This is a genomic window from Peribacillus sp. FSL M8-0224 (assembly GCF_038003055.1).
GTDB classification, from domain to species: Bacteria; Bacillota; Bacilli; order Bacillales; family DSM-1321; genus Peribacillus; species Peribacillus frigoritolerans.
This window is the reverse complement of sequence record NZ_JBBOOJ010000001.1, coordinates 4,844,407-4,959,749: the sequence shown is the minus strand read 5'-3', so window position 1 is coordinate 4,959,749 and position 115,343 is coordinate 4,844,407. Positions and strand designations below refer to the sequence as shown.

The window sequence follows — 115,343 nt, the reverse complement described above, 5'->3', positions numbered from 1 at the left end:
TGCCATGCCGAAAGGGAGAATATTTGAAGAAGCGGCAGAGCTATTAAGAAGGGCCGGTTTTCGTCTCCCTCCCGAGTTTGATGATTCCCGGAAATTGATCCTTGAGGTGGAAGAAGAGAATCTGCGGTTCATTTTAGCTAAACCGATGGATGTCGTAACCTATGTGGAACACGGCGTCGCTGACATTGGAATTGCAGGGAAGGATGTCATGCTTGAGGAAGAACGTGATGTCTATGAGTTACTTGATTTGAAAATCAGTGCCTGCTACTTGGCTGTAGCTGGACTGCCAGGTACGAAAATAAGTGACATCGCCCCCAAAATAGCCAGTAAATACCCGAATGTTGCTTCCAGTTATTTTCGCGAGCAGGGGGAGCAAGTCGAGATTATAAAGTTGAATGGGTCTATTGAGTTAGCACCGTTAATTGGTTTAGCTGAACGAATCGTCGATATCGTTTCAACCGGGCGGACATTGAAGGAAAACGGTCTTGTGGAATATGCGAAAATCGCCAATGTGACTTCGAGGCTGGTAGCAAACCCTGTCAGCTATCGAATTAAAGAAGCAAGGATTACCGAAATCGTGGAACGGCTAGCAGAAATTATTGAATAGTAAAGAATCGCTAATGAGGTGAAGGTATGAAAATAGAACGGTTTGCTGAAGGGATTTCCCTGAAACGCTCGGTTGAAGCAGGTACTGCCGATCAAAGAAAAGCGGTTCAGGATATTATTTATGATGTCAGGAAAAGCGGAAACGCGGCTTTACATACCTATACCGAACGTTTCGATGGTGTCAGTCCAGGGGAATTGCTTGTATCGGAGCTGGAAATGGAAGAAGCGACAGCGGCATTGACTGCTGAGCAGCTTGAGATTATTCAAGAAGCTGCGAATAATATCCGAATGTTTCACGAGAAACAAATTCGAAATTCATGGTTTACGACTGATGATACGGGAACGATGCTAGGACAAAAATTGACACCTCTTGATGCTGTAGGTGTTTATGTACCTGGAGGCACAGCGGCCTATCCTTCGTCAGTATTGATGAATGCACTTCCTGCGAAGGCCGCGGGGGTGGAACGGATCGTTATGGTATCTCCTCCAGGGAAAGATGGGAAATTATCGCCAGCGGTTTTGGCAGCCGCTAAAATTGCCGGAGTTAAGGAAATCTATAAAGTTGGCGGGGCCCAGGCCATAGCTGCCCTCGCTTATGGGACGGAAACAATTAAGAAAGTGGATAAAATAGTGGGTCCGGGAAATATATATGTGGCGTTAGCGAAGCGCGAAGTATTCGGGGATGTCGCCATTGATATGATAGCAGGTCCAAGTGAAATAGCGGTATTGGCGGACGAAACGGCCATCGCTGCAGAAGTAGCGGCAGACTTGTTATCACAGGCGGAGCATGATGCCCGGGCTTGCAGTGTTTTGGTCACGACTTCTACGTCTCTTGCAGAAGAAGTGGCAGCAGAAGTGACCAAGCAGGTGGCGTTGCTTCCACGTCATGATATTGCTGCAGCCTCGATAAGGGATTATGGAAGAATCGTTGTATGCGGGAATATGGCAGAAGCTGTTGAAGCGATTAATGAACTTGCACCGGAACATTTGGAAATTGTGACCAAGGATGCACTTGAAATCATGGCTAAAATCCGCCATGCCGGTGCAATCTTCATTGGCCGCTTTAGCTCGGAGCCCGTCGGGGATTACTTTGCAGGCCCCAATCATGTGTTGCCTACCAATGGAACCGCCCGTTTTTCCAGCCCGCTGAATGTGGATGATTTTCAAAAGAAATCGAGCATCATCATGTATAGTGAAACGGCCTTCCGCAAAAATGCAGAAAAAATCGCAGCATTTGCCCGAATGGAAGGATTGGAGGCCCATGCCCGTGCCATCGAATCACGTGGTGTGAATGAATCGGGAAAAGGTCCTGAATGATTAAATAAGTGAAATCGGTGATATAAAAACTTTAGACATGCATTTACATCTTAGGAAAAGGGGTCGTACCCCGTTGAGGAGGAGCTGTAATGGAACGTTTTGCTAGTGTGGAGCGAAAGACGAATGAAACGGAAATAAGTTTGAAGTTTGATGTGGATGGGGAAGGTAATTCCTCCATTAAGACCGGCGTTCCGTTTATGACGCATATGCTGGATTTGTTCACGAAACACGGGAAGTTTGATTTGACAGTAGATGCAAATGGGGATACGGACGTGGATGATCACCATACAACTGAAGATATTGGCATTTGCTTGGGTCAGACGTTATTGGAGGCCCTTGGAGACAAGCGCGGGATAAAGCGTTACGGAAATGCTTTCGTACCTATGGATGAAGCACTCGCCCAGGTTGTCATCGATTTAAGCAATCGTCCGCATCTTGAGTTCCGGGCTGAGTTTCCTTCGCAAAAGGTCGGTACTTTCGATACTGAACTGGTGCACGAGTTTCTTTGGAAATTCGCTCTTGAAGCCAGGATGAACCTTCATGTAGTCGTTCATTACGGTCACAACACACATCATATGATCGAAGCAATATTCAAAGCGCTTGGACGTGCATTGGATGAAGCTACGACAATCGATCCACGTGTCAAAGGCATCCCTTCGACGAAAGGAATGTTGTAAATGATCGGGATCGTCGATTATGGCATGGGGAATTTATTTTCTGTAAGTAAAGGGCTTGAGCGCCTTGGTGCCGGTTCATTCATTTCCGATGACCCAAAAGAACTTTCAAAGGCGAAAGGGATCATACTTCCCGGCGTTGGCTCTTTCAGGGATGCCATGAGTCTCTTGGAAAAACAAAAGCTGGATGAATTTCTACGGGGATATGTAGCGGATGGGGGGTATCTATTAGGCATCTGCCTTGGTATGCAGCTTCTCTTTGATGAAAGTGAGGAAAATGGACCGGCAAAAGGATTATCCCTCATCCCGGGAAAAGTCGTTCGTTTTAAGGGAGTGGATGCGAATGACCAGGTTTATAAAGTGCCGCACATGGGCTGGAATCGACTTGAATTCAAACACGCATCACCAGTGAATGAGGGGCTGGAAGAGGAACATGTTTATTTCGTCCATTCATACTACGTCGATACAGATGAATCATTCGTTACCGCTTCGGCGATGTATGATGTGGAAGTGCCGGCGATCGTCGGTAAAGGGAATGTATTCGGCATGCAGTTCCACCCGGAAAAAAGCGGGAATATGGGGATGTCACTCTTGAGAAATTATCTGTCATTAGTAGAAGGGAAGGAAGAAGCATGAGCAACTTTACTATTTACCCGGCGATTGATATGCGCGGAGGCAAATGCGTCCGCTTAATCCAGGGAGATTACAATCAGGAAACCGTTTATGGTGATTCCCCCTTCGATATGGCTAAAAGCTTTGCGGACCAAGGAGCCGGTTGGATACATATGGTCGACCTTGACGGAGCTAAAGAGGGAGTAAGAATCAATGATTCATACGTAATTAAAGCGGCAAGTGAGTTAGGCGCCCGCATTCAAATCGGCGGCGGCATCCGAACGGAACGGGATATAGCCCATTATCTGGATAATGGAGTGGAACGTGTCATTCTAGGCAGCTCGGCCGTTTCAGACCCTGATTTCACTAAAGATATGATTAGGAAATATGGAAGCCATATCGCTATCGGGATCGATGCGAAGGATGGCAAGGTTGCCACTCATGGCTGGCTTCAAACGTCTGGAACCCTTGCGGTAGATCTTGGCAAACTACTGGCCGATGCTGGTGCCGAGACCTTTATCGTGACTGATATCGCGACGGATGGCATGCTTTCAGGGCCGAATGTGAAAGGTATATTGGCCATGGCGGAGGCAACTGGTAAAAACGTGATTGCTTCAGGAGGCATTAGTTCACTCGAAGACCTTATCACCCTCAAGGAGTATGAAGCCCAAGGCATTGCAGGGGCTATCATTGGCAAGGCACTTTATACCAACCGCTTTACTGTAGAAGAAGCACTAGAAAAGGTGCGTGGTTAAATGCTCACTAAACGAATTATTCCATGTCTCGATGTAAAAGATGGGCGCGTAGTCAAGGGCATACAATTTGTTTCCCTTAGGGATGCTGGAGATCCGGTCGAACTTGCAGCCTTTTACGACCAAGAAGGTGCCGATGAGCTTGTCTTCCTGGATATTTCCGCATCACATGAAGGCAGGGAAACGATCGTCGACGTCGTTCAAGCGGTAGCGGGCAGCTTGGCAATCCCGTTCACGGTGGGCGGCGGCATTAATTCATTGGCGGATATGAAGAAGATCCTGCGGGCTGGTGCCGATAAAGTATCCTTAAATACAGCAGCCATCCTGCGTCCGGATTTAATTAATGAAGGTGCTGATTATTTTGGTTCCCAATGTATCGTGGTTGCCATAGACGCCCGATATGATGAAGGGCTTGGGTCTTGGCGGGTATATACCCACGGCGGCCGGAAACCGACTGAATGGGAAGTGACCGAGTGGGCGAAGGAAGCCGTATCCCGCGGTGCTGGGGAAATTTTATTGACAAGCATGGATTGTGACGGCGAGAAACAAGGGTTTAATATCGCTTTGACAAAAACGGTATCTGAAGCCGTTTCAGTTCCGGTCATCGCCTCTGGCGGGGCAGGCAACGCTGAACATTTCCAGGAAGCCTTCCAAGAAGGTAAAGCCGACGCAGCATTAGCGGCATCGATTTTTCATTATAAAGAAACATCCGTTAAAGAAGTCAAAGCGTTTCTCAAACAACAAGGAGTGGTTGTACGATGAATCTTGAAACTATTAAATACGATGAAAAAGGTTTGGTACCGGCAATAATTCAAGATGCAGGAACAGGCGAAGTGCTGACACTTGCTTACATGAATCAAGAATCTCTGCAATTGTCGATTGAAAAAGGGGAAACGGTTTTCTTCAGCCGTTCGCGCAATGAATTATGGCATAAAGGAGCAACCAGCGGCAATATCCAGAAAATCACCGAAATGAAGTATGACTGCGATCAAGATGCATTGGTCGTTCGGGTCGTGCCTGCAGGTCCTGCGTGCCATACTGGGGCAACAAGCTGTTTTAGCGAAACGATTTACCAAAATGGTGAAGCCGGACAAGACGTGAAGGCGGATGTGACTTTCTTGACGGAATTGGAAAGATTGATTGAAAAAAGAAAATCGGAAATGCCTGAAGGTTCATATACGACCTACCTATTCGATAAGGGCGTTGATAAGATCCTGAAGAAAGTCGGTGAAGAAGCGGCAGAAGTGATCATTGCTGCTAAGAACCGTGATGCAGAGGAACTTTCGATGGAAAGTGCCGATCTCCTCTATCACTTATTCGTTCTTCTTCAAGAGCAGGAGCTGCCTTTCCAAGCGGTACTTGATGTATTGAAGGCTAGACATGCCGATAAGGACGAACCGAAAGAAACCGAATGAATGTGATTGCCCTCCGTCAATAGGAGGGCTTTTGTGTGTATTTACGATGGCGAGCAGCGATCTTGAATCCCCATATGACAAGGAAAATGCTTCGATTTTTCTTGAAGAAAGCATGATGATTCCTGTTTTCCATTTTCTTGAATTGTTCGGCAAATTTTCTCCAATATGTTATAATACTATGGTTAATCAACTTGTAGATGGAGGATTACATGAGTAAAGACTCTAAATTTGGCCAACAGGCAAAAATTCTAACCTTTCACCCAACAGGTGAGTATTATTTCACCAAGGGTTTAAAAGCTTATCATAGACGGGAATTACCTAAATCAAAGAAATACCTGGAACGTGCGCTGGAACTTGAACCTGCTGAACCGATGATAGCTTGTCAATTGGCAATCACTTGCTCGGAAATCGGTGAATATAATTATTCAAACAACCTTTTGGAAAACATCTTGGATGTGATGGATCCCTATATGTCGGAATGTCATTACTTCCTGGCTAATAATTATGCCCACTTAGGCATGTTCAAGGAGGCTTATCGTCACGCCAGTGCTTATCTTGATAAAGAAGAAGACGGGGAGTTCAGCGATGACGCAGAGGATCTGCTTGAATTGATAACTTTTGAGTCGGATGAGTCAGAAGAAAATCCCTTTAAGCATGATGGGCTCATTACCAAACAGGAACAAGCCCGTGAGTACCTGGAATCAGGCAATTTCCCGAAAGCGATCGAAGTGCTGAAAGAAACGATTGCCGAGTACGAGGATTACTGGTCCGCTTATAATAACCTGGCACTTGCCTATTTCTATCTTGGTCAAGTGAATGAAGCTTTTGCAACACTTGATGAGGTATTGGAAAAAAGTCCGGGAAACCTGCATGCTCTTTGTAACCTTGTTGTATTTCATCATTATCAACAGGATGAGGCAAAGGTTGAAGAGCTCATACAGATGCTGGAGAAAATTAGGCCGATGCTATCCGAACATCGTTTCAAGCTTGGAGCGACCTTCGCTCTGATCGGAAATTATGATTCTGCATATAATTGGCTTAAAGGACTTCAAAAGCAAGGGTTCGAAGGAGATGGAACCTTCTACTATTGGCTTACCATTTCCGCTTACCACTTAGGCCACGAACAGGCTGCCAAAAAGGCATGGAAAAAGGTCGTGGAAATGAACCCGGAAAAGGAAGGCATGGAGCCTTGGGGAGATATGAATGCAACTTCAGATGGTTTTGAACATCATTTTCCTTCTATTATAAAAAGGCTGGAAAGTGAATTCATCGAAGAAAGGCTTTTTGCCATTTTCCTTCTGAAACATTCGGTTCATAAACAGAAGCTATTGAAAAACCAGGTCCTCAACCTAAACCAGAATTTCACTGAATTGGAACGTGATTATGCCGAACTTGTTCAAGGTCCTGCTAAAGATCGCCAATTAACACCGATTGATTTTGCCGATCGCACAGCTGAGTTATTATATCAGCATTTCCAACCGATTCAATTAAATGAAGCCGGGCTCTATTTAATGTGGTTTTCCGTTTTCATCGAAGCGGTGAAATCCGAGCAGAAGCTAAATAATCCTGCAGGATGGGCATCTGCGGTGGAGTATGTGTGGATTCAGCTTAAAAGTGAGAAGGCGAGCAAACAGGCAATCGCAGACAAACATTTCATTTCGGTGTCCACCTTATCGAAGTACGTGAAGTTGGTTCAAAACTTACTCGGATGAGCAGATATTTGGACGAAAAATTATTTGTTATATAGGATAATAGGTAGGGAACACTAACCGTAGTGAAGGTTCCATTTGTAATGGAATATGGAGGAGTGAAAACATGTCTGAAAAAATTTATGACGTTGTTATTATTGGAGCTGGTCCTGCAGGGATGACGGCGGCTGTCTATACATCACGTGCGAACCTTTCAACATTGATGTTAGAACGCGGAGTACCGGGCGGGCAAATGGCCAATACGGAGGAAGTTGAAAATTATCCTGGATTCGACACTATACTCGGACCTGAACTTTCAACGAAAATGTTTGACCATGCAAAGAAATTCGGTGCGGAGTATGCCTATGGGGATGTTAAGGAAATCATCGACGGTGAAGAGTATAAAACGATCAAAGCCGGTTCAAAGGAATTCAAAGCACGTTCAATCATCATTTCATCTGGTGCCGAATACAAGAAAATCGGCGTTCCTGGCGAAAAAGAATTGGGCGGCCGCGGTGTATCGTATTGTGCAGTTTGTGATGGTGCATTCTTCAAGCAAAAAGAACTGTTCGTTATCGGCGGCGGAGACTCTGCTGTTGAAGAGGGTGTGTACTTAACTCGCTTTGCTTCAAAAGTGACGATCGTTCACAGACGTGACGAACTTCGTGCTCAAAAGATTCTTCAAGATCGTGCATTTGCCAATGAGAAAATTAACTTCATCTGGAATCACACTTTGAAGGAAATCAATGAAAAAGGCGGCAAGGTCGGCGGTGTCACACTAGTTTCCACTGAAAACGGAGAAGAGACAGTGATGGACGCAGACGGTGTATTCATTTATATCGGAATGCTTCCGCTAACGAAACCATTTGAAAACTTGGGCATCTTGAACTCAACAGGCTATATTGAAACGAATGATCGGATGGAAACACGCGTACCTGGTATTTTCGCTGCAGGTGATGTTCGTGAAAAAACATTGCGCCAAATCGTTACTGCTACAGGCGATGGAAGCATTGCCGCCCAATCCGCTCAGCATTTTGTTGAGGAACTTCAAGAAAAATTGCAGCCAAAGGCTTGATATCACAAGAATATACAATCGTAATTCCATTTTAACGATGTTGTAACATGCGTGAAATAATGATTCGGTATAGTAGGGGATAGAAGTTGACCCCCTTTAATTATAAACGTTTAAGGACACAGAATAAGTTTCTGTGTCTTTTTTTTGTTTTCCTGCTTTGAGACTATATCTTTAGTTCCAATTTTTAGGATGTTCCCAAGCGGTTTTTAATGTGAAGCAAGCCGTTCCTTTGCATTTAGGAAGCGAAAGTGGAGAAGAATAGGAGTTAAGCAGGATAAAGGCTTACCTATGTGATTCCTTGCGAATGAAGATTCCCCCAATGCAGGAAGTTTACTTTATTGTTTGCTCATTTTAAAAATAGTATAATGATAAGATATACTAAACATATATAAATCTTTCATAATGGTAAGAAGATGAAAAATACAACTTGTTTGAACTATTAGCATTTGTAAATCGCCAAATGGATATCTAGCGGCGGTTTAAGGATATAAACTGAATCTCTTCAACACGGGGGGTGAAGGTTTCTATAGTCGAGCAGAGCCAATCGAGGTGAAGAACGTGCAACGTGTCACAAACTGTGTATTGATCAGAGATAATCAAATCCTCTTATTGAAAAAGCCTAGACGCGGATGGTGGGTAGCTCCCGGCGGCAAGATGGAACCTGGGGAGTCTGTACGCGATGCTTGCATTAGGGAATATCGCGAAGAAACGGGCGTTTATTTAAAAAACCCTTCCATCAAAGGTATTTTCACCTTCATCATGAAGGACGGAGATAAAGTTTTATCAGAATGGATGATGTTCACTTTCTTTGCAACGGATTCCGATGGTGTAAATGTGGATGTTTGTGAAGAAGGGGAACTTAGCTGGCATCCGGTTGAAGATGTTAAAAAGCTGATGATGGCTGAAGGTGATTTTCACATCCTGGATTATATGGTTCATGGCAGTGGGATCATCTATGGAACCTTTACCTATACGCCAGAGTTCAAGCTGCTTTCTTACCGGTTGGATCCAGGTTAATTTTTAGATATAAAAAAGATTGCTATACATGGGGGCGGAGAAACTATGAGTACAGGGCAGATGAGTGAAACGCAATTGGTCATCATTACCGGAATGTCCGGAGCAGGCAAGACAGTGGCGGTTCAAAGTTTTGAAGACCTCGGCTTTTTTTGCGTCGATAATTTGCCGCCCACGCTGTTGCCAAAGTTTTTGGAGTTAATGAAGGACTCCGGGAATAAGATGAATAAAGTGGCTCTTGTCATGGATTTAAGGGGAAGGGAATTTTTTGATTCCTTATTTCTTGCACTGGATAATTTAACGGATGCAGCTGCAGTCTCACCAAGAATCCTTTTTCTTGAAGCGGATGATGATTCCTTGGTACGCAGATATAAGGAAACGAGAAGGACCCATCCCCTTGCTCCATTAGGCCGGCCATTGGAAGGCATTAAAATGGAACGGGAACTTTTGGACGAATTGAAGGGAAGGGCCCAGTTGATCTTTAATACTTCCCAACTGAAGCCGCGCGAATTGAGGGAGAAAATCGCTTCGGAGTTTTCTGCCGATAAAAGTGTCGGTTTTACAGTCAATGTCATGTCGTTCGGGTTCAAGCATGGTCTACCCATAGATGCCGACCTTGTGTTTGATGTACGGTTCCTGCCAAATCCATATTATATTGATCATATGAGGCCAAGGACTGGTTTGGAACAGGAAGTGTCGAGTTACGTTTTAAAATGGAGTGAGACGCAAAAATTCCTGGAAAAAGTAACCGATCTGCTCGCTTTCATGCTTCCATATTATAAACGTGAAGGGAAAGCACAGCTTGTTGTTGCGATTGGGTGTACAGGCGGTCAGCACCGTTCTGTAGCTTTGACGGAATATATTTCAAACCACTTCAAAAAGGATTACAGGGTTCAAGTATCACATCGCGATATCGAAAAAAGTAAGGGGAAAGCAGATGTTAGATAAAAAGAAACAGCCTAAGGTTGTGATCATCGGAGGGGGAACCGGCCTTCCTGTTTTGTTGAGAGGGTTAAAGAAGCATCCGGTGGATATAACGGCAATCGTAACGGTTGCTGATGATGGTGGAAGTTCAGGCCGCCTTCGCGAGGATATGGATATTCCCGCTCCGGGTGATATTCGTAACGTGCTGGCTGCGTTATCGGATGTAGAGCCCCTTGTTGAACAAATGTTTCAGCATCGCTTTCAGAGTAAAAATGAGTTGTCAGGGCATTCGCTTGGGAATTTGATACTGGCGGCAATGACTTCGCTGACCGGGGATTTCGTCCATGCGATCCAGGAAATGAGTAAATTCCTTAATGTCCGCGGTAAAGTGCTTCCGGCTGCCAACCAAAGTGTGGTTCTCCATGCAAAGATGGATGACGGAACGATTGTTACAGGAGAATCCAAGATTCCCTTCTCAGGAAAGAAAATAAAAAAAGTATTCCTGTCTCCTCGTCATATAAAGCCGCTTAGTGAAACTCTCCAGGAAATCAAGCAGGCAGATCTTATAGTCATAGGTCCAGGAAGCCTATATACTAGCATTCTGCCTAACTTACTTGTCCCTGGTTTAGGAGAAGAGGTAGCCCGTTCCAAGGCTAAGAAGGTGTACATTTGCAATTTGATGACACAAGCCGGCGAGACTCTGGATTATAGCGCGAGTGATCATATAAAAGCGATATATGACCATATGGGAAATGCATATATTGACAGGATACTTGTTAATAATGAGGAAATACCAACCGAGATTCAGCAGCGCTATCAAGCTGAATATGCAAAACCGGTCATGTATGATGTGGAAAGCTTAAAAATGATGGGTCTTGAAATCATACAAGAACGCATTTTCAGCTATGAAGGGAATGTAATACGCCATGATACGAAAAAAGTGGCGGATTTGCTTTATAATATGCTTGTAAATGAAACAAAAAGCCACATAGTACCGTAGATATAAGCGGGGACGGTTTTTTGATTGATAAAAATAGATTACCTGCGTTCGATTGGGGGTGAAATGGATGTCTTTTGCTTCAGAAACAAAAAAAGAGCTTACAACATTAGAGGGAAAGGATTGCTGCGGTAAAGCGGAATTGTGTGCGCTTATCCGGATGAACGGATCCCTTTCATTTTCTAATCGGAAGCTTGTTGTGGATATTCAAACTGAGAATGCTGCGATTGCCAGAAGGATTTATACGCTGCTGAAAAAAAGTTATGAGGTCCAGGTCGAGCTGTTGGTCCGTAAAAAGATGAAGCTTAAAAAGAACAATGTATATATTGTCAGGATGTCATCCGGAGGGCAGCGGGTTTTAACCGATTTGGAAATTTTAGGCGATGGCTTTGAAATTCTCCATGATATATCCGATACTATTGTTGGGAAGAAATGCTGTAAGCGTTCTTATCTAAGAGGTGCATTTCTTGCAGGGGGTTCGGTTAACAATCCGGAAACGTCTTCCTATCACCTTGAGATTTTCTCACTTTATAAAGAGCACAATGATGCCCTTTGTGAGCTAATGAATAAGTTTGGCTTGAAGGCCAAGACACTTGAACGCAAGAAGGGGTACATCATTTATTTGAAAGAAGCCGAAAAGATTGCCGAGTTTTTAAGTATAGTTGGCGCCCATTCAGCTTTATTAAGGTTCGAGGATGTACGGATTGTCCGTGATATGCGTAATTCAGTGAATCGGCTTGTGAATTGTGAAACAGCCAATTTGAACAAAACGATCGGGGCATCATTGCGCCAGGTTGAAAATATCCATTATATCGAGGATACGGTAGGACTTGGCATTTTACCGGATAAGCTTCGGGAAATTGCGGAGCTTAGGATAGCGTTTCAGGATATAACCTTAAAGGAACTTGGGGAAATGGTATCCGGGGGAACCATCAGTAAGTCCGGGATTAATCACCGATTGCGAAAGATTGATGAAATAGCTGACAGGCTCCGTGGGGGAGAGGCTATTGCTGCGAAAAAATAAAGCTAACAGGGGAGATCAAGATGGTGGAGAAACAAGTTGAGGTAAAATTGAAAACGGGTTTGCAAGCTCGGCCGGCGGCTCTTTTTGTACAAGAAGCTAACCGCTTTCATTCAGATGTTTTTCTTGAAAAAGAAGGAAAGAAAGTGAATGCAAAAAGTATAATGGGATTAATGAGCCTAGCCATCAGTTCTGGCGTGTCCGTGAAGTTAATCGTCGAAGGACGCGATGAAAAAGAAGCGTTAGAAGCATTGGAAGAGTTCGTTCAGCAAGAGGGTTAAAAAAGGGGATGCCTAAATGTGCATCCTTTTCTTTTATCATGAAAAAAGGCTCCGGAGGTCGCTTATGGCGATCTCCGGAGCCTTTCTTTTGTTGCAGGATTACTTAGAGTTTTTATCATCAAGAACGCTGCGCGTGATGACTTTGTCAATCAAGCCATATTCAAGAGCTCTTTCGGAAGTCATGAAGTTATCACGTTCCGTATCTCTTTGAAGGACTTCGATAGGTTGTCCTGTACGTTCTGCCAAGATTTGGTTCAGCTTATCTTTCAAGTGAAGGATACGGCGGGCAGCAATTTCAATTTCCGTAGCTTGACCTTGAGCTCCTCCAAGTGGTTGGTGAATCATGACTTCACTGTTTGGCAACGCATAACGTTTGCCTTTTTCGCCAGCGGCCAATAGGAAAGCACCCATGGAAGCGGCCATACCGATGCATACTGTCGATACATTAGGTTTGATATATTGCATGGTATCGTAAATGGCCATACCGGAAGTGATGCTTCCGCCAGGGCTGTTGATGTATAGAGTGATATCTTTTTCAGGATTTTCCGCTTCTAAAAATAGTAATTGAGCAACAATGGAGTTGGAAACATTATCGTCAATTGCACTTCCTAGCATAATGATCCGGTCTTTTAATAAACGGGAGTAAATATCGTAGGCACGCTCCCCACGACTTGTTTGTTCGATAACTGTAGGAATTAAATTCATGTTCATTTCCTCCTTCGATTAAGAGAATCATTTAAATTCTTTATGTATGTATGATACACTTTTTGGTCAATTTAGGTCAAACAAAACAAACCCTATTATGGATAATTTGTTCGACAATTTTCTGGCTAGGGCTCCTTCCTGATAGATTATTTTATATATTATGCCGCACAGGGATGAATTTCCACATTACCCATAATACCCAAATGATAAAGTTTTAAACCTGATAACCCTTGCAAAGGAGGGGATTCTATCATATAATGAAGTCTGTTGAAAAAATATTTTCTATTACGCCCTCGTAGTGCAACGGATAGAACGCAAGCCTCCGAAGCTTGAAATGCAGGTTCGATTCCTGCCGAGGGCATTACCAATCTTCTGCTTAATAAAGTGGGGGATTTTTTATTTGTAATTTTTAGGAGAGTTGAAATTTTTGCTGAATTTGCTTGTTTTCCGTAATATTCCATCGAATCCTGTAATGTCGGTCCTGTCTTGAAAATATTCGCCCACACTATTGAAAAATGGTGATTTTTCAATAAAAGTAGTTGTTAAATTTGCGTTTCTAACATATAGTATTTAAAACAAATAAACTATTCAGAAAAAAATCGTAAGCGTTTTCATGGGTTTTTGTGTAGAATTTTCTCCTGATAATGTAAAATGGAGTGGGGGAGGGATGAATCGATGAGTATGAATATGAAAGCAGGACTTTTTCAACAGCAAACATTAAAGATGGCAATGACCCAGGAGCTCATGCAAGCTATTACATTGCTGCAATACTCCTCGCAGGAGCTATCGGCTTTTTTAGAAAATAAAATGGTGGAGAACCCATTACTGTCCATAGATCAGCCAACATCTTCTTTATTTCAGCCAACTTTTGACCGCAAAAAAGGTAAACGGACTCTTAAAAATACGTATGATGCCAACTATTGGATTGAACAGATCAGTGAAGATACCATATCGCTTGAACAGCATATCATGTCCCAGGTGAATCACCAGCAGTTTTCCGGTGAGCAGCAAAAGGCAATGCTTCTATTAATTCATAACCTTGATGAAAACGGTTACTTAAGGACTCAGCTGGATGATATATGCATCCCAGGCATATCTCCGGCCGTTTTGGAAGAGAGTCTCTCGATTTTACAGGAACTCGAACCGCATGGTATTGGAGCGAGGAATCTTCAAGAGTGCCTTTTGCTTCAAGTGAAAGCAGAAGGGGAGAATCTTCTGGCAGAATCGATCATAGAAAACCATTTCCTCGATTTTGCTGAAAAGCGCTGGAAAGACCTAAGTAAGAAAATCGGTGTTACACTGAAGGAGATTCAAGAAGTCTTTGATTATGTCCAGACGTTGAACCCGCGTCCGGCATCACTCTTTTTTCAGGAAAAACCTTCTTATATAGTGCCGGATGTGGTCGTGGAAGTTCGGGATGGCATGCTGCTTGTCGGGAATTATGATGGTAACACACCCAATCTTAATGTGGATAAAGGATATTTAAACCGAATGAAGAGCCATAAGGATCAGGGAGTTCAGCGGTTTATCCAGGATAAGTGGCAGGAATACCAATGGATCTCCAGAGGAATCCAACAGAGAAAAGAAACGATATTGAAGGTTATTCAGTGCATCGTCGAAAAACAGCCGGCGTGCTTTCATCATGGCCTGAACTATTTGAAGCCGATGACGATGAAAGAAATCGCAGACGAACTTGGCATACATGAGTCCACAGTAAGCCGGGCGGTTAAAGGGAAGTACGTACAGACACCATTTGGCACGATAGAGATGCGGATATTTTTCACTACTTCTTTACAGTCGGTCGGCCTTGATGAGGATATGTCGGGCATGCAGGCGAAAAAGAGCCTCCAGGCAGCCATCAATGGGGAAAATAAACAAAAGCCGCTTTCGGATCAAGACTTGGCGGAACGGCTGAAAGAAGAGCATGGAATTATCCTGGCACGCCGAACCGTTGCCAAGTACCGGGAACAATTAGGGATCCCTTCTTCATCTAAACGAAAAAGATATGATTGAAAAGGATGAGTGGTTTTGGAATCGAATGCGTTTGTTTTATATAGTAGGGATAAATGCCCGTTATGTGATAAAGCCAAGCTGGTACTCGAAGAAGTGAAAGTGGAGTCAGGCATAGGCTATAAGGAAATCGATATCCATACCGATGATGATTTGCTTGAGAGATTCGGGCTGATGATCCCTGTCGTTGAATGGAAAGATGAAATCGTTCAGTTCGGAAACGTTGATAAATCAGCTCTAAATAGGCTTTTGGAAAAATAATTTTTCAAATCATTTGAAGAAACATTCCGTTCCTGCTAGAATAAAATATGTAGCAGGAATATTTTTTTGTTTTAAGTGGGACAGAAAATGACTACGCGGGACGTTAAATGTCCAACTTAACTTTTTAGGAGTTTTAAATATGCGTACATTACTCGAGGTACAAAGAAAATTATTGCCCGATTTCCTTATGGTTATGCAAAAAAGATATGATATCCTGCGTTATATCAAAATGATGCAGCCGGTTGGAAGGCGCAGTCTGTCCGTGAGCCTTAATTTGACAGAGCGGACGCTTAGAGGCGAGGTTGATTTTCTGAAAAGTCAGAACCTGGTTAACATCTTCAGCTCTGGCATGACGCTGACTGATGAAGGGATTGAAATCCTGGATAAGTTAGAAGGAATAATGCGTGAAGTAATGGGTATAGACATAATGGAAAAGCAATTGCAGGATTTGTTACAAGTGGATGAAGTCATAATTGTCTCAGGAAATTGTGATGAAACCCCATGGGTGAAAAAAGAATTGGGTAAAGCTTGTGCAAACCGTATGAAACGAGAATGGAACTCAAAGAATATCATTGCGGTTACTGGCGGATCGACAATGGCCGAAGTGGCTAATTCGTTGTCACCTGATGAAGCATCCAGGAAATTGACATTTGTCCCAGCCCGCGGGGGAATTGGTGAAGCGGTGCAGAATCAGGCCAATACGATTGTCGAAAAAATGGCACAGAAGGCACAAGCCTCATACAGAGTGTTATATGTACCCGATCAATTAAGCGGTGAGGTTTATGCATCATTTCAGAAGGAACCTGCAATTAAAGAAGTGATTTCCCAAATCAAGTCTGCCGATATGATCATTCATGGAATCGGTGATGCCATGGCGATGGCAGAGAGAAGAAATTCTTCGCCAGAAATGTTAAAGAAGCTGTTAGATGGAAATGCTGTAGGAGAGGCATTCGGTTATTATTACGATGAAAACGGCAAAGTTGTTCATAAAGTTTTGACAGTCGGCATCCAGTTAGATGATCTTAGCCCTGAAAAGCGAGTGATAACTGTGGCAGGTGGCAAAACTAAAGCAAAGGCTATCCGTTCCTACATGAAAGGCGCACCTTCATCAACCGTTTTGATCACGGATGAAGCTGCGGCACAAGAGTTAATTCAGGGGAATTACACCCCTTAATATATTTGCGAACTTAAAAGGAGGAATTTTTCATGGCAGTAAAAGTTGGTATTAATGGTTTTGGACGTATTGGACGTAATGTATTTCGTGCAGCATTGAGTAATCCTGGGGTAGAGATCGTTGCTATTAACGACTTAACGGATGCTAATATGTTAGCGCACCTTCTTCAATACGATACAATTCATGGATCTCTTAATGAAAAAGTAGCAGTTGATGGGGATTACCTTGTTGTTGATGGTCACAAAGTAAAAGTATTGGCTGAACGTGATCCTGCACAATTAGCATGGGGTGAACTGGGAGTAGAAGTAGTTGTGGAATCTACAGGACGTTTCACAAAACGTGCGGATGCAGCTAAGCATTTAGAAGCTGGCGCGAAAAAAGTAATCATCTCTGCTCCTGCATCTGATGAAGATATCACGATCGTCATGGGTGTAAACGAAGACAAATATGATGCAGCAAACCACCATGTAATCTCTAATGCTTCTTGTACAACGAACTGTTTAGCTCCATTTGCTAAAGTGCTTCATGAACAATTCGGAATCAAACGCGGTATGATGACTACTGTTCACTCTTATACAAATGATCAGCAAATCCTTGATTTGCCTCATAAAGATTACCGTCGTGCACGTGCAGCTGCAGAGAATATCATTCCTACAACAACTGGGGCAGCAAAAGCTGTTGCACTTGTCCTTCCTGAACTTAAAGGGAAATTGAATGGTATGGCAATGCGCGTACCTACTCCAAACGTATCTGTTGTCGACCTTGTTGCAGAACTTGAAAAAGACACAACGGTTGAAGAAGTTAATGCAGCATTCAAAAAGGCTTCTGAAGGTGAATTAAAAGGAATCCTTGAGTACAGCGAACTTCCGCTAGTATCAACTGACTATAACGGTAACCCATCATCATCTACAATCGATGCCCTTTCCACGATGGTAATGGAAGGAAACATGGTTAAAGTATTATCTTGGTATGATAATGAAACAGGATATTCAAGCCGTGTTGTTGATTTGATCGACTATTTGGCTAAAAAAGGATTGTAATTAGAATAATAAAAAACCTCACCAAGGTGAGGTTTTTTTTATCACAGCCCTAAAAAAACTTGGCAGAAGATGATATTATTAGTAAGTCATTAATCAGTCAAGCGTTTACATTTCTTGTTTTTGGATAATTTCCTGGAAACCGACTATAATGAAAAAGAGAAAAGGGGAGTTGGGAAATTTACCCTCTCCCTTTTTGGCTAAAAGAATCAAAAATATGATAACAATATCTAAGGAGGTTCTTGGATTATGAATAAAAAGTCGATTAAAGATATTGAATTAAAGGGGAAACGCGTATTTTGCCGTGTTGATTTCAACGTTCCAATGCAGGACGGAAAGATTTCGGATGATACGAGAATCAAGGCTGCACTGCCGACGATTTCCTATTTGACAGAACAAGGCGCAAAAGTCATCTTAGCCAGCCATCTTGGCCGTCCTAAAGGACAAGTCGTAGAAGAATTGCGTTTAGCACCTGTTGCGGAAAGACTAAGCGAACTTAGCGGCAAAGATGTGCAAAAGGCTGAAGAAGCATACGGCGAGACCGTTCAATCAATCATTGAAAACATGCAAAATGGCGAGATCCTGTTGTTGGAAAACGTTCGTTTCTATCCAGGAGAAGAGAAGAACGATCAAGAATTGGCGAAATCATTTGCGGCACTGGCTGATGTTTATGTTAACGATGCATTCGGAGCTGCGCACCGTGCACATGCTTCAACTGAAGGAATAGCTCACCATCTCCCGGCCGTTGCTGGATTGCTGATGGAAAAAGAGCTTTCTGTACTTGGAAAAGCCCTATCCAACCCAGAACGTCCTTTTACAGCTATAATTGGCGGAGCAAAAGTAAAGGATAAGATAGGCGTTATCGAAAACCTTTTGGAAAAGGTCGATCACTTGATCATCGGTGGTGGATTGGGTTACACATTCATTAAAGCGCAAGGTCATGAAATCGGTAATTCATTACTGGAAGAAGACAAAATAGAATTGGCCAAATCTTTCATCGAAAGTGCAAAAGAAAAAGGCGTAAAACTTCATTTGCCTATCGATGCAGTCGTAACTGCTGAATTTTCACCTGATGCAGAGACGGATAATGTCGATATCGATGCTATTCCAAATGATAAAATGGCTCTTGATATCGGACCAAAAACAAGTGAATTATTTGCGGATGTAATCAAAAGTTCCAAGCTTGTCATTTGGAATGGACCAATGGGTGTATTCGAGTTCGATAAATTTGCGAATGGAACGAGAACCGTTGCTCAAGCCTTGGCGGAAGCAAATGATACGTACAGCATTGTTGGCGGAGGGGATTCGGCCGCAGCTGCAGAAAAGTTTGGCCTGGCAGAAAAGATGTCCCATATTTCAACTGGCGGCGGTGCATCTCTTGAGTTCATGGAAGGCAAAGAGTTGCCTGGCGTTGTAGCCTTGAACGATAAATAAGATTAAACCGTTACATATTTCAACATTAGAAGGGATGAGAAACCAAATGCGTAAACCGATTATTGCAGGAAACTGGAAAATGAATAAAACACTATCTGAAGCGACAGCCTTTTTAGAAGAAGTGAGCAATTTGATTCCTAAGCAAGATGTAATCGATACGGTTGTATGTGCTCCAGCTTTATTTTTGGATCAGCTCGTTCAAGCAGCAAAAGGAACCGATGTGAAAATCGGGGCACAGAACATGCACTTTGAAGAAAGCGGTGCTTTCACAGGAGAAATCAGCCCAATCGCATTGGCTGATCTTGGGGTATCCTACGTTATACTTGGTCATTCTGAGCGCAGGGAAATGTTCAACGAAACGGATGAAGCCGTTAATAAAAAAGCTCATGCCGCTTTTGCCCACCAGTTGACCCCGATCGTTTGCTGCGGTGAAACACTTGAGCAAAGGGAAGCTGGCGAAACGAATGATTTCGTAGGCAGCCAGATTGAAAAAGGCCTAGCAGGATTATCTGACGATCAATTGAAACAAGCCGTTATTGCTTATGAGCCGATTTGGGCGATTGGAACAGGAAAATCGTCATCTGCTCAAGATGCTAATGAAGTTTGTGCGCATATCCGCTCAGTTGTTGCCGACAAATTTTCAAATGAAGCAGCTGCAGTCATCCGCATTCAGTACGGTGGCAGTGTAAAACCTGAGAATATTAAAGAGTACATGGCACAACCTGATATAGACGGTGCATTGGTTGGCGGTGCTAGTTTGAAATCCGATTCATTTTTACAATTGCTGGAGGCTGGTCACTATGAGTAAGTCGCCTGTGGCACTTATCATCTTAGACGGTTTTGGCTGCCGTAACGAAGAAAAGGGTAATGCTGTTTTTCATGCGAAAAAACCGAACTTTGACCGATATTGGGAACAGTATCCGCACTCCCATTTAACTGCAAGCGGGGAAGCGGTCGGCTTGCCTGCCGGTCAAATGGGGAACTCGGAAGTGGGCCATCTGAATATCGGGGCAGGACGGATCGTTTATCAAAGCCTGACCCGTGTGAACCTGGCAATACGTGAAGGTGAGTTTGCACAAAACCCAACTTTGGTCGATGCCATGAGCCATACCAAGAAAAAAGGCACGGACCTTCATCTTTTCGGTCTTCTTTCAGATGGCGGCGTGCATAGTCATATTGATCATATGTATGCCCTTTTGAAATTGGCCGCTAAAGAAGGAGTTAAAAATGTATATGTACATGCATTTTTAGATGGCCGTGATGTCGGACCGAAAACGGCACAGGGTTATATTAAGGAAGCGGAAGCGAAAATGAAGGAAATCGGTGTTGGTCAGTTTGCGACCATTTCCGGAAGATATTATTCGATGGACCGTGATAAGCGCTGGGAGCGTGTGGAGAAATCCTACCGTTCGATGGTGTATGGTGATGGCCCTGCTTATTCTTCTGCGATGGAATGTGTCGAGGATTCGTATGAACATGGAATTTTCGACGAGTTCGTGATACCTTCAGTCATAACGGCGGAAGACGGTAAACCGGTGGCAACGATTAAAGATGATGATGCCGTAATCTTTTATAACTTCCGTCCAGACCGGGCGATCCAGATTTCCAATACGTTCACGAATGAGGATTTTCGTTCATTTGACCGCGGTCCTGGACATCCGAAGCATCTCCATTTTGTCTGCTTGACACATTTTTCAGAAACAGTTGACGGATATGTTGCATTTAATCCGACAAATCTTGATAATACATTAGGGGAAGTACTTTCCCAAAACCAGCTTACCCAGCTTCGCATCGCTGAAACTGAAAAATATCCGCATGTGACGTTTTTCATGAGCGGCGGACGTGAAGAGAAGTTTCCTGGTGAAGAGAGGATTTTAATTAATTCTCCGAAAGTCGCTACATATGATTTACAACCGGAAATGAGTGCTTATGAAGTGACGGATGCATTGGTGGAACAAATTGAGGCTGACCGTTTTGATGCCATTCTCTTGAATTTTGCCAACCCGGACATGGTTGGTCATTCAGGAATGCTTGAGCCTACCATTAAAGCGATTGAAACAGTGGATGAATGCCTAGGCAGGATTGTCGATTTAATCGTCTCAAAAGGCGGTACAGCGATCATCACCGCTGACCATGGGAATGCTGACGAAGTGGTAACGCTAGAAGGCAACCCGATGACAGCCCATACTACGAATCCCGTTCCTGTCATTATCACTAAAAATAAGGTAACATTAAGAACAGGTGGTATCTTAGGCGATTTAGCTCCAACGATGCTTGATTTGCTTGGAGTCGAAAAACCTGTTGAAATGACAGGGAAATCCCTATTATCTAAATAAAATTGTGAATAGGAAAAGGAGAGATTTATAATGCCGTACATCGAACATGTATATGCACGCGAAGTGCTAGATTCACGTGGTAACCCAACAATAGAAGTAGAAATCCAAACAGAGTCCGGATACTTCGGACGTGCAATCGTACCATCAGGTGCTTCAACAGGAGAACACGAAGCGGTTGAGCTTCGTGACGGGGATAAATCTCGCTACCTGGGTAAAGGGGTACAAAAAGCAGTCGATAATGTAAATGATATCATTGCTGAAGCTGTCATCGGTTTGGATGTAACGAACCAAGCAGGCCTTGACCTTACTATGATTGAATTGGATGGCACTGAAAACAAAGGAAACTTGGGAGCTAATGCAATCCTTGGCGTATCAATGGCTGCTGCCCATGCCGCTGCGGAATTTTCTGGATTACCATTGTATCGTTACCTTGGTGGGTTCAATGCGAAACAACTTCCGACTCCAATGATGAATATCATTAACGGCGGATCACATGCCGATAACAATGTTGACTTCCAGGAATTCATGATCCTGCCTGTAGGAGCTCCTAGCTTCAAAGAAGCAGTTCGTATGGGTGCAGAAGTATTCCATGCCTTGAAATCTGTCCTTTCTGCCAAAGGCTTGAATACGGCAGTCGGCGATGAAGGCGGCTTTGCGCCAAACCTTGGTTCAAACCGTGAAGCGCTTCAAGTCATCATCGAGGCAATTGAAAAAGCTGGCTACAAAGCAGGCGAAGATATCTACCTTGGCATGGACGTGGCTTCATCTGAATTCTATAACAAAGAAACAGGCAAATATGATCTTGCAGGCGAAGGCCGCAATGGTGTTACATCCGAAGAAATGGTTGCTTTCTATGAAGAGCTAGTGAATGAATTCCCTATTATCTCCATCGAAGACGGCCTGGATGAAAATGACTGGGATGGCCACAAGCTTCTAACGGAACGCATCGGTTCTAAAGTTCAGCTTGTTGGTGACGATCTTTTCGTAACGAACACGAAAAAATTGGCTGAAGGCATCGAAAAAGGCATCGGTAACTCCATCCTGATCAAAGTGAACCAAATTGGTACACTGACTGAAACGTTTGATGCAATCGAAATGGCTAAACGCGCAGGCTACACTGCAGTCGTTTCCCACCGTTCAGGTGAAACGGAAGATGCAACGATCGCTGATATCGCCGTTGCAACAAACGCAGGACAAATCAAAACCGGTTCCATGTCCCGTACGGACCGTATCGCTAAATACAACCAACTTCTTCGCATCGAAGACCAGCTTGGTGACTTGGCTGTATATGGCGGCTTGAAATCTTTCTATAACTTGAAGAAGTAATCTTACAGAAATTTTCCCTCCTATTCAATCTGGCCATCCACATTGAATAGGAGGTTTTTTATGCCCAGAAACCAGTCACTGCTTCCAGCTTGAAAGGATTTAATCAAACGTTTGATTAATAAAAAAAAGGTGCCGCATCCGGGCACCTTTTCTCATTTATCCGATACAGCTTCCACTGGTACGGCATTATAGTATTCTTCTAATGTAATCTTCGCTTCAAAGATTTCAGTTGCGGCATCGACACCAACATAGCGAATATGCCATGGTTCGTATTTATAACCCGTGATGTTTTCCTTGCCTTCAGGGTAACGGATGATAAATCCGTATTCATGTGCATGTTCAGCAAGCCAGGCCGCTTCATTCGTATCACCGAAGCAGTCTTGGGCAGCGCATGCCCCATCGTGGGTCGTGACATCAATCGCCAGGCCCGTTTCATGCTCGCTTGTCCCAGGCATTGCACTGTAGGTTTTCGCTTTTTCTTCCCCGTCCTTAGCCACATAGTTATTAAAGACCGTGATTTGTGTTTGGTGTGAGCGGTAAGCGGAAACGCCGGCAAAGTGCATATTGTCTTTTTCGGCAGCTTGGAACATTAATTCAAGAGCCTTTCCCGCTTCTTCGCGCATCATTCTTTTTTCGATTTTATCTTCAAAGATGAAATCCACATTTGGGTAGATAAGGTCAGCAGGTTTGTAATCTTCAGGCAGGCTGTATTGTTTATTGACAAGTACAGGTATGCTTTCCGGATCGGCTAACGTCTGAAGGCCAGCCTGTGCGGGTGTAGCCGCTTCATCAACCTCCACCTGGCGCTGGGCCGATTCTTTTGAGTCATTATTCTTGTCGGTCTCAGTCTCCTTCTCAGTCTCCTGGGAGCTCGGCTGTTCTTCTTTTTGCTCTTTTTCATGCTCGCTTGTCAGGTCGGATGAACAGCCAGCCATCAGAATGAAAGATGATAGAGCGGTTGCTGCAAATATAGGTTTTAACATATGAAAGGCCCCTTGCTTTTAATATAAGATTTCCAATAAAAGTAGTTTTGAAAAATTATCGTGATAAGTAATCCCTAGTTAATTCACTTTGATATTTATCAAGAAATAAGCCAATCCAGACGACCATCAATAAAAATGGATAATCGTTACGGATTGCGGTTTCCACGACGGGATCAGACCAAAAGCTCGAAAGGAAACCAGAGGACATCCTGATTGTCTCGAATGTGACAAGGGCGTGAAGCGATAACCAAAGAATCGTAAGGGTATTGGTCCCGAATCCAATGACCGCCGCTATGACGCTCAGCAAGGCGGCTGCTGCCCCGATCAGGAGGACATTGAAGCTTGATTGGAAAAAGTCGATACCGCTATTGGAAAGTCCATTATAAATAATAGCAGTAAAATAAACGGTTGTCGTGATATATGCAGCAAATAATAAGTATCGATTTCCGTGATACTTTGCCAGCAGCAATAAAAGCGGTGATAGGATGATTAATAGGACGCTGATGAAATTGCTTCCGCCTGTCCATAAAGAATAGCCGGCAACCGCCGAGAATAGGATGGTCAGGAGATCAAGAATCCGTAGTATGGACTTAAACATGTTGACACCTCTTTCTCTATTTATGCAAATTATCTCAAACTTTGATTCAAAAAGAAATAAATGACGATGGGTTTTTAGGAATTCTTACCATCATAGTATAACAAAGATTGTGGATATTTATTGGGTGTGGTAAAGTTAAAGTAATTGTTTATTGGTTCTTCAGGAGGTGTAATTGCATGCATGCATTTCTCATAACGCTTTTAGTGATTGTCAGTATCGCCCTCATTGTGACGGTATTGCTTCAATCAGGTAAGAGTGCAGGTTTATCAGGTGCGATTGCCGGCGGTGCTGAGCAGTTATTCGGAAAGCAAAAGGCACGCGGTTTGGACCTGGTTTTACATCGTGCGACAATAGTATTGGCGATTCTATTCTTTGCTTTAACTTTACTTGTTGCATACTTTGATGTGTAATGGATCAAAAATGAGTCTAGCTAAATAGCTAGGCTTTTTTCTTTGCACAATAGTTGCATGAATAGATATAGTGATTTTAGTACTTAATTATAGGATAGGGATTTTTAAAAATTCTATTTACTGATAAAGGAGTTCAAGGTCATGAAAATCAAGCTGCAGCAGCCCTTTACTTTTGAAGGCGGAAAAAGGGCTGTCTTACTTTTACATGGATTCACGGGGAATTCAGCGGATGTACGGATGCTGGGCCGTTACTTGGAGAAACAGGGGTACACCTGCCATGCCCCGCACTATGAAGGGCATGGCGTTCCCCCAGAGGAGCTGGTGAAAACAGGTCCGGAAGATTGGTGGAAAGATGTCATGATGGGCTACGATTTCCTGAAAAGCAAAGGCCATGAAGAAATTGCTGTTGCCGGACTCTCATTAGGAGGCGTATTTTCTCTTAAATTAGGTTACACTGTACCTATAAAGGGTATCGTATCAATGTGTGCGCCTATGTATATCAAAAGTGAAGAAATGATGTTTAAAGGAGTATTGGAGTACGCCAGAGAATTTAAGAAGTATGAAGGAAAAACTCAAGAGCAAATAGAGCTTGAAATGGACCTCCTTGCCGATAAACCGATGAATACATTGAAAGCCCTTCAGGAATTGATAACGGATGTACGGGAGCACGTCGATCTTATTTACGCTCCGACATTTGTCGTGCAGGGCCGGCATGATGATGTTATCAATCCAAAAAGTGCCGATATTATTATTGATTCCATTGAATCACCGGTCAAAAAAATCAAGTGGTATGAAGAATCCGGTCATGTCATAACCCTTGATAAAGAAAAAGACGAGCTGCATGAAGATGTATTGGAATTTTTAGAAAGTCTGGATTGGTCCGAATAACAAAAATATACCCTGAATAGGAGGGTTTTCATGGAAGATAACATTCAAGAACATATTAATAAGCTTCTGACATATATGACGGATGAAGCGTATAAGCCGTTAACGGTACAAGAACTGGAAGAGGCTTTGAAAATCGAAGACTCGGCAGATTTCAAGAATTTCGTTAAGGCTTTAGTAAAGATGGAAGAAAAGGGATTGGTGGTCAGAACGAGGAGCAATCGTTACGGCCTGCCGCAAAAAATGAATTTGTTCCGCGGTAAATTAACGGGGCACGCAAAGGGGTTTGCCTTTGTCACACCTGAAGACAACCCGGGAATGGATGATATTTTCATTCCGCCAAATGAAACGGGCACAGCGATGCATGGAGATGTCGTCATGGTACGGGTATCTTCGGAAACATCGGGCTCAAGGCAAGAAGGCACGGTCATCAGAATACTTGAACGCGGAATTACACAAGTGGTCGGTACATACTCCGAAAGTAAAAGTTTTGGTTTCGTCATCCCTGATGATAAAAAGATCGCAAACGATATCTTCATTCCACAGCATGCTTCACATGGAGCGGTAGAGGGACATAAGGTTGTCGTCAAGCTTACTTCTTATCCTGAAGGACGCATAAGTGCCGAAGGTGAAGTCATTGAGATTCTTGGCCATAAAAATGATCCTGGTGTGGATATTCTTTCCGTGATCCATAAGTATGGTTTGCCGATGGAGTTCCCGGATGACGTCATGGAGCAGGCCAATGCCGTTTCCGATACCATTCAGGAAAGTGAAATTGGCAACCGCAGGGACTTGCGTAATGATGTTTTGGTCACGATTGATGGAGCGGATGCAAAGGATCTGGATGATGCCGTCACTGTTTCCAAGCTTGAAAATGGCAATTACAAGCTGGGCGTTCATATTGCTGATGTCAGTCATTACGTGAAGGAAGGTTCTCCAATCGATAAGGAAGCCCTGGAAAGAGGGACGAGCGTGTATTTGGTGGACAGGGTCATCCCGATGATCCCGCATCGTTTATCGAATGGCATTTGTTCCTTGAACCCACAAGTCGATCGTTTTACACTCTCATGTGAAATGGAAATCACGCCGGATGGCAAAGTCGTCAACCATGATATTTTTGAAAGTGTCATTAAGACGACGGAACGTATGACATATGGCAATGTGAACAAAATCCTTGTCGATAAAGATGAAGAACAGCTTGAACGCTATGAAGCGTTGGTGCCGATGTTCCAGGACATGGAGAAGCTAGCGGCCATCCTTCGCAAGAACCGGATGAACCGCGGTGCGATCGACTTTGATTTCAATGAAGCAAGAGTCATCGTTGATGAAGAGGGCCATCCGACTGATGTGGTTTTACGTGAAAGGTCGGTTGCGGAAAAGCTGATTGAAGAGTTCATGCTTGCAGCTAATGAAACCGTTGCTGAGCATTTCCACCGTCTTGACCTACCGTTCATTTACCGTATTCATGAAGATCCAAAGCCGGAAAAACTGCAGCGTTTCTTTGAATTCATTACGAACTTCGGATACATTGTAAGGGGATCGGCCAATGACGTCCATCCTAAGGCGTTACAGGAAATCATTGAGGCGGTTGCCGGTAAGCCGGAAGAAACGGTCATATCCACCGTCATGCTTCGTTCCATGCAACAGGCGAAATATGATCCGGAGAGCTTAGGCCACTTTGGTTTATCTGCTGAGTTTTATACACATTTCACATCGCCGATTCGCCGTTACCCGGATTTGATCGTGCACAGGCTGATCAGGACCTACTTGGTGGAAGGTAAAATGGATGAAGCTACGAAGGAGAAATGGAATGCCAATTTACCTGAGATTGCCGATCATACATCGAAACGCGAACGTCGCTCAGTCGATGCCGAGCGGGAAACGGATGATCTGAAGAAAGCGGAATACATGCTGGATAAAATCGGCGAAGAATATACCGGGATAATTGGTTCAGTCACGAATTTCGGGATGTTCGTCGAGCTGCCGAACACGATTGAAGGACTTGTCCATGTCAGCTTCATGACGGATGATTATTATCGCTTCGATGAGCGTCAGCTAGCAATGATCGGGGAACGTACCGGTAATGTGTTCCGGATTGGCGATGAAATCGACGTTCGTGTTTCCAACGTCAATAAAGAGGAACGCGCCATCGATTTTGAAATTATCGGCATGAAGGTAAGCCGTCCGCGTCCATCCGGCGAGAAGAAAATATTCAAAGCCAATTCAGGTGAACGCAAACGCGGCCGAGGCGGCAATGGAGGACGTAATGAAGGAAAAGGCGGCGGCCGTAATGGAGATTCGCCTTCTACTGGAAGAAAACCGAAAAAGAAGAAAAAATTCTTTGAAAATGCGCCAGCTGCCAAGCGCAAGAGAAAACCTAAAAAGAGATAAAGATTGAGGCGGGGGGATGATTCTTTCATCCTCTTGCCGCGATTGGATGTAAAAAGGGGAGAGTTAGATGCCAAAAGGCTCAGGTAAACAATTAGCACAAAATAAAAAAGCATATCATGATTTCTTTATTGAACAAACGTTTGAAGCGGGAATCGTTTTAAAAGGGACCGAAATCAAAGCAATCCGTGCGGCACGAGTGAATTTGAAGGATGCCTTCGCTAAAATAGAAAATGGTGAAGTTTATCTTCATAATATGCATGTCAGCCCTTATGAGCAGGGAAACCAGTTTAACCATGATCCGTTACGGACACGGAAGCTTCTTTTGCATAAGAAAGAAATCAGTAAACTAATCGGGGAAACAAAGGTAACAGGTTACACCATCGTCCCGTTGAAAATGTATTTAAAGAATGGCTTTGCCAAAGTTTTAATCGGACTTGGAAAAGGGAAGAAACAATATGACAAGCGTGATGACCTGAAGAAGAAGGAAGCGAAGCGTGATATTGAACGTGCTTTCCGTGATCGTCAGAAGATGTAGAACTGCCAAGACCTTACAATTGATTTTTTGAACCAATCTGTTATAATTAATCCTGTACCGATGACAATTGAATATCAGCCAACTTGCTGACTATTCTTCTCTCGTACGCTCCATTTATATCATGGGGACGTTACGGATTCGACAGGGATAGTTCGAGCTTAAGTTGCGAGTCGAGGGGATCGGCCTCGTTAAAACGTCAACGCCTATAACTGGCAAACAAAACAACAACCTAGCTTTCGCTGCTTAATAACAGTCGATAGCTGTTCCTCCCTCCATGGCCCACGTGGTAGGGTAAGGGACTCACTCTAAGTGGGATACGCCGGAATCCACCGTCTGAGGATGAAGGAAGAGACCAATCAGACTAGCTGCTCTGCCGCCTGTCGATAGGCTAATGAGTTCGCGAAATGCGAATATATCGACTACACTCGTAGAAGCTTAAGTGCCGTTATGTCTGGACGTGGGTTCGACTCCCACCGTCTCCACCAATACATATATTGGTGGTTTTTTATTTGGTTTTTTTTCGTCGTTTTTGTCGAAAAATCGATAAATCGTATAATTCGCAGATATATCAGGATTTTTCGTTGATATATCTCCAATTTCGAAGATATATTCCCGATTTCGCAGATAAACTGTACAATTTCCATCATTTGCTGTAGAATCCTTTTGAAGAAAATAGGATTGGAGCGATGAAATTGATTGTAAAAAAACGAAAAGTTCCTCTTGCCGTCCGCAAATTACGTGCATTAGCGTGCAGGCTTCCTCCGAATCACCCTAAAGTTCCCTTAATCATGAACGATCTCAAAAAAAGGGAAGCGGGCTATAAAGGGGAATGTTCCATTGATTTTCCATTAAGCTTTCTTGAACCGAAAAGCTATTTCATCTTCCACGATTTAAGGCTTCAGGATCAATCCCGATTTTTTCAACTGGATACCTTATTAATCTCCAAGAAATATGCGCTTATCATTGAAGTGAAGAACATTGCAGGGTCAATCTATTTTGATCCGCATTTCAACCAGCTCATTCGAACGATAGAAGGAAAAGAAACGGCCTTTTCAGATCCCATCATACAAGTCAGCCGCCAGGAATCACAATTGACCAATTGGTTCTTGAAAAACGGTTTTCCCTCACTGCCCATCCTTTCATTGATTGTCATCAGCAATCCCCAAACAATCATCCGTACAGCTCTTGAAAACCATGAACTCCACTATAAAGTTATCCATCGCGATGCACTTCCTGCTAAAATTAATCAAATGGAGCATTCCATAACAGAATCCAGTTTTAGTGAGAAAGATTTGAAGAAAGCAATTCGCGTAATGAATAAACACCACATCGATGCGGACTTTTCCATTCTGGAACGATACAATCTTACCGAAAAGGACCTAATTAAAGGAGTGATTTGTGAGAATTGTAAGGGCAATAAATTATTTAGAAGGCATGGCACATGGCTTTGCAATCAATGCCAACTCTCCAGTAAAAAAGCACATATCCCGGCTTTACGAGATTATTTTTATCTATTAGGCTCGACCATAACGAATCGGCAGTTGAGGAACTTTTTAAACATTTCCTCTTCATCCAGTGCAACGAGGATCTTGCAATCATTGAATCTGACAAGCAGTGGTGCGAATAAGGGGAGGGTGTACAGCCTGTATTTTGATGAGTGATTTCTGAGTGATCTTGCCTTAATCATAAAAAAGGAATAGTTTCTATACCATTCCTTAATAGTAAAAATCATTTCTCTATATTTACATCAACATTTTGGAAATCCTCCAAAATAATATCTATTACTGGAAAAACTCCATCAGCTTGATAAGCTAATAAGATTTTTTTTACTGAGGCAATATGTAATTCTTCCATTTCCATATTTTTTATATCCGCCATTTTTTTTCTCATTTCTTCCTTTGTGGGATAATTTTTTGTGCCGTAAACCCACATGAAAAATCTATCTAACTCACTAACCTCTTGCTCTGTAAAGCCATGTGATAATAACTCATAATACCTAGACTTTAAATTCGGGGCCATACTATCATGTAATTTAAAAAATGCATGCTTCAATAAAAACAATTCGTATTCTAATTCCTTAATTTTTTCTTCTTGATTCATTTAAATCATCCACTCCAATGCAACGCTGCGTGTTCATCAGTTTTGCAGCAACTAAGCCCTATGATAAAACAAAGACTCAAAAGAAGCTTCTCTTGAGTCTTTGTTCCGTTTCTATTCTTTTAATTCCTTGCCCATTCCCTTGAGGAAGTGAACGCCAAAGCCGATTGCCCGGTTTATGTCTGGATCATTCAATGTTTTCATTAATTCCAGAACGCCGATCTTCTTATCGGACTGAAGGAATTTGTTTCCTTCATCGATTCCTGCAAGTGCACTGTTCAGCAGTTTCGTGGATTGTGCAGCATCGGCGTTCATCAAGGCTCCTGTTGCACCCATAAGGGTATTGATCAGGTTTGTGACAGGTTGCCTTGTGATTTGTTGAAGTGCGATTTTGGCAATTTGTTCTTTTCCTTGAAGCATGGAGGTCGCGGCTTCGAATACTCCCGAGACATTCAGTTCATTGACGATTTTAAACATATTGTTCAAGGCATCTTCATTATCGGTGATCAGCGTTTTCAGTTCCTCCAGTTTTTGTAGCTTTATCTCTTCCTCAGTAATGGGATTATGGATTTCCGTTATAGGAGCTGCCATGATCTTCACCCTCCTTGTTTAATTATCCGTTAAGTGAACATACCCTGGACGGGCCCACTTACGTTCAACCTCGACACCATTTTGAGGATGACGTTTTTTGTTCCGTGGATTGGTACCCGGTAATGGAATGTCTCCGCTTGCGCTTAATACTTCCATGCGGACCATCGTCTGTTTGTAAGCAGGCGTGCTTGTGCGTCGATCATAGATGGGACCGGTCAGGAAGTTAATGGCAGAGTCTTTATCGACGGAGTTCATCGGTAAAAATAGCTCATTATTTTTAACACGGTCTGTGATCAATGCTTTTAACTTAACGGCCCCGAATGGAGACACCAAGCGAACGAGTCCGCCATCACTGACTTTACGTTCTTTGGCAAGTTCTGGGGAAACCTCGACGAAAATATCAGGTACTTTCGCTTGGATTCCATTGGATTTGTTCGTCATATTCCCTTCATGGAAATGCTCCAGCATGCGTCCATTATTGATATGAAGGTCATATTCTTCCGGGAATTTATGAGGTTCCACCCAGTCAGCCAGTGCAAAGCGCGCTTTTTTATCAGGGAAGTTGAAGCCATCCACATAAAGAAGCGGCGTGCTTGATCCATCATGGCTCCCCCAGAGGAAGCTGTTCCATCCTTCCAGCACTTCATAATTCGCTTGGCTGAATATCGGTGACAGGCTTGCCATTTCGTCATAGATTTCACTAGGGTGAGAGTAGTTCCAATTCGCACCTAAGCGGTTGGCGATCTCTTGGGTGATTTCCCAGTCCGCCTTAGAATCTCCCATAGTGGGAAGGGCTTTATATAATCGCTGTACACGGCGCTCCGTATTGGTGAAGGTTCCGTCTTTTTCAAGAGATGGAGCACCGGGCAATACCACGTCGGCATATTGGGCAGTTCTTGAAAGGAAAATATCCTGGACAACAAAGAAGTCCAATCCGGATAACACTTTATCAACATGGTTGGCATCCGCGTCAACAAGTGCCATATCTTCACCTACAAGATACATCGCCTTCATGTCGCCTTTTTCTATCGCTTTAAGCATTTCAATATTGTTCAAGCCTGGTTGGCCATCGATTTTCACTCCATAAGCTTTTTCGAATTTAGCACGTGCCACGTCATCGGTAACATGCTGATATCCTGGAAGCCATGTTGGAAGGGTACCCATATCGCAAGCGCCCTGTACATTGTTATGGCCGCGAAGCGGATAGGCTCCCGCTCCTGGACGACGGTAGTTACCCGTAGCCAATAGCAGGTTGGAAATTGCCGCCGAAGTATCGGAAGCACCGGTGTTTTGTGTTACGCCCATACCCCAAAGAATGCATGTACCATCTGCATCGCGAATGGTCTCAGCAATTTGGATCAATGTTTCTCTTGAAATGCCTGTGTGTGTTTCTGCATATTCCAGGGTATATTTTTCAAGTACTTCTTTATAATCGTCGAAGAAGTTAACATTTTCATTGATGAATTCTTGATCATGCCAGCCTTGATCGATCATATATTTTGTAACCGCCATCAACCAAACTTGATCCGTTCCTTGTTTTGGGCTGATATGGATGTCGGAACGTTCGGCCATTTCGTTTTTGCGGATGTCAGCTACGATCAGTTTTTGTCCGTGAAGCTTGTGAGCCCGTTTAACGCGTGTCGCCAGTACGGGATGGCCTTCTGCCGGGTTGGCACCAACGATGATGACAAGACCTGCTGCGGCGATATCTTTGATCGTACCAGCATCTCCGCCCATGCCGACTGTACGGAACAGTCCGTCTGTTGCCGGAGATTGACAGTAACGAGAGCAATTGTCCACGTTATTCGTTTCGAACATTTGCCGTGCCAGTTTTTGAATGACATAGTTTTCTTCATTCGTGATCTTGGAAGAGGAAATGAAGCCTACTGAATTTCTGCCGTATTGCTGTTTGATCGAACCGAGTCTGGATGCAACCAAATCAAGTGCTTCATCCCAGCTTGATTCAACGAATCTTCCATTTTTCCGAATCAGGGGCTTTGTCAAACGTTTTTCCGAGTTTACGAAGTCCCAACCGAATTTCCCTTTGACACATGTGGATATCGCATTGACGGGTGCTTCATGAGTAGGTTGGACTTTAAGGATTTTACGGCCTTTTGTCCAGACTTCGAATGTGCATCCAACCCCACAGAACGTACAGACCGTTTTTGTCTTCTTCGTCCGTGTCTCTCGCATTGCCGCTTCAATCTCCGAAATGGCAAAGATCCCGCTGTATCCAGGTTCCACTTCTTTGACAAGGTCTATCATCGGTTCAAGCATATCGTTTTTCAAGCCTGACATGAAACCAGCTTCGCCAAGCATCGATTTTTCCATTAATGCATTACATGGACAGATCGTTACACATTGTCCGCAGCCTACACAAGACGAGTTATTGATTTCCGTTCCTTCATCCCATATTACCCGAGGGCGTTCTGCTTCCCAGTCGATGGACAGCGTCTCGTTGACCTGAAGGTTTTGGCACACTTCAACACATTGCCCGCATGCGATGCATTGATTGGCATCATAGCGGTAAAATGGATGGGACATATCGACGGCACCCAATTCCACTTTCGGTGTATAAGGATATTTTTGGTGTTCAATTTCCATTAATTCTGCCGTGTTATGTAGCTTGCAATTTCCGTTATTATTATCACATACAGTACAGTATAAAGAATGGTTTTCAAGTATCCGGTCCATGGCCTCGGTTTGGGCTTCTTTTGCCTTGCTTGAGTCCAAGGCTATATCCATGCCGCTCACTGCTTTTGTCGAACATGACCGGACGAGTTTCCCATTAACTTCGACGATGCATGTGTCGCATGTTTGGATCGGATCCACTTCAGGAACATAACAAATCTGTGGGTGAGCCATCTCATTTTGGTTGATGACCTCCAGTATTGTCATACCTTCATTAGCGGTATAAGCCTTCCCGTTGATTGTGATGGTGATGTTTGAATCGCTCATTATATTTCCCCCTTTTATAGCCAAAAAGACGCAAAAAAACCACCATGATTACACCTCCGTCTCTGAACGGAAATGTAGGTCATGGTGGAATAGTTTAATAGCAAAGCTTGCCAATATACCAATCCATACCATAATGGATAATTTTAAAAAAGATAGGACACAACAGTACACTATCATGCTCCCAACTTTCATCATTGATATTATACCTTTTATCATGAAAAGAAACAATCCTGGAAAGAGGGTATCATTCCCAAATCCCTTTCGTTTTTCTTCGCGTTGATTTATGATAAGAAAATTGAGAACTTAATTTTTCTTGAAATGGAGTGACGCAACGGTGTCAAAAGTTATCCATGAATTCAATGATATGATTCGTAAGCTGCGCAAGGAACTATTCGGTAAAGGGCCAGAACGGATACACACGGTTTTCGTGGAAAATATGGCCGTTTCTACGTTATATGGAAATTTGACTCCTACGGAAATGTTCATATCAAGATCGGAGGAAGGAAGGGATATGGTCCATTCTGCACGAACCAAAATGGTTCAGGATGTGTATTCGGAGAGTCCTCCCGATGGAATGGAAGATCTGGTTGGAGCTAAACTGCTCCATTTGTTTTCAGACATCAAAATCAAAGAAAACATAGCGATTTCCGTATTCGTATTTGATAAGAATATAGCGGACAAACTCAACGGGCATTGACCATGTTCCTTACATATTGGTCAATAGGCTCCTGGATAGTAAAAGGAGTGGGAGCATGAAAGCGATTGAAATCAAGAGGGACATCATCCGGATAACCAAAGGTAACATCGAGCGGACGGAAGATGCGATCGTAACGGAGCATCCCGTTACTGTCAAAATAAATGGCCAGGAATTCGTCACGATGGTTTGTACACCTGAATACATCGAGGATATGGTGATTGGTTATTTGGCTTCGGAAGGAATCATCAAAAAATATGATGAGATAAAAGAAATCTGGGTCCAGGAAAAAGAAGGATTTGTTCATGTGAAGACGGATAAAGTGAATCCCTACTTCCAGGACTTTCAAAATAAGCGGTATATTACATCATGCTGCGGAATGAGCAGACAAGGTTTCGTCTTTGTAAATGATGCATTGACTGCCAAGAAAATGGATGATGTTTCGGTGAAACTGACTCCTGATGACTGCTTCCGCTTGATGAAGGATTTACAAAATTCTGCTGTCACCTTCCAGAACACGGGCGGAGTCCACAATGCCGCTTTATGTGATGCCGGTGGCCTCGTATTAAGCAGGATGGACATCGGAAGGCATAATGCCTTGGACAAAATATACGGGCATTGCTTGAAAAATGGCATTTCGATGGAAGGGAAGGCTATCGTGTTCAGCGGCCGGATTTCATCGGAAATTCTCTTGAAAGTGGCGAAAATCGGCTGTGAACTGATACTCTCGAAGTCCGCTCCAACTGAATTGGCTTTGGAGTTGGCTGAAGGATTGGGAATCACGACGGTCGGGTTCATTCGCAATGATTCACTGAATATCTACACATGTCCTGAAAGAATTCTATTGAATGACTGAGCATCCTTCGCTGGAAGGATGCTTATCGGAAAGTCCTGCCGGTTTGGCCTGGGCTTTTTTGTATTTGTAAAAGGATATATCCAACAGGCCTTTTGTGGTACAGTTTTTATAAAACATTCAAGGGAATTCGTATCGGGGGAAGGGTTATGAACGAAAGGGATTGGCATATTTTAAAGGTGTTGCATGAACACAGGAATATTACTAAAACGGCGCAAAGTTTATATATCTCGCAACCTTCTTTAACGAAACGGATTCAACAAATGGAGAAGGAATTCAATCTGAAGATTGTGGAGCGGGGAACTAGGGGAGTGCAGTTCACCCCTCAAGGTGAATATTTGGCCATCTGTGCAGATGAGATGCTGATCAGGCTCCGGCAGATAAAAGAGACAGCATTCAATATGGGTCAGGAGATCAGTGGAACATTACGGCTGGGTGTTTCCAACTATATTACGCTGCATAAGTTGCCAGGCCTGCTGAAAATATTTCGTGAGCGATTTCCTAAAGTGGATTTCCATGTGACAACTGGCTGGAGTAAAGAAGTGCTGGACCTCATTTATAAGGAAGAAGTGCATGTCGGGATTGTTCGGGGGGACTATCAATGGTCAGGATCAAGGCATCATCTTTTTGAGGAAACGATTTGTATTGCTTCCAAGGAAGAAATCGAAGTCCGGAACCTGCCTTTCCTGCCGAGGATCGATTATGGGACAGATGCCCTTTTGAAAACAATGATCGATAATTGGTGGAGAGACAATTTTTCCGGACCTCCTTTGGTGGGGATGGAAGTGGACAAAGGGGATACATGCAAGGAAATGGTCAGGAATGGCCTGGGATATGGCATCCTCCCCAGTGTTTTATTGGAGAAAGACCAAAACCTCCGTCAAATGGACCTTAAGGACAAGCAAGGTAATCCCCTTATCAGGAATACGTGGATGTTATATCATGAAAAGTCGCTGGAATTAAAACTGGTCAAAGAGTTTGTCGAATTTGTCAAAGGCGTCGATTTCATGAGGGATATTTAACGGGAAGGGCAGAAATGCTTTTTTATCATTCCTTTTTTGAATGGATAACGATAATTTATTGGTATTTTAATTATGGTCATCCCGGCATTATGATAGATGGGAGATGTATATCATCAGGAATTTGCCTAAGGAATGGAGAGGAAGTCAAGTGAGTGTCCTGTTTCTGATCGTATTGAATGTCATTGTACCGGTTTTTTTCCTTATAGGGGCGGGGGCCATACTGCATCGTAAATTCAAGTTGGATATGAATACGCTGTCTAAATTGAATCACTTCCTGCTCATGCCCGCCATTAGCTTTGTCAATATCTATCAAAGCAAATTGGGCGGGGGGATGATCGTCCAGATATTCAGCTTCCTTGCTCTTCAAGCAGTAAGCCTCATCATCGTGAGTACAGTGGTAGCGAAACTTGCCAGGTTTGATCAAAGTCTTTCGGCCACGTTTAAAAATAGTGTAGTCCTGAATAACTCGGCCAATTTCGGGTTGCCTGTCAGTCAGATGGTTTTTAATGGAAATCCCCTTGGCCTGTCGATCCAAGTCATCGTTATCATTTTTCAAAACCTGTTGACCTATACCTATGGATTGATGAATTCTGTTTCCGTCCATACAAAAAGTGCGAAGGGTGCCATTCGCGAGTTCTTGAAGAACCCCGTCATTTATGCTTTATTGCTTGGTTTAATATTACATTCAGTTTCTTTCGACATTCCGCTTTTCTTATGGACCCCGATTGAAAATATTGCGAGTGCCTTCATAGCCATTGCATTGATTACATTAGGTGCACAGAGTGCCTATTTGAAAATAACGCATTTCCCGCTTCCGCTTATCCTTAGCTTGGCGGGGCGTTTAATACTCTCGCCATCCATCGCCTTCCTGATTATTCTCATGCTGGGCTTGGAAGGGACTGTCGCCCAAGGGTTGTTTATCGCAAGCTCATTTCCCACATCCAGAAACAGCGCATTATTCGCTTTGGAATATGACAACCATCCGGAGTATGCGGCACAGGCGGTTTTGATGTCGACTTTATTCAGCAGCATAACGGTAACGATGGTCGTGTATCTATCAAAAATACTATTCTAGCAGGGCTGCTCTTTGTGGGCGGGCCTTTTTCCCGTGTCTCCCGATAAAACTTTATGAACAATATGAAGGTTTTGGAATTTATGCATTTTAGTTGGGCAATCATTGAAAGCGAAGATATTTTTGTAGAATTAAGAAAACGCTTTCAAAAGGGGGATTACTATGTTTTCTCGTAAAAAGATATCAGCGGTACTATTGGCAGGTTCGTTAGCTTTAAGTTTAGGTGCATGCAGCAGTTCGGGGACATCAGGAGAAAAGAAAGAAGATACAGGTTATCCGAAAAAAGCGATAACGGTCGTTGCTCCTTCGGGTGCAGGTGGGGGATGGGATTTAACGGCCCGTTCATTTACAAAGGTCTTGGGTGAGACGAAATTGGTGAACCAGCCATTGACCGTCGAAAACAAACCCGGCGGCGGGGGCGCTGTCTTCATGGCGGATTATGCAACACAGCAAGCGGATAATAATGACATGCTGTTCGTTAATTCACCGCCTGTCATCATCAATAACCTTAAAAAAGAAGGCAACAGTCCTTATGGATATAAAAATACGACTCCTTTGGCGCAGCTGACAAAGGATTATGGGGCGATAGTGGTAAAGGCGGATTCTGAATTCAAGGATTTGAAATCAGTGCTTGAAGCGGTGAAGAAAGATCCGCGTAAGCTGACCTTTGCAGGGGGATCGGCACCGGGATCCATGGATCATTTGATTTCCATTCTTCCAGCCTATGAATATGGCCTGAATCCAACCGAACTTAAATACGTTTCTTACGACGGTGGCGGGGAAGCGATTACGGCATTGCTTGGCGGAAATGCGGATGTGATCGGAACGGATGCATCCAGTGTCAGGGAATTTTTAAAAGCAGGAAAGATTAGAGTGTTGGCCGTAACCTCGAATGAACGTTTAGGTGGGGATCTTAAAGACATACCGACGGCAAAGGAACAAGGGGTCGATGCTGAATTCACGATTTGGAGAGGCGTTTTTGGACCTCAGAATATGTCTGGTGAAGCGAAAACCTTTTGGGACGGAACCATTGAGAAGCTAGTTGAAACTTCTGAATGGAAAAAGGAAGTGGAAGTGCAGGGATGGGAACAAGAATATAAAAATAGTGAAGAATTCAGCAAGTTTTTAGTAGAACAGGAGAAACAGGTGCAGCAATTATTGAAAGCTTTAGGCATGGAAAAATAATCGGGAAGAAGGGGGTGCTTTCACCTTCTTCTTATTTTCTGAAATGGGGGATTGTGATGGATGTTAAATTTGATCGCTTTGCTTCTGCAGCCTTTCTGGCTGTCGGAGTGCTGTTTATGATAGGAAGCAGGAAACTGGCCAGTTCTTCTTATGGAAGTTCGGTAGGACCGGACATTTTCCCTTTTGTATTGGGGCTCGTTCTTTCTCTTTTAAGTATTCGCCTGTTCTATGAGGCATTTCGGGGCAAGGGGCAGGAATCACGTAAGGAAAAGCTGCAATATAAACCTTTTATCATCATTCTGCTCTCCACCTTGATTTATATTTTGACGTTGGAAACGATAGGGTATGTCATTACGACCTTTCTGTTTTTGTTTGTTTGCTTTCAAACGATGGAACGGAATAAGTGGGTGACATCGCTCATCATTTCCGCAGGTTTTTCCGGAATCATCTATTATTTATTCGTGAATGTGTTAAAGGGAACACTGCCGGGTTGGCCAATCTGGTTTTCATAAAAGGAAGGGGGATGTGAAGTGGGCACTTTTGATTATTTAATGCATGGATTTGAAACGGCACTAACTTGGTATAACATACTATTTGCATTTGTCGGAGTATTGATCGGTACGGCGGTCGGCGTTTTGCCGGGGATCGGGCCGATGAGCGGTGTGGCTCTTTTAATTCCGGTAACCGCTTCGATTACAGGTGGACTTCCTCCAGAGCAAGCGGCAACAAGCGCCATCATTTTACTTGCAGGTGTTTATTATGGAGCGATGTATGGAGGATCGACAACTTCAATCCTATTGAATACACCTGGCGAATCTTCTTCTGTCGTCACCACATTGGATGGCTACCAAATGGCCAAGAAGGGAAGAGCGGGGAGTGCTTTATCCATTTCGGCGATCGGTTCCTTCGTCGGAGGGATCGTCACCCTTATCGCCATGATTGCCTTGGCTCAGCCATTATCGACGATTGCCATTAAATTCGGTCCGGCGGAGTATTTTTCACTCATGCTTCTAGGGTTGGCGGCAGTCAGCGGCCTTGCGGGAAAATCCGTAACCAAGGCACTGATCATGACGGTTTGCGGTTTGTTGATCGGGACGATAGGCATTGATAATGTATCCGGGATCGCCCGTTTTACATTCGACTTTCCTTGGCTGTATCAAGGGATCGAATTCCTGACGATCGCTGTTGGTCTATTCGCCCTTGGGGAAGTATTCAAGACAATCTTGGAAAAGGACGAGGATGATGGGGAAATTGCAAAGATCAATAATTTGATTCCTTCCAAAGAAGAATTCAAGGAATCTGCGGGGCCGATTGCGAGGGGATCGCTCTTAGGTTTCTTTGTAGGAATCCTGCCGGGTGCAGGGGCCACTCTTGCTTCCTTCTTCTCATACCTTATGGAAAAACGGATTTCAAAAAAACCTGGTAGATTCGGTACAGGGGCGATCGCTGGTGTGGCTGGTCCTGAAACGGCCAATAACGCGGCTTCTGGCGGAGCGATGATACCATTATTGACGCTGGGAATTCCGGGTTCCGGTACGACGGCGATTTTAATGGGTGCGCTCATGATGTACAATGTTCAGCCAGGTCCATTATTATTCGAGGACCATCCCCAGGTGGCTTGGGGACTTATCGCCAGTATGTTCATCGGGAATCTGATGCTCCTCATCCTTAATCTCCCGCTCGTTAAGGTGTTTGCGAAAATCATTGAAACGCCAAAGAAATATTTGATTCCGATCATTATCGCGATTTCCATTTTTGGTGTTTACGCGGTACAAGTATCGACTTATGATTTATTGCTATTACTAGGGTGCGGGGTCTTGGGATACTTCTTAAGTAAAAATGATTATCCAATCGCCCCGTTGGTATTAGGCCTGGTTTTAGGGCCGATGATAGAAAACAATATGCGCAGGGCACTGACGATATCCGATGGGGATTACAGTTTGTTTTTCACTCGGCCGCTTTCGCTGACCTTCCTGATCGTAACGGCATTATGGCTGCTCATTCCGGTTTTACTTAAGAAGAGAGGGAAGGATGTTGTCATCAATATTGAAGGTTAATCGATATTTTCTGAATGTTGTGAAATAACCCCTTTTTTAAAGGGGTTATTTTTTATATGATGTAAGTAGAGGTGATTGAATGCGTTTACACACCAAGTTGATGCTGGGCATCTGTACGTTAATCATCTTAATGGGTGGAATCTTTGAAGTTATTTTCATAAATATCCTGGAAAATAACCTGAAGCAGGAAACAGGGGAAAAAGCATTGTCGGTTGCCCAGACCATTTCTTTGCTGCCTGAAATTAAACAAGCTTTTCGAACGGATCATCCTTCTGTAATCATCCAGCCCATCGCGGAAAGAATTCGCAGGCAGATCGATGCGGAATTCATAGTAATAGGAGATGAGAATGAAACACGGCTGTCCCATCCAAATCCCGACTTGATCGGAAAGAAAATGGTTGGGGGAGATAACGCCGAGGTTTGGGATGGGAAATCCATCATCACGGAGTCCACTGGCACATTGGGACCTTCCATAAGGGGGAAATCCCCGATAATCGCCAATGAAAAGGTCATTGGTGTCGTCTCCGTTGGCTACCTACAGGATGATATTGAAAAAGAAGTGTCCAGTATACAAAGAAAAATCGTCTTGATCATCTCTTTTATATTAATCGGCGGTTTGTTGGTGGCCTTTTTCATTTCATTCAATATAAAAAAGGCGATATTGGGTCTGGAGCCGAAAGAGATCGCCTGGATGTTTCAAGAGAAGCATGCCATTTTGGAATCCATTCATGAAGGCATCATTGCCATTGATGTTCATGGGAAAATCACGATCGTCAATGAAACGGCGCATAAAATCCTTCATATTCCTAAAGACGTCATGCTTCGCGGACAAAAAATCGAAGAAGTCATAACGCATACACATTTGCTTGATGTAGTAAGCACGGCACAGGCCGAATATGACCAGGAATTCATGATTGACGGTGAAGTTTTTTTGGCAAGCCGGATTCCCATTTTGAATGGACAGGGGGAAATCATCGGTGCCGTTGCAAGTTTGAGAAATAAATCGGAGCTATCCAATCTCCTTCAAGAACTGTCACATGTAAAGGCGTATGCAGAAGGGCTGAGGGCCCAGACACATGAATATTCCAATCGGCTTTATACACTGCTGGGCTTGATTCAACTTGGTTCATATAAAGAAGCAATGGATTTCATATCGAAGGAAGTCGATGTGACCCAGGGCTTCATTCACTTTCTGATGAAGGAAGTGCCCGATCCGATCATTGCGGGGTTCATCTTAGGGAAGGTAAGTTTAGCCAGCGAGCTGAAAATTGATTTTACCATCGATAGAGAAAGCAGTTTTAAAGATATTCCGTCCGAAATAGATCGGGATTTATTAGTGACGATCATCGGCAATCTCATCAATAATGCCTTCGAAGCTGTACGGGAAAACGAAAGGGAGGAAAAAAGGGTATCGTTGTTCGTCACGGACTTGGGTAAAGAGTTGATCATAGAGGTTGAAGATAATGGAAAAGGGATGAGCTCAGAGGTTACCGAACTGATTTTCCGGAACGGTTTTACGACGAAAAGCCATCAAACCAATTCAGGTATAGGTTTGAGCCTTGTTCAGGAAGCAATTGATGGTTTAGGGGGGTATATCACTTTTTCGACGAAAGAAGGGGAATATACGATCTTTACAGTAGCAATACCAAAAGACAGAGGGGGATTAAATGATGGCCCATCGCGCTATAGAAGTTCTGATCGTCGAGGATGACCTGCGGATTGCCGAGATACAAAAGCTATTCATCGAAAAGCTTGAGGGGTTTCAAACGATCGGGATCGCTTCAAGCTATGACGAGGCTAAAAGCTTCATTGAAATCATGCAGCCGGATCTATTGCTGCTCGATATGTATTTTCCGGATATGAATGGGCTCGATATCCTGAAGGAAATCAAGCAGCAAAGCAAACAAATGGATGTCATCATGATAACGGCGGCTAAAGAAATTGAAAAAGTCCAGGAGGCCATCAAGATCGGCATATTTGATTATATAATCAAGCCTGTTGCATTTGAACGTTTCAAGCAGTCGTTACGCCGGTATCAAGAGTATCACATTAAACTGTCTGAATTGGAAAAGGGCAATTTTCCCGTAACGCAGCAACAGGTGGACAAGCTTTTGCGAAAGGAAATGAAAGAAAAAGAGAGGGAACAAACTTCACTGCCAAAAGGAATCGATCGGATGACTTTGGAGAAGGTGATGGTTGTGTTGGGGAAATCTTCCCCGGGGTTAACTGCGGAAATAGTGGCGAAGGAAATCGGGGTGAGCAGGACAACGGCAAGGCGGTATCTGGAGCACTTGATGTCAGAGGAAAAAATTGATGCCGATTTAACATATGGCACGGTAGGACGACCTGAACGGGTTTATGCCATCAAGATATAATGGGTTCGCCAAAGGCGGATCTTTTTTTATTTGATCGAATAAATGCAGGCGATTTCTTGGAATCGGATTGATGGGAAATTCACGTTTTTTTGCAGTTTAAAAATGATGAATGAGGAAAAAATACGTGTGAAAAGTTTTGATGCAGACAAGTATATGACAAGTGTCATGGCAGGGATTTGACGTTTATGACTATAGAAAGTCGATTATTAATCTTATACTTAAAGCAGAGATGCCGACATCGTTTTTTGAATTAATGCATTCAAACACTCCATATATTTTAAGAGGAGGAAAACATGAGTAACCATAATCAAAAACAATTGAGAAAAGATATTGCCCCTTTTGAAAAATCCAGTACTAAATCAAGCGTGAAACAGCTCATAAATACATTTCCGCCATTTTTCCTGTTATGGTTTTTAGCTTATCAAAGCTTAACCATTTCATACTGGCTGACACTTGCATTGGCCGTTCTTGCTTCTGGATTCGTAGTCAGGATTTTCATCATTTTCCATGATTGCTGCCATCAATCGTTTTTCAAAAGCAGGAAAGCGAATAGCGTCCTGGGTACAATCAGTGGGATCGTTACATTATTTCCCTATGAGCAATGGAAGCATAGCCACTCCATACATCATGCAACAAGCAGTAATTTAAACAAACGCGGTACAGGGGATATTTGGATCATGACCGTTGATGAATATATCGCCGCTTCATTCTGGGGGCGTCTTGCTTACCGTTTATATAGAAATCCGATCGTCATGTTTGGATTGGGTCCATTTTATCTATTTCTTGTATCGAACCGTCTGAATAAAAAGGGCGCTAAAAAGAAAGAACGGATGAATACGTATTTGACAAATGCTGCAATCGTGGCAATTTATGGTCTTTTATGCTTGGCTATCGGATGGCAGGCATTCCTGATGATTCAGGTACCGATGCTTTTTGTAACGGGATCACTGGGCATCTGGCTGTTTTATGTACAGCATCAGTTCGAAGATTCTTATTTTGAAGAGGAATCTGAATGGGATTACGTGAAGGCTGCCATTGATGGAAGTTCTTATTATAAACTTCCAAGGGTTTTGCAATGGGTAACCGGTAATATCGGTTTCCACCACGTGCATCACCTTAGTCCAAGAGTGCCAAACTATAACTTGGAAAAAGTCCATGATTCCACCCTGCCATTGCAGCAGGCAACGACAATCACCCTTAGTTCAAGTTTAAAATCGCTTCGCTTTCGCCTTTATGATGGAGAAAACAAGACGTTTGTAAGTTTTAAAGAGATTAAGGAACGTCTAAATGAAACAAAGTCTAAGGTGGAAATCAATAATAAACGTCCAAGTCTGCAAGAAAAATAAATAGTTCATCAAAAAACCATTCAATTCCCATTGGATGGTTTTTTGATGAAACTCCTTAGTATATACTAGGGTAAAAAGAAATAGAGGCGGCGCCATGCAAAGTTGGTATCATATCTTTCCGAAAAACACAGGGCTGAGCCCTTATGTCTGGATCATTTTTTGTATCCTTCCTTTTTATTTCATCTTCAAATCCTCTTCGATGTTGGAGATAGTCTTTGGAATCGTCATGATCATTTTGTTTTTCATATCATATGGTCTCTCATTCGTTTCGAAGGGATGGCCCGTATACGTGTGGACGGCGATACAAATAATCATTTCCATATCGATGACCATATTTTTCAGCTACATTTACTTTTCACTCTTTTTGGCATTCTTTATTGGGAATGTTCAAAATAAGGTTGGCTTTTTCGTATTATATTCAATCCAGCTATTGGCTACCATCGTGTCTGTCAATATTGGCTTCATCATGAAAGACCCTACCTTCTTTTCGCAATTTCCCTTTATGCTCATTTGTGTCGTAGGAGTGATCCTTCTCCCTTTCAACACGTATAATCGGAATAAACGGGGTATGCTGGAAGAACAATTGGAGGACGCCCATAAACGAATATCAGAGCTTGGCAAAATGGAAGAACGTCAGCGGATTGCCCGTGACCTACATGATACACTTGGACAAAAGCTGTCCTTGATTGGCTTGAAAAGTGACCTTGCAGGGAAATTGATCGATTTGAATCCGGAGACAGCCAAGAAGGAAATCAAGGATATCCGTCAAACGGCGAGGACGGCACTCAAGGAAGTACGTGAAATGGTGTCGGAAATGCGTGGGGCGAAGCTAAGCGATGAAATCATCCGGGTCAAGCAAATATTGAAAGCGGCAGAGATAGAATTCAATTTGGAAGGCACCACGGAATTGCGAGATACCCCATTGCTTGTTGAAACGGTTTTGAGCATGTGCTTGAAGGAAGCTGTGACCAATATCGTCAAGCATAGCGGTGCGGACTGCTGTAATATCGTCATCGAAGAATTACAAACAGGGGTGACGATCACAGTACAGGATAATGGAGTGGGACTTTCACATCGATCAGAGTATATTAAAGGAAATGGACTTCAAGGAATGAAAGAAAGGCTCGAATTCGTTAATGGCAGCCTGGATATTAGATCAACAGATGGAACGACACTGTATATAAGGGTTCCGAATGCTATAAAAAATAATGGATAGGTGGGATTAACCTTGATTCGAATCGTAATTGCCGAAGATCAGCGGATGCTGCTTGGCGCACTAGGGTCCATCCTTGATTTGGAAAGTGACATGGAAGTTGTCGGAAAAGCGAGCAATGGGGAAGAAGCAATGAATCTCGTCAATCAATTAAAGCCGGATATCTGCATAACCGATATTGAAATGCCAGTTAAAACCGGGCTAGATGTAGCGGAGGAGATCAAGGATCAGGGCCACCAATGCAAAGTCATCATTTTGACCACCTTTGCACGTCCTGGGTATTTTGAAAGAGCAAGAAAGGCCGAGGTAGGCGGATATCTTCTCAAGGATAGCCCTAGTGAGGAACTGGCGAACTCGATCCGTGTCATCATGGATGGGCGGCGCATTTATGCTCCCGAGCTGGTGGATATGGCTTTCGAAGAAGAAAACCCTTTGACTGAAAGAGAGAGCCAGGTGCTTAAATTGATCGCAGATGGTAAGACCACAAAGGAAATCGCAAGCCAGCTTTATCTGACCAATGGAACGGTCCGTAATTATATATCAGTCATCCTTGATAAATTGGATGTAAGCAACCGCGTTGAAGCAATCGTAAAATTCAAGGAAAAGGGCTGGTCAAAAGATTGAACAAAGCGTAAATCCCTGGAGGCTTCGCAAATCAAAAAAGCACAGTGTCAGGATTGAAATATGGTATATTAATTAATTTCTATTACATAAGGAAAGAGGATGACCATTATGCAAAAGGCTACATTTGCTGGAGGCTGTTTCTGGTGCATGGTGACACCATTTGAAGAACAACCGGGGATTGGGGGAATCGTATCCGGTTATACGGGAGGACATGTTGAAAACCCGACTTACGAGGAAGTGAAGACGGGAACTACTGGGCATTATGAAGTCGTGGAAATCACTTTCGATCCTCAGTTATTTCCTTATGAAAGATTGCTGGAACTATATTGGCAGCAAATCGATCCAACCGACGATGGCGGTCAATTCCATGACAGAGGAAGCCAATATCGGACGGCCATCTTCTATCATGATGAAGCTCAAGAAAAACTGGCCCTTGAAGCGAAAGAAAAGGTAGCGGCCAGCGGGAAGTTCCAGAAACCAATCGTAACGGAAATCCTTCCGGCCCAAACCTTTTACCCTGCCGAAGAATACCATCAAGGCTATCATAAAAAAAACAAAGATGATTATAAAGCGGACCGTGCGAAATCGGGACGCGATGAATTCATTGGCCAGCATTGGAACGGTGAATGAAATGGATCGGGTGTGTTTTCACATCCGGTTCTTTTTATTGTCCTTTTAAAGGTACAAAAATTAAATGCATTATTTTATGCGGAGGGGTCAATTTCTCATGATATTTTCATATTTCTTCAGTACACTAAGGGGTAGGTGGTGATGATCATGAATAAGAGAATTTTAATAATAGAAGATGAAGAAAAAATAGCGAGGGTCCTTCAGCTGGAACTTAATCATGAGGGTTATCAAACAGAATCGGCTTTTACCGGAAAGGCAGGTCTGGAAAGGGCGGAAGCCGAAGAGTGGGATTTAATCTTATTGGATGTGATGCTGCCCGAGTTGAATGGCATAGAGGTACTAAGGCGTTACCGGAAAAAGAATGGATCGACACCGGTCATCCTTCTGACCGCAAGGGATGCTGTGCCAGACAAGGTGAACGGCCTGGACCATGGCGCGAATGATTATGTAACGAAGCCGTTTGAAATTGAAGAGCTGCTGGCACGGATCCGTGCTTGTTTTCGTACCCATGTAAGGGAGAGCCAATCAATAGGGGAAGCGGATGAATTAAAGATCCATGATCTGAAGCTGAACCTTGGTACTAGGGACATTCACAGGCAAGGCAATAGGATTGAGCTGACTTCACGTGAATTCGATTTGCTGGTTTATCTTTTGCAAAATAAAAATCAAGTACTTTCAAGGGAGCAAATCCTGACACATGTATGGGGATATGACTTTGCAGGGGATACGAATGTGGTTGATGTGTATATCCGTTATTTGCGCAAAAAGATAGATTATCCCTTTGAGCTGCAGCTCATCCATACTTACCGCGGGGTAGGTTACAGCCTGAAGGAGCCCGTATGAAGATTCGGACGAAAATCCAATCGTATTCCAGTCTTTTTTTAAGCGTCATGCTCATATTGTTGAGTATCATCGTTTTAATCGCCTTCCTTTGGATATCGTTAGAGAGGGAACGGGATCTGCTTGAAGATCAAGCTTCATTAATCGAAGAAAATATCCTGACGAAAGATTTGATTTCCGGTGATTCCGATTTAATGGAGCCGTATATCCCGGACGATGGAATGGTGCGGATATTCGACATGGATGGAAGGCTGGTAAAATCATTTACGGATGAAGAGGACCTCAAGGGGCTTGCGGTTAAATCCATGAACGAGAAAGGATATGATTTTGCCAAAGCTGACGGTGAATATGTATTGACCTACCGTTATCCTTATCCTGATGAGGGGAAGAAATTGGGGATGATCGAGGTCACACAGCCGCAGGATACCCTCCTTGATAATTTATCGACGCTTGCCCTCGTTTTGGGCGGTGCATCCCTTTTTGTCATTCTGTTATCGATTCTTGCCGGTAAGTGGCTGGCCAACCTGATCCTCAAACCGATATCGGTCATGAGCGGAACGATGAAGGATATTGAGAAAAGCGGGGAATTCAAACGGATACCGCTAACGGATCAATCAAAGGACGAGCTGCAGGTGATGGGAGCGGCATTCAACAGGATGATGGAAAGGCTGGAGCGGAATTATAACCAACAGCAGCAATTCCTTTCAGATGCCTCACATGAATTGAAAACACCGATTACGGTAATCGAAAGCTACTCCTCTCTATTGAAACGCTGGGGAATGAAGGATCAGGCTATTCAGGAAGAGGCAGTGGAGGCAATCCATCATGAAGCCGTCCGGATGAAAAAGCTGACGGAACATCTTCTGCAGTCAGCTTCCCAAACGGAACCTTCAGAAGATGTGGAAGGGAAAATAGAACTCATTTCGTTTTGTGAAGGGATTGCCCAAACATTCAGAAGGACGGGAAATCGTGAAATAACGATAGAGTCAGAGTTTAAGGAAATCTATGCAATGACCATTTCCAGTAAGCTTGAACAGGTAATTGTCATCCTATTGGACAATGCAATGAAATATAGTGAATCAAGTATACAGATCATGATAAAACGGCAGGATAATGAAATTGTCATCGGTGTGAAAGATCACGGCGGAGGGATATCACCAGAACATCTCCCACATGTATTTGACCGTTTTTATCGCGTTGATTCATCAAGGGCAAGGAAAACGGGAGGCAATGGGCTCGGGCTATCCATCGCCCGGACGCTTGTAGAGTCAATCGACGGTAAATTGGAGATTCAAAGCGAGGTGGGAGAGGGAACGTTGGTGACTCTTACTCTTTCTCATCAAATTCTAATCTAACGCTCATGTTCATTTCATGAAGGGTGCTTATTATAAAGGTAACAACTTAAAGGAGGAATCATTCATGAAAAAACAGTGGAGTACGATTAAAGAAGGTATCATTCAAAGGAAAAAGGTAATCATGACAGTGTCCATAGCGTCTGTATTGCTTTTCGGCGGTGCTGCTGGAACGACGGTATATGCAGTCAATAAGGGGAACCTATCCGAGGATGAGGCTGTCAAAATGATTTCAGAAAAACTAGGCGGGGAAGTTACTCAATTTGAAAAGGATTGGGACCAGCCGATGACCTATGAGATGACCGTAAAAACGAAAGAAGGCTATCAGGACGTTGACGTTGATGCTGAAAAAGGAGAGATTCTTTCTCTGGAGACGGAAGACGGTGATGATGAGGATATGAGCACACAACAAGCCGTGGAAACTGCAAAAGTCAGCAGTGATCAAGCTGAAAAGATTGCCTTGAAAGCGGTGGATGGTCAAGTAACGGATATCGAGCTGGATTCAGAGAATGGCACCCTTGTGTATGAGCTGGAAATAAAACAAGGACTAAAGGAATATGATGTAGTGGTGGATGCCACCACGGGAAAAGTATTGAAAAACCAAATGGATGATTAATCATATGTCATGTCGATAGTAATCCATGATAATGGAGATTGAAATGTATGAAAGGATTTGCCGGGTGGCAGATCCTTTTTTTATTTGCCAAGCCAGTGGGGAAGTGAAGCTTCCGCATCCTTAACGATCATATTAGTTCCTGGCTTCAGCATTGTTGAAAGATGGGCTTTTTTATACATATAAGAAGGAATTGAAAAGTAGAATCGCGAATAGGGGCATTAAGGAATCATATACAATGGAGGAATGTTTATGGGGAATTTGGAAAGGGCCCTGCACTTAAGGGAAAAGAAAGAATTCGAAAAATCCAATCGTATATTGATGGATCTAGCAAAGCAAAATCCCGGTGATGCAGTCATACAGTATCAGTGTGCCTGGAGTTTGGATATTCTCGGACTTGAGGTAAAGGCGGTGCCCTATTATGAAGCGGCACTCGAATTAGGTTTGCCGGAGGACGATGCAAAAGGGGCCTACCTCGGGTTGGGGAGCACATATCGCACAATAGGGGAATATGAAAAATCAAGACGGACATTGGAAACCGGACTGGCGAAGTTTCCTGGGGATAAGGCTTTATTGGTATTCAGGGCCATGGCATTTTATAATTTGGGCCAACATGATCTTGCGATGGAATCTCTTTTGAAGATCATTGCCGAAACCTCGAGGGATCAAGAAATACAATCTTATGCTAAGGCGATAGAATTTTATAGTGATAAACTGGATAAAGTTTTCACATAAAATCGTGCTCATCCCCAAACTATCCACAAACCTGTATAAAACCAGTCATTTTTACATAGCCGAAATGAATGAATCAACAAATTTGATGGGGAAATTCTTGCTTTTGCCACTTTTACGGATAAATGAATGTGGATAACCTCGGATTGTGGATAACTTTCCGGTTTTATTCACTACTTTTCCACAGGTAATCCACATATTCACCTTTAATATGAAAAAAACCCTGGCGATTAAGTCTCCAGGAATTTTTTATTGTAATGACTTAAGGCTAAAAGGGGATAAATATAACGATAGCTATGATAATGGATATACAAAAAATTTGCCATTCCCTGGCCTGCAGGATAATCATTGGTCCAGCTTTCTTGTTGACCTGCACGGATGAGATAGGCAATGCCTTTTTCAATCTCGGCTGCCGGCCTTTCTGATGCCGATATCAACGCATCCACAGCCCAGGCTGTATGTGTCAGTGTGCTAGTTCCGAGGGGGATATATCGTTGCTTGATATCACTGTAACAAGATTCACCCCAGCCGCCATCTTCATTTTGAATTTTCTTCAACCAAGTTAAGGCTTTTTGGATGGATGGATGTCCAGTGGCTTGCCCTGCTGCCTTCAGGCCGGTCAGTGCAGACCATGTGCCATATAGATAGCAGATGCCCCAGCGCCCATACCAGGAGCCATCACGCTTTTGGTCTTCCAGTAGCCAATCCACCGCTCTTTTACTGACTTCTTCCGGCTTTTTCATATTTGTATAGTTCCCCAGGAATTCCAGCGTCCTTCCTGTCAGATCAGCGGTGGAAGGATCAGTCAGGAGATATTTCGAACCCTCTATGGGAATAAGCTGCAGCCATTTATGGTCGTTATTCCGTTCGAAGGCGGGAAATCCACCATCATCATTTTGCATGGAGATCGTGAAGGCGACACCGCGCTGCCAGCTGTCCCGATTATCCGGCTTTGCTTGCAATTGCTTAGCCAGCGCCCGCAGTGAGGCGGTCGTATCATCGACATCCGGATTCATGGTATTCAAATCCGAGAACCCCCAGCCGCCGGGAATTGCGTCAGGATTATGGATCAGCCAATCTCCATACATATAATGCTGGCGTGACAGCAAGTACTGATTGGCCGCCTTGACCGCTTTGTCTTTGAAAGGCATTCCCGCTTCTTGAAGGGCGTAGCTTATTAAGGAGGTATTCCAAACATGGGGCGTCGTGAACTGGATATGTGTGTGTCCCTCAATGGAGCAGGCCATCCCCTTCAGACCGGCAATGGCCTTTAGAATCACTGGATCTCTTTTCGAATATCCAATTGAAAGGAGGGCAAAGATCATGAAAAAGGTGGAGCCGAAATAATTGTACAGTGTCCCGTCTGGTTCCAGCCTGTCGAGCATGAACCTTTTCGTTGAATCCAGGGCCAAGGAATGCAAATAATCCGGATATCCAATCAAGGTTTTGACGCCTGTTTGAAGTTTGGAGAAGAAGGAACGATATTCTTCGGTACGGTATTCTTCCCACACTTGCTCTTCGGAACTGTCCTCCCTTGTTTGAAATAAATCTTTTAAACTTGGCGTGTCCGGGGTCGTGATCTGAAACTTTTTATGGCCAAGCAATAGCAATGGAATCATGTTGACCCGCCCATATACGGAAAGATCATAAATGCTGACGAAAAAGGTCGGTGGCAGTAAGACCACTTCGAGAGGAATGGGGAATAGGCGCGGCCATTGATATTGTCCGGTGACAGTAAGCATCATTTTCGTTAACATTTTGGCCTGTTTGATGCCGCCCTTGGAAAGAATGAATTGTTTGGCTTTCCTCATATGGGGATGATTCTTATTGCGGAGTCCGCTAAAAAGAAGGCCATAGTAAGCCTCGATCGTAACCGTAACATTGCCGTCCTTCTCATCTTGGAAAAGTTTCCATGACCCGTTTTCCGTTTGCTTGCTTTCGATTCTTTTTACTAAAGCCTCTATAAGAGGAGTATCTTCCATATCTAGAATTTTCAATAATATGATCATATAGGCATCTGCTGTTATCCCGGTGTCAAAGGGATAATTCCACGAACCATCAGCGGATTGGTCTTGTTTCAAGCGATGAACAAGGCGATTGATTTCCGATTGTACATGTTGGTTCAATGTCTTTCCTCCTCAAAAAACACATTTTCCGTTTATATGTATATTCAAAACTTGTCGTTGCATTCAAGAAATCATGTCAGGCGCATCGTCCCACATGAATAAAGGAGGGGGAACTAAAAACGCTTTGGCAATGAAAGCTGCCAAAGCGTCATTTAGATCCTATGCATCATTTAACTGGTAAGGAAGATGACCGCATATAGCGGTAAATCGGCAGTTCTTTTCCTTTGGCAGCCGGGATGAAATTGAATGTCACGTAGCTGTCTATGCCCTCAGGTTCGAGGGCAAGGGAGATGAAGTTGGCATCAGGCTGAGCCATGTCGAAAACATAGCTTCCTTTTGGGAAATCCCGAGTTTTTGAAGTGACGTTGGTGGTGACTTCCCTTGTGGAATGTCCGCTTTCCAGTTCAGCGGAAACTTTTATATCATTGACCCTATAGCTTTCAACAGCTACCTTCATGGGTTTTTTTAATTTTTTCACTTCTACTCCCAATAGCTGAAGTTTTTCAGCGATATTTTTATATTCGGGCGGAAGGATATAGGCTGTCGGACGATCTCTGACAAGGGTAGGGTAGGCATCGGTTGAATCCAGCCAATCGATGGAGGCATCGACCATTTTCGCTTTCGCTAAATCGACTACCGTCAATTTTTGATCCTTAACCAATTTATTTTCGCTGGTGATGACGATTTTATCGTTATCATTTGCTCTTCGCCCTTTTTGCACGATTTCCGTTTCTGCCTGTTTAACGGCCTTTTTAACTTTACTTGCCTGTTCGGCTGTCGTTTTGATGAAGGCTGCCTGTGCTTTAGCTTGTGCAAAAACACGTCGATTAAAATCGGTACGGCCGATATTGATTCCCCTTGTTTCGATTAAATAGGTCATTGTATTTTTCAAGCCGAGGGCGTTTCGGCCAATCCGGGCTTCGGTGCTTCCTTCTGTGGCGGTAAGGACCCCATCATCAGAAGTGGCCAGTGTATAGTAATCGTGATAGGAAAGCTTTTCTTTTTCCAATGTTTTAAAAACATTGGGTAAAAGCAGTTGATCGGATGCTTTTCGAAGCTGTTCGGGAATATTTAAATTCTTGGCTGAGGAGATGAGTAAATCATAAGAAGCGATCGATCCATTTGCTCCGACCTTTTTCAGGGGGACGGGATTCACTGTATATTCATGTACATCCAGAATGACTTCCGGTTCATAATCATCGATTGATTGATGAATCGTCTGTACTTCAGGATATTCCACTTTTAAGTAGTCCCTATTCGCATCCATGTCATTTGCGGTAAATCGTTTGAAATAATAAGAGCCATCGGGATTGACCCGTGGAACGATGGCAACATTGACTTTATCGAGGACATCACCAAGCTTGCCTTCAGCCAGCCATTGTGCAAGGACTAATGTTGATTCACCCGATGCGGGTTCATTGCCATGGATCTGACCTTGAATCCAAATCAATGGTTTATGTGAACCCTTAATCGGTCTTTTTGAATCCTTGCTGAAAAGAAGCATCGGGATGTCGCGTCCTTCTGTGGATTTACCTATCGTCTTGACCTGGATGTTCTTGTTTTTATGGGCGAGGGACTTGATATGATCAAACATTTCTTCCTGGCTCGTAAAGGCGATCTTGTTTTGTTTAAAGGCAGGGGTCTTGAAAGAAACATTAGGGTCAGGGAAAAGGTGGGAGAGGTTATCTGGTTGAATGTAGCTTGGACCATTTCCATAATAAGGGGTGAATTCTTCGGCTTCGGCTAAGGGGCCAGGCAATCCAGTGACGAGACCTAGTGTTACGACTGATACAATGGTAGGAATGATTTTTTTCATGGACGTCCTCCTGTCTATCTTTTTCCATAAATTATCATATATTAAACTATTTATACAGTGAAAACATATGAAATAGTGAAAAACAGGAAGTAACGACTAGATTAATGATTCCATGGTAAAATTCGCAATCCTTTTAATAGATGTTCATCACCTGTATTCTGTATAATTACAGGTGGAAAGTCAAAATGATACAGATCAAGCTATTTGCTTGGCCCGTATCATTTCAATTCATCATATAACTTATTTAAAAGATCCTGTGAATCTTCGCCGCTCATTATCTGGCCGTTCACTTTCGCATAGGGGGTTTTCTTACAAAGTTTACACTCACTCAAACATTCATATTCCTTATATTGAATCCTTGGATTCTCTAAGAACTTACCATAATCGGCAATTGTTTGTTCATTAAGGAAGCGGTCAAGATTATTTTGGCAAAATTCAATTTGGATTTTCGCCTTTTTTGAGAACACTTTGGATAACAAGTTTTTCATCATATCGCTTCTTTCATTGGAAGAGTAAATATTTGTTATTTTGATTTTATCACTTCCTGAAACGAAATGCATGGTTGATTCATCCGAATCCATTACAATTTGACTATCGGGAGAATATCAAGTATTTCCCTTGTATATATTGACACATGTCCAAGAAATGATAGAATAAGAATGGATGATAATGAATCTCATTATCACGAATGGAAGATCCTTGTAACTATAGCAACTTAATGAGTCCCATTTCAATAGGTGACTTAATGATAGTCTTTATTCAAATATATTTAATTAAAAATATTATCGCTGTATTAAAGTGAGATAGGAAGAGTAGGAAATGTAGATGAAGATAAGATATTTAGTCATGGCGTTAATTGTTTTATCATTTACGTCATTATTCATTGGTGTAAAAGATATTACCCCCCTGGATTTATTGAATCTAAGTGATGATAAAGTGCAAATCATGCTGCAAAGCCGTTTCCCCAGAATGGTGACCATAGTCATTGCCGGTATTGTGATGAGTATAAGCGGTCTGATCATGCAGCAATTGAGCCGCAATAAATTTGTATCCCCGACGACTGCCGGTACCATGGACTCTGCAAGGCTGGGACTTCTTCTTGCCATTATCATTTTTCCATCGGCAGCACTTATTGAGAAAATGGCATTCGCTTTCATATTCGCTTTGGCAGGTACATTCTTGTTCATGAAAATTCTTGATCAAGTGAAATATAAGGATACGATCTTCATTCCATTGGTTGGTTTGATGTTTGGTAATATCGTAGGATCGATCTCGACTTTCTTTGCCTATAAATATGATTTGATTCAAAGCCTCAACACATGGATGAATGGTGATTTCTCGATGATCATGTCGGGAAGGTACGAACTTATATATCTAAGTATCCCGCTAGTCATTCTCGCATACTTCTTTGCCAATAAATTCACTGTGGCAGGGATGGGTGAGGAGTTTGCTATCAATCTAGGACTCAATTATAAGCTTATAGTCAATTTTGGATTGATCATCGTGGCATTATCCTCCACTGTCGTTTTGTTAACGGTGGGAACGATTCCTTTCATAGGATTGATCGTACCGAATATTGTATCCCTTTACCTTGGTGACAATTTGAAAAAGAGTCTTTCTCATACAGCATTGCTAGGGGCAGTCTTCCTATTGATCTGCGATATTCTGGGCAGGATCCTCATATATCCATTTGAAATCCCGATCGGACTCGTGGTTGGTGTGATAGGAAGCGCCGTATTTATCTATTTGATACTGAGGAGAAAGGCATATGAATAATAAAAGTAGGATCATTATATTGGCTGTTCTTGCAGCTGCTTTAACGGCAGGTTATATCTTTTGGGACCTTGGCCCGAATTGGGACTATGCACTGCCGAGAAGGGTCATAAAAATCATCGCCATCATCGTGGTTGGCTGTGCAATTGCTTTTTCAACAGTAATTTTCCAGACGGTCACGAATAATAAAATCCTGACGCCAAGCATTTTAGGGTTGGACTCCATGTATATGCTGATTCAAACGGGAGTGATTTTCATCTTCGGTTCAACGCATATCATGATCATGAATAAAAATCTCAATTTCCTGATTACACTTGCGGCCATGCTCATTTTTGCAAGCCTGCTGTTCAAGTTCATGTTCAAGAAAAACCGCAATATTTATTTCCTATTGCTGATCGGTATCATCTTCGGAACCTTATTCGGCAGCATGTCTTCATTCATGCAGGTATTGATTGACCCGAATGAATTCCAAATCATTCAAAATAAAATGTTCGCCAGCTTCAATAATGTCAACACGGACCTGTTAACGTTAGCTATTATCCTCATGATTGCGGCAATGATATATTTCATGAGATTTCTGAAGTATTTAGATGTCATGTCCCTGGGAAGGGACCAAGCCATAAACTTGGGTGTGGATTATGATTTTGTCACGAAGCGGGTTTTAATCGTCGTTACGGTTTTAATTTCCATTTCGACTGCCCTGATCGGTCCGATCACGTTCCTTGGATTGCTTGTTGCAAATGTGGCTTATCAATTCATTAAGTCCTATCAGCATAAACATATCCTCCCGGGTGCAATGCTGATCAGTGTGATTGCCTTGGTCGGCGGCCAATTCATTGTAGAGAGGATCTTCACGTTTTCCACGACCTTAAGTGTCATCATCAACTTTGTCGGCGGCGTCTATTTCATCTATCTTCTATTAAAGGAGAATAAATCATGGTAGAAGTGAAAAATTTATTCAAAAAATATAATAATAAAACGGTTGTCGAGGATGTTTCCATTGAAATAATGAAAGGGAAAATCACATCCTTCATCGGTCCCAATGGAGCGGGGAAAAGTACCGTCCTTTCGATGATCAGCCGTCTCATTACCCGGGATTCAGGAGAAGTCCTGATCGAGGGTAAGGATATGGGGAAATTCAATAGCAATGAACTTGCGAAAAAGATTGCCATCTTAAAGCAGGCTAACCACATCAATATCCGTTTAACGATTCGTGAACTCGTCGCCTTTGGCCGTTTTCCTTATTCACAAGGAAAGCTGACGAAAGAGGATTGGAAATACGTCGATGAAGCGATTGAATATATGGAACTTGCTGACATGCAGGATAAGTTTCTTGACCAGCTTAGCGGCGGGCAGCAACAGCGGGCCTTCATTGCCATGGTCATTGCTCAGAACACGGAGTATGTGCTTCTTGATGAACCCCTGAACAATCTTGATATGAAGCATTCCGTCCAAATCATGAAGGTATTGAGGAGATTGGCCGATGAATTGGGGAAAACGGTCATCATCGTCATTCATGACATTAATTTTGCATCCTGTTATTCCGACTATATCGTCGCATTGAAGGATGGCAAGGTTGTTCATAATGGTCCTACCGAACAAGTCATCAATTCCAATGTATTAAAGGAAATTTATGATATGGATATTGAAATCCAAAGTATCAATGACAATAAGATCTGTGTGTACTTCACATAAGACAATTCCAAAATTGGTTTTAAATTACTTCAGTATTCATAGCCGTCCAGAAGTCACACTATACGCTTCTTAGGCAGTTAAGAGTTGGCGGGCGCCCAAGACTTTAGCCGCCTCCTGTTCATCTGGCAGGAAAAGTGTTGAAGGTGAACTCTGTGATGGTGAGGATTCAATATGTAATTTTAAATAAAAAAATTTTTCGAGGTGACCATAATGATTAAGAAATTATCCTTACTGCTTTTGGTTGCAATGCTGGCTGTAGTGGCTGTAGCTTGTGGATCAGATAAGGAAAAAGAAGAATCAAGCACGAAAAAAGAAAGTGCTAAAAGCGAAGAAATTACGGTTAAGCACCAACTAGGCGAAACGAAAGTAAAAACAAACCCTGAAAAAGTCGTTGTATTCGATATGGGTACTCTTGATACTCTTGATAAATTAGGTGTGGAAGTAGCAGCTGTCCCTCATGATGGACTTCCGGAATACCTTTCTAAATATAAAGGTACAACTGAAAATGCCGGTGGATTAAAAGAGCCTGACTTCGAAAAAATCAACGAAATTGCTCCAGACCTAATCCTTATTTCTGGCCGTCAATCTGAAGCATATAAAGAATTAAGCAAAATTGCCCCTACTGTTTTTGTAGGTGTGGATACAACAAAGTATATGGAATCGTTTGAAGAAAACGTAACACTTTTGGGTAAAATCTTCGATAAAAAAGACGAAGCAGCTAAAGAATTGGCAAGTGTTGAAGAAAACATTAACGCTTTGAAAGAAAAAGCTCCGACTGACAAAACTGGTTTAATCGTTCTGGCCAGCGGCGGAAAAGTAAGTGCTTACGGACCTGATTCAAGATTTGGAATCATCCATGATGTATTCGGAGTACCTGCAGTGGATGATAAATTGGAAGTATCGACACATGGTCAAAGTATTTCTTTCGAATACATTGCTGAAAAAAATCCGGACTACCTATTCGTTGTAGATAGAGATGCGGTTGCCGGTGATGGAGCTGCAGCAAAAGAAACGATTGAAAATGACATTGTAAAAAATACAAAGGCATTTAAAGAAGGTAACATCATTTATCTAGACCCTAACTACTGGTATTTATCAGGCGGCGGTTTAGAATCTGTTGACGCTATGGTTAAAGAAGTTTCAGAAGGCATTAAGCAATAAATATGATGAAAGATAATCCTGTCCCCGATCGAGGGGCAGGATTTTTTATTTTTTATAATAAAGCTGGATGAAACAAATATACTAACAAAGGGGAAGAAAAGAATTCCTGCAAAACACAGGTAAGCTTATAATAAGGCGCCCACAACCCAATTAAGGGGGAATGGGAAAGGACAAGGTCTATATTCCGCCTGTTGCCCCTGCTATGGCTTATATGGCCTGCAATCGTAAGAATATGACCCTTCAGCCAAAATGGAAAATTCAGTTTCTTCCTATTATACTGTCTTTTGCATCCTTTCCGGTTCCAGGAGGGATTTGAAATCGTAATTTATGTTAAATTTGGGAAATTGCATCTTTTATGGATGATAAAAATATTATGATCTCCACTTCAAATTATCGGGGAGAATTCGGTGTCATTAATTTTCAGGAAAAATTATTAGAAAAAAGCTGAATAAAAAAGCTGAGGGGAATGATGTCGATACTTCGTGTAATCCATTTGTTATTTTTTGAGATTCAAGGGTGACTGGACGCAATAATGAACGGGTCAAACTTTTACAGGCACGGGGTTTCAAAAGTACGGATGAGAAAAGCATCCATGTAACCGGCAATCCATTTTAAACTGTCGAATTATCGGGAAAAAAATCCTGGGATATAACCATAGCTTTCAATAATTGAAGGTTTATATCTTTACATATTTTGTAATGTGCTGGTTTTTTTATAAAGAGTCGTTTATAATGGTAAAAGCCTGAAGGACGTTAAAATATTTAGTGACTGCCATCCGCAGTCACACCAAAAAATTACGGTAATATTTATTGGATTAAGACATGTAGTTCCTATATATTTGTTATAGGTGCGCTGAACATTCGAGACTGGCGAAACTCTGTTATTTTTTCAAAGGCTTGTTCATAAGCTAAAGAAGTCTTCTGGATATAAGAGTTATGGATGTGACAAAAGGTGGTTTTCACAATCTTGACTATCCAAGTGAAAGAATGCTATTATAAGGTTTCCGATTTTCCGTCTTTTGTAAGTTTGTAAAAATTTATATAAATAAACCACTAGATTAATAGAGGTGAAAGCATGAATAATTTTCTTAAAAAAAGCCGGCATTTATTTGCAGATAACATACTAGGCTTTTTCTTTATTGCGGTAGTCTTGTTTTGGATAAAAACTTATATTGGATATCGAATTGAATTTAACTTAGGTCTTGAAAATGGCCTGCAACAGTTCTTACTGTTCATAAATCCGATTAGTTCAGCCATTTTATTCTTTGGCTTGGCACTATTGGCTAGAGGCAAAAAATCGTTTAAATGGATTATCAGGTTGAACCTATTGATGTCCTTATGGTTATTCTTCAATTTTGTATACTACCGGTCATTTACCGATTTCATTACATTGCCAACTTTGACGCAAGTGCAAAATGCCGGTGATTTGGGACCGAGTATTTTAGAATTATTTAAAGGCCATGATGTATTTTATTTCCTTGATACGGTTCTTTTGATCGTATTGTACAGATTCAAAGACTTTAAAGTGGAAGACTTCAAAGTCAAACGCCGTACAGTTGGAATGGTTTACCTAGCGGGACTAGCAATTTTCGCCATCAATTTGGGACTTGCTGAAAAGGATCGCCCGCAATTATTATCAAGAACATTCGACCGGAACTATATCGTCAAATATTTGGGCATGTTCAACTATACTGTTTATGATGCCGTTCAGAATACTAAAACATACGCTCAGCGTGCGACTGCAAACAGCACGGATATTGCCGAAGTCGTCAACTATACGAAGGCAACAAGCGCTGAACCAAACCCTAAGTACTTTGGTGCAGCCAAAGGCAAGAATGTCATCTACCTGCATTTGGAATCGATGCAGAATTTCCTGATCGATTATAAGTTGAATGGGGAAGAAGTAACTCCATTTTTGAACTCACTTGCAGCAGATAAGTCAGATTTCATGCGCTTTAATAATTTCTTCCATCAAGTAGGCCAAGGTAAAACAGCGGATGCCGAATTCATGCTTGAAAATTCCCTGTTCGGTTTACCGCAGGGGGCAGCATTCACAAACCGATCTCAAAATACGTATCAAGCAGCACCAGCGATTTTAGGACAACAAGGATACACTTCTGCTGTGTTCCATGGTAATTACAAATCTTTCTGGAACCGCGATAATATGTATAAGTCTCTTGGCTTCAATCAATTTTTCGATGCTAACCATTATAATATGGAAAATAAAGAGGAAGTACTAAGTTATGGATTAATGGATAAGCCGTTCTTTAAGGAATCGATTCCAATGTTAGAAACGCTTAAACAGCCTTTCTATGCAAAATTCATGACGGTATCTCATCATTTCCCATATGCAATGGACCAGGAAAAAGCAACAATCGGAAAGCATACGACAGGCGATGCTTCCGTTGATAGTTACTTCCAAACTGCACGTTATGCCGATGAGGCGCTTAAAGAGTTTTTCGATTATCTGAAGGAATCCGGTCTATATGATAACTCGGTAATCGTTATGTATGGTGATCACTATGGTATTTCCGAAAACCATAAAGAAGCCATGTCAAAAGTGCTTGGCAAGGATGTTGGCGCATTTGAGAATGCCCAATTGCAACGTGTACCATTATTGATTCATGTTCCAGGTGTTGAAGGCGGGGAAATGAATCAATACGGAGGACAGATTGACCTTCTCCCGACTTTATTGCATCTGATGGGAATTGAATCTAAAGATTATGTACAATTCGGTTCCGATTTATTGTCAAAAGATCATAATGAAGTGGTACCTTTCAGGAATGGTGATTTTGTAACACCGGAGGTCACTTCCATTAAAGGGAAATATTACGATACTAAAACAGGAGAATTGGTCGAGGAAAATGATGACATCCTCAATTATAAAACGAGAGCTGAAACGATGCTCAATTTATCCGACCAAGTAGTGAACGGCGACTTACTCCGTTTCTATACTCCAAACGGCTTTAAACCGATTGATCCTGCTGACTATGATTACACATATGATGAAGAAGGTTCTAAGGAAGAAAAGTCCGATAAATAAGGCTAATGAAAAGAACAGGCAGGAAGCCATCGCTTCCTGCCTGTTCTTTTATATGCGTAATCCTTTATTGGTCATCATGGCAATATACTTTCTGATTTCATCAGGCTTCCCTGCATATTTTTCGGCACGCTGTTCGTCTTTCATGATTTTATCCTTTGCTTTGACCAGGATTTCTTCACCCTTATCTTTGGGCACGACCACTACTCCATCTATGTCCCCTATGATGATGTCCCCTGGATATACGGTGACACCTCCACAGGATATGGGCACATAGGTTTCGCCTACGCCTGCCTTGCCGCTAGAGGCAACCGTCGTCCCTTTGCTGAAAACAGGGAAATTCAATTGTTTAATGGCTTCAAGGTCGCGAATGACCCCATCGACTACGAGGCCGCCAATTTCCATGGTTTGCATCATGCCGACAACAAAGTCTCCTGCTATAGCCCGGTATGTATCACCCTTGCTGTCAACGACAATTATATCCCCAGGCTTGGCTTCACCGATTGCTTTTAACACGGCAGAATTATCACCGACGGGAATCTGTACGGTCAAAGCTCGTCCGGCCATACGAAATTCTTCCTTTAAGGGTTTTATTGCTGAATCCAGATTGCTCAACCCTTCCATTGCATCTGAAATCGCCGTGGTGGGCAAATTCCTGAACTGTTGAATAAGATTATCCATGACTATGATTCCTCCTTAAGAGTTAATGAATATAGCCTAATTATACAAAAATTTCGTAATTTTCTAATAGTTTTCAGCTTGATAAAATGGTAAGTGTTGTTCACTGTCTGTTACGCCGGTTCATAACCGAACTGCGAATTTTTAAGAAATACAGGCACCCATTTTTTCATTTTTAATAGGAAGTGCTTGAAGGAGTGATGACTATGCCATGGCAACAAAAAATTAGCTATTTAATAGGTCAGCCTGTTGGGATTTCATTAACGAATGGACAAGGGACGTCAGGTGTTTTTTGTGGTACTTCAGGTGAAAAGCTTCTTGTTATTGAATATATGTATCAAGCACAATTCGCCTTAAAACAATACGATTTTTATATGATTCAGGATATAAATTCATTTCCGCCCTGTCAGAACACACAACCATTATATTAATGAAAAGACCCAGTTTAGAGGGGCTTCAGGCTTTATATAAACTCGATGAAAATCGAATTTGCCTAAAGTTTTTTTACGGTTTGTACAATTTGAACGTTGCCTCCAAGTATTCGCTATCCGCGGGCGGTCCGGGAGCCTCCTCGGCGCTTCTGAGCCTGCGGGTTCTTTATGGACGCGCATTTCCGCAGGAGTCTCGCACACCCGCTCCAATTGTTATAACTCTTAGATAGAACCCTTTTGCCTACAGTCTTCATTGTTTGTTTAAAACTTAAGGTGATTCCTCAACCCTTCCATTGCATCTGAAATCGCCGTGGTGGGCAAATTCCTGAACTGTTGAGTAAACTATTAGTTTTCCGTTTGATAGTATGGTAAATGAGTGTAATCAATACCTGAAGGGGGAGGGAAGCTCAGCTGTCACAAGGGGGTTGAAGTCCAATTCCGTTTTAATCAAACGATTGATTAAACTGTATAGATCATCGCTATGAAGATTGAAATCCTGCATAGATACAGTCCTAGCAATAGTAATGGTCGGGTCTCCATGGCAGTTTATCCGTACAGGAACATTCTTCCGAAGCAAGGGTAGAATGCTGGTGCATATCCTCGGTATTTTTTACTGATCTGGATGGGGGTGTCAGCGAAGAAATCCATAACACAGCCAGTGTGCAGGGGATACTTACATTCTTCAAAGCAGGAGCAGAATCAAGACGGATGTTGCCAATGTAAGCCAAAGGGGGCTGAAAACTTCTGGATGAATGATTAAAAAAATGATTCCTGCAATCGTGGCGGCCTGCTGTATGGTCATATGTCTAATGAAGTGGATTCCAGCTTTAAAACAGGCTTTAAGAAGAGGCATTTGATTCATTTTCATTCCTCCTTTTACTTTCAATAATATGACCAGGCATAAAAGAAAATACATGGTGATTCGTTTTCTGCTCAATTATTACGGGTATAGTAAAGGTAAAATAAAAGGAGGAATCTAGGTGATCATTGTATATATTAGTCTTGCCCTCTTTATCGGATCGATTATTTATTTAGCGTTTTTTGCTTTTAAAACATTTAAGGATACCAAACCGACAATTGAAAATGTGAATCAAACCGTTACACGCATCCAGGCCAAAACGGATCAGATTAAATCGGAAACGGACCAACTCGCCATGACCCAGCAAGAAATCACTGAAGATGTTGAATATAAAAAAGAGGCTGTCCAATATACGGTTGAGGCGGCTAAAGAAATACCTGAACCCTTTAAGAATATTTGGTTTTCAATAAAAGGTGACAAGTGGAAGCTTAGAAACAGAAGCGATGCATAAGTGTTTGACCGATCTGAAATGTACATGATATAGTATGGAAATACTATGTTTCTAGGGTTCCTCGGTTGAATGTTACCGGCCGGAATGGTCCAAGAGAAACGCGCAGTAATCTGCGTACACGGAGGGAAAAAAGCCCGGGAGGTTATGAAAGATGACCTCCCGGGCTTTTTCTGTAATTGGAGGCGGAAAAGATGGCATGGATTCAATTGGTGATTGCAGGATTATTTGAAGTGGTATGGGCGACAAGTCTAAAGTATACCGAGGGTTTTACGAAATTATTACCTTCTATCATAACGATTGCTGGCATGGTTATTAGTTTTTATTTTTTGTCATCGGCGATAAAAACTCTGCCTATGGGAACAGCGTATGCAATCTGGACTGGAATAGGGGCTCTTGGGGCTGTTCTGGTAGGCATCATCGTTTTTAACGAGCCTAAGGATGCGATGCGATTGGTATTCGCCGGTTTTATTTTGGTTGGAATTATCGGCTTGAAGGTCACTTCTTCTGAATAATCTGCCCACTCCTCGCAAATAGTAATGTTAAATGATTTTTGAGGAGTGAAGAATATGAACTATAAAGCGATAGTATCAAGTGCAATGATGGCTTTAGTGATTACAGGTTGTGCAACGAATGATAACGAAGATGCCAGTGAAAATCTTGGCCTGAATCGTACTCATCAGGATAATTTGGATAATCCGATGAATGTAGGCGACACAAGGCAAAATGTTAATAATGTCAATAATGATAATAATATCAATAATGATAATAATGATAATGGCGTAAACGGTATGAGGGTCTCCGAGGATATCTCAAATCGAGTCGAAGCTTTGAAGGAAGTAAGTAACGCAAATGTCATCGTGACTGAAAATAATGCCTATGTAGGCGCAGTATTAAAAGACGGCGGGGAAAAGGATATCTCGAATGACCTTAAAGAAAGGGTTGCTGATGCAGTAAGGGCAGCGGATCCATCTGTAGACCAAGTTTATGTGTCGGCAAATCCGGACTTTGTTCAAAGAATGGATAGGTATGCGAATGATATCGAGAATGGAAAACCCGTTGAAGGATTTGCTGAAGAGTTCCGTGAACTTGTAACACGGATCTTTCCAAGTCCAAGATAATTGGAAAATTAAGAAGTAAAGACCTATCCGGTGGATTCCGGATAGGTCTTTTCCTATTTTAAAGATATCCGTGGAACATGACTAACTTTAAATAGGGTGGTTACAATAATCGAATGAACGAAAAACTTTGTATTGGGGGTGGGAAGGTGAGGTTTTTTAAGGACAAGAGGGAAACGGATTCAGCATCCTTTCAGGTTACTTCCAAGGATTTTCAGGAACTCCTTAAAAAGTTTAAAGCATCTAATGATTTTCTTACCTTCCAATTCCCGAATGATGATGGCTATATCATCTCCTACTTCAATTCACTGGTCAGTGTACAACAGCTCCACGAACAAGTATTGGCGGTCATGTCGAATCAACCAAAGAAGGTCCTTAAGCAACTAAAAGGCGATATTCCGATGGAAGATATGAAATTGACGGCTGATTTAAAAGACATTCAAAGATTGGTTTTGGAAGGATCGATCATGATTCAATACAAGCAAGATGATGAAATGTGTTTGCTCATACCGTGTGTTCACAGTGTGAAAAGGCAAATTTCAACACCTGAGTCGGAGTATACGGTCGTTGGATCCAAGGAGGCGTTTGTTGAATCGCTTGATTCGAATTTGAATCTGATCCGTAACCGATTGCCCACTCCTGAATTGCAGTCCAAGGAATTTAGGGTCGGGAGCATCTCGCAAACAAGGATAGCGGTACTCTACATAGATGGGGTGGTAAATCAACAGATCATCAAGACGGTCATACAGAGAATAGAAGATATAGAATATGATACGATCGTCGATATTTCGTTCGTAAGCCAGATGATCACGGATAATCGGAATTCGATGTTCCCGCAATTGATTGATACGGAGCGGCCTGATCATCTGGCCAGTGTATTATCGGAAGGGAAAATAGGGATCATGCTGGATGGATCTCCTCATGCATTGGTTGGTCCCAATACCATCATTTCATTCTTCTCGTCATTTGAAGATTATTTTCAAATTTGGAATCTCGGTACTTCATTCCGTTTGATTCGGCTTTTCGCCGTGCTGTTTTCCGTTTTGTCATCACCTCTGTATGTGGCCGTTTTAACCTATCATTATCAAGTGATCCCAACGGATTTGCTGCCAATCTTAATATCATCCAGGGGAGTGATCCCTTTTCCGCCGATCTTGGAAGCGATCGTGCTGGAAGGGACGATCGAATTGCTGAGGGAAGCAGCGGTCAGGCTGCCTGCCAAGGTTGGCTCCACCATCGGCATTGTTGGCGGTATAGTCATCGGTTCAGCCGCTGTGGAAGCGGGATTTGTCAGTAACGTCTTGTTGATGCTTGTCGCTTTGGCTGCCTTGGCTTCATTTACGGTGCCGATTTACCAAATCAGCAATACGATTCGCCTTATCCGCTTTCCCTTTCTAATTGCTGCCCAGTTATACGGGCTGTTTGGAATAGCTTTATGCAGTGCATTCATTTTAAGTCATTTATTGAAATTGACTTCGCTTGGCAGTCCTTATTTAGACCCGCTTTACCCGTTAAGAATTCATGACTTTAAAGATAGTCTGATTCGCCTCCCTTTTTCAAAGCAGAAAAAACGCCCGCAGTTTCTGCGGACGGAAAATCCACTAAGGATAAGGAAAGAGGCGGAAAAACGAAACACCCGTAATGATATCGATGAATAAGGAAGTAGAAAGCGGTGAGAAGGAATGGAAGTCAAACCAAATGAAACAAAACAAATATCTCCATTTTTTGTTTTTTTCCTCATGCCCGGCATGCAGATTGGAGTAGGGATATTGGGGTTTGAACGGATCATAGCGAAAGAGGCTGGCCAAGACGCATGGATATCGGTCCTAATATCAGGGTTGATCATAAATGTTCTGCTTTGGATGTGTTTCAAGCTTTTGGGCAGGGGCCCTCAAACTCTTGATTTGGTTGCCATCCACAAGGATTTGTTTGGTAAATGGGTGGGGAATGCTTTCAATATTTTATTCATCTTCTACTTTATCATGATTTCCATCATTCTTATCAGGACTTATTTAGAAGTCATTCAGGTTTGGATGTTCCCTGGTGTCAATGTCCTGATGCTGATAACCATCATTCTTATTCTCGTGTATAACTTTGTGGAGGGAGGTTTCAGGGTCATTACCGGTTTTTGCATAATCGGCCTTATAATCGGATCGCCATTATTCCTCTTGAATTATTTCCCTTTGAAGTACGCCCACTTTGAAAATTTGGGTCCTTTTCTTGACCATTCCTTTTTGGAAATCATGAAGGCCTGTAAGAAAATGACTCTGAATTACCTTGGTTTTGAATTAATCCTCATTTATTATCCTCTCATTAAAAATCGTGAGAAATCTCAAAAGTGGGCCCACTTAGGGGCGTTGTTCACTATGGTGATATATGTGGTATCCATACTTGTTTCATTAGCCTACTATCATCAAGATCAGCTGAAAGATGTAATTTGGGCAACTTTGACGTTATGGAAAATTGTAGACCTTCCATTCATTGAAAGGTTCGAATACATAGGGATTTCCGTTTGGCTGTTCATGGTGCTGCCGAATGTTTGCCTAGGGGTTTGGGCCGCAAGCAGGACAGCGAAAAGAGTATTCGGATTTAGACAAAAAAAGATGTTGGTTCTCATTCTGATCATCATTTTGGTTTCCTGCATTTTTTTGGATAACCGCTATAGGATCGATAAGTTTAACACGATCAGTTCGCAAATTGGTTTTTATATCGTTTATTTGTATCTTCCTCTCTTATTCATATGGCAGTCGATCGTCTATAAATTCAGGGGGCATAAATCATGAAAATCAAACTTCTCTTGATAACATTAGCAAGCTTTTTGATGACGGCGTGCGGCGTGGAAAAGCAAATATTAGAAGATATATTAATTGCTGAAGTCGTAGGTTATGATGATGCCGGAGACAAGAAAATCAAAGGAACGGTCGTTGTCAGCGTTCCTCAGCCTGGAGAGGAAGCAGATCTGGGTAAAGAAGTATATGAAGCGGACTCCCATGATATAAAGGCGGCCCGCCAGCAGGAAAATGCAAAAACACCATACCCGATTGTCGGCGGGAGACTGACAGTCACTCTATATGGTGAAGAATTGGCAAGTAAGGGATTGAATGATTATGTCGATACATATAGGCGTGACCCAATGGTGGGAAGGGATTTGTATTTAGCGGTCGTTCATGGCAAAGCGGAGGATGTAGTTAAAATGGAGCCGAAGTTGATTAAAACTCCAGGGGTTCAAGTGAAGGAGCTGATCGAACAGAATATAAGGACTAATTTGCCTGATGTAGATCTTCACAGGTATTTATATGCGTGTCATGGTAAAGGGATCGATCCGGTCTTGCCCTTATTGGAAACAACAGAAGACCAAATACGGGTAAGGGGGATCGCCTTGTTTAAAACGGATCGTTATATTGGTAAATATATACCTTATGAAGACGGCTTTTTATATAAGGTCCTTAGTGAAAATTTTAAGCTGGGGAGTTATGAAATTAAATGGAAGGAAAATGACTTTACCGATATCAATAACGTGGAGTCACGTGTCCATTATCATATTTCGAATGCCAATCAAGACCCAAAGGTCAGGATTGAAGTGAAAATGAAAGCGAGTCTGCTAGAGGTCCAAGGCTACGACTTGGGCAAAGCGGTCGACCTGAATAAAATAGAGGCCAGGGCCGAGCAGGTCATTGGCAAAAAATTAAATGAGATGGTAACCATGTTTCAGGAGAACCATATAGATCCGCTTGCACTCGGTGATCATGCTAAAAGTAAAACAAGAAATTTTGATCAAAAACATTGGGAGGAGGCATATCCCGATATTCCAATCGAGGTCGATCTGGATATTGAAATGATTCAAACGGGAATAGCTGAATAAAAGTAGAATATTCTGGAGTTTTCCCCTTTATAATAGGGTATTGGTGTAAGGATTGTGTCAATGCGGCTAAAAAAGGGGGAAAAGCATGGACAAAGCATGGTGGAAAGAGGCAGTTGTGTATCAAGTGTATCCAAGGAGTTTTATGGATAGTGATGGCGATGGTATTGGTGATATAAATGGGATTTTGATGAAGCTAGATTATTTACAAGAGCTGGGTGTGAACGTGATATGGCTATCCCCAGTTTATCAATCTCCCAATGATGACAATGGGTACGATATCAGTGATTATAAAGCAATCATGACTGAATTCGGGACCATGGCCGATTTCGATAGGTTGTTGAAGGCCGTTCATGAACGTGGAATGAAGATCATGATGGACCTGGTGGTCAATCATTCTTCAGATGAACATCCATGGTTCGAGGAATCCCGTTCCTCAAAAGACAATCCGAAACGTGATTACTATATTTGGAAACCTGGCAGGGATGGGAAAGAGCCAAATAATTGGGAGTCGATTTTTAAAGGTTCAGCATGGGCATATGATGAAAGAACCGATGAATATTATTTACATTTATTCAGCAGGAAACAACCGGATTTAAACTGGGAGAACCCTAAGCTCCGTGAGGAAGTTTACAGCATCATGACTTGGTGGCTGGATAAGGGTGTCGATGGCTTCCGGATGGATGTCATCAACTTCCTTTCAAAAGATCAAAGCTATTCAGATGGAGCCGTTCATCATGAGAAGCAGTATGGTGATGGAAGCCCCTTTTTCCTGAATGGACCGCGCATACATGAGTTTCTGCAGGAAATCAATCAACGGGCACTTTCTGGACATGACGTGATTACGGTTGGGGAAATGCCAGGCGTCACACCGGAGGAAGCGCAATTGTTCACAGGTAAAGATCGTGGTGAGCTACATATGGTCTTTCAATTCGAACATATGGATTTGGGGAGGGGACCAGAAGGGAAATGGAGTAACGAAAAATGGAATCTAACCGATTTAAAGCGAATTCTCTCTAAGTGGCAGACTGGTTTGGAGGGGGATGGCTGGAACAGTTTATACTGGAACAACCATGATCAGCCCCGGGTTGTCTCAAGGTTTGGTAATGATGGAAAGTATCGTATTGAAAGCGCAAAGATGCTTGCCGCTTGTCTTCATATGCTGCAAGGTACACCTTATATATATCAAGGGGAAGAGCTGGGAATGACCAATGTTGCATTTGAAAGCATCGATGAATACCGGGATATCGAAACATTGAATTCATATGACGAACTCGTCCATTCTCATGGCTGGTCAAAAGAGCGGATGATGTCAGCCATCCACGCCCGCAGCCGGGATAATGCGAGGACACCGATTCAGTGGAATGACTCCCGGAACGCAGGATTCACGAAAGGGACCCCTTGGATTAAGGTTAATCCCAATTTTCCCGAGATTAATGCAGAAAAGGCTTACAATGATCCGAATTCCATTTTTTATTTTTATAAAAAGCTTATCCAACTGCGCAAGGAACATGATATCGTCGTTTATGGCCGTTTTGAACTGCTGTTGCCGGATGATGAACGAATATTTGCCTACACGAGATCGTTTGAGGAAGAAAAGCTGTTGGTACTGTGCAACTTTAAAGAAGAGCAGGCCTCTTATACTTTGCCTGAAGAGCTTCATGCATATTCTGCCACAAAGCTGATCGGCAATTATGATCAGGAGGAAGAAGGAATCTCCAGCAAACCCCTGCAACCATATGAATGCAGTGTTTATCATTTGAAATGAAAAAAGGACCTGTTCTTCTCCGGTTAGGGAAGAACAGGTCCTTTGCGTATTATTTTGATTTAAGGTCACATTCCTCAAGCGGAATGATTTTCGTTTTATGCTTAATTTTATAGCCGAACCATAGGACGAAAAATAGAATCAAGCCAATGTAGGAAACGAACATTGAATTCCAGTCGATCCCATCGCTGCTGAAAGCCTGATAGCCTTGTCCGATGATAATGATAATACAAAGGACAAGTGCGAATATAGGTCCGAATGGGAAGCCTTTTGCCCGGAATGGTAAAGCATTCATATCAAGGCCTTGAGCGGCGTAAGCTTTGCGGAACCGATAATGGGCAATCGCAATCCCTACCCAGGTGACGAATCCTGCCATGCCTGAAGCGTTCAATAACCAGATATAAACGACGCCATCCCCGAAAAATGAAGCTAAGAATGCAACGCAGCCAACTAAAGAAGTCACGATAAGTGCATTCACGGGCACTCCTCTTTTATCTAACTTGCCTAGGAATTTCGGTGCTTTCCCATCACATGCCAAGTCCCATAGCATACGGGTTGAAGCGTACATGCCAGAGTTACCGGCAGAGAGTACGGATGATAAAATGATCGCGTTCATGATGGATGCAGCAAATGCAAGGCCGGCCCGTTCAAATACAAGCGTGAATGGACTTACGGCAACATCTTGACTCAATAAACGTGAATCCGTAAACGGAATGATCATTCCAATAACGAAAATTGCTAGGATATAGAACAAGAGGATGCGCCAGAAAACGGATCTGATCGCTTTTGGGATATTTTTTTCTGGATCTTCACTTTCACCAGCGGTCACTCCAAGCAATTCCGTTCCTTGGAATGAAAAGCCGGCAGCCATGAATACGCCTAGAATCGTGAAGAACCCTCCGTTAAAGGGACCTTCGCCCATTGTGAAATTGGAAAAACCGATTGGGTCATTCCCACCCATGATTCCGAGAATGATCAGAACACCCGTAATCAAGAAAATGACGACTGTCACGACCTTGATCATGGCAAACCAGAATTCTGTTTCCCCGAAACCTTTAACTGACATGTAATTGATAAGAAACATAGTGATTAACGCAATGGCACTCCAGATAAATGAAGGGCTATCCGGGAACCAGAACTTCATAATTAAGACAACGGCTGCCAATTCAGCGGCAATGGTGATTGCCCAGTTATACCAGTAGTTCCAACCAATCGCAAAACCGAAGGACGGATCGACGAATTTGGATGCATAGACACGGAACGAACCGGCCACTGGCATGAACGCCGCCATTTCTGCAAGACTTGTCATTAAGTAATAAACCATGATGCCGATGACCGCATATGCCACCAAGGCACCGCCGGGACCGGCTGAATGAATGGCACCGCCACTTGCTAAAAATAAACCTGTTCCAATCGTTCCACCTAATGAAATCATCATTAAATGACGCGCTTTCAGGCTCCTTTTCAATTCAGTAGGGCTTGAAGGTGATTGTGAATTTGACAATTGATGTTACACTCCTTTTTATTGGAAGGGAACGAAAAATAAAAAAACAGCAGTCGAAAAAGATCGACGGCTGTTTATAATAAACCCGTTTATCCTTCCGAAGATAGCTCCCCACGCTTTTTAAAAAAACGTGACAGTGGTGTTCCTATTCGGTTACACCGCCAGCAAGAATATACATGGAATATACCCTAACTTCGGCAACTTATCCTTTCAAACGGAGTCTTTAATTTTCCAGAATCTCGTCCGTTTTACTTTTATAAGCTGCAGCCTCTAACTCATCGGTAAATGAGGAAGTATTCAATTTTTCTAAAATCGTTGGCGTCAGTTTGTAGGTGACGTCGGACGATTTTACTCATGAAATTCATGCAATCGCTAATAGATTGCTAGTAATTGAGTAAACTTTACTATATCAAAATTATAAAATAACTTCTGGGATATCGCAATGATTATTTTATGTGGTTATTTTTTCCTAGTTAATGAATGAAGGCAGGAAGGAAGAATCAAGTGACGATATACTAAAATATAGCACATCCTGATAACTAAACGGTTTTCCGTTTTATTAGGGCATAGTCCAGTTTTACATGTTTGACCTCTTCAGGATTCTCAAAGAGATCCACTGCCATTTTCCCGATCCATTCCAGCGGTAAGGAAATGGTCGTGATGTCTAGCATTTCGCCAAGGCTATCATTATTGAAGCCGAGAATGGCACAATCTTCCGGTATCCTTATACCCGATTTCCTAGCGGTAAGAATGAAGCCCGCCGCCGTGTCATCATTCGTGATGATGATGGCTTCAGGTTTATCCATCATCGAATTCCATTCCTGAAACAATTGTTCACCGTCTTTGATGTGATAACTGCCTTCAAACAGCCATGCTTCATTGTTTATCAGTTGATGTTTACTCATGATATCGTTAAAGGCCTTTGTACGATGGGAACTGTTCCTGCTCTTTTTACGGCCGAGGCTGTATCCGATTTTCTTATATCCTTTAGCAATCACGTACTCAAGGGCACAGGAGAAAGCTGCATAATGATCAATGCTGATGGATGAGAATTCAGCCTGGGCGGTATCTTCACATAAAATAATCGGTCCGTATTTTTGGTAATTCAAGAGGATTTTCATTTCCGAAATCCTTGAACAAACGATAATGCCATCGAGCTGTTTCATTTGCAGCATATTAAAAGCCTGGATCTCTTTCTCCCTGTCATAATTTGTTTGAAAGATGACGATATGACAGCCAATTGCATTTGCCTGTTTTGTGATTCCGTTAACGATTGCCCCGTAATATGGGTGATTGTTGAAGGGGATGATGACGCCGATAAGGTTGGTTTTCCCTTTTGAAAGATGAATGGCGTTGATGTTTCTCGTATAATTCAAACGATTGATCGCTTCTAAGACGCTCTTTCTTTTATCGGGGCTTACATATGGATGATCATTCAATACACGAGACACTGTTGAGACAGATACACCAGCACATTGAGCTATTTCTTTAATATTTGTCATGGTATCACCGTTTTTCTTTTTTTATATTGTACAGTATGAAACCCATTTCAGGGCAAGGGAACAGTGTGGGACTGCTGAAGATTTCTTCAAATAAGGTCTTGTTATGGTATTGGTTTCATCCTTTAATATTGGTCTAAGTCTTAGAGGAGGAGGAAATCATGATGTTCCAAACTTTAATCACCCTGTTTGTGCTTTGCGGAATCGAATTGGGATTTGCGTACTTGGCCATTTCCTTGAAACAGGAGAAATGAGTGGCAATGCCCGTCAAGAAGTCCGCGGCTTTATACGTGGAAACCGCGTTTACTCGTGAATTTCACGTCGTCCAGAAATAGCTCCCCTAGTTATGTTCACCAGTAAAACTCCACAATATAAATATAATTTCATCATACGGAATGACTGACTGTCAGGAAGCTGCCTAGTGGAGCTTCCTGACAGTTTTTGCTGTGTGTAAAAGTCATTGCTGATGGAATCGATAAGCAACAAATCTGGAACATGTCCTTTATGGGGAAATATCCTATACTCCGTGGAACACGATGACAATCGCGGGAATCGAGGCTGGACCAAAAGCTGTTTGGATAGTCGGCAGTTGTTTTATCCTGAACCTCTTACTGATTTTCCTTTTCTTCAAACAGTTTAAACTCGTTTCATTTGATCCATCACTTGCTGCCGCGATGGGAATTCCTGTACTGTTCTTTCATTACTTATTGATGAGCCTCATTTCACTGACAACTGTTGCTTCTTTTGATAGTGTAGGTTCCATTTTAGTAGTTGGGATGCTCATCATACCTGCGGCAACGGCCTATCTGCTGTCAGACCGTTTAAGCCGCATGATATTGGTCAGTATCGGGGTCGGGGTGCTAAGTTCCGTCATCGGCTACTATTCAGCCACCATTTTGGATGCCTCGATATCAGGTTGCATGGTGGGTTCGGCCGCCATATTATTCGGATTGGCCTTTCTCTTCTCCCCGGGCAATGGATTGGTCAGCCTATTGCTGAAACGGAGAAAATCAAAGGAATCACATGCATAGCTCTCCATGCCTGCAGGCTTCATGGAAATAACTCCATGAGGCCTGTAAACTATTCTTCGATATAGTTGTGATTTTATTTGTTTAAAGTATAATGAATAAGTGTATTTATAGATGTATCGCAGGAGCCTTTTTAAGGGAGAGTTTAGTATGGAAGAACAAAATAAATTTTCATCTCGAATAGATTTTTCTTTGGTCACAATATTGCTGTTATTATGCGTTGGAAGTTGCCTGGCAATCTATAGTGCCCAAACGACTGGACAGTACGCTGAAAACTTCTTAATAAAACAAATTTTTTGGTATATAGTGGGGATTGGAATCGTATTAGGGTTCATCACACTGGATTCGGACCAGTTGAAAAAAATCTCTTGGTACGCTTATGGCTTCGGATTATTTTTACTTTTTTTGCTGATCATTATGCCGGAAAGCATCGTTCCTGTCCGGAATGGTGCGAAAAGTTGGTTCATCATTCCGGGAATCGGTTCGATTCAGCCATCGGAATTCATGAAGGTTTTCCTGATCCTGGCTTTAGCGAATGTCATATCGAACCATCATCTCAAAAACACGCTGAAAACGATTCAAACGGATATCTGGCTGCTTATTAAAATCGGTCTTGTGACCGGTGCCCCTTTATTGTTAATCATGCAACAGCCGGATTTGGGCACCTCGCTTGTCATCATGTCAATCATGCTCGGAATGATTTTCATATCAGGGGTAACATGGAAGATCCTGCTGCCGATCGTTTCGGGAGGAATTGTCGTCGCGTCCACGGTCCTGTACTTTGTACTTTGGAAGCCTGAAATCCTGGAAAAATACCTAGGGGTAAAATCTTATCAATTCGGCCGTATCTATTCTTGGCTGGATCCATATAATTATGCCAGCTCCGAAGGGTATCACTTAACCAAATCCTTACTGGCCATAGGCTCCGGCCAGACCACAGGCAAGGGAATCGGTTCAAGGGAAGTGTATTTGCCCGAGAGTCATTCGGATTTCATTTTCAGCATCATCGGTGAAGAATTCGGCTTCATCGGATCAAGCATCATCATTTCCTTGTTTTTCCTATTGATTTACCACATAACAAAAACGGGAATGGACACGAAAAATAACTTCTATACATATATCTGTGTGGGCGTTATAAGCATGTTGACGTTCCACGTTTTTCAAAATATCGGCATGACTGTAGGCCTTTTGCCGATTACGGGGATTCCGCTTCCATTTGTCAGTTATGGAGGAAGCTCGCTCATGGGGAACATGATGGCGATGGGCTTAATATTCAGCATTCGGTATCACTATAAGAAGTATATGTTTTCTACGGATATCTAATAATAAAGCCGGCCCCCGATGGCCGGCTTTATTTGTAGCAAAAAAACAAAAGGAGCAGAATCCACCCCCCTGAATGTTTATTTATTGAATGTTCGTTCCAGATGGAAATTGATTTTTATATCCGGAAAATTGTTGATACGATTGGCCTAAGCTGGTAGCTTGCGCCTTTTCTAAACTATACCAGCCTTTTTCGAACATAAGGTTATAGAGTTCACGCTGCATCTCCTGATTTTCTTTGGAAATGGAGAAAATGTCTTGGAATAATGCTTGATTACTCATTTCATGCAGGGCAACGGAAAGGGAGTTACAAAAGTATTTTTCAGTTGTGAGCATATCATTTATAAAATCCCTGTCATTCATTTGCGGTGTTTTTGCCACGGGAGATTCAGGATTTTGGACTTTGTTTTCATTGGGCATCAAGAACCCTCCTTTATTGATATTGTTGTTGACTCTGATTTTGGTCCGGGTTCAAATGTTTCAAAATGGTATCGTAATGGCGTTGATGCATGAGTCCGCACCGATTTAACGCATCAATGATTTGCGGGTCCTTACATTGTGTGGCAAAAAAATGTGCTTTTTTAACCGCATTCAGATTCCATGCAAGCATGTCGGTCAAGTATAAGCTATCTTTCACCGAAACCATCTCCGGCGGCTGTTTCATGAAGCCGGTCGACTGCTGTTGGCTATTAAACGAATTTTGCTGTTCCATCATTCTACCTCCTTATGTGTTCTTTAATCGGGCTTAATTTTCCCTTCATGAAATTTTTTATTCTTGATTCTAAATATCTGAAAAATGGATTAAATGGTAAAATAATCTTGTGCATCTATTTTCCAAAATGATTTGGAGGGGAATGCAGATGGAAAGGATTTTGAAAAATCTATTCCTTTTTTTATCAAAGAATAAAGCTATGAAACAGGCTGCGAAAAAATACGGGCTGCGGTTTGGTGCATCTCGCTTCGTGGCAGGAGAATCCTTGTATATGGCATGTGATGTGATTGCTGAACTTAACCGGAAGGGGCTTGCTGTCACCATTGATTATTTGGGTGAATTCATTGAAGATGAACAAGAGGCAGGGAAGATGGCAGAAGAGTGCATCGAAGCCATCCGGATGATTGGCACAAATGACCTGGATTCACAGTTATCCCTGAAGCTGACCTCGATGGGCTTGGATGTGTCCGAACAAGTCGTAATGAATAACATGCGGAGAATCTTGGATGAAGCTAGAGCCCATCGTGTTTTCGTGACGCTTGATATGGAAGATTTTCCGCGCTGTCAGCCGACTTTGGATGTATTCAAAACCCTGAAGTCTGAATATAATGAATTGGGGACTGTCATTCAAGCTTATCTGTATCGGACTGAGAGGGATATTGAAGAGCTGGATGCATACCATCCGAATTTAAGACTTGTTAAAGGGGCTTATAAAGAACCAAGGGACGTGGCTTTTCCCGAAAAAAAAGATGTGGATGAGAATTTCAAGAAAATCATCAAGAAGCATATACAAAATGGAAATTACACAGCCGTTGCCACACATGATGATAAAATCATTGATTATACGAGGGACTTGGTCAAAGATCAGGGAATACCCCGGGATTCATTTGAATTTCAAATGTTATATGGCATCCGCACTGAAAAGCAGCTTGAACTTGTTAAAGAAGGATATAAGGTAAGGGTGTATGTTCCTTATGGTACGGATTGGTATGGATATTTCATGCGCCGCCTTGCGGAGAGGCCAGCCAATATTGCTTTCGTTTTAAAAGGCCTATTCAAGAAATAGGAAGCGAGAGCCGCCCCGGAAAAGGGACGGCTGCTCAACTCAAGAAGGATTATCTTTTGAACTGATTGTTTTGGCTGTTCACTTTATTGATTCCATGTTGACGTTCAGCGCCAGGGCCGGCATTGCCTTTAACACTTGCTGCGCTCACGGCTGCTTTAGAAGGATTATCTTTACGCTTCATTATATAAGTCACCTCCTGCCCGGTTATTTTTTACTGAACGGAGGAGAAATAACCGGAAGAACGCGGAGAAAAAAATATTTTTTCCTGTTTAATCATTGCGGAATTTCCAAATATATTCTATATTAGTAATAAGAAAAAATATTCAAAATTTTTTTGAATTAAAAATGAATGAACATTCATTCAATAAATTGTGTAAGGGGGATATAAACTTGGTTCGACAAATACGAAAGGCTGCTGTTCTAGGGTCAGGAGTTATGGGATCAGGGATTGCTGCACACCTTGCTAACATCGGCATTCCGACTTTATTATTGGATATTGTACCTCGTGAACTCACTGAGGATGAAAAGAAAAAGGGACTGACATTAGATAATAAACAAGTGCGTAACCGCATCAGCCAAACGGCGATTACGAAACTTTTAAAACAGAAACCAGCTCCGCTTTCGGCTAAGGGAAACATCGCGTTGATCGAGGCTGCAAACCTGGAAGATGATATAAGTCGTTTAAAGGATGTCGATTGGATCATCGAAGTGGTCGTTGAGAAGCTTGAGGTTAAGCAAAGTGTGTTCGCCCAGGTTGATCAGCATCGTAAACCAGGAAGCATCGTTTCTTCGAATACATCCGGAATTTCAATCGAAGCGATGGCAGAAGGACGTTCGGAGGACTTTCAAAAGCACTTCCTGGGAACTCACTTCTTCAATCCGCCGCGTTATCTTAAATTGTTGGAGATCATCCCTACTAAGGCAACTTCATCAGAAGTGCTCGACTATATGAAAAGATTTGGCGAAGATGTTCTTGGAAAAGGTGTTGTCGAAGCCAAGGATACCCCAAACTTCATCGCAAACCGCATTGGAACTTATGGTTTATTGGTCACTTTGAGGGAAATGCAAAAAGGCGGATACAGTGTCGGTGAGGTCGATTCGGTTACAGGTCCGTTGATTGGAAGGGCAACTAGCGCCACTTTCCGGACACTTGATGTCGTTGGATTGGATACCTTTGCACATGTTGCCAGAAACGTTTATGACCAGGTGGACGGAGAAGAAAAAGAAGTTTTCAAGATACCTGATTTCATGAATGAAATGCTTAAGAATGGGTGGCTTGGAAGCAAGTCAGGACAAGGATTCTTCTTGAAAAAAGGCAAGGAAATCCTTGAACTGAATCCCGAAACCCTTGAATATGCCGCACGAAAAAGATTAAAAACGCCTTCCATCGAAATGGCTAAACAGGCCAAGGGCTTGGATAATAAAATGAAAGCGCTTGTTTATAGCGAAGACCGTGCCGGCCAATTACTATGGAATGTCCTGAATCCGGCGCTTGTGTATTCTGCCCAGCTGCTTGGGGACATCGCGGATGACATCGTGGCGATCGATCAAGCGATGAAATGGGGATTTGGATGGTCCACAGGCCCATTTGAAACCTGGGATGCGATAGGTGTAGAAAAATCGGCAGCCCGAATGGAAGCGGAAGGCATAACCGTCCCGCAATGGGTGAAGGATATGCTCGCTAAAGGCATCAAGTCATTCTATAAAGAAGAAAATGGCATAGTTCACTATTATGATAATGGTGAATATAAAGAGCTTGTCGAAAATCCTAAAGTGATCAATCTTAAAGCGATCAAGAAGCAAAAAGGCGTAATCAAGAAAAACAGTGGTGCAAGCTTGATCGATATTGGCGATGGAGTGGCTCTGCTTGAATTCACTTCGCCGAATAATGCAATCGGTCTGGATATCATACAAATGATCAATGCCGCGGTTGAAGAAGCGGAAACGAATTTTAAAGGCCTGGTCATCGGAAACCAAGGAAAGAATTTCTGTGTCGGCGCTAATATTGCAATGATGCTGATGGAAGCGCAGGATGACAATATTTTTGAACTCGATATGGTCATCAGCCAATTCCAACAGGCGATGCTTAAAATTAAGTACAGTGCAGTTCCTGTAGTGGTTGCCCCGTTTAATATGACACTTGGCGGGGGTGCTGAAGTGTCCCTTCCGGCAGCGCGCATCCAGGCAACGACTGAAACGTATATGGGACTAGTGGAACCTGGTGTCGGCTTGATCCCAGGCGGCGGCGGGACTAAAGAACTTTATGTGAAGACTTTGAGGAATATGCCGAAGGGCGTTGACTTCGACTTACAGAAAGTGGCCAACCAAGTATTTGAAACGGTCGCCATGGCAAAAGTTTCGACCTCAGCCGAGGAAGCGAGGGGGAATAATTTCCTTAATTCATCTGATGGAATAAGCGTGAATGCGGATCATCAGCTATATGATGCGAAACAGGCGGTACTTTCCATGCATGAACAAGGCTATACCGCTCCAGCCCGCACAAAGATCCCTGTCGTAGGTGAAACTGGATATGCCGCACTGCTATTAGGGGCGGAATCCATGCGCCTTTCAGGATTCTTATCAGAACATGACCTTGTCATAGCCAAAGAGCTGGCATACGTCCTGGCAGGAGGAAAACTCCCATTTGGCACGGAAGTTGATGAACAGTATATCTTGAACCTGGAAAAACAGGCATTCCTAAAACTGATTTCGACTCCGAAATCCCAGGCAAGGATGCAGCACATGCTCGTTAAAGGTAAACCACTCCGTAATTGATGAATAGATGAAGAGATGGCCAAAACGAGATCGATAGATTGATAGCTTAAAAATGAGTAAGGGGGATCCTCATGAAAGAAGCGGTAATAGTAGCTGGAGCAAGGACTCCGGTAGGAAGAGCGAAAAAAGGTTCTCTTGCTAGTGTACGCCCTGATGATTTAGGGGCTCTTGTCGTAAAGGAAACGTTAAAGCGTGCAGGGAATTATGAAGGAACGATAGATGACCTGATTATCGGTTGTGCAATGCCTGAGGCGGAACAAGGATTGAACATGGCGCGTAACATTGGAGCATTGGCAGGATTGCCTTATACAGTACCGGCCATAACGATTAATCGCTACTGTTCAAGCGGTCTGCAAAGTATTGCATATGGAGCGGAAAGGATCATGCTCGGCCAAAGTGATACAGTCATTGCAGGCGGAGCGGAATCCATGAGCCTTTTGCCAATGATGGGCCATGTAACACGTCCGAACGCGAGACTTGCGGAAACGGCACCGGAATATTATATGGGTATGGGTCACACTGCTGAAGCCGTGGCAAAAAAATACGGCATTTCCCGTGACGATCAAGATGCATTTTCTGTTAGAAGTCATCAGAAGGCGGCTAAGGCCATTGCAGAAGGAAAGTTTTCCGATGAAATCGTACCGGTTGACGTTACCCTTCGTTCAGTGGGACCAGATCTTAAGTTAAAGGAAAAATCATTTACTTTTACACAGGATGAGGGCGTTCGTCCAGGAACGACTGCTGAAGTGCTGAAAAAACTAAGACCTGCATTCTCCGTTACAGGATCCGTAACAGCAGGGAATTCATCACAGACGAGTGATGGTGCAGCCGCGGTCATGGTCATGGACGGGGAAAAGGCTTCTTCCTTAGGGATGAAACCGATGGGTAAGTTCCGTTCCTTTGCTGTAGCAGGAGTACCGCCTGAAATTATGGGCATCGGACCGATTGCAGCCATACCTAAAGCATTGAAGCTAGCGGGTCTTGAGTTATCGGATATTGGTTTATTTGAATTGAATGAAGCCTTTGCTTCCCAATCCATTCAAATCATTCGTGAGCTTGGATTGAATGAAGAGATTGTCAATGTAAATGGAGGAGCCATCGCTTTAGGCCATCCACTAGGATGTTCGGGAGCAAAATTGACATTAAGCCTGCTTCATGAAATGAAGCGCAGAAACCAACAGTTCGGAGTCGTGACAATGTGTATCGGCGGCGGAATGGGTGCTGCCGGAGTGTTTGAATTAATGGCGTAATCCGACCCCTTCCGGAAGCTGTCATGCTTCCGGCGGGATCACTATCTTAAACACATAGGAGGAAATAACATGTCCAATCAAACTACAGATAACCTCATTAAAGGCGGGGCCTTTTTAATAGAAGATATTACGTATGATCAAGTGTTTACACCGGAAGATTATTCTGATGAGCATAAAATGATTGCCAAAACTTCCGAGGAATTCGTAGTGAATGAAATTCTGCCGCAGGTTGAACATTTAGAAAACCATGAGTTTGACCGTTCCGTTAAATTATTGAAGCATGCAGGTGAAATCGGTTTACTTGGTGCTGATGTTCCTGAGGAATACAGCGGATTGGGTCTCGATAAAATCAGTTCGGCATTGATTACGGAAAAAATGGCACTTGCAGGCGGTTTCGGAATTACGCATGGTGCACATGTAGGTATCGGCTCTTTGCCAATCGTATTATTCGGGAATGAAGACCAAAAGAAAAAATATCTTCCTTTACTGGCAACGGGTGAGAAGATTGCCGCGTATGCCTTAACGGAACCAAGCTCAGGTTCTGATGCCTTGGGAGCAAAAACGACAGCGAAATTGAATGCAGAAGGAACACACTATATTTTAAATGGCGAAAAACAATGGATTACAAATGCAGGTTTTGCAGATGTATTCTGTGTATACGCCAAAATCGACGGCGAACAATTCTCCGCTTTCATTGTTGAGCGTGATTATAAAGGCGTATCAACTGGGGCCGAAGAGAAGAAAATGGGGATCAAAAGCTCATCTACACGTACTTTAATCCTCGAAGATGTTCATGTACCAGTCGAAAACCTTTTGGGTGTAGCCGGAAAAGGGCATGTCATCGCTTTCAATATCCTGAATATCGGCCGCTATAAATTAGGTGTCGGTGCTGTCGGCGGATCTAAACGAGCCCTTGAGATTACAGCTGCTTATACGAATCAACGTCAACAGTTCAAAACGAAAATTTCCGATTTTAACTTGACGAAAGAAAAACTTGCAACAATGGCAGCGAAAATTTATGCGGCAGAAAGCTCTGTATATCGTACTGTTGGCCTTTATGATCAAAGACAAAGCAAATTGACGGATGAGCAAGTGAAAGATGGGAAATCAATGGCGGCTGCAATCGCTGAATATGCAATTGAATGTTCATTGAATAAATTCTTTGCTTCCGAAGTATTGGATTACGTTACGGACGAAGGCGTTCAGCTTCATGGCGGTTATGGTTTCATGCAGGAGTATGAAATTGAAAAAGCATATCGCGATTCCCGTATTAACCGGATCTTTGAAGGTACGAATGAAATCAATAGATTGCTTGTTCCGGGAACATTCCTGAAGAAAGCACTTAAAGGGGAATTGCCGCTACTTCAAAAAGCTCAAGGCCTGCAAGAGGAATTAATGATGATGATGCCGGAAGAACCTGGCGATGAGCCACTGGCACAAGAAAAAATGCTTGTTAGGAACGCGAAGAAAATCGGTATTTTGGCAGCTGGGCTTGCGGCACAGAAATACGGCAAAAATCTTGATCAAGAACAAGAAATCCTCTCCAACATTGCTGATATCACATCTCTTGCCTATGCAGCTGAATCCGTGGTATTGCGTACGGAAAAAGCAATTGCAGCTACAGGTCTGGAGAAGAACAAACAAAAAGTGCTTTACACGGAAATCTTCGTTCAGGAAGCTTTCAATGAAATAGAACAGCATGCAAAGGAAACGTTAATTGCGGTGGAAACAGGCGATACTCTTCGCATCATGCTTTCGTCGCTCCGTAAGCTGACAAGACACACTCCGATCAATGTCATTGCGAAAAAACGCGAAGCATCCGTCAAAGTAATCGAAACGGAAAAATATGCTCTTTAAGCAATAAGTCAGAATCCGTAAAGGGAATGCCCGAAAAGGCATTCCCTTTATTTCCTTTGATGAAATCGCATTGGAAATTCAAAAGACATTTCGTTGTATTGCGTGGTAAAAACGGGTATTCTATTGATAGGTGGTGAAATGATGGGCTTAACATTATATTGGTACCCAAAATGCGGTACATGCCGTAATGCGAAGAAGTGGCTGGATAATCATGAACTGCAATATGAAGCGATCCATATAGCGGATAATCCCCCTTCGCGAACTGAAATAGAACAACTATATAAAAACAGCAATTTGGAGTTGAAGAAGTTTTTCAATACTAGCGGTCAAAAATATCGGGAGCTAGGCTTAAAGGATAAGCTGAAAGAAGCTTCTGAAGCAGAGATGCTTGATATATTGTCCACAGATGGCATGCTTCTGAAAAGGCCGATCGTTACGGATGGCACCAAAGTGACGGTAGGTTTCAAAGAAGAGCAATTCGAACAGGTTTGGAACTGAAATTTCACGAAATATTTGGTTAATTCCTTACTTAAACAAACAATCTACCTTATAATGGAATAGATAAAATAAGATGTACATATGGAGGGTTAATTATGACAACAACACCAAAAGAACTTCGTTACACTAAAGAACATGAATGGGTCAAAACGGAAGATGGAACAGTGCGCATTGGAATTACGGCATTCGCACAGTCCGAGCTTGGGGACATCGTATTCGTTGAGCTTCCGGAAATCGGCGATGAATTGAAAGCGAACGAACCATTTGGAAGTGTTGAATCCGTTAAGACCGTTTCTGAGCTTTATGCACCTATCAGTGGCAAGGTTGTTGAAGTAAACGAAGATTTAAGTGACAACCCTGAATATGTAAATGAGTCTCCTTATGAAAAGGCATGGATGGTCGTGCTTGAACCATCTAATGTCAGTGATATTGAAAACTTGATGAGCGCTGAAGAGTATGAGAGTTTAATCAACGGTTAAAAAGAAAGGAGAGGGGGGACTGAAAAGGCCTGCTCTCTTTTTCATTTGTACAGTGGGTGAGTTGCGCACATAATTCGTGAGATGGAGTGATGACATGGAGTGGGGCGAATTCGATAAAGTGATCATTGTAGAAGGCAGTTCCGATAGAAGAAAAGTTGCCTCCGTTTTAAATGAAGATGTGGAAATAATATGTACGAATGGGACCATATCATTAACTAAGCTGGATGAATTAGTGGATGAATTGATGGACCGTGATGTTTATCTCCTTTTTGACGCAGATGAATCAGGAGAAAAGCTGCGGAAGCAGTTCCGAAGGGAAATGCCGGAAGCGAACCACCTGTATATTAATAAAATGTACAAAGAAGTGGAGAGCTCACCCGAACATCATATCGCAACTGTGCTCCTATCTGCCAATATGAATGTGAAAATGAAATTTCTAAGTCAAAGGGTGAACGACTAATTGATGCAAGAATGGAAAGAAGAAGAGTGTAAGCTTGCTGTTGAAAATGGGGAAACCTTTTGCTTATATTTATATACACCTTTATGCGGCACCTGTCAGGTGGCCTCCAAGATGTTGACGATATCCTTGGAGCTTTTTCCGGAATTGAAGGCAGGCAAAATGAATATGAACTATGTCCAAGCAATTGCCGAATCATATGAAATCGAAAGTGTTCCTTGCTTATTGCTTTTCAAAGAAGGGCAGCTGCACAAAAAAATATATGCCTTTCAATCCGTTCCTTATTTGTACGGATTGCTTAAGGAAATCAGCTAGGAAACCAATCAGAACCGCGGTTGGTTTTCTTTGTTGCTGACATTTGAATGAGAGAAGAGAAAAACAAAGAATATTCTAACAATTCATTGACTGATTTAATCTAAAATGCTATATTTTGAATTAAGTAATGGCAGAATTTAATAGTTCTTATCAAGAGTGGCGGAGGGACTGGCCCGACGAAGCCCGGCAACCGGTATAAATTTTTATATACGGTGCTAATTCCAGCAGAGTGTTGGCTCTGGTAGATGAGGTGTGTTCTTGAAACCTCTTCTTATTGAAGTGGTTTTTTTGTTTATAAAAAGCCAGATTTCATATAAATCCAACTAAATCCATAGAAAAAGGTGAAATTATATGTCAGAGAAAAAGTTGCGTTTCGAAACATTAAGTGTTCATGGCGGTCTCCAAGCTGATGAAACAGGTGCCCGTGCCGTTCCTATCTACCAAAGCAATGCATACTTGTTCAAGGACACCGACCATGCAGCGAATTTATTTGGCCTAAAGGAGAATGGCTATATATATACACGGCTTCATAATCCCACGGTCAGTGTTTTTGAGGAAAGGATGGCTTTATTGGAAGGCGGTATCGGCGGATTGGCAACGGCAAGCGGAATGGCCGCCATCTCACTTTCAATCCTGAATATCGCCGCTGCAGGGGATGAGATTGTTTCTGCCTCTACATTATATGGCGGTACGTATAACCTTTTTGAAAACACTCTTCCTAAATATGGGATCAAAGTGAAGTTCGTTTCTCCCGATGACCCTGAAAACTTCAAAAGGGCGATTACGCCAAGAACTAAAGCCATTTTTGCTGAAACGATCGGAAATCCAAGTTTGAGGGTGCTCGATATTGAAGCGGTAGCGGAAATTGCCCACGAAGCCGGCATACCTTTAATCATTGATAATACCTTCGCGACACCGTATCTTTGCAAACCAATTGATTTTGGAGCGGATATTGTCATCCATTCCGCTACAAAATGGCTTCTTGGAAATGGAACGACGCTAGGCGGTGTCATCGTGGATGGAGGGAAATTTGATTGGAACTCGCCGAACTACCCTGGCTTCACGGAGCCTGACCCAAGTTACGACGGTCTGGTATACGCCGAGGCAGTTGGACCTGCTGCATTCATAACGAAAGCCCGAGTCCAGTTACTCCGTGATTTGGGCCCAGCACTAAGTGCCCAAAGTGCATTCCAGTTTACGCTTGGACTTGAAACGCTGCATGTAAGGATGAAAGAGCATCTATCCAACACCAAGTCTGTCATAAACTATTTAAAAAACCATCCTGCCGTTACCTGGGTTTCACATCCTGGTGATGAGGATCATCCCGATAAAGCCCTTGCGGATAAGTATTTGCCAAAGGGAGCTGGATCTGTCGTGACATTTGGGATTCAAGGTAATCGCGAAGCTGGGGCAAAACTTATCAATTCGGTGGAATTATGGTCCCATGTGGCTAATGTGGGGGATGCGAAGAGCTTGATCATCCACCCAGCCAGTACGACCCATCAACAATTGAATGAGGCGGGTCTTGCGAAAGCGGGCGTAAGTGCCGATCAAGTCCGATTATCGATTGGGATTGAAAATGTAGACGACTTAATAGAAGATTTGGAGCAGGCAATTGAAAAGGCGACGAATATCGTCTCCTTGACTTCCAAATCGGTTTAAGTAAAGTTCCTGTTCATTCTTGTACTAGAAATAATATACATTGCGCTCCTTTTTTATCTATGATAAAATTTCTCCATACTAAAGAACTTAATGATGTACAAATATTCTATATATTAGCTCTTATCAAGAGAGGTGGAGGGATGTGCCCGATGAAACCCGGCAACCGACAAGGAGATTTCCTTGGAAAGGTGCCAATTCACACAAAGTTTAATCACTTTGGAAGATGAGAGGAAGGCCTGTTTCTTCACCTGCCTTTCTGCTCATGCAGAAAGGTTTTTTCTATTTTAATTGGGAAAACTTTTACATGATAGGAGAAACAGACTAATAATGTAGAGAAATCAACTAAGTTCATAGGTTTTATTGGATAAAAGAGGTGAGGGTTAATGATTACATTGACGAAAGTCAGTAAGCTGTTCCGAACAGGAAAAGGAAACAGTGAGACGATCAAGGCTGTAAATAATGTGAATGTTGAAATAAATAAAGGCGAGATTTTCGGTATCATCGGTTACAGTGGAGCGGGGAAAAGTACTTTGATCAGAATGCTCAATGGATTGGAAACACCGACAGAGGGATCCGTTGTGGTGGCTGAAAAGGAAATTTCAAAAATTAAAGGGGCTCAGCTCCGTAAGGCCCGTCAAGAAATCAGCATGATTTTCCAACATTTCAATCTATTATGGTCAAGGACCGTTCAGGAGAATATATCTTTCCCTTTGGAAATTGCAGGAGTTTCTAAACCTGAACGCACCAAGCGTGTGAACGAATTGATCAAGTTAGTCGGACTTGAAGGCAGGGAAAAGGCCTATCCTTCGCAATTAAGCGGAGGGCAAAAGCAAAGGGTGGGAATAGCCAGGGCTCTGGCAAATGACCCTAAAGTTCTGCTGTGTGATGAAGCGACTTCTGCATTGGATCCGCAGACTACCGACTCCATACTCGAATTGCTTGTTGACATCAATCAGCGTTTGGGATTGACGATCGTCTTGATTACGCATGAAATGCATGTAATACGTAAAATCTGCCATCGCGTCGCCGTGATGGAAAGCGGGCAGGTTGTTGAACAGGGTCCTGTCCTGGATGTCTTCAAGAATCCTAAAGAACAAATGACGAAGCGTTTCGTCCAACAGGTAACGGAACCGGAAGAAACGAAAGAAACGATGGACCATTTGCTCGAACGCTATCCAGCCGGCAAAGTGATTCAATTGACCTTTGTAGGTGATCATGCAGAAAGCCCATTGATCACCAAGCTTGTACGTAACTTCGAGTTGGATGTCAATATCGTTCAAGGTAAGATATCCCAAACAAGAAGCGGTTCATATGGAACATTGTTTATCCATCTAGATGGCAAAGAGGATGAAATGCTCCGCGCAATCGAATTCATTAGAGCACAGCAGGTAGGCGTGGAGGTGATTACTCATGCTTGAAGAATTATTGCCGAATGTTGATTGGGAAGACATCATTGAAGCTACGAAAGAAACGCTTTACATGACAAGCGTCTCTGTAGTGGCAACCTTTTTTATAGGCATAATACTAGGATTGATCCTTTTCCTGACAGGGAAGGGTAATATGTGGCAAAACCGGGCTGTCAACGGAGTCATGAGTGCTGTCGTCAATATATTCCGTTCCATTCCATTTCTTATTTTGATCGTGCTGCTCATTCCTTTCACTAAAGCGCTTGTCGGTTCCATGATCGGTGAGAACGCTGCACTGCCGGCACTTATTATCGGTGCGGCCCCATTTTATGCGCGTATGGTTGAAATCGGCCTCCGTGAAATCGATAAAGGTGTAATTGAAGCCGCTAAATCGATGGGGGCAAAAACGAGCACGATCATTTGGAAGGTCCTTCTTCCAGAGTCGATGCCTGCCCTTATTTCCGGGATTACGGTAACATCGATTGCATTGGTTGGATATACCGCGATGGCCGGGGTCATCGGCGCAGGCGGGCTTGGTAATCTAGCCTATTTGGACGGCTATCAAAGAAATCAAAATGACGTTACGCTTGTAGCGACGATCGTTATTCTAATTATCGTCTTCATAATTCAAATTATTGGAGATGTGATTACATCTAAATTGGACAAAAGATAAAGGGAGATGAATAGGATGAAAAAGTTTTTAGGATTTGCATTAATCTTAGTGTTATCTATCGCTTTGGCTGCTTGTGGAAGTGAAAAGGATAAAAGCGGCAGCGATACGGAAAAAGAATCGAAGAAAATAGTTGTAGGGGCATCCAATGTTCCTCATGCAGAAATCCTTGAGGAAGCTAAACCGCTTCTTAAAGAAAAAGGAATCGATTTGGAAATCGAAACATTCCAGGACTATGTTTTACCGAATAAGGCGTTGAATGATAAGGAATTGGATGCTAACTACTTTCAACACATTCCATATTTAGAGGGGCAAATTAAAGAAAATGGATATGACTTCGTCAATGCTGGCGGAATCCATATCGAGCCGATTGCTCTATATTCAAAAAAATATAAAAGCATTGATAAACTTCCGGAAGGCGCAACAATTATTATGAGCAGCTCTGTTGCTGATCATGGACGCGCTTTATCCCTTTTGGAAAAGAATGGCCTGATCACTTTGAAAGAAGGCATCGATAAAACGACGGCTACAACGAAAGACATCGTTGAAAATAAGAAAAACCTTAAATTCGATGCCGATTATGAAGCGGCCCTGCTTCCTAAAATTTATGAGAGCGGCGAAGGCGATGCAGTCTTGATCAACTCCAACTATGCAATTGACGCCGGTTTGAATCCGCTTGAAGATTCGATTGCGATTGAAGATTCCGAATCACCTTATGTGAATGTCATTGCCGTAAACAAAGGTGACGAAAATAAAGAAGCAATCAAAGCGCTTGTAGAAGTATTGCATTCTAAAGAAATTCAAGATTTCATTCTTAAAGAATACAAAGGTGCAGTTGTACCGGCGGATAAATAATTCGAGAAAGGCGACCTGATTTAACTCAGATCGCAGTTTAACAACAAAAAGGTTGCGGAATGGTCTCATTCCGCAACCTTTTTTTAGTGGATTTATACCGATAATAACCCTCTATATTTGTTGTTGAGTGCCAATGGGCAGGAGATAACTCTCATATTACACATAGTCATGGTTGCGGAATCTGCGTCAACAGCTTCAGGTTTTCCAGCTTTCTTAATCACTTGTTCAATCAGAGGCTCTTAATACGAGTATTTCCGGGTATTACTATCGTCCCAGCACAAATCCGTTACGGTCTGCTGACGCATAAATAAATAAGCGAGCTGGTTTGTCCGTTCAGCTTTCACATAGTGCGTCGCTCATGATTTTTAGTTTGTCTACAGTTTTTTAGATTTTTAGGTTTTCAAAATTTGAACGTTACTTTCCACTTCAGGCACTCGCTTTCCGCGGGCGGTCCGCCCTCGGCGCTTTTGCGCCTGCGGGGTCTCCCTTGGCTCGCTTTTCCCGCAGGAGTCTCGAACACCCGCTCCAATCCACTAAGACTAAACAATCAGATAGAATCACTTTCACCTACATTCTGTATTCCGTTCAATGCTGGTTAGGATTTCCATAATAAAGTGCCTCACTTCTCTAAGTTCGGATAATGATGATCCAGGTTGTTTCAGTCTGCACCTTAATTTAATTTCTTTCATGTTTAATCAGGAACGGAAAGGGTATATAGATAATGAAGGTGAAAAACTGATACACAAATTTGAAAGGATGGTTCACTATCAATACTCTGGATCTAAATGTAACAAGCGAAATGGAAAAGGCGATGCAGTCTTCACATGGGGTTGGCTACAGTGAGTACAGTAGAAACTTAGACCTCCGTATCGAGGTTGAGAAAGAACGGGATAGGGAACATGTAAAGTGCAACAAAATGGTCCAGGACCTACAACGCAAAATTCACGGCTAAGCATATAAAAGAATTCTTTAAAAGATCGGTCTGTAGAGGTAAAATGGAAAGTGGTCCATAAAATAAGGGTTTCCTTATTGGATAAACTTACATAATACCTGACAGTCCGATTTTTTTCTTTTTAAAGCGGAACGTTCATACCTTGCAATCGAATTCTTTGAACATATAGTAATAAGGACGAAGATTTGCCGAATAATAAGATAATTTTAACAAAAGCTAAAATAAGTATGAATATGCAGTAAACAGGCCATATCTGTTAGTATTGTAAGAATTGGACAGGTTTTTAACATGGCAGAAGTAGAAACCCCTATCTATTTAGTTGATTCCAAATTGGATTTGTTATAAAATTGGAATGAGAATAAAGTGAGAATGCTTTTACGTAAATTATAGTAATGAAAGTAATCTTTACTTTCTGGTAATAAAATTGGAATTAGTTCACGGAGGTATTATTATGTCAGCTTCTACATTAACGGTTAAAGATCTTCACGTATCAATTGAAGGCAAAGAGATTTTAAAAGGGGTAAACCTTGAAGTTAAAGGTGGAGAAATCCATGCGATCATGGGACCAAATGGAACTGGTAAATCCACTTTATCATCAGCAATCATGGGTCACCCTAAATATGAGGTAACTAGCGGAAGCATCACATTTGATGGTGAAGATGTTTTGGAGATGGAAGTAGACGAGCGCGCTCGTGTCGGTCTATTCCTAGCTATGCAATATCCAAGTGAAATCAGCGGTGTTACAAACGCAGACTTCTTACGTTCTTCCATTAACGCACGCCGTGAAGAAGGCGATGAAATTTCATTGATGAAATTCATCCGTCAAATGGACCAAAAAATGGAATTCCTTGAAATGGATGAAGATATGGCGCAACGCTATTTGAATGAAGGTTTCTCAGGCGGAGAGAAAAAACGCAACGAGATTCTTCAATTAATGATGATCCAACCTAAAATTGCAATCTTGGATGAAATTGATTCAGGTCTAGATATCGATGCACTTAAAGTCGTTTCAAAAGGTATCAACGAAATGCGCGGAGAAGACTTTGGATGCTTGATCATCACTCACTACCAACGTCTATTAAATTACATCACTCCTGATTTTGTACATGTAATGATGCAAGGGCGTGTCGTAAAATCAGGCGGTCCTGAACTTGCTGCCCGCTTGGAAGCGGAAGGTTATGACTGGATTAAACAAGAATTGGGCATTGAAGACGAAACTGTTGGCGAAGAAGCGTAAGTAGGAGGATTTGCAATGACTACAGAAACGAAATTACCGTTTGAACAAGAGGATATAAGCTCCTATTCAACTAAAAATAATGATCCAGCTTGGCTATCCGAGCTTCGGATTCAAGCGTTTTCTGAATTAGAAAAGCTCCCGATGCCAAAGCCGGACAAAACGAAAATCGATAAATGGAATTTCACTTCTTTCCAAACTCATACGGTTGAGAGTGAAGCTTTTGCCTCTTTAGAGGAGCTTCCGGAAGAAATTAAGTCCATCATTGAAGAAAATGAAAACTTATACATCCAACGCAATAATACGCCGGCACATATCAATCTGTCAGCAAATGTGAAAGAACAAGGCGTCATTTTTACGGATATTTTATCAGCGGCTCGTGATCATGCTGAGCTCGTGCAAAAATATTTCATGAAAGACGGCGTTAAAATAGATGAGCATCGTTTAACAGCACTTCATGCTGCATTAGTTAATGGGGGAGCATTCCTTTATGTTCCGAAAAATGTAGAAATCAAAGAGCCGATTCAATCGGTATTCCTTTTGGATAATCCAGATACTACACTTTTCAACCACGTCTTGATCGTAGCTGAAGATAATAGCTCTGTCACATATGTAGAGAACTATTTCTCAACCGTTGAGTCTAACGAAGGTGTTGCCAACATCGTAACTGAAGTATTTGCAAATGCGAATGCCAAGGTCCAATATGGTGCGGTCGATACCCTTTCTAAAGGCTTCACGACATATGTTAACCGCCGTGGAGTGGCTGGACGTGACGCCCGTATTGAGTGGGCGCTTGGCCTGATGAACGACGGAAATACGATTTCAGACAATACAACATATCTAATGGGCGATGGCTCTCACGGTGATACAAAAACCGTTGTAGTCGGACGCGGGGAACAAAAGCAGAACTTCACGACTGCCATCATTCATTATGGCAAACGCTCTGAGGGTTATATCCTTAAGCACGGTGTCATGAAAGAATCCGCATCCTCCATTTTTAATGGAATTGGGAAAATAGAGTATGGTGCTACAAAGGCCAATGCCGAACAAGAGTCACGCGTATTGATGTTAAGTGAAAAAGCACGCGGGGACGCCAATCCGATCCTCTTGATCGATGAAGATGATGTAACGGCTGGTCATGCTGCTTCCGTAGGCCGTGTCGACCCGCTTCAACTGTATTATTTAATGAGCCGTGGTATTACAAAGAAAGAAGCAGAAAGACTTGTCATTCACGGATTCTTGGCCCCTGTTGTTAACGAGCTTCCAATTGAGGGAGTCAAAAAACAATTAGTAGCGGTCATTGAAAGGAAAGTACAGTAATGAACCCATACGAAATTCGTAAGCTTTTTCCAATATTAGATCAAGAAGTCAATGGTCAGCCATTAGTTTATTTAGATAGTGCTGCAACCTCTCAAAAACCGGCTGCAGTGATTGAAGCGATTGAGCAATATTACCGCGGCTATAACTCGAATGTTCACCGCGGGGTGCATACACTAGGAACAAAAGCTACGGATGCGTATGAAGGTGCTCGTGAAAAGGTACGTAAATTCATTAATGCTTCTTCTACAGAGGAAATCATCTTTACCAGAGGCACAACGACTGCTTTGAATACTGTAGCAAGAAGTTACGGTGGCGCAAATATTAAAGAGGGTGACGAAATCGTCATCTCTTACATGGAGCATCACAGTAATATCATTCCGTGGCAGCAGCTTGCCAAAGAAAAAGGCGCTGTATTGAAGTATATTCCGCTTCAGGAGGATGGCACGATTTCCGTTGACGATGCGAGGGCTACAATTACGGAAGCAACGAAAATCGTGTCCATCATGCAGGTTTCGAATGTGCTTGGCGTTATCAATCCTGTGAAGGAAATCGCCCAAATTGCCCATGATCACAATGCTGTAATGGTAGTCGACGGGGCACAAAGCACGCCGCATCTAAAAGTGGATGTCCGTGATTTGGATTGTGATTTCTTTGCCTTCTCAGGTCATAAAATGGTCGGTCCAACAGGCATCGGCGCATTATATGGCAAGAAAGATCTTCTAGAAAAAATGGAACCGATCGAATTCGGCGGAGAGATGATTGATTTTGTAGGTTTGTATGAGTCTACATGGAAAGAACTCCCGTGGAAATTCGAAGGCGGTACCCCAATCATCGCCGGCGCCATCGGCATGGGGGCTGCCATTGATTTCTTGGAGGAAATCGGTTTGGATAATATTGAACGGCATGAACATAAGCTCGCCGCTTATGCAATGGAGAAAATGTCAGCAGTTGAAGGGCTGACCATTTATGGTCCTAAAGATGCAGAAAAGCGTGCTGGTGTAATTACCTTTAATATTGATGACGTACATCCACATGATGTCGCTACCGTTCTTGATGCAGATGGAATTGCTGTCCGTGCCGGTCACCACTGCGCACAGCCATTAATGAAATGGCTTGACGTATCAGCGACAGCAAGAGCAAGTTTCTATCTATATAACACGGAAGAAGATATTGATAAGCTTGTGTCCGGGCTTGTTAAAACGAAGGAGTATTTCAGTAATGTCTTTTGATAATCTTGATACACTTTACCGTCAAGTCATTATGGATCACTATAAGAAACCTCGTAATAAGGGCATGCTAGAAGATGGAAGCATGACAATCGATATGAATAATCCAACTTGCGGCGATCGGATTCGTTTAACGATGAAGATTGAAGATGGCAAGGTCAGCGATGTTAAATTCGATGGTGATGGTTGTTCGATATCCATGAGTTCAGCTTCCATGATGACTCAAGCCATTAAGGGCAAAGACGTTGAAACTGCTCTAGCGATGTCCGAGACTTTTTCCTTAATGATTCAGGGAAAAGAATACGACGATGAGATGGACCTTGGGGATATTGAAGCCCTTCAGGGTGTTTCTAAATTTCCTGCCCGAATCAAGTGTGCTACCCTAGCTTGGAAAGCCATGGAAAAGGGATTGAAGGAATAATTAAATTAAAATGAGCTGTTGTAATTCAGCCATTTGAAATGGAGGAATACGAGCTATGGCAAAGAAAATGCCTGATATCGGCGATTATAAATATGGCTTTGCGGATAAAGATGTTTCCATCTTCCGTTCAAAGCGTGGTCTGACAAAAGAAATCGTGGAAGAAATTTCTCGAATGAAGGATGAACCGAAATGGATGCTTGATTTCCGTTTGAAATCATTGGAGCATTTTTACAACATGCCAATGCCTCAATGGGGCGGCGACATGCAAAGCCTGAACTTTGATGAAATCACATACTATGTTAAGCCATCAGAGAAATCAGAGAAATCTTGGGATGAAGTTCCTGATGAAATCAAACAGACTTTTGATAAATTGGGAATTCCTGAAGCCGAACAAAAATACCTTGCCGGTGTATCTGCCCAATATGAATCTGAAGTGGTTTACCATAGCATGAAAGAAGAATTGGAAGACTTGGGTATCGTGTTTAAAGATACGGACTCAGCACTTCGTGAAAATGAAGATATCTTCCGTGAGCATTTCGGGAAAACGATCCCGCCTACTGACAATAAATTCTCTGCATTGAACTCGGCAGTTTGGTCAGGTGGATCATTCATCTATGTACCAAAAGGCGTTAAAGTGGATACTCCGCTTCAAGCTTATTTCCGGATCAACTCTGAAAACATGGGGCAATTCGAACGTACGCTAATCATTGTTGATGAAGGCGCATCCGTTCACTATGTAGAAGGTTGTACAGCTCCTGTTTATACAACTAACTCCCTTCATAGTGCGGTTGTTGAAATTGTAATCAAGAAAGATGCTTACTGCCGTTACACGACGATCCAAAACTGGGCAAACAACGTGTTTAACCTGGTTACGAAACGTGCGGTTTGTGACGCTAATGCAACAATGGAATGGATTGATGGTAACATCGGTTCCAAATTGACAATGAAATATCCTGCTGTCATCTTAAAAGGTGAAGGCGCTCGCGGTATGACATTATCGATTGCCATTGCAGGAAAAGGCCAACACCAAGACGCTGGAGCGAAAATGATTCACCTAGCGCCAAATACATCTTCAACGATTGTATCTAAATCAATTTCTAAACAGGGCGGTAAAGTAACATACCGTGGTATCGTTCATTTTGGACGTAAAGCGGATGGAGCTCGTTCCAACATTGAATGTGATACATTAATCATGGATAATCAGTCTACATCTGATACGATCCCTTACAATGAAATCTTGAATGATAACATTTCCCTTGAACACGAAGCGAAGGTTTCCAAAGTATCTGAAGAACAATTGTTCTACTTGATGAGCCGCGGAATTTCTGAGCAAGAAGCAACGGAAATGATCGTAATGGGCTTCATCGAACCATTTACAAAAGAACTTCCAATGGAATATGCGGTTGAAATGAACCGTCTGATCAAGTTCGAAATGGAAGGCTCCATCGGATAATGACCGACTGGCCTGCCTGTAAGGCGATTTAGAATAACCATTCATACAAAAGCCTGCCGGGTCTGACTGGCAGGCTTTTTGTTTTGAAATTCACACCCTTATACGAAAGATTAGATATGGCTCAATAAGGGTAAAAAATAATAAAGGAAGAAGTCAGGAAATGGTCCTGTCCCAAAGGAGTGATGATGCAGATGATTTATGTTGGTGTGACCGGTTGGGGTGATCATGATAGTTTATATGGCGGTGTGTCCCAACGTGATAAACTCAAAGAGTACGGGGCTCATTTTCCCATTGTGGAGGTGGATGCCTCATTCTATGCAGTCCAGCCAAAGAGGAACAGTGAAAAGTGGGTATCCGAGACGCCAGCATCCTTCCAGTTTGTCGTTAAAGCCTACCAAGGGATGACAGGACATCAACGTGGGGAAATCCCATTTGAAAGTAAGAAGGAGATGTTCAAGGCGTTTTGCGACTCACTGGAAGCATATCGGAAGTCCGGCAAGCTCGCGATGGTCTTATTTCAGTTTCCGCCATGGTTTGATTGTAAACGTGAAAATGTGAATTACCTGCGATGGTGCAAAGCTGAAATGGGCGATATCCCAGTTGCCATAGAGTTCCGGAATCAAAGCTGGTACAGGCCCAACGTAGTCCAGCAAACTTTGGATTTTATCGAAAAGGAAGGCTGGATCCATACTGTATGCGATGAGCCGCAGGCTGGAGAGGGATCCATTCCTGTCGTTCTGCATGCCACCGATAAAGATAAAACCCTGGTGCGCTTTCATGGCCGTAACCTGCATGGTTGGCAAAGGCCTGCTTCGGGGGATAATTGGCGTGAGGTCAGGTACCTATATCGATATAATCATCAGGAATTGACTGAATGGGTGGAGAAAATCAGGATATTGGAAAAGGAATCCAAGGAGTTATATGTCCTGTTCAATAATAACTCAGGCGGGGATGCCGCTGATAATGCCAAACAAATGATTGAGTTGCTTGGTATAGAATATGAAGGGCTGGCTCCTAAGCAGCTTGGTTTGTTTTAAGAGGAATTATATAATGAATAATGAAATGATGTGACAAGCTAGTAGAGGTATATCCTCACAAACAGGTAAAGGCGGATTTTTTCATGGTATGGTTAGTATTAGTGGGTATTGGATTATTAGCGGGATCAATCGGCGCTCTTGTCGGTCTGGGCGGGGGCATCATCATCGTGCCTTCCCTTTTATATTTAGGTACATCTACAAATATTATCGATGAGCTGACTCCACAGGTCGCCGTTGGTGTTTCAACCGTAATCATGATTTTTACCGGCTTATCTTCCACTCTATCTTATTTAAAACATAAGGTGGTGGATTATAAGGCCGGCTTAATCTTTTTTATTGGCAGTGCACCTGGTGGAATAATGGGGGCCTATGTGAATAAAAACCTTAACGCCGAAGCTTTTTCATTGTACTTTGGAATTTTCATGGTTTTCATGGCCATCGTGTTATTAGTGAAAAATCGTTTGAAGCCCATGCTTTTCAAGCCTGGAAAAGGGAAAATAGTGAAAACGTATAAAACCGAAAATGGACATTTATTTTCCTATGGTTACCACCCCCTGTTAGCTGTATTGATTTCTTTTGTCGTGGGATTCAGCTCCGGGTTATTTGGAATTGGCGGCGGAGCCTTAATGGTACCCGTCATGATGCTTCTTTTCTTCTTCCCTCCGCATATGGCTGTAGCGACTTCGATGTTCATGGTATTTCTATCTTCCATCACTAATTCGATTACGCATATTTCCCTTGGAAATGTAAATTGGCCATATGCTTTTGCCCTGATTCCGGGTGCGTGGTTCGGTGCTAAAATGGGTGCATTCATAAATACGCGCCTAAAGAGTGCGTCGCTGGAAAATATGTTGAAAATAGTGCTGATAATCATTGGTTTACGTCTTATATACCAAGGCATTACAGGATAAACGAGGAGGAAAAATGATGTCAGAAATCATTCATTTATATCACACCAATGATCTCCATAGTCATTTTGAGAATTGGCCTCGTATTGATAAGTTTCTTAAAGAAAGAAGACAACTTCATCAAGAAACGGGAGAAGAAGCGATCATATTGGATATAGGCGATCATGTGGACCGCTGGCATCCATATACAGAAGGTACGTTGGGTAAAGGAAATATTGAACTGCTTAATGAAGCGGGCTACCAATATGTGACCATCGGCAATAATGAAGGGATCACTTTACCTCATGATGCGTTGGACTCCTTATATGATCATGCAAGGTTCAAGGTCTTGGCAGCCAATATTTATTACGGTGATAATGAAAGGCCGGAATGGGCGCTTCCATTTTGGATACATACAACGGTAAAAGGCACCAAAATCGCGATGATAGGTTTGACAGCCTTTTTTCAAAAGTTTTATTCTGCGATGGGCTGGGAAATAGCGGAACCATTCATGGAGTTAAAGGCACAGCTCGAAAGGGTCAAAACAGAGGCGGATGTAATCATCATCCTTTCCCACCTGGGCATCCATGATGATGAGAGAATGGCAAGGGACTTTCCGGAGATTGACATTATACTTGGCGCGCATACCCACCACATCCTCCACCAAGGTAAATTGATCAATGACACACTCCTTTGCGGGGCAGGGAAATATGGTTTCTTTGTTGGACAGGTGGAAATGACCGTCAATCAGGAAAAGAAAATTAGCCAGAAGAGAGCCATTCTTTATGATACCAATGACTTTTTGGAATTGGAGAATGAACGGTCATGGATTGAAGAAATATACCAGGCAGGAGGGAAAACGCTAAAACAGGTTGCAGTGGACTTACCGATGGCACTGGATAATGATTGGTTCAAACGAAGTCCTTTGACGGAAATCCTTGGGGAGGCCCTAAGGGAGTGGAGTCAGGCGGATTGTTCCTTTTTGAATGCAGGTCTTCTGCTCGAAGGGCTTCCGAAGGGACCTGTCACAAAAGGGGATATTCACAGAATCTGCCCACATCCGATCAATCCTTGCGTCGTTGAAGTCGATGGGAATGAATTAAAGGAAATCTTAATGCAATCGAGAAATGAAGAGTGGCCTCATATTCCGGTGAAAGGTTTCGGTTTCCGCGGAAAAATCATGGGAGTCATGCATTATGATCAAATTGAATTTAACGAAATGGAGAATGGAATCGTAAAAGGGATCCTTATAAAAGGAGAGAAACTGCAGGCGGATAAGTCCTATAAATTGGCAATACCTGATATGTTCACGTTCGGGCACTTCTTTCCAAGTATCCATCGCTCCAATCGCAAGGAATACTTACTGCCGGAATTCTTACGGGATATCCTTTTATGGAAGCTGAAAAAAATATACACTAATCCCTGATACGAAATCACGGTTTTGCCCTTTTTTTCATAAAGTATGGGGAAGGAAGGGGCGAAACCAATTGATTAACATGATCCCAATAATTCTTGATAATCATACATTCCTAGCCATTTCTGTCCGACTGCCGAAAACGAATTTACTTGCTGTCGCGTCCGAAAAAGGGTATATAATGTGCGGTGCGTTGGATGTTGGACTGCTGAACGATAAATTGAGAGATCGTAAAATCCTTGCAGGGAGGGCCACAGGAGTTAAATCGATTGAAGAGTTATTGGAAGCGCCGCTTGAATCAGTTACCTGGGAGGCTGTGGAAAAGGGCATACATCCAGGAATGATTGGTAAAGAGGCATTAATCAAAATGATTTGAAAAGGCGGGCTTTCTTTCTTCCGGAGGGGGCCTTATTTTTTTATCAAAGTAAATGCTGATATTTTTTCAATAAATATGTTCTAACAGATTCATTTATCAAAATATGTTCCGATAAAGCTTATAAAGGAAAGAATCGGTTTGAATTACAAATATTGAATGGGGAAACGGAGTACAAGTATGAGGCTAGCTATTACAAAGTCCCTAAGTCCTGGTGCAAGGCTCGGTAAAAACATCTATAATGAGCGGGGCCATATCCTATTGTGCGAGGGTCTTACATTAACGCAGAAGATGATCAATCGACTGGTTTCCCTTAATATTCCCTTTGTTTACATTCAAGATTCCAGGACGGATGACATTATTCCGAAGCCCCCAGTTTCCGGGAAACTTAGAAGAGAAGCCATTAATACGATTGAAACCACTTTCCTGGACATGAAAAATAAAATGAACCTGGATGGATCATTCACGATAGAGCAGGCTAACGTCAAATTAACTCAAATAGTCCGGAACATCATGGGCGAGCTGAAAAGGAATAAAGAGCTAATGACTTTATTGGCCGACGTTTATACATACGATGACTATATCTTCACACATTCCTTCAATGTGACCTTATATACCTTGGCGATCGGGTTGGAATTGAATATCAAAAATAAGAACCTCGAAATTCTTGGGCTTGGAGCGATTTTACATGATGTCGGCAAAATGCTCGTGCCTTTGGAAGTCCTCCGGAAACCCGGTAAGCTGACGGAAAAGGAGTTTGAACAAATCCAAAAACATGCCGATTACGGATTTCATCTAATTAAAAATGTTCATACCGTTTCACTTTTAGTTGCGAATTGTGCCTATCAGCATCATGAAAGGTTAGATGGATCTGGATATCCCCGTGGGATAAAAGGGGATGAAATCCATTATTTTGGCAAGATCATTGCTGTTGCCGATGTGTTTGATGCCGTTACTTCCAATCGGGTTTACCGTAAGGCCATGCTGCCGCATCAGGGATTGGAAGTCCTTTATGCCGGAGTCGGGAAAAAGTTCGACAATACGATCATCGAGGCTTTCCGGAGGGCGGTTGCCATTTATCCCAATGGTTTATCCGTCGAATTGAATGATGGGAGGAAAGGGGTAGTATCCTCTCAAAATGAAGGGATAGGAAACCGCCCCATGATAAGGATACTTGAAGAAGATGGCGAGCAGATAAAAGAGCCCTACGAAGTGGACTTGAATAAAAACCTGCATTTGCTCATCATGAAATGTCTCGATATACAAGAACCAGCCTAACCTCAAGGATAAGCTGGTTTTTTCATTCCTTGTTTTCCTTCATGATGGCAGGTGCAACCGAACCATTTCCGTTACTGAAATAACTTGGAACATCACCTTCGATCAGCAGGCTTCCGACGGTCACTTCCTGGCTCACCTTTGTCTCCTTCGTGAAAGAGGGGATGACGATTTGAATATTGACATCAAAGTCCACAATCAATTCATAATAAACATTATTGATGCCTGCGTTTGTCAGTTTTGTCCTCAAATCCGATTCAACATTCCCGATGACTGACATTTTCACTGGGATTTCAGGTCCGTAATTGGAAAGGAGGTTATTCCCGGTTACGACACCAAATGGTATATAATACACCACACTTTTATATTGTTCATCATTTATTTTGGCTGAACCTGTTTTAAAAGGGTTTCCCTGTTTGATGCCAAGCTTCTTTTGAATATCCTTCGTGATGTTAGCCCGCAATTCACTATATATGACTGGATTGAAGCTATAGGAAGAACTGGAGTCATCACCACCCTTGGTGTTGGTGATGATTTTGTTCATGTCAACCTTGGCTATATTCTCATCAACCGATTCATGAATCGTTTCGGTTGCAATCCGTTTGATTTCATATTCCGCTACACTCATGATCACGGGTTCGATCGATTTGTCCACGTACCAAAGAGTCATGATGCTTGATATGATGAACAGGATAAATGAATAGAGAAATACTTTTCGGGTGGGAAGAGGCCCCTTTTTTCGGAATTTCTTCGTTCGAAATCTTTTTCGGAACACGCTTTAGCCCCCTTTACTAATAACTATGCATCAAGTTCAGGGGTTTATGTTCGAATCAAAAAAAAGCAGCGTAAAATTCACGCCGCTCACTATTTCTTTTTGGCCAGATCTTTCCTTTCCCACAATTTTAAATAGGGGTAAGGGTCAAAGCTCCATTCTGTGATTCCGTTGTCTTTGTACATTCCGTAATGAAGGTGAGGAGGGAATTTTCCGGAAGTTCCTGGAGGGCCATAGCCTGTACTGCCGACACCCCCGATGACTTGTCCGGGCTCAACGATTTGTCCGACTTTCAACCCTTTGGCGAAGCCGCTTAAATGGGCAAAGTAATGATAGGTATTATTTAAATCCCGTATCCCGATCCTCCAACCTCCGAATTTATTCCAGCCTTTCATTTCAATGATTCCATAGCTCGTGGAACGAACGGGAAGGCTATAATCCGCAAAAATATCAGTGCCTTCATGGATTCTCCTTCCGCCCCATCCGCGAGCGCTTCCCCATGTATTCAAGTACGTATAATGAGTCCGTACTGGAACCGGGAAGGCTTTTTCATGCAGGTCCAACCGGCCGTATTTCTTATAAATCTCGGCATTGCCGATAATGATGCTGACGGCTTTATCGCGTTTATAATAATCCCACAAGCCGATTCGGATATTATCTTCATCTGCACCATATGCCTGGAGATGCTTCGAAAAAGCATACAATCGATCGGTATCATTAGTGATATCCGCTTTGCCATCACCATTGCCATCCTGGCCCAACCCATCAAAAAATGTGATCGTGAGCGGGTTCACATCGTTTAAGTCAGGATTGAGAGCCCCGCTCCATTTTGAAGGCTCGATGTGGATGCCTATAAAACCCTTTGACGGCTCTAAATCCCTTCGTGCAGCCCTTAGGCTGTGCTCATATTGATCTGCTCCAGCAAGGTAATACCACGGGATTTGGAGGGCAGCCTCCATATTTTTATATAGCGCCATTCTCCCGGCATAAACATCAGGGGCATCGGCAGCATTGGCGACTTGGCCTGGTGCCAAGATAAACAAACAAGTTATCGTTAGAAGGAATAATTTTTTCAACGGGGCAGGCTCCTTTCATGATATTCTCCGTTATTAAAAGACATCAGTCCATCCATCTTTTATAGTTTTGCTGATTTGGCAATAAACATGAAAAATAAATAATGGGAAACCAACTATAACTTGTATAAATGCTTTTTTATTGTTAAAGTAGGGTGTGTTAATTTCTATAGAATGGAGTGGCATTTTCATGTCTTCTACAAATAAAGAAATTCTTCGAAAACCAGATTGGTTGAAAATAAAGCTTAATACTAACGAAAATTACCTCGGTTTAAAAAATATGATGCGCGAGAAAAATCTTCATACTGTCTGTGAAGAGGCAAAATGTCCGAATATTCACGAATGCTGGGCAGTGAGAAGGACGGCTACTTTCATGATTCTAGGTGAAATCTGTACAAGGGCTTGCCGTTTCTGTGCAGTAACAACCGGACGTCCGAATGAATTGGACTGGGCTGAGCCGGAGCGTGTTGCCGATTCCGTTGTTTTGATGAATTTAAAGCATGTCGTCATTACAGCTGTTGCCCGTGATGATTTAAAGGATGGAGGCGCTGAAGTTTTCGCTGAAACGGTCCGTGCCATCCGCCGCAAAAATCCATTTACATCAATTGAAGTATTGCCGTCTGATATGGGCGGGGTGTTTGAAAATATCAAGACTTTGATGGATGCTAAACCGGATATCCTGAACCATAATATAGAGACTGTCAGAAGTTTATCGGACCGTGTACGGGCTCAGGCCAAGTATGATCGTTCATTGGAGCTTCTAAGAAGAGCCAAGGAACTGTATCCGGAAATACCGACAAAGTCCAGTTTAATGGTAGGTCTGGGTGAAACGCGGGAGGAAATCCTTGAGACCATGGATGACCTAAGGGCCAATAATGTGGATATCATGACAATCGGTCAGTATTTGCAGCCGACTAAAAAGCATTTAAAAGTGCTGAAATACTACACGCCTGAAGAATTTGCCGAACTGAAAGAACGTGCATTGGAAAAAGGATTCAGCCATTGTGAATCAGGTCCGCTTGTCCGTTCATCCTACCATGCGGATGAACAGGTTAATGCTGCGGCAAAACATAAGCAAAACAAAGGTGAAGAATTATTGAAATAGAGTGAAATAAAGGACCGAAAAAATTCGGTCCTTTTGTATTCAACGGTTATCCATTTTTTGATGGATGTTATCATGATGATCTCTTTTATCGTTGACCATTTCACCGTTTTCATTTTCTTCGCCACTCATTTTGTATCCTTGAGGCGACTTCAGCATTCTCTTGATGGTTTGTTCAATCGTATAGTCAATCCCTCTGCTGCCGGATTTCACTGTAGCGAAATTCTCGACATCCTGGGCAAGGTTTTGATAATCATCACTGACATAGACATGATAGTAGCGAGGCACGACGGACATGGCAGTACGTTTAACCTGGTCTGCGGTTTCCGTCCGATCCTTTGCATTGGTATCATATACGACAAGCACTTCCTCATCAGTAACGAGGGTAGCGGCATCATTGACATTTGGAATCTGAACACTCAGTTTAGAAATGACATCAGAAAGTTGTTCACGGTCAATTGAAGCAGCTTTGTTTGAAATGTTACGGCCGTCAATGGTTGCACTATTTGTGCGTGTAAAACCGAAATCATCACTTTTATTGTCATTATTACGATAATCCTCATCATAATATTGAGTTGGATTATTTACGTTTGTTGGGTTACCGGCATTGTTTTTTGCACCTAGCCCCTTGTCTTCTTCTTTATCAGCACATCCGGTTAGTGCAATAATCGTGCTTAAACCTATCGTTATTATCGTTTTTTTCATCAATAACACCCCCATAACTTTAGGATGAACATATTTCTCTATTTTTCGCTTAGTAATTGATGGGGAATCAGTTATAATTTAAAGAAGGAATGTATATATGAGAGGTGAAAACAATGATTAACATCAATAACATGACCTATGAAATAATCGAGGATGAAAGGGAAGGCTATAACGAAGAAGCCTTTAAAGCCAGATACAGCGAGATTTTAACGAAGTATGATTATATAGTGGGGGATTGGGGTTACGGGCAATTGAGGCTGCGTGGATTTTTTGATGATTCCAATCAGAAAGCGACCTTTGATACGAAAATAAGCACGCTTAGTGAATATTTATATGAATACTGTAATTTTGGCTGTCCTTATTTCGTCGTGAAGAAAATAAAGAAATAAAAAGGCCAGAATTCACTCTGGCCTTCCATGTTAAGAGTTACCATATCCTTTATATGGAGGCTGTTCGTCTTTTTCTGAATCATCATGTGTCGGATGAGCCCCAGGATATTGTCGAGGTATACCCTCATGTAACGATTTATTTTCATAATTAAAGGCACTTTGATATCGTTGCCCTTCCTGCCACGGGGTATTTTTATTCTGAACTGGTTCATCTTTTGCTATGGCTGATCCAAAAGGTCCTTCGGGAAATTCTTCAGGAATTAAATAATCCCTCTGTTTTTCGACATTGGAAAAATCGTGGTATTCTTCTTTGTCCAAGATAATCCCCCCTCATGTAATCGATCTTACACTCAGTAGGTTTCCCGTTTAAGCTAAAAAACTTCAGCACTCAGACGATTTCCATTAAAAAGTGACGAAGTTCTTCGGCTTCCGCTTCCGACAAGTGAAAGGCATGCTCAAGATAGCCTTCCTCTTCCAAATCATCAGGCCCAATAATCGCGAATCGGTTACTCTGCATATTTAAAACAAGCTTCTTTCCATAGAAACGATCGGTTGCCGTAATGGCCAGATCGAATCTTGATTCCTCTCCCATGAAGCTAATGAACCGGGTTTTTGAATCAACGACGTCATTGTATAAATAAAAGCGATCTTCCATAGTATCATTCCCTCCGTATCTTCACATTTGTATTTCCATCATAACAAAGTGACTTCAATAGGGGAACAGACATTTTTCGGGGCTACAGGCTGAAGAACATCGCTTCAGCAATAATGGCATTCATCGATTAAATGAAAATGGCAAGAATATAAATGGAATCGGGGAGTGTACGTCTGGAAATGCACCCCCGTAGAAAAGGCAATGTGTGGTTGAAGGAATTGAGAGTAAGGGAGAAGCTATGGTATTATCAAGGAATAAGGTTGGTTCGGCACAGCGTTTTTGACTATGCCGCTCATTCAACCAATGATTCCCTATATCATCTTAGATCAGAAAGGATCTGGAAAAAATGTACTTTGTAGACCGCCAAAAGATTGAACAAATATTAGGTTTTCTTGAAAAGCAGCTTGGACTTTTTGAGGGGCAGGATAATTGGGATGGAGACCATTCGGAACTTATCGCTGAAAGGCTTATACAAACTTCCATCGATTCCGTGTTGGATGTAGGAAATGCGGTAATTGATGGTTTCATTATGCGTGATCCAGGAAGTTATGAGGATATTATCGATATCCTTCAAGATGAAAAAGTGATTTCAGAAGAAAAAGCGATGCAATTCAAAAAGGTTTTGCCATTAAGGAAAATGCTGGTTCAAGACTTCATTGAAGTGGATCACAAAGAACTGCATGCCGTATTTTCGGAAAATATCGAGGCATTCAAGCAATTCCCTGATTTGGTGAGGAACTATTTAACGAATGAATTGGGACCTGTTTCAGCTTTTAAAAACTAGCAGCGTTAGGAAGGCGAATTTCAAATGAAGTCGTATAAAGGATATTTAATTGACTTAGATGGCACCATGTATCGCGGAACGGAACAAATTGCGGAAGCGGCAGGGTTTATTAATGACTTAAGGAAAAGGGACATCCCTTATTTATTCGTCACCAATAATTCATCCCGGACTCCGGCACAGGTAGCGGATAAATTGAGAAGCATCGGCATCTCGACGGAGGATGACCAGGTTTTCACGACAAGCATGGCCACTGCCAATTACATAGCTGAACAAAAGAAAGGTGCATCGGTCTATGTGGTGGGTGAAGAAGGCATCATCGAGGCTCTTAAGGAAAAGGGAATGAAGCTTGTGGAAGAGCATCCCGATTATCTGGTCATGGGCATCGACCGCGGCGTCAATTATGAAAAGTTGTCAAAAGCCTGTCTTGCTGTAAGAAATGGTGCTGTTTTCATTTCGACCAATGGTGATATTGCCATTCCTACCGAGCAAGGCCTTTTGCCGGGGAATGGTTCCTTGACCTCCGTTGTTTCCGTTTCGACCCAAGTACAGCCGATTTTCATTGGCAAGCCAGAATCCGTCATAGTGGAGCAAGCCCTAAGAGTATTGGGGGTTCCTAAAGAAGAGACAATCATGGTTGGAGATAACTATGATACGGATATCCTTGCCGGCATTAATGCTGGGATCGATACACTGCTTGTACATACTGGCGTAACGACAAAAGAACGTTTAAAGCAATATAAGGAGCAGCCTACGCATGTGGTGGACACCCTTGACTTATGGCGCTTTGAATGAAAAAAACCAGGTCTGCGAATGCAGCCCTGGTTTTTTTCATGTCGTGAATATCATTCGTTTACTATTCCGCATTTTCGGTTCTATGGGCAAGCCGGCTTGAAGCGGCAGCGGCAATTGCCCCAACGATATCATCTAAAAAGGTGTTCACCTTACCTGTGCTTTTATCATTTAAATATTTTAAGATACCCGGCTTTTGTTTATCGATGAAACCATAATTGGTAAAGCCGATGGATCCATAAACATTCACAATTGAAAAAGCCAATATTTCATCGACCCCATATAGGCCTTCATCTATTTCAATGATGCTCAGCAGAGGCTCCTCGAGCAGTTTTTTCTCAGCAAGAATATCCAACTGTATGCCGGTAAGGATGGCATTTTGGACCTCGCGTTTTGAAAGGACCCGTTCGACATTGTGAAGGCAGTCGGACATTTGGAGATTTTCATGGTAGCCGGATTGTAAATACATGACAAGCTCAGCGATATCCTCCAATTTCACTCCTCGTTCAATTAGCCATTTCCGAGCCGTTTTTTCAGACATTGATTGTTCAATATTAGCCATTTCATCACCCATTTCTCTATATTTTAAAGGGATAGTTCTAATGCAGGTAGTTTGATTTGATTAAACTGAAAACCTATGGAAGATGTTTTGATTGGAATTTCTAATAAGGTTTCGATAATCATTCAGAAAACGGGTTATTCCACATATATATAAGTATATGATGTCCAATATTTCTATTATATCCATTTGATGAAGGAGGCCATTCCATGATAGAAGAAATCATTTTTAATAATTATGGCATACAGGTGGAGCTTGAAGAAGCCAATGTCAGGTTTCCAAGCTTCCGTTCAGGAAATATGGTGTACAGTATCGTTCCCATTGAAAATATGGAGCAGGAGGAATTAGTGGAACGGTATAAAATGTCTCAACATCTGATTTCACAAGGTGATCGTCACGTATCCGCCTTTGTCCTTGCCAATCATGGAAGTTATGTTTCGGAAGCGGATGAACAATTATTCATCCTTCTCGCCAATCAGGCATTGGAAGGTCCGAGAAATTTCAACCCGGGGAGACGTCTGGCAAGATTCCATCAGCGTGGTCGAACGATTAATGAAACGATTCGAACATGTTCAAGGATCGGTAAATGGAAAGAGCTCTGGGAACAAAGGATCGATCAGTTAGAAAAGATTTGGCGGGATAAGCTCAACGCCCATCCTGATAACCAGTTTGAAAAATTATTTATAGAAACCTTTCCCTATTATATGGTCCTAGGTGAAAATGCGATTCAATATTTAGTCGACACGGAAATAGATGATACCCCGCAAATTGTCGATAGCGGAACGGTATGTTATGAACGTTTTTTACATGATACCTGGAAAAGCAATAAGTGGATGAAAAATCCGTTCGATTGGGTATTCGACCACGGAACCAGGGATGTCGCGGAATGGGTGAGGGAACATTATTTTCAAAATGTGCATACACATCAGCGGGGCATTGGCCATTTCTTTCACGAATATCAGTCCATAGAACCCTTCTCCAGTTTTTCAGCCCGGTTGTTATATTCGAGGATGCTGTTTCCCATTCATTATTTTGAAACGGTGGAAGAGTATTTTTCAAAAACGACGGAATCAAGGTCGAATGAATTGGAGGATAAAATAGCTTCGATCACGAAATCCTCCCAACAATATGAGTCCTTCCTCAAACATTTTTATGAATTGGCAGAGGTCCCTGCCAAGCAATATGATTTGCCTAAAATTGACTGGATTTAGATAAAAACGGGAAAGAAATATGATTCATTCTTACTTACTATGTTATGATGATAACAAGATTTTTTAGAATAATTAGATATTTAATCACTGCGGAAGGATGGGATCATGAAAAGATTGATGATGGCCGCCCTTATAGCCTTTTTAATCATCCAAACGGCGAATCTTGCGAAAGCCGAATCGAAAACAAGTTGCGAATCGACTCAATTCAGGATTGTCATGAAGTCTGAAGCGGATGTGAAAGAAAAGACGTCGGCTGCCAGTAAAACGTTAAAAACGTATAAGAAAAATAAAGAATTATCGGCAAACGGGAGAACTGGAAACTGGTATAAAATCTGTCACGCAAATAAGGCCGCATATATCAATATGGCAGATGTAAAAGAGGTTTTCAGTGCTGATGAAAAAGCTCTTCTGAAGAAATTCGATAGGAGGAAAGGCGTTAACCAAGTTGTATCGGCGACAGGTAAATCGATGAGTGATACGAAGGTCACGATCCAAACTTATGAGAAGAAACAAGGGGAATGGCGCCGTGCATTGAAGAAGATGGAGGGTGTCATTGGGAAGAACGGCTTCACGAAGAGCAAAAAAGAGGGGGATGGGAAATCTCCGGTTGGAATTTATTCCTTTGGTACGGCCTTTGGGAGCGAAACGAAGCCGGCCGGTATGAAAATGAGTTATAAGAAAACGACCAAATATGACTACTGGATTGATGATCAGACATCCAGGGATTATAACAAGTGGAAAACCTATAAAGGAAATCCTTCAGTTAAATGGAAGTCTTTTGAAAGGATGAATCATGAACTCTATAAGTATGGAGCGGTCATCAATTATAATACGGATCCCATCATAAAAGGAAAAGGCAGTGCAATCTTTCTCCATATATGGAGAGGGGGTACAAAACCGACGGCGGGATGTACAGCCACGGCCGAAAGGAATGTCCTCAGTTTACTGAAATGGATGGATCCCATGCTAAAGCCGCATATTGTAATGGGTACAAATGATTCATTGAAGAGCGTTAAGTAATAATCATCAAAATGGTTTTCCCATAAAAAAATTAACGTTACCGGATCTTACTCGTTCAAGGGATGGACGAAAAAATTCGTGCATCCATCTTTTCTAACTATTGATAATTATGTGAATTAAACTTATAATGTCTACTATACAAATACAAATGTTTTCTTCAGGCAAACAGTTTTAAGGGGGAACCAAGATATGAAAGCCATCTCGATCGGTTTATTGGGGTTAGGTACAGTCGGATCAGGAGTCGTACAAATCATTGAAAGCCATCAGGACAAGCTCATGCATCAAGTGGGCTGTTCCATATCCATTAAGAAAATACTTGTGAAAGACACGACGAAGGAGCGGCTTGTCGCGGTCGAAAAAGGAATGTTAACGGACAATCCTGAGGATATCCTTTCGAATCCCGAGATTGATGTTGTAATAGAAGTGATGGGCGGAATCGAAGAAACACGCGGCTATCTAATAGAAGCGATAAAAAATAAAAAGCATATCGTTACGGCCAACAAAGACCTAATGGCTTTACATGGACCGGAACTGTTGGAATTGGCCACCGATAATCAATGTGATTTGTTCTATGAAGCAAGTGTTGCAGGGGGAATTCCGATTTTACGCGGTCTTGTCGATGGGTTATCTTCTGACCGCATCACGAAAATGATGGGAATCGTCAATGGAACGACAAACTTCATTTTAACGAAAATGAGCAAGGAAGGCAGAGCTTATGATGACGTATTGAAGGAAGCCCAGGAGCTGGGATTTGCTGAAGCCGATCCGACAGCCGATGTAGGCGGATTGGATGCGGCCCGTAAAATGGCGATCCTATCAACACTCGGGTTCTCAATGAACATTGGCTTGAATGATGTTGAGGTACAGGGCATTACCGAGATATCCGAAGAGGATTTGAGATATAGCAAGAAGCTTGGTTATACAATGAAATTGATCGGGGTCGCTTCCAGGGCAGGGGATAGGGTCGACGTAAGTGTCCAGCCTGCACTTCTTCCGGAAGCACATCCGTTGGCATCGGTAAATAATGAGTATAATGCTGTATACGTTTATGGGGAAGCCGTAGGGGAAACGATGTTTTACGGACCTGGGGCTGGCAGTCTTCCTACTGCGACTGCAGTCGTTTCGGATATGGTGACGGTCATCAAGAATATGAGGCTGGGCGTAAATGGCCGCAGTGCCGTTGCACCTCAGTACCCGAAACAATTAAAAGATGCCACTGAGATTTTCGCTAAATTCTTCATTCGGTTACATGTTCAGGATGAAGTAGGCGTTTTAGCCAAAATCACGAATTTATTTGCCGAGCACGGGGTAGGATTCGATAAAATCCTTCAATTGCCTCTGGATGAAAAGGAATCTTCCGAAATCGTATTAGTTACGCATACTGCCACAAAGGCTGCATTTGAGCAAATAATACAGAAATTACATGATTACAATATGGTAAGAGAAGTGAAAAGCACATACAGAGTTGAAGGAGAGGACATCAAATGAGCTGGCAAGGACTTATAAGCACGTATAAAGATTTTTTACCCGTCAATGAAAACACGCCTGCACTAACCCTTTTGGAGGGCAATACACCTTTAATCAGACTGAATCGATTATCCGAAGAGTGGGGAATCGACTTACATGTAAAATATGAAGGGGCAAATCCAACTGGGTCCTTTAAGGACCGCGGAATGGTCATGGCCGTCGCCAAAGCGATAGAAGAGGGCAGCGACACGATCATCTGTGCTTCCACAGGGAATACATCAGCAGCTGCAGCAGCTTATGCGGCCCGTGCCAACCTGCGCTGTATCGTCGTCATCCCGGAAGGTAAAATAGCGATGGGCAAGCTTGCCCAAGCCGTTATGTATGGAGCGGAAATCATCTCGATCGAAGGGAACTTCGACCAAGCTTTAAAGATCGTCCGTTCACTTAGTGAGAGTTCACCGATAACTCTTGTGAATTCGGTCAACCCATACCGGATTGAAGGGCAGAAGACAGCTGCTTTTGAAATTTGTGATGCTCTCGGCTCCGCACCGGATATTTTGGCGCTGCCAGTCGGGAATGCAGGGAATATAACGGCTTACTGGAAAGGCTTTAAGGAATATAACGAAGCGAAACAAACGGGCCTTCCTGAAATGAGAGGGTTCGAAGCTGAAGGATCGGCTGCAATTGTCCGGGACAGCATTATTGAAAATCCAGAAACGATTGCAACGGCCATCCGGATTGGAAATCCTGCAAGTTGGAAGTTTGCTGTGGAAGCGGCAAATGAATCCAAAGGCAAAATTGATGAGGTGACAGACGAAGAAATTCTGGAAGCCTATCATTTCCTTGCTAAAAAAGAAGGGGTATTTGCAGAGCCGGCATCATGTGCTTCCATTGCAGGTATCTATAAACAATTAAAAAGCGGTGAAATCAAAAAAGGAAGTAAGATTGTTGCTGTATTGACTGGAAATGGATTGAAGGATCCGAATGTGGCAGTCAATACAAGTACGATTCAACCTACATTGCTGCCTATGGATGAAGAAGTCATTTTAGAACATCTGCAGGGCGTGAAACAGGCATGAGTGCGGAATCAGAGATGTTCTTGATCCGTGTACCAGCAAGTACGGCCAACTTAGGGCCAGGATTCGATTCCATCGGCTTGGCGTTAGGGCTTTACTTGGAAATACACGGATCTTCATCAGATCATTGGGAAGTCGTCCCGCTTTCAGAGGAAATGTCTGTTTTTCCAAGGGATGATCGCAATTATATCGTCCAAATTGCCAAGGAGACGGCGGCTTCCTATGGAAAGGAACTATCCCCATGCCGGCTTTTCGTCTCTAGCGAAATTCCACTGGCGCGGGGGCTTGGAAGCAGTGCCTCTGCCATTGTGGCGGGAATTGAATTGGCGAACATCGTTGGTGAGCTTCATTTATCAAATGAGGAGAAGAATAGGCATGCTTCCCTCTTTGAAGGGCACCCCGATAATGCGGGGGCATCTGTGTATGGCGGATTGGTTGTGGGCCTTCATACGGAGGAAAGGACGGATGTCCTGTCGTTTCCGATCGAGGGAGTTAAGGTGATCGCTGTCATTCCCGATTTTGAATTGCTTACTGAGGATTCAAGAAATGTCCTTCCGAATTCGCTTTCCTATAAAGATGCGATAAGCGGGAGCGCAGCCGCAAATGTAATGCTTGCAGGAGTTCTATCGAAAGATTGGAAACTTGTTGGTGAAATGATGCAAAGTGATCGTTTCCATCAGCCATATCGAGCGGAGTTGGTCCCTCATTTAGCGCTTATAGAAGAAGTTGTCCTTAATGAAGGCGGATTTGGTGCGGCACTAAGCGGAGCGGGTCCAACTGTTTTATGCTTGGCATCTCCAGAAAAAAGTGAAGGTTTGCTTACTGGATTGAAGGATAGATTTCCAGAATTCCTTGTGAAGGAATTGGAAATCGATAATGATGGGAGTTATACGGCAATTCTTTCCGAACAGGAAAAAAAGGAATTGAAGTTTTTGAAATCGTGAGCCGTGTTCATTTGCCGTCCATATAAAAAAGCTGACCCGTGTCAAGCCGTATCAATTCATTTGATAGGGCAAAAGCCGAGTCAGCTTTATTTTTATTACAGCCCGCAAAAAGATTCCGGCCTGCATGAAAAAAGGTTGAACGTGTATAGATGAAGTGATCCTTCATCCATACGCTGATTGTTATTTAAAGGGCTATTAGAAAACTTGTTCAACTTCCACTACACCAGGAACTTCTTCAAGTAGGGCACGCTCAATCCCAGCTTTTAGCGTAATGGTCGAACTAGGACAGCTTCCGCAAGCTCCTAGTAATCGTAATTTTACAATCCCATCTTCTACGTCAACTAGTTCACAGTCACCGCCATCACGAAG

113 protein-coding genes, 1 tRNA gene, 1 other RNA gene, 1 pseudogene and 4 riboswitches (2 of these 120 only partly in view) are annotated in these 115,343 nt (G+C 42.6%); of the genes and pseudogenes, 93 read left to right on the top strand and 23 right to left on the bottom strand.

The genetic code is table 11. The features are described 5' to 3' along the window. From hisG to MKX49_RS24110, 15 genes are all read left to right on the top strand, one after another. Positions 1 to 607 carry the 3' portion of an ATP phosphoribosyltransferase gene (gene hisG, locus MKX49_RS24180; protein ID WP_034311625.1) on the top strand. 23 nt of this gene lie to the left of the window's left edge, so the window shows 607 of its 630 coding nt (coding positions 24-630); its start codon lies beyond the left edge, outside the window; it ends in the stop codon at positions 605 to 607. Positions 608 to 633: 26 nt separating this feature from the next. Further along, positions 634 to 1,923 (top strand): histidinol dehydrogenase, encoded by a 1,290-nt coding sequence (gene hisD, locus MKX49_RS24175; RefSeq protein ID WP_323596313.1) that lies wholly within the window; start codon positions 634 to 636, stop codon positions 1,921 to 1,923. 89 nt (positions 1,924 to 2,012) lie between these two features. Continuing rightward, positions 2,013 to 2,600, top strand: a complete 588-nt coding sequence (gene hisB, locus MKX49_RS24170) for an imidazoleglycerol-phosphate dehydratase HisB (RefSeq protein ID WP_048688005.1) — start codon at positions 2,013 to 2,015, stop codon at positions 2,598 to 2,600. Beyond that, positions 2,601 to 3,233 (top strand): imidazole glycerol phosphate synthase subunit HisH, encoded by a 633-nt coding sequence (gene hisH / locus MKX49_RS24165; RefSeq protein WP_340878083.1) that lies wholly within the window; start codon positions 2,601 to 2,603, stop codon positions 3,231 to 3,233. Continuing rightward, entirely contained in the window at positions 3,230 to 3,964 is a 735-nt protein-coding gene (gene hisA / locus MKX49_RS24160; RefSeq protein WP_063595783.1) for a 1-(5-phosphoribosyl)-5-[(5-phosphoribosylamino)methylideneamino]imidazole-4-carboxamide isomerase, read from the top strand. The genes hisH and hisA overlap by 4 nt, the downstream gene beginning before the upstream one ends. Beyond that, the gene (hisF, locus tag MKX49_RS24155; protein ID WP_063595784.1) at positions 3,965 to 4,723 is read left to right on the top strand and encodes an imidazole glycerol phosphate synthase subunit HisF; all 759 of its coding nucleotides are present in this window, start codon (positions 3,965 to 3,967) and stop codon (positions 4,721 to 4,723) included. Beyond that, positions 4,720 to 5,376, top strand: a complete 657-nt coding sequence (gene hisIE / locus MKX49_RS24150; RefSeq protein WP_251540511.1) for a bifunctional phosphoribosyl-AMP cyclohydrolase/phosphoribosyl-ATP diphosphatase HisIE — start codon at positions 4,720 to 4,722, stop codon at positions 5,374 to 5,376. Before hisF ends, hisIE begins: the two co-directional genes overlap by 4 nt. A gap of 31 nt (positions 5,377 to 5,407) precedes the next feature. Next, positions 5,408 to 5,593 carry a hypothetical protein gene (locus MKX49_RS24145; RefSeq protein ID WP_340878082.1) on the top strand — a complete coding sequence of 62 codons (186 nt, stop codon included), beginning with the start codon at positions 5,408 to 5,410 and terminating at the stop codon, positions 5,591 to 5,593. Further along, a complete protein-coding gene (locus tag MKX49_RS24140) occupies positions 5,586 to 7,088 on the top strand; it encodes a tetratricopeptide repeat protein (RefSeq protein WP_063595786.1) in 1,503 nt (500 codons plus the stop codon). The genes MKX49_RS24145 and MKX49_RS24140 overlap by 8 nt, the downstream gene beginning before the upstream one ends. 103 nt (positions 7,089 to 7,191) lie before the next feature. Then, positions 7,192 to 8,139, top strand: a complete 948-nt coding sequence (trxB, locus tag MKX49_RS24135; protein ID WP_034309960.1) for a thioredoxin-disulfide reductase — start codon at positions 7,192 to 7,194, stop codon at positions 8,137 to 8,139. Between the two features lie 558 nt (positions 8,140 to 8,697). Next, positions 8,698 to 9,156 carry an NUDIX hydrolase gene (locus MKX49_RS24130; protein WP_034309963.1) on the top strand — a complete coding sequence of 153 codons (459 nt, stop codon included), beginning with the start codon at positions 8,698 to 8,700 and terminating at the stop codon, positions 9,154 to 9,156. A gap of 45 nt (positions 9,157 to 9,201) precedes the next feature. Continuing rightward, on the top strand, positions 9,202 to 10,101 hold the full coding sequence (gene rapZ, locus MKX49_RS24125; RefSeq protein WP_048688021.1) for an RNase adapter RapZ: 900 nt from the start codon (positions 9,202 to 9,204) through the stop codon (positions 10,099 to 10,101). Further along, positions 10,091 to 11,077, top strand: coding sequence for a gluconeogenesis factor YvcK family protein (locus tag MKX49_RS24120; protein ID WP_318291976.1), 987 nt, complete (start codon positions 10,091 to 10,093; stop codon positions 11,075 to 11,077). The genes rapZ and MKX49_RS24120 overlap by 11 nt, the downstream gene beginning before the upstream one ends. Before the next feature lie 67 nt (positions 11,078 to 11,144). After that, positions 11,145 to 12,098, top strand: coding sequence for a DNA-binding protein WhiA (gene whiA / locus MKX49_RS24115; protein ID WP_048688026.1), 954 nt, complete (start codon positions 11,145 to 11,147; stop codon positions 12,096 to 12,098). 20 nt (positions 12,099 to 12,118) lie between these two features. Further along, positions 12,119 to 12,376, top strand: a complete 258-nt coding sequence (locus tag MKX49_RS24110) for an HPr family phosphocarrier protein (protein ID WP_048688029.1) — start codon at positions 12,119 to 12,121, stop codon at positions 12,374 to 12,376. Positions 12,377 to 12,475: 99 nt separating this feature from the next. On the opposite strand, the gene clpP is transcribed toward MKX49_RS24110, so the two are convergent. Then, positions 12,476 to 13,081 carry an ATP-dependent Clp endopeptidase proteolytic subunit ClpP gene (clpP, locus tag MKX49_RS24105; RefSeq protein WP_034309977.1) on the bottom strand — a complete coding sequence of 202 codons (606 nt, stop codon included), beginning with the start codon at positions 13,079 to 13,081 and terminating at the stop codon, positions 12,476 to 12,478. Positions 13,082 to 13,370: 289 nt separating this feature from the next. Between clpP and MKX49_RS24100 the strand changes: the two genes are divergently transcribed. From MKX49_RS24100 to eno, 9 genes are all read left to right on the top strand, one after another. Then, positions 13,371 to 13,442 (top strand) — tRNA-Arg (locus MKX49_RS24100). A 314-nt stretch (positions 13,443 to 13,756) separates the two neighbouring features. Then, positions 13,757 to 15,094 carry an RNA polymerase factor sigma-54 gene (gene rpoN, locus MKX49_RS24095; protein WP_309076871.1) on the top strand — a complete coding sequence of 446 codons (1,338 nt, stop codon included), beginning with the start codon at positions 13,757 to 13,759 and terminating at the stop codon, positions 15,092 to 15,094. Between the two features lie 9 nt (positions 15,095 to 15,103). After that, positions 15,104 to 15,352 (top strand): glutaredoxin family protein, encoded by a 249-nt coding sequence (locus MKX49_RS24090; RefSeq protein ID WP_445670145.1) that lies wholly within the window; start codon positions 15,104 to 15,106, stop codon positions 15,350 to 15,352. A 139-nt stretch (positions 15,353 to 15,491) separates the two neighbouring features. Continuing rightward, positions 15,492 to 16,526 (top strand): sugar-binding transcriptional regulator, encoded by a 1,035-nt coding sequence (locus MKX49_RS24085; protein WP_048688036.1) that lies wholly within the window; start codon positions 15,492 to 15,494, stop codon positions 16,524 to 16,526. Between the two features lie 32 nt (positions 16,527 to 16,558). After that, positions 16,559 to 17,566 carry a type I glyceraldehyde-3-phosphate dehydrogenase gene (gene gap / locus MKX49_RS24080; protein WP_034309982.1) on the top strand — a complete coding sequence of 336 codons (1,008 nt, stop codon included), beginning with the start codon at positions 16,559 to 16,561 and terminating at the stop codon, positions 17,564 to 17,566. Positions 17,567 to 17,812: 246 nt separating this feature from the next. Further along, complete coding sequence (locus MKX49_RS24075) at positions 17,813 to 18,997, top strand: phosphoglycerate kinase (RefSeq protein ID WP_034309986.1); 1,185 nt, start codon at positions 17,813 to 17,815, stop codon at positions 18,995 to 18,997. 46 nt (positions 18,998 to 19,043) lie between these two features. Further along, positions 19,044 to 19,805: a triose-phosphate isomerase gene (gene tpiA / locus MKX49_RS24070; protein ID WP_340878079.1), complete on the top strand. Its 762-nt coding sequence runs from the start codon at positions 19,044 to 19,046 to the stop codon at positions 19,803 to 19,805. Beyond that, positions 19,798 to 21,333: a 2,3-bisphosphoglycerate-independent phosphoglycerate mutase gene (gene gpmI / locus MKX49_RS24065; RefSeq protein WP_340878077.1), complete on the top strand. Its 1,536-nt coding sequence runs from the start codon at positions 19,798 to 19,800 to the stop codon at positions 21,331 to 21,333. Before tpiA ends, gpmI begins: the two co-directional genes overlap by 8 nt. Before the next feature lie 30 nt (positions 21,334 to 21,363). After that, positions 21,364 to 22,659, top strand: a complete 1,296-nt coding sequence (gene eno / locus MKX49_RS24060) for a phosphopyruvate hydratase (protein WP_034309992.1) — start codon at positions 21,364 to 21,366, stop codon at positions 22,657 to 22,659. Positions 22,660 to 22,811: 152 nt separating this feature from the next. On the opposite strand, the gene MKX49_RS24055 is transcribed toward eno, so the two are convergent. After that, positions 22,812 to 23,642, bottom strand: coding sequence for a M15 family metallopeptidase (locus MKX49_RS24055; protein ID WP_252268017.1), 831 nt, complete (start codon positions 23,640 to 23,642; stop codon positions 22,812 to 22,814). A 55-nt stretch (positions 23,643 to 23,697) separates the two neighbouring features. Next, positions 23,698 to 24,240 carry a hypothetical protein gene (locus tag MKX49_RS24050; protein WP_048688068.1) on the bottom strand — a complete coding sequence of 181 codons (543 nt, stop codon included), beginning with the start codon at positions 24,238 to 24,240 and terminating at the stop codon, positions 23,698 to 23,700. Positions 24,241 to 24,416: 176 nt separating this feature from the next. On the opposite strand from MKX49_RS24050, the gene secG reads away from it, so the two are divergent. The 6 genes from secG (at position 24,417) to MKX49_RS24020 (ending at position 30,122) form a co-directional block, all read left to right on the top strand. Further along, complete coding sequence (gene secG, locus MKX49_RS24045; protein WP_034309999.1) at positions 24,417 to 24,650, top strand: preprotein translocase subunit SecG; 234 nt, start codon at positions 24,417 to 24,419, stop codon at positions 24,648 to 24,650. 141 nt (positions 24,651 to 24,791) lie between these two features. Further along, a complete protein-coding gene (locus MKX49_RS24040) occupies positions 24,792 to 25,538 on the top strand; it encodes an alpha/beta hydrolase (RefSeq protein ID WP_048688071.1) in 747 nt (248 codons plus the stop codon). Between the two features lie 30 nt (positions 25,539 to 25,568). Beyond that, positions 25,569 to 27,926, top strand: coding sequence for a ribonuclease R (gene rnr, locus MKX49_RS24035; protein ID WP_202313617.1), 2,358 nt, complete (start codon positions 25,569 to 25,571; stop codon positions 27,924 to 27,926). Positions 27,927 to 27,993: 67 nt separating this feature from the next. After that, positions 27,994 to 28,461, top strand: coding sequence for an SsrA-binding protein SmpB (gene smpB / locus MKX49_RS24030; RefSeq protein ID WP_034310006.1), 468 nt, complete (start codon positions 27,994 to 27,996; stop codon positions 28,459 to 28,461). 123 nt (positions 28,462 to 28,584) lie between these two features. Next, positions 28,585 to 28,946, top strand: a transfer-messenger RNA (tmRNA) gene (gene ssrA / locus MKX49_RS24025). A gap of 201 nt (positions 28,947 to 29,147) precedes the next feature. After that, complete coding sequence (locus MKX49_RS24020; RefSeq protein WP_340878072.1) at positions 29,148 to 30,122, top strand: nuclease-related domain-containing protein; 975 nt, start codon at positions 29,148 to 29,150, stop codon at positions 30,120 to 30,122. Between the two features lie 67 nt (positions 30,123 to 30,189). Here the strand turns inward: MKX49_RS24020 and MKX49_RS24015 are convergent, their stop codons facing one another. The 3 genes from MKX49_RS24015 to fdhF all read right to left on the bottom strand — a co-directional run bounded on the left by MKX49_RS24015 (position 30,190) and on the right by fdhF (position 34,107). Next, positions 30,190 to 30,561 carry a hypothetical protein gene (locus MKX49_RS24015; protein ID WP_260358738.1) on the bottom strand — a complete coding sequence of 124 codons (372 nt, stop codon included), beginning with the start codon at positions 30,559 to 30,561 and terminating at the stop codon, positions 30,190 to 30,192. A 111-nt stretch (positions 30,562 to 30,672) separates the two neighbouring features. Further along, positions 30,673 to 31,149: a DUF1641 domain-containing protein gene (locus tag MKX49_RS24010; protein ID WP_340878070.1), complete on the bottom strand. Its 477-nt coding sequence runs from the start codon at positions 31,147 to 31,149 to the stop codon at positions 30,673 to 30,675. An 18-nt stretch (positions 31,150 to 31,167) separates the two neighbouring features. Next, positions 31,168 to 34,107, bottom strand: coding sequence for a formate dehydrogenase subunit alpha (gene fdhF, locus MKX49_RS24005; RefSeq protein ID WP_340878069.1), 2,940 nt, complete (start codon positions 34,105 to 34,107; stop codon positions 31,168 to 31,170). A 334-nt stretch (positions 34,108 to 34,441) separates the two neighbouring features. Between fdhF and MKX49_RS24000 the strand changes: the two genes are divergently transcribed. From MKX49_RS24000 to MKX49_RS23920, 17 genes are all read left to right on the top strand, one after another. Beyond that, positions 34,442 to 34,804 carry a DUF2294 domain-containing protein gene (locus MKX49_RS24000; protein WP_048688083.1) on the top strand — a complete coding sequence of 121 codons (363 nt, stop codon included), beginning with the start codon at positions 34,442 to 34,444 and terminating at the stop codon, positions 34,802 to 34,804. Between the two features lie 55 nt (positions 34,805 to 34,859). Beyond that, positions 34,860 to 35,657 (top strand): formate dehydrogenase accessory sulfurtransferase FdhD, encoded by a 798-nt coding sequence (gene fdhD / locus MKX49_RS23995; RefSeq protein ID WP_323596303.1) that lies wholly within the window; start codon positions 34,860 to 34,862, stop codon positions 35,655 to 35,657. Positions 35,658 to 35,803: 146 nt separating this feature from the next. Beyond that, entirely contained in the window at positions 35,804 to 36,676 is an 873-nt protein-coding gene (locus tag MKX49_RS23990) for a LysR family transcriptional regulator (RefSeq protein ID WP_340878067.1), read from the top strand. 148 nt (positions 36,677 to 36,824) lie between these two features. Continuing rightward, positions 36,825 to 37,751, top strand: a complete 927-nt coding sequence (locus tag MKX49_RS23985; RefSeq protein WP_323066286.1) for an AEC family transporter — start codon at positions 36,825 to 36,827, stop codon at positions 37,749 to 37,751. A 159-nt stretch (positions 37,752 to 37,910) separates the two neighbouring features. Beyond that, the gene (locus MKX49_RS23980) at positions 37,911 to 38,933 is read left to right on the top strand and encodes a tripartite tricarboxylate transporter substrate binding protein (protein ID WP_034310025.1); all 1,023 of its coding nucleotides are present in this window, start codon (positions 37,911 to 37,913) and stop codon (positions 38,931 to 38,933) included. Between the two features lie 56 nt (positions 38,934 to 38,989). After that, positions 38,990 to 39,445, top strand: a complete 456-nt coding sequence (locus MKX49_RS23975) for a tripartite tricarboxylate transporter TctB family protein (RefSeq protein ID WP_053536800.1) — start codon at positions 38,990 to 38,992, stop codon at positions 39,443 to 39,445. Between the two features lie 18 nt (positions 39,446 to 39,463). Continuing rightward, positions 39,464 to 40,990 carry a tripartite tricarboxylate transporter permease gene (locus MKX49_RS23970; protein WP_340878066.1) on the top strand — a complete coding sequence of 509 codons (1,527 nt, stop codon included), beginning with the start codon at positions 39,464 to 39,466 and terminating at the stop codon, positions 40,988 to 40,990. Positions 40,991 to 41,069: 79 nt separating this feature from the next. Then, positions 41,070 to 42,701: an ATP-binding protein gene (locus MKX49_RS23965; protein ID WP_340878065.1), complete on the top strand. Its 1,632-nt coding sequence runs from the start codon at positions 41,070 to 41,072 to the stop codon at positions 42,699 to 42,701. Then, positions 42,658 to 43,365 carry a response regulator gene (locus MKX49_RS23960; RefSeq protein ID WP_082196624.1) on the top strand — a complete coding sequence of 236 codons (708 nt, stop codon included), beginning with the start codon at positions 42,658 to 42,660 and terminating at the stop codon, positions 43,363 to 43,365. The genes MKX49_RS23965 and MKX49_RS23960 overlap by 44 nt, the downstream gene beginning before the upstream one ends. Positions 43,366 to 43,658: 293 nt before the next feature. Continuing rightward, the gene (locus MKX49_RS23955; RefSeq protein WP_340878064.1) at positions 43,659 to 44,711 is read left to right on the top strand and encodes a fatty acid desaturase; all 1,053 of its coding nucleotides are present in this window, start codon (positions 43,659 to 43,661) and stop codon (positions 44,709 to 44,711) included. A gap of 94 nt (positions 44,712 to 44,805) precedes the next feature. After that, positions 44,806 to 45,927 carry a sensor histidine kinase gene (locus MKX49_RS23950; RefSeq protein ID WP_048688106.1) on the top strand — a complete coding sequence of 374 codons (1,122 nt, stop codon included), beginning with the start codon at positions 44,806 to 44,808 and terminating at the stop codon, positions 45,925 to 45,927. A 12-nt stretch (positions 45,928 to 45,939) separates the two neighbouring features. Beyond that, positions 45,940 to 46,548 (top strand): response regulator transcription factor, encoded by a 609-nt coding sequence (locus MKX49_RS23945; RefSeq protein ID WP_053536795.1) that lies wholly within the window; start codon positions 45,940 to 45,942, stop codon positions 46,546 to 46,548. 108 nt (positions 46,549 to 46,656) lie between these two features. Beyond that, positions 46,657 to 47,178, top strand: coding sequence for a peptide-methionine (S)-S-oxide reductase MsrA (gene msrA / locus MKX49_RS23940; RefSeq protein ID WP_053536794.1), 522 nt, complete (start codon positions 46,657 to 46,659; stop codon positions 47,176 to 47,178). 147 nt (positions 47,179 to 47,325) lie between these two features. Continuing rightward, complete coding sequence (locus tag MKX49_RS23935) at positions 47,326 to 48,021, top strand: response regulator transcription factor (RefSeq protein WP_340878063.1); 696 nt, start codon at positions 47,326 to 47,328, stop codon at positions 48,019 to 48,021. Continuing rightward, positions 48,018 to 49,373 (top strand): sensor histidine kinase, encoded by a 1,356-nt coding sequence (locus MKX49_RS23930; RefSeq protein ID WP_340878062.1) that lies wholly within the window; start codon positions 48,018 to 48,020, stop codon positions 49,371 to 49,373. Before MKX49_RS23935 ends, MKX49_RS23930 begins: the two co-directional genes overlap by 4 nt. A gap of 64 nt (positions 49,374 to 49,437) precedes the next feature. After that, on the top strand, positions 49,438 to 49,986 hold the full coding sequence (locus tag MKX49_RS23925; protein WP_340878061.1) for a PepSY domain-containing protein: 549 nt from the start codon (positions 49,438 to 49,440) through the stop codon (positions 49,984 to 49,986). Between the two features lie 249 nt (positions 49,987 to 50,235). Beyond that, positions 50,236 to 50,718 (top strand): tetratricopeptide repeat protein, encoded by a 483-nt coding sequence (locus MKX49_RS23920; protein ID WP_340878060.1) that lies wholly within the window; start codon positions 50,236 to 50,238, stop codon positions 50,716 to 50,718. 227 nt (positions 50,719 to 50,945) lie between these two features. Here MKX49_RS23920 and shc read toward each other — a convergent pair whose 3' ends face one another. The 3 genes from shc to MKX49_RS23905 form a co-directional block, all read right to left on the bottom strand. Continuing rightward, positions 50,946 to 52,841: a squalene--hopene cyclase gene (gene shc / locus MKX49_RS23915; protein WP_340878059.1), complete on the bottom strand. Its 1,896-nt coding sequence runs from the start codon at positions 52,839 to 52,841 to the stop codon at positions 50,946 to 50,948. Positions 52,842 to 53,007: 166 nt separating this feature from the next. Beyond that, positions 53,008 to 54,657 carry a M14 family metallopeptidase gene (locus MKX49_RS23910; protein WP_340878058.1) on the bottom strand — a complete coding sequence of 550 codons (1,650 nt, stop codon included), beginning with the start codon at positions 54,655 to 54,657 and terminating at the stop codon, positions 53,008 to 53,010. A 218-nt stretch (positions 54,658 to 54,875) separates the two neighbouring features. Beyond that, positions 54,876 to 55,217 carry a DUF1450 domain-containing protein gene (locus MKX49_RS23905; protein ID WP_226990537.1) on the bottom strand — a complete coding sequence of 114 codons (342 nt, stop codon included), beginning with the start codon at positions 55,215 to 55,217 and terminating at the stop codon, positions 54,876 to 54,878. A 265-nt stretch (positions 55,218 to 55,482) separates the two neighbouring features. Here MKX49_RS23905 and MKX49_RS23900 point away from each other — a divergent pair, with 265 nt between their 5' ends. The 5 genes from MKX49_RS23900 to MKX49_RS23880 all read left to right on the top strand — a co-directional run bounded on the left by MKX49_RS23900 (position 55,483) and on the right by MKX49_RS23880 (position 62,328). Beyond that, positions 55,483 to 56,433, top strand: coding sequence for an ABC transporter permease (locus MKX49_RS23900; protein WP_048688135.1), 951 nt, complete (start codon positions 55,483 to 55,485; stop codon positions 56,431 to 56,433). Next, on the top strand, positions 56,426 to 57,373 hold the full coding sequence (locus MKX49_RS23895) for an iron chelate uptake ABC transporter family permease subunit (protein WP_048688138.1): 948 nt from the start codon (positions 56,426 to 56,428) through the stop codon (positions 57,371 to 57,373). The genes MKX49_RS23900 and MKX49_RS23895 overlap by 8 nt, the downstream gene beginning before the upstream one ends. Further along, the gene (locus MKX49_RS23890) at positions 57,367 to 58,125 is read left to right on the top strand and encodes an iron ABC transporter ATP-binding protein (RefSeq protein WP_034310071.1); all 759 of its coding nucleotides are present in this window, start codon (positions 57,367 to 57,369) and stop codon (positions 58,123 to 58,125) included. Before MKX49_RS23895 ends, MKX49_RS23890 begins: the two co-directional genes overlap by 7 nt. A 213-nt stretch (positions 58,126 to 58,338) precedes the next feature. After that, complete coding sequence (locus MKX49_RS23885) at positions 58,339 to 59,286, top strand: siderophore ABC transporter substrate-binding protein (RefSeq protein WP_445670174.1); 948 nt, start codon at positions 58,339 to 58,341, stop codon at positions 59,284 to 59,286. Positions 59,287 to 60,360: 1,074 nt separating this feature from the next. Next, positions 60,361 to 62,328 (top strand): LTA synthase family protein, encoded by a 1,968-nt coding sequence (locus tag MKX49_RS23880; protein WP_340878056.1) that lies wholly within the window; start codon positions 60,361 to 60,363, stop codon positions 62,326 to 62,328. Between the two features lie 48 nt (positions 62,329 to 62,376). Here MKX49_RS23880 and MKX49_RS23875 read toward each other — a convergent pair whose 3' ends face one another. Then, on the bottom strand, positions 62,377 to 63,006 hold the full coding sequence (locus MKX49_RS23875; protein ID WP_340878054.1) for an RraA family protein: 630 nt from the start codon (positions 63,004 to 63,006) through the stop codon (positions 62,377 to 62,379). 203 nt (positions 63,007 to 63,209) lie between these two features. Here MKX49_RS23875 and MKX49_RS23870 point away from each other — a divergent pair, with 203 nt between their 5' ends. Then, positions 63,210 to 63,434: a hypothetical protein gene (locus MKX49_RS23870; protein WP_340878053.1), complete on the top strand. Its 225-nt coding sequence runs from the start codon at positions 63,210 to 63,212 to the stop codon at positions 63,432 to 63,434. A 682-nt stretch (positions 63,435 to 64,116) separates the two neighbouring features. On the opposite strand, the gene MKX49_RS23865 is transcribed toward MKX49_RS23870, so the two are convergent. Continuing rightward, positions 64,117 to 64,296 (bottom strand): hypothetical protein, encoded by a 180-nt coding sequence (locus MKX49_RS23865; protein ID WP_034310080.1) that lies wholly within the window; start codon positions 64,294 to 64,296, stop codon positions 64,117 to 64,119. 118 nt (positions 64,297 to 64,414) lie between these two features. On the opposite strand from MKX49_RS23865, the gene MKX49_RS23860 reads away from it, so the two are divergent. The 7 genes from MKX49_RS23860 (at position 64,415) to MKX49_RS23830 (ending at position 71,486) form a co-directional block, all read left to right on the top strand. Next, on the top strand, positions 64,415 to 64,744 hold the full coding sequence (locus MKX49_RS23860; protein ID WP_072272279.1) for a DUF948 domain-containing protein: 330 nt from the start codon (positions 64,415 to 64,417) through the stop codon (positions 64,742 to 64,744). Positions 64,745 to 64,784: 40 nt separating this feature from the next. Beyond that, a riboswitch (guanidine-I (ykkC/yxkD leader) is annotated at positions 64,785 to 64,887 on the top strand. Positions 64,888 to 64,935: 48 nt separating this feature from the next. Continuing rightward, on the top strand, positions 64,936 to 65,256 hold the full coding sequence (gene sugE, locus MKX49_RS23855; RefSeq protein WP_034310082.1) for a quaternary ammonium compound efflux SMR transporter SugE: 321 nt from the start codon (positions 64,936 to 64,938) through the stop codon (positions 65,254 to 65,256). A gap of 54 nt (positions 65,257 to 65,310) precedes the next feature. Further along, positions 65,311 to 65,862 carry a YhcN/YlaJ family sporulation lipoprotein gene (locus tag MKX49_RS23850; RefSeq protein WP_340878052.1) on the top strand — a complete coding sequence of 184 codons (552 nt, stop codon included), beginning with the start codon at positions 65,311 to 65,313 and terminating at the stop codon, positions 65,860 to 65,862. 146 nt (positions 65,863 to 66,008) lie between these two features. Continuing rightward, positions 66,009 to 67,517, top strand: a complete 1,509-nt coding sequence (locus MKX49_RS23845; RefSeq protein ID WP_226990538.1) for a spore germination protein — start codon at positions 66,009 to 66,011, stop codon at positions 67,515 to 67,517. Positions 67,518 to 67,541: 24 nt separating this feature from the next. Next, on the top strand, positions 67,542 to 68,642 hold the full coding sequence (locus MKX49_RS23840) for a GerAB/ArcD/ProY family transporter (RefSeq protein ID WP_340878051.1): 1,101 nt from the start codon (positions 67,542 to 67,544) through the stop codon (positions 68,640 to 68,642). After that, positions 68,639 to 69,721 (top strand): Ger(x)C family spore germination protein, encoded by a 1,083-nt coding sequence (locus MKX49_RS23835; protein ID WP_340878050.1) that lies wholly within the window; start codon positions 68,639 to 68,641, stop codon positions 69,719 to 69,721. The genes MKX49_RS23840 and MKX49_RS23835 overlap by 4 nt, the downstream gene beginning before the upstream one ends. Before the next feature lie 85 nt (positions 69,722 to 69,806). Beyond that, on the top strand, positions 69,807 to 71,486 hold the full coding sequence (locus MKX49_RS23830; RefSeq protein ID WP_340878049.1) for a glycoside hydrolase family 13 protein: 1,680 nt from the start codon (positions 69,807 to 69,809) through the stop codon (positions 71,484 to 71,486). A gap of 49 nt (positions 71,487 to 71,535) precedes the next feature. On the opposite strand, the gene MKX49_RS23825 is transcribed toward MKX49_RS23830, so the two are convergent. Continuing rightward, positions 71,536 to 72,987, bottom strand: a complete 1,452-nt coding sequence (locus MKX49_RS23825) for an amino acid permease (protein ID WP_340878048.1) — start codon at positions 72,985 to 72,987, stop codon at positions 71,536 to 71,538. Between the two features lie 96 nt (positions 72,988 to 73,083). Then, positions 73,084 to 73,268: riboswitch (Lysine riboswitch) on the bottom strand. 258 nt (positions 73,269 to 73,526) lie between these two features. Beyond that, on the bottom strand, positions 73,527 to 74,489 hold the full coding sequence (locus tag MKX49_RS23820; RefSeq protein WP_340878047.1) for a LacI family DNA-binding transcriptional regulator: 963 nt from the start codon (positions 74,487 to 74,489) through the stop codon (positions 73,527 to 73,529). 482 nt (positions 74,490 to 74,971) lie between these two features. Between MKX49_RS23820 and MKX49_RS23815 the strand changes: the two are divergent. Together MKX49_RS23815 and MKX49_RS23810 are read left to right on the top strand one after the other, a co-directional pair. Beyond that, positions 74,972 to 75,517, top strand: a pseudogene (locus MKX49_RS23815) (metal ABC transporter permease); the annotation flags it as partial. Positions 75,518 to 75,664: 147 nt separating this feature from the next. Next, positions 75,665 to 76,837 (top strand): FtsW/RodA/SpoVE family cell cycle protein, encoded by a 1,173-nt coding sequence (locus MKX49_RS23810; protein ID WP_048688186.1) that lies wholly within the window; start codon positions 75,665 to 75,667, stop codon positions 76,835 to 76,837. Between the two features lie 81 nt (positions 76,838 to 76,918). Here the strand turns inward: MKX49_RS23810 and MKX49_RS23805 are convergent, their stop codons facing one another. Further along, on the bottom strand, positions 76,919 to 77,254 hold the full coding sequence (locus MKX49_RS23805; protein ID WP_048688189.1) for a spore coat protein: 336 nt from the start codon (positions 77,252 to 77,254) through the stop codon (positions 76,919 to 76,921). A gap of 13 nt (positions 77,255 to 77,267) precedes the next feature. Beyond that, the gene (locus tag MKX49_RS23800) at positions 77,268 to 77,546 is read right to left on the bottom strand and encodes a hypothetical protein (RefSeq protein ID WP_034310108.1); all 279 of its coding nucleotides are present in this window, start codon (positions 77,544 to 77,546) and stop codon (positions 77,268 to 77,270) included. A 148-nt stretch (positions 77,547 to 77,694) separates the two neighbouring features. On the opposite strand from MKX49_RS23800, the gene MKX49_RS23795 reads away from it, so the two are divergent. Then, positions 77,695 to 78,612 carry a proline dehydrogenase gene (locus MKX49_RS23795; RefSeq protein WP_340878046.1) on the top strand — a complete coding sequence of 306 codons (918 nt, stop codon included), beginning with the start codon at positions 77,695 to 77,697 and terminating at the stop codon, positions 78,610 to 78,612. Between the two features lie 49 nt (positions 78,613 to 78,661). Here MKX49_RS23795 and MKX49_RS23790 read toward each other — a convergent pair whose 3' ends face one another. After that, entirely contained in the window at positions 78,662 to 78,796 is a 135-nt protein-coding gene (locus MKX49_RS23790) for a YuzL family protein (RefSeq protein ID WP_072273724.1), read from the bottom strand. Positions 78,797 to 79,002: 206 nt separating this feature from the next. On the opposite strand from MKX49_RS23790, the gene MKX49_RS23785 reads away from it, so the two are divergent. The 21 genes from MKX49_RS23785 (at position 79,003) to MKX49_RS23685 (ending at position 102,431) form a co-directional block, all read left to right on the top strand. After that, complete coding sequence (locus MKX49_RS23785) at positions 79,003 to 81,387, top strand: 3-hydroxyacyl-CoA dehydrogenase/enoyl-CoA hydratase family protein (protein ID WP_340878045.1); 2,385 nt, start codon at positions 79,003 to 79,005, stop codon at positions 81,385 to 81,387. 71 nt (positions 81,388 to 81,458) lie between these two features. Continuing rightward, complete coding sequence (locus tag MKX49_RS23780) at positions 81,459 to 82,637, top strand: acetyl-CoA C-acetyltransferase (RefSeq protein WP_048688201.1); 1,179 nt, start codon at positions 81,459 to 81,461, stop codon at positions 82,635 to 82,637. A 69-nt stretch (positions 82,638 to 82,706) separates the two neighbouring features. Continuing rightward, positions 82,707 to 84,494: an acyl-CoA dehydrogenase family protein gene (locus MKX49_RS23775; protein ID WP_053536760.1), complete on the top strand. Its 1,788-nt coding sequence runs from the start codon at positions 82,707 to 82,709 to the stop codon at positions 84,492 to 84,494. A gap of 141 nt (positions 84,495 to 84,635) precedes the next feature. After that, positions 84,636 to 84,992 (top strand): arsenate reductase family protein, encoded by a 357-nt coding sequence (locus MKX49_RS23770; RefSeq protein ID WP_034310119.1) that lies wholly within the window; start codon positions 84,636 to 84,638, stop codon positions 84,990 to 84,992. A gap of 95 nt (positions 84,993 to 85,087) precedes the next feature. After that, positions 85,088 to 85,471, top strand: a complete 384-nt coding sequence (gene gcvH, locus MKX49_RS23765; RefSeq protein WP_053536759.1) for a glycine cleavage system protein GcvH — start codon at positions 85,088 to 85,090, stop codon at positions 85,469 to 85,471. 94 nt (positions 85,472 to 85,565) lie between these two features. Continuing rightward, a complete protein-coding gene (locus MKX49_RS23760) occupies positions 85,566 to 85,931 on the top strand; it encodes a toprim domain-containing protein (protein WP_323596225.1) in 366 nt (121 codons plus the stop codon). 3 nt (positions 85,932 to 85,934) lie between these two features. Further along, on the top strand, positions 85,935 to 86,243 hold the full coding sequence (locus MKX49_RS23755; protein ID WP_063596108.1) for a thioredoxin family protein: 309 nt from the start codon (positions 85,935 to 85,937) through the stop codon (positions 86,241 to 86,243). 144 nt (positions 86,244 to 86,387) lie between these two features. Continuing rightward, positions 86,388 to 86,495, top strand: a riboswitch (SAM riboswitch). A 99-nt stretch (positions 86,496 to 86,594) separates the two neighbouring features. Then, positions 86,595 to 87,905 carry an O-acetylhomoserine aminocarboxypropyltransferase/cysteine synthase family protein gene (locus tag MKX49_RS23750; RefSeq protein ID WP_340878044.1) on the top strand — a complete coding sequence of 437 codons (1,311 nt, stop codon included), beginning with the start codon at positions 86,595 to 86,597 and terminating at the stop codon, positions 87,903 to 87,905. A gap of 117 nt (positions 87,906 to 88,022) precedes the next feature. Next, positions 88,023 to 88,135: riboswitch (SAM riboswitch) on the top strand. Between the two features lie 153 nt (positions 88,136 to 88,288). Further along, the gene (locus tag MKX49_RS23745) at positions 88,289 to 89,323 is read left to right on the top strand and encodes a methionine ABC transporter ATP-binding protein (RefSeq protein ID WP_340878043.1); all 1,035 of its coding nucleotides are present in this window, start codon (positions 88,289 to 88,291) and stop codon (positions 89,321 to 89,323) included. Beyond that, positions 89,316 to 89,984, top strand: coding sequence for a methionine ABC transporter permease (locus MKX49_RS23740; protein WP_034310130.1), 669 nt, complete (start codon positions 89,316 to 89,318; stop codon positions 89,982 to 89,984). Before MKX49_RS23745 ends, MKX49_RS23740 begins: the two co-directional genes overlap by 8 nt. A gap of 15 nt (positions 89,985 to 89,999) precedes the next feature. Further along, entirely contained in the window at positions 90,000 to 90,836 is an 837-nt protein-coding gene (locus tag MKX49_RS23735; RefSeq protein WP_251540413.1) for a MetQ/NlpA family ABC transporter substrate-binding protein, read from the top strand. A 1,403-nt stretch (positions 90,837 to 92,239) separates the two neighbouring features. Continuing rightward, positions 92,240 to 93,025, top strand: coding sequence for a Fe-S cluster assembly ATPase SufC (gene sufC, locus MKX49_RS23730; RefSeq protein ID WP_034310141.1), 786 nt, complete (start codon positions 92,240 to 92,242; stop codon positions 93,023 to 93,025). Positions 93,026 to 93,040: 15 nt separating this feature from the next. Then, positions 93,041 to 94,342 carry a Fe-S cluster assembly protein SufD gene (sufD, locus tag MKX49_RS23725; protein WP_034310144.1) on the top strand — a complete coding sequence of 434 codons (1,302 nt, stop codon included), beginning with the start codon at positions 93,041 to 93,043 and terminating at the stop codon, positions 94,340 to 94,342. Further along, on the top strand, positions 94,342 to 95,571 hold the full coding sequence (locus MKX49_RS23720) for a cysteine desulfurase (RefSeq protein ID WP_048688225.1): 1,230 nt from the start codon (positions 94,342 to 94,344) through the stop codon (positions 95,569 to 95,571). The genes sufD and MKX49_RS23720 overlap by 1 nt, the downstream gene beginning before the upstream one ends. Next, positions 95,561 to 95,989: a Fe-S cluster assembly sulfur transfer protein SufU gene (gene sufU / locus MKX49_RS23715; RefSeq protein ID WP_323596211.1), complete on the top strand. Its 429-nt coding sequence runs from the start codon at positions 95,561 to 95,563 to the stop codon at positions 95,987 to 95,989. Before MKX49_RS23720 ends, sufU begins: the two co-directional genes overlap by 11 nt. A 55-nt stretch (positions 95,990 to 96,044) precedes the next feature. Beyond that, positions 96,045 to 97,442, top strand: a complete 1,398-nt coding sequence (gene sufB / locus MKX49_RS23710; protein WP_323596210.1) for a Fe-S cluster assembly protein SufB — start codon at positions 96,045 to 96,047, stop codon at positions 97,440 to 97,442. A 191-nt stretch (positions 97,443 to 97,633) separates the two neighbouring features. After that, on the top strand, positions 97,634 to 98,479 hold the full coding sequence (locus MKX49_RS23705; RefSeq protein ID WP_340878040.1) for a DUF72 domain-containing protein: 846 nt from the start codon (positions 97,634 to 97,636) through the stop codon (positions 98,477 to 98,479). Positions 98,480 to 98,562: 83 nt separating this feature from the next. Further along, positions 98,563 to 99,390, top strand: coding sequence for a sulfite exporter TauE/SafE family protein (locus MKX49_RS23700; protein ID WP_340878039.1), 828 nt, complete (start codon positions 98,563 to 98,565; stop codon positions 99,388 to 99,390). Positions 99,391 to 99,406: 16 nt separating this feature from the next. Further along, a complete protein-coding gene (locus MKX49_RS23695; RefSeq protein ID WP_340878038.1) occupies positions 99,407 to 100,792 on the top strand; it encodes a bifunctional metallophosphatase/5'-nucleotidase in 1,386 nt (461 codons plus the stop codon). Between the two features lie 61 nt (positions 100,793 to 100,853). Continuing rightward, positions 100,854 to 101,156: a YunC family protein gene (locus MKX49_RS23690; protein WP_034310161.1), complete on the top strand. Its 303-nt coding sequence runs from the start codon at positions 100,854 to 100,856 to the stop codon at positions 101,154 to 101,156. 177 nt (positions 101,157 to 101,333) lie between these two features. Continuing rightward, positions 101,334 to 102,431: an HD-GYP domain-containing protein gene (locus MKX49_RS23685; protein WP_340878037.1), complete on the top strand. Its 1,098-nt coding sequence runs from the start codon at positions 101,334 to 101,336 to the stop codon at positions 102,429 to 102,431. A gap of 22 nt (positions 102,432 to 102,453) precedes the next feature. Here the strand turns inward: MKX49_RS23685 and yunB are convergent, their stop codons facing one another. Continuing rightward, on the bottom strand, positions 102,454 to 103,203 hold the full coding sequence (yunB, locus tag MKX49_RS23680; RefSeq protein WP_048688241.1) for a sporulation protein YunB: 750 nt from the start codon (positions 103,201 to 103,203) through the stop codon (positions 102,454 to 102,456). A gap of 89 nt (positions 103,204 to 103,292) precedes the next feature. Next, positions 103,293 to 104,276, bottom strand: a complete 984-nt coding sequence (locus tag MKX49_RS23675) for a M23 family metallopeptidase (protein ID WP_048688244.1) — start codon at positions 104,274 to 104,276, stop codon at positions 103,293 to 103,295. Positions 104,277 to 104,463: 187 nt separating this feature from the next. Here MKX49_RS23675 and lipA point away from each other — a divergent pair, with 187 nt between their 5' ends. After that, positions 104,464 to 105,378, top strand: coding sequence for a lipoyl synthase (lipA, locus tag MKX49_RS23670; protein ID WP_048688246.1), 915 nt, complete (start codon positions 104,464 to 104,466; stop codon positions 105,376 to 105,378). A gap of 39 nt (positions 105,379 to 105,417) precedes the next feature. On the opposite strand, the gene MKX49_RS23665 is transcribed toward lipA, so the two are convergent. After that, positions 105,418 to 106,080 (bottom strand): YhcN/YlaJ family sporulation lipoprotein, encoded by a 663-nt coding sequence (locus tag MKX49_RS23665; protein ID WP_340878036.1) that lies wholly within the window; start codon positions 106,078 to 106,080, stop codon positions 105,418 to 105,420. 113 nt (positions 106,081 to 106,193) lie between these two features. Here MKX49_RS23665 and MKX49_RS23660 point away from each other — a divergent pair, with 113 nt between their 5' ends. Beyond that, complete coding sequence (locus tag MKX49_RS23660) at positions 106,194 to 106,469, top strand: YutD family protein (RefSeq protein WP_034310177.1); 276 nt, start codon at positions 106,194 to 106,196, stop codon at positions 106,467 to 106,469. A gap of 30 nt (positions 106,470 to 106,499) precedes the next feature. Here the strand turns inward: MKX49_RS23660 and MKX49_RS23655 are convergent, their stop codons facing one another. Together MKX49_RS23655 and MKX49_RS23650 are read right to left on the bottom strand one after the other, a co-directional pair. Beyond that, on the bottom strand, positions 106,500 to 106,787 hold the full coding sequence (locus tag MKX49_RS23655; protein WP_134782572.1) for a cytosolic protein: 288 nt from the start codon (positions 106,785 to 106,787) through the stop codon (positions 106,500 to 106,502). A gap of 70 nt (positions 106,788 to 106,857) precedes the next feature. Further along, complete coding sequence (locus tag MKX49_RS23650; protein ID WP_340878034.1) at positions 106,858 to 107,124, bottom strand: DUF3055 domain-containing protein; 267 nt, start codon at positions 107,122 to 107,124, stop codon at positions 106,858 to 106,860. Between the two features lie 346 nt (positions 107,125 to 107,470). On the opposite strand from MKX49_RS23650, the gene MKX49_RS23645 reads away from it, so the two are divergent. Together MKX49_RS23645 and MKX49_RS23640 are read left to right on the top strand one after the other, a co-directional pair. After that, positions 107,471 to 107,908 (top strand): DUF86 domain-containing protein, encoded by a 438-nt coding sequence (locus MKX49_RS23645; RefSeq protein ID WP_048688255.1) that lies wholly within the window; start codon positions 107,471 to 107,473, stop codon positions 107,906 to 107,908. 24 nt (positions 107,909 to 107,932) lie between these two features. Next, a complete protein-coding gene (locus MKX49_RS23640; RefSeq protein WP_048688258.1) occupies positions 107,933 to 108,700 on the top strand; it encodes a TIGR01457 family HAD-type hydrolase in 768 nt (255 codons plus the stop codon). 61 nt (positions 108,701 to 108,761) lie between these two features. Here the strand turns inward: MKX49_RS23640 and MKX49_RS23635 are convergent, their stop codons facing one another. Then, the gene (locus MKX49_RS23635) at positions 108,762 to 109,259 is read right to left on the bottom strand and encodes a phosphatidylglycerophosphatase A family protein (RefSeq protein ID WP_034311650.1); all 498 of its coding nucleotides are present in this window, start codon (positions 109,257 to 109,259) and stop codon (positions 108,762 to 108,764) included. Between the two features lie 206 nt (positions 109,260 to 109,465). On the opposite strand from MKX49_RS23635, the gene yutH reads away from it, so the two are divergent. The 5 genes from yutH (at position 109,466) to thrB (ending at position 114,974) form a co-directional block, all read left to right on the top strand. After that, a complete protein-coding gene (gene yutH, locus MKX49_RS23630) occupies positions 109,466 to 110,467 on the top strand; it encodes a spore coat putative kinase YutH (protein ID WP_063595838.1) in 1,002 nt (333 codons plus the stop codon). Between the two features lie 105 nt (positions 110,468 to 110,572). Next, complete coding sequence (locus tag MKX49_RS23625; protein ID WP_340878032.1) at positions 110,573 to 111,487, top strand: L,D-transpeptidase family protein; 915 nt, start codon at positions 110,573 to 110,575, stop codon at positions 111,485 to 111,487. A 189-nt stretch (positions 111,488 to 111,676) separates the two neighbouring features. After that, positions 111,677 to 112,975 carry a homoserine dehydrogenase gene (locus MKX49_RS23620; protein WP_034310194.1) on the top strand — a complete coding sequence of 433 codons (1,299 nt, stop codon included), beginning with the start codon at positions 111,677 to 111,679 and terminating at the stop codon, positions 112,973 to 112,975. Continuing rightward, on the top strand, positions 112,972 to 114,033 hold the full coding sequence (thrC, locus tag MKX49_RS23615) for a threonine synthase (protein WP_323596182.1): 1,062 nt from the start codon (positions 112,972 to 112,974) through the stop codon (positions 114,031 to 114,033). The genes MKX49_RS23620 and thrC overlap by 4 nt, the downstream gene beginning before the upstream one ends. Further along, the gene (gene thrB, locus MKX49_RS23610) at positions 114,030 to 114,974 is read left to right on the top strand and encodes a homoserine kinase (RefSeq protein WP_323596180.1); all 945 of its coding nucleotides are present in this window, start codon (positions 114,030 to 114,032) and stop codon (positions 114,972 to 114,974) included. Before thrC ends, thrB begins: the two co-directional genes overlap by 4 nt. Before the next feature lie 195 nt (positions 114,975 to 115,169). Here thrB and MKX49_RS23605 read toward each other — a convergent pair whose 3' ends face one another. Then, on the bottom strand, positions 115,170 to 115,343 hold the 3' portion of the coding sequence (locus MKX49_RS23605; protein ID WP_034310199.1) for a NifU family protein. Its footprint extends 63 nt past the window's final position; only the last 174 of its 237 coding nucleotides appear in the window; its start codon lies beyond the right edge, outside the window — the gene reads right to left on this strand; its stop codon occupies positions 115,170 to 115,172.

Excerpts from the sequence above, each read along its gene's own strand:
- hisD (WP_323596313.1), top strand. The coding sequence starts at position 634 with ATGAAAATAGAACGGTTTGCTGAAGGGATTTCCCTGAAACGCTCGGTT.
- hisB (WP_048688005.1), top strand. The coding sequence starts at position 2,013 with ATGGAACGTTTTGCTAGTGTGGAGCGAAAGACGAATGAAACGGAAATA.
- hisH (WP_340878083.1), top strand. The coding sequence starts at position 2,601 with ATGATCGGGATCGTCGATTATGGCATGGGGAATTTATTTTCTGTAAGT.
- hisA (WP_063595783.1), top strand. The coding sequence starts at position 3,230 with ATGAGCAACTTTACTATTTACCCGGCGATTGATATGCGCGGAGGCAAA.
- hisF (WP_063595784.1), top strand. The coding sequence starts at position 3,965 with ATGCTCACTAAACGAATTATTCCATGTCTCGATGTAAAAGATGGGCGC.
- hisIE (WP_251540511.1), top strand. The coding sequence starts at position 4,720 with ATGAATCTTGAAACTATTAAATACGATGAAAAAGGTTTGGTACCGGCA.
- MKX49_RS24140 (WP_063595786.1), top strand. The coding sequence starts at position 5,586 with ATGAGTAAAGACTCTAAATTTGGCCAACAGGCAAAAATTCTAACCTTT.
- trxB (WP_034309960.1), top strand. The coding sequence starts at position 7,192 with ATGTCTGAAAAAATTTATGACGTTGTTATTATTGGAGCTGGTCCTGCA.
- rapZ (WP_048688021.1), top strand. The coding sequence starts at position 9,202 with ATGAGTACAGGGCAGATGAGTGAAACGCAATTGGTCATCATTACCGGA.
- MKX49_RS24120 (WP_318291976.1), top strand. The coding sequence starts at position 10,091 with ATGTTAGATAAAAAGAAACAGCCTAAGGTTGTGATCATCGGAGGGGGA.
- whiA (WP_048688026.1), top strand. The coding sequence starts at position 11,145 with ATGTCTTTTGCTTCAGAAACAAAAAAAGAGCTTACAACATTAGAGGGA.
- MKX49_RS24110 (WP_048688029.1), top strand. The coding sequence starts at position 12,119 with ATGGTGGAGAAACAAGTTGAGGTAAAATTGAAAACGGGTTTGCAAGCT.
- clpP (WP_034309977.1), bottom strand. The coding sequence starts at position 13,081 with ATGAATTTAATTCCTACAGTTATCGAACAAACAAGTCGTGGGGAGCGT.
- rpoN (WP_309076871.1), top strand. The coding sequence starts at position 13,757 with ATGAGTATGAATATGAAAGCAGGACTTTTTCAACAGCAAACATTAAAG.
- MKX49_RS24085 (WP_048688036.1), top strand. The coding sequence starts at position 15,492 with ATGCGTACATTACTCGAGGTACAAAGAAAATTATTGCCCGATTTCCTT.
- gap (WP_034309982.1), top strand. The coding sequence starts at position 16,559 with ATGGCAGTAAAAGTTGGTATTAATGGTTTTGGACGTATTGGACGTAAT.
- MKX49_RS24075 (WP_034309986.1), top strand. The coding sequence starts at position 17,813 with ATGAATAAAAAGTCGATTAAAGATATTGAATTAAAGGGGAAACGCGTA.
- tpiA (WP_340878079.1), top strand. The coding sequence starts at position 19,044 with ATGCGTAAACCGATTATTGCAGGAAACTGGAAAATGAATAAAACACTA.
- gpmI (WP_340878077.1), top strand. The coding sequence starts at position 19,798 with ATGAGTAAGTCGCCTGTGGCACTTATCATCTTAGACGGTTTTGGCTGC.
- eno (WP_034309992.1), top strand. The coding sequence starts at position 21,364 with ATGCCGTACATCGAACATGTATATGCACGCGAAGTGCTAGATTCACGT.
- MKX49_RS24055 (WP_252268017.1), bottom strand. The coding sequence starts at position 23,642 with ATGTTAAAACCTATATTTGCAGCAACCGCTCTATCATCTTTCATTCTG.
- MKX49_RS24050 (WP_048688068.1), bottom strand. The coding sequence starts at position 24,240 with ATGTTTAAGTCCATACTACGGATTCTTGATCTCCTGACCATCCTATTC.
- secG (WP_034309999.1), top strand. The coding sequence starts at position 24,417 with ATGCATGCATTTCTCATAACGCTTTTAGTGATTGTCAGTATCGCCCTC.
- MKX49_RS24040 (WP_048688071.1), top strand. The coding sequence starts at position 24,792 with ATGAAAATCAAGCTGCAGCAGCCCTTTACTTTTGAAGGCGGAAAAAGG.
- rnr (WP_202313617.1), top strand. The coding sequence starts at position 25,569 with ATGGAAGATAACATTCAAGAACATATTAATAAGCTTCTGACATATATG.
- smpB (WP_034310006.1), top strand. The coding sequence starts at position 27,994 with ATGCCAAAAGGCTCAGGTAAACAATTAGCACAAAATAAAAAAGCATAT.
- MKX49_RS24020 (WP_340878072.1), top strand. The coding sequence starts at position 29,148 with ATGAAATTGATTGTAAAAAAACGAAAAGTTCCTCTTGCCGTCCGCAAA.
- MKX49_RS24015 (WP_260358738.1), bottom strand. The coding sequence starts at position 30,561 with ATGAATCAAGAAGAAAAAATTAAGGAATTAGAATACGAATTGTTTTTA.
- MKX49_RS24010 (WP_340878070.1), bottom strand. The coding sequence starts at position 31,149 with ATGGCAGCTCCTATAACGGAAATCCATAATCCCATTACTGAGGAAGAG.
- fdhF (WP_340878069.1), bottom strand. The coding sequence starts at position 34,107 with ATGAGCGATTCAAACATCACCATCACAATCAACGGGAAGGCTTATACC.
- fdhD (WP_323596303.1), top strand. The coding sequence starts at position 34,860 with ATGAAAGCGATTGAAATCAAGAGGGACATCATCCGGATAACCAAAGGT.
- MKX49_RS23990 (WP_340878067.1), top strand. The coding sequence starts at position 35,804 with ATGAACGAAAGGGATTGGCATATTTTAAAGGTGTTGCATGAACACAGG.
- MKX49_RS23980 (WP_034310025.1), top strand. The coding sequence starts at position 37,911 with ATGTTTTCTCGTAAAAAGATATCAGCGGTACTATTGGCAGGTTCGTTA.
- MKX49_RS23975 (WP_053536800.1), top strand. The coding sequence starts at position 38,990 with ATGGATGTTAAATTTGATCGCTTTGCTTCTGCAGCCTTTCTGGCTGTC.
- MKX49_RS23965 (WP_340878065.1), top strand. The coding sequence starts at position 41,070 with ATGCGTTTACACACCAAGTTGATGCTGGGCATCTGTACGTTAATCATC.
- MKX49_RS23960 (WP_082196624.1), top strand. The coding sequence starts at position 42,658 with ATGATGGCCCATCGCGCTATAGAAGTTCTGATCGTCGAGGATGACCTG.
- MKX49_RS23955 (WP_340878064.1), top strand. The coding sequence starts at position 43,659 with ATGAGTAACCATAATCAAAAACAATTGAGAAAAGATATTGCCCCTTTT.
- MKX49_RS23950 (WP_048688106.1), top strand. The coding sequence starts at position 44,806 with ATGCAAAGTTGGTATCATATCTTTCCGAAAAACACAGGGCTGAGCCCT.
- msrA (WP_053536794.1), top strand. The coding sequence starts at position 46,657 with ATGCAAAAGGCTACATTTGCTGGAGGCTGTTTCTGGTGCATGGTGACA.
- MKX49_RS23935 (WP_340878063.1), top strand. The coding sequence starts at position 47,326 with ATGAATAAGAGAATTTTAATAATAGAAGATGAAGAAAAAATAGCGAGG.
- MKX49_RS23930 (WP_340878062.1), top strand. The coding sequence starts at position 48,018 with ATGAAGATTCGGACGAAAATCCAATCGTATTCCAGTCTTTTTTTAAGC.
- MKX49_RS23925 (WP_340878061.1), top strand. The coding sequence starts at position 49,438 with ATGAAAAAACAGTGGAGTACGATTAAAGAAGGTATCATTCAAAGGAAA.
- MKX49_RS23920 (WP_340878060.1), top strand. The coding sequence starts at position 50,236 with ATGGGGAATTTGGAAAGGGCCCTGCACTTAAGGGAAAAGAAAGAATTC.
- MKX49_RS23910 (WP_340878058.1), bottom strand. The coding sequence starts at position 54,657 with ATGAAAAAAATCATTCCTACCATTGTATCAGTCGTAACACTAGGTCTC.
- MKX49_RS23905 (WP_226990537.1), bottom strand. The coding sequence starts at position 55,217 with ATGCATTTCGTTTCAGGAAGTGATAAAATCAAAATAACAAATATTTAC.
- MKX49_RS23900 (WP_048688135.1), top strand. The coding sequence starts at position 55,483 with ATGAAGATAAGATATTTAGTCATGGCGTTAATTGTTTTATCATTTACG.
- MKX49_RS23895 (WP_048688138.1), top strand. The coding sequence starts at position 56,426 with ATGAATAATAAAAGTAGGATCATTATATTGGCTGTTCTTGCAGCTGCT.
- MKX49_RS23890 (WP_034310071.1), top strand. The coding sequence starts at position 57,367 with ATGGTAGAAGTGAAAAATTTATTCAAAAAATATAATAATAAAACGGTT.
- MKX49_RS23880 (WP_340878056.1), top strand. The coding sequence starts at position 60,361 with ATGAATAATTTTCTTAAAAAAAGCCGGCATTTATTTGCAGATAACATA.
- MKX49_RS23875 (WP_340878054.1), bottom strand. The coding sequence starts at position 63,006 with ATGGATAATCTTATTCAACAGTTCAGGAATTTGCCCACCACGGCGATT.
- MKX49_RS23870 (WP_340878053.1), top strand. The coding sequence starts at position 63,210 with ATGCCATGGCAACAAAAAATTAGCTATTTAATAGGTCAGCCTGTTGGG.
- MKX49_RS23865 (WP_034310080.1), bottom strand. The coding sequence starts at position 64,296 with ATGAATCAAATGCCTCTTCTTAAAGCCTGTTTTAAAGCTGGAATCCAC.
- sugE (WP_034310082.1), top strand. The coding sequence starts at position 64,936 with ATGGCATGGATTCAATTGGTGATTGCAGGATTATTTGAAGTGGTATGG.
- MKX49_RS23850 (WP_340878052.1), top strand. The coding sequence starts at position 65,311 with ATGAACTATAAAGCGATAGTATCAAGTGCAATGATGGCTTTAGTGATT.
- MKX49_RS23840 (WP_340878051.1), top strand. The coding sequence starts at position 67,542 with ATGGAAGTCAAACCAAATGAAACAAAACAAATATCTCCATTTTTTGTT.
- MKX49_RS23835 (WP_340878050.1), top strand. The coding sequence starts at position 68,639 with ATGAAAATCAAACTTCTCTTGATAACATTAGCAAGCTTTTTGATGACG.
- MKX49_RS23830 (WP_340878049.1), top strand. The coding sequence starts at position 69,807 with ATGGACAAAGCATGGTGGAAAGAGGCAGTTGTGTATCAAGTGTATCCA.
- MKX49_RS23820 (WP_340878047.1), bottom strand. The coding sequence starts at position 74,489 with ATGACAAATATTAAAGAAATAGCTCAATGTGCTGGTGTATCTGTCTCA.
- MKX49_RS23810 (WP_048688186.1), top strand. The coding sequence starts at position 75,665 with ATGGAAGAACAAAATAAATTTTCATCTCGAATAGATTTTTCTTTGGTC.
- MKX49_RS23805 (WP_048688189.1), bottom strand. The coding sequence starts at position 77,254 with ATGCCCAATGAAAACAAAGTCCAAAATCCTGAATCTCCCGTGGCAAAA.
- MKX49_RS23800 (WP_034310108.1), bottom strand. The coding sequence starts at position 77,546 with ATGGAACAGCAAAATTCGTTTAATAGCCAACAGCAGTCGACCGGCTTC.
- MKX49_RS23795 (WP_340878046.1), top strand. The coding sequence starts at position 77,695 with ATGGAAAGGATTTTGAAAAATCTATTCCTTTTTTTATCAAAGAATAAA.
- MKX49_RS23780 (WP_048688201.1), top strand. The coding sequence starts at position 81,459 with ATGAAAGAAGCGGTAATAGTAGCTGGAGCAAGGACTCCGGTAGGAAGA.
- MKX49_RS23775 (WP_053536760.1), top strand. The coding sequence starts at position 82,707 with ATGTCCAATCAAACTACAGATAACCTCATTAAAGGCGGGGCCTTTTTA.
- MKX49_RS23770 (WP_034310119.1), top strand. The coding sequence starts at position 84,636 with ATGGGCTTAACATTATATTGGTACCCAAAATGCGGTACATGCCGTAAT.
- gcvH (WP_053536759.1), top strand. The coding sequence starts at position 85,088 with ATGACAACAACACCAAAAGAACTTCGTTACACTAAAGAACATGAATGG.
- MKX49_RS23760 (WP_323596225.1), top strand. The coding sequence starts at position 85,566 with ATGGAGTGGGGCGAATTCGATAAAGTGATCATTGTAGAAGGCAGTTCC.
- MKX49_RS23755 (WP_063596108.1), top strand. The coding sequence starts at position 85,935 with ATGCAAGAATGGAAAGAAGAAGAGTGTAAGCTTGCTGTTGAAAATGGG.
- MKX49_RS23750 (WP_340878044.1), top strand. The coding sequence starts at position 86,595 with ATGTCAGAGAAAAAGTTGCGTTTCGAAACATTAAGTGTTCATGGCGGT.
- MKX49_RS23745 (WP_340878043.1), top strand. The coding sequence starts at position 88,289 with ATGATTACATTGACGAAAGTCAGTAAGCTGTTCCGAACAGGAAAAGGA.
- MKX49_RS23740 (WP_034310130.1), top strand. The coding sequence starts at position 89,316 with ATGCTTGAAGAATTATTGCCGAATGTTGATTGGGAAGACATCATTGAA.
- MKX49_RS23735 (WP_251540413.1), top strand. The coding sequence starts at position 90,000 with ATGAAAAAGTTTTTAGGATTTGCATTAATCTTAGTGTTATCTATCGCT.
- sufC (WP_034310141.1), top strand. The coding sequence starts at position 92,240 with ATGTCAGCTTCTACATTAACGGTTAAAGATCTTCACGTATCAATTGAA.
- sufD (WP_034310144.1), top strand. The coding sequence starts at position 93,041 with ATGACTACAGAAACGAAATTACCGTTTGAACAAGAGGATATAAGCTCC.
- MKX49_RS23720 (WP_048688225.1), top strand. The coding sequence starts at position 94,342 with ATGAACCCATACGAAATTCGTAAGCTTTTTCCAATATTAGATCAAGAA.
- sufU (WP_323596211.1), top strand. The coding sequence starts at position 95,561 with ATGTCTTTTGATAATCTTGATACACTTTACCGTCAAGTCATTATGGAT.
- sufB (WP_323596210.1), top strand. The coding sequence starts at position 96,045 with ATGGCAAAGAAAATGCCTGATATCGGCGATTATAAATATGGCTTTGCG.
- MKX49_RS23705 (WP_340878040.1), top strand. The coding sequence starts at position 97,634 with ATGATTTATGTTGGTGTGACCGGTTGGGGTGATCATGATAGTTTATAT.
- MKX49_RS23700 (WP_340878039.1), top strand. The coding sequence starts at position 98,563 with ATGGTATGGTTAGTATTAGTGGGTATTGGATTATTAGCGGGATCAATC.
- MKX49_RS23695 (WP_340878038.1), top strand. The coding sequence starts at position 99,407 with ATGTCAGAAATCATTCATTTATATCACACCAATGATCTCCATAGTCAT.
- MKX49_RS23685 (WP_340878037.1), top strand. The coding sequence starts at position 101,334 with ATGAGGCTAGCTATTACAAAGTCCCTAAGTCCTGGTGCAAGGCTCGGT.
- lipA (WP_048688246.1), top strand. The coding sequence starts at position 104,464 with ATGTCTTCTACAAATAAAGAAATTCTTCGAAAACCAGATTGGTTGAAA.
- MKX49_RS23665 (WP_340878036.1), bottom strand. The coding sequence starts at position 106,080 with ATGAAAAAAACGATAATAACGATAGGTTTAAGCACGATTATTGCACTA.
- MKX49_RS23660 (WP_034310177.1), top strand. The coding sequence starts at position 106,194 with ATGATTAACATCAATAACATGACCTATGAAATAATCGAGGATGAAAGG.
- MKX49_RS23650 (WP_340878034.1), bottom strand. The coding sequence starts at position 107,124 with ATGGAAGATCGCTTTTATTTATACAATGACGTCGTTGATTCAAAAACC.
- MKX49_RS23645 (WP_048688255.1), top strand. The coding sequence starts at position 107,471 with ATGTACTTTGTAGACCGCCAAAAGATTGAACAAATATTAGGTTTTCTT.
- MKX49_RS23640 (WP_048688258.1), top strand. The coding sequence starts at position 107,933 with ATGAAGTCGTATAAAGGATATTTAATTGACTTAGATGGCACCATGTAT.
- MKX49_RS23635 (WP_034311650.1), bottom strand. The coding sequence starts at position 109,259 with ATGGCTAATATTGAACAATCAATGTCTGAAAAAACGGCTCGGAAATGG.
- yutH (WP_063595838.1), top strand. The coding sequence starts at position 109,466 with ATGATAGAAGAAATCATTTTTAATAATTATGGCATACAGGTGGAGCTT.
- MKX49_RS23625 (WP_340878032.1), top strand. The coding sequence starts at position 110,573 with ATGAAAAGATTGATGATGGCCGCCCTTATAGCCTTTTTAATCATCCAA.
- MKX49_RS23620 (WP_034310194.1), top strand. The coding sequence starts at position 111,677 with ATGAAAGCCATCTCGATCGGTTTATTGGGGTTAGGTACAGTCGGATCA.
- thrC (WP_323596182.1), top strand. The coding sequence starts at position 112,972 with ATGAGCTGGCAAGGACTTATAAGCACGTATAAAGATTTTTTACCCGTC.
- thrB (WP_323596180.1), top strand. The coding sequence starts at position 114,030 with ATGAGTGCGGAATCAGAGATGTTCTTGATCCGTGTACCAGCAAGTACG.